Source organism: Salmonella sp. JXY0409-18, assembly GCF_020268625.1.
GTDB lineage: Bacteria > Pseudomonadota > Gammaproteobacteria > Enterobacterales > Enterobacteriaceae > Salmonella > Salmonella enterica.
The window spans coordinates 2,414,596-2,528,429 of record NZ_CP084216.1 but is presented as its reverse complement, the minus strand read 5'-3'; the positions used below and the strand labels follow the sequence as shown (position 1 = coordinate 2,528,429).

The following is a 113,834-nucleotide window of genomic DNA, read 5'->3' as shown; positions in this document are numbered from 1 at the left end:
CGACCGGTCAGTTTTTGTGACTCATCCCACACCAGCGAGGCTTTACCTGCCAACGGTTTCCAGTGGAAACGGACAAAGGTCGCTTTCCCTTGTGCATTGATCAGACGGAAGGTGTGAATGCCGAACCCTTCCATCGTCCGATAACTCCGTGGAATACCGCGATCCGACATTGCCCACATGACGTTGTGCAGCGTCTCAGGCTGTAAGGAAACATAGTCCCAGAAGGTGTCGTGCGCGCTCTGTCCTTGCGGAATAGCCCAATGTGGTTCGGGCTTAACGGCGTGCACAAAATCCGGAAACTTATGCGCATCCTGGATAAAAAAGATCGGCGTGTTATTACCGACGAGATCGAAAATTCCCTCTTCGGTATAAAATTTGGTCGCAAAACCGCGGATATCACGTACGGTATCAGCAGACCCCGCGCCGCCCTGTACTGTCGAAAAGCGAACAAAGACCGGGGTAATTTTCTGTGGATCGCACAGAAACGCGGCTTTCGTGATGTCGCTCAGGTCTTTATATGGCTGGAAATAGCCGTGCGCTGCAGATCCGCGGGCGTGAACGATCCTCTCCGGGATACGCTCATGGTCAAAGTGGGTAATTTTCTCGCGCAGGATAAAATCTTCCAACAGCGTAGGGCCACGGCTGCCGGCGCGAAGAGAATTTTGATCGTCGGCGATGCGCACGCCCTGATTGGTGGTCAGCGCATAATTTTCGCTGCCTTTACGAAAGGCGTCGAGGGCGGTGAGCTTATCATTCGCGGTCTCGGGCGCTTTTAAGCTGCCGGGGGCCGTTGGTTGCGCGCCCGGCGGCGTCGGTTCTGGCGTGGGGCGATGTGAACCGTCTGACGGTGCCAGGGAGTCCAGGCCGGGCTGTGATTCACGGGTATCATGCACGGGGGACTGATGGGGGGATTTCTCATTATGCGACATTGAACTCGTCTCCTGCTTTCATCACTGAAATGGGCGTGGTAGTAGTCAAAATCACTCTAACTATAGAACATTTCAGCAATTATGCCGGGGGAGAGCGGAACGGAAGACAGGGTATAACGGGGAAATCGCACGCGCGGAACAGGACGTCGGGGGCGAAGATCGGCTAAAATAGTGTTTTTCTGATTTTTAGCCTTAGCCTCTTTTAGTGAAGCATTAATGATGAAACCTCTTCGCCAGCAAAATCGCCAGATTATTAGCTATATTCCGCGTGTTGAACCCGCGCCGCCGGAACATGCGATAAAAATGGATACGTTTCGCGACGTCTGGATACTGCGCGGTAAATATGTTGCCTTTGTTCTGACGGGGGAGTCATTTCAACGGTCGCCCGCCTTTAGCGTGCCAGAATCGGCGCAGCGTTGGGCGAATCAGGTTCGCCAGGAAAACGAAATCGCTGACTAAGAAAAAAACAAAACGCCGGTACTGGAGACCGGCGTTTTTAGTGACAGACATTTTGAGTTGCCGATCGTCGTGTCTCAGACGATGTGAACGCCCGATAATGTATTATCGATGCGCCAGTTCAGCGTCTTCTTCGCTATCGAGAATGGTTTTATCGGTCTGCTTCAGCCACTGGCTGGTCAGCGTACCCGCGGTCATTGAGCCGCTCACGTTCAGTGCGGTACGGCCCATATCAATCAACGGTTCGACGGAGATTAACAGCGCGACCAGCGTGACCGGTAAGCCCATGGCAGGCAGCACAATCAGCGCGGCGAAGGTCGCGCCGCCGCCAACGCCGGCAACACCCGCCGAACTTACGGTAACGATACCCACCAGCGTGGCTATCCATACGGGGTCTAAGGGGTTGATGCCGACCGTCGGCGCAACCATTACCGCCAACATCGCAGGATAAAGACCGGCACAACCGTTTTGGCCGATGGTCGCGCCAAAAGAGGCAGCAAAGCTGGCGATGGACTCCGGCACGCCCAGGCGGCGGGTTTGCGCTTCGACATTGAGTGGAATGGAGGCGGCGCTGGAGCGGCTGGTAAAGGCAAATGTCAGCACCGGCCACACCTTGCGGAAATATTTCAGCGGGCTAATCCCGTTCACGCCCAATAGTATGCCGTGAACCACAAACATTATCGCCAGACCAAGATATGACGCTACCACGAAGCTTCCAAGCTTAATAATGTCCTGCAGATTGGAGCCGGCAACTACTTTCGTCATCAGCGCCAGTACGCCGTAAGGCGTAAGTTGCATCACCAGACGCACCAGCTTCATCACCCAGCTTTGCAGGGTATCGATAGCAACAAGCACACGCTCGCCTTTTGGCGCATCATCTTTCAGCAGTTTAAGCGCGGCCACGCCCAGGAAGGCGGCGAAAATCACCACGCTGATAATAGACGTAGGATTTGCACCAGTCAGATCCGCAAACGGATTTTTCGGTACAAAAGACAGCACCAGTTGCGGCACGCTGAGATCGGCCACTTTGCCGACATAGCTCGTCTCAATGGCATTCAGACGCACGGTTTCCGCGCCGCCCTGAACCAGACCTTCCGCCGTCAGTCCGAACAGATTGGTAACCAGCACGCCTACCAGCGCTGCGATAAGGGTAGTAAACAGCAGCGTGCCGATAGTCAGAAAACTGATTTTCCCCAATTGAGAGGCGTTATGCAGTCGTGCCACGGCGCTTAAAATAGAGGCGAATACCAGCGGCATCACAATCATTTGTAGCAATTGCACATAGCCGTTGCCGACAATATTGAACCACTGAATGGAGTCTTTTAACACCTGACTGTCAGCGCCATAAATGGTGTGCAGGGCCAGACCAAAGACCACGCCCATCACAAGGCCGACAAGCACTTTTTTAGCCAGACTCCACTGTTTATGACGGGCCTGCGCCAGTACAAACAGCAGAATGACGAACACCGCAATGTTCGCAATTAATGGAAAATTCATCCCCGTTCTCCTGATTTTTTTATTATGAAGCGCTGTGTTTTAGCGATTCTGTTCGCGCAAGATTAGCAGAACTGTGAGCTGGCTCTTATATTCAAATGGAATGGTTTATACCAAAAATGACTTTGGCGTTGGTTTACTAATCAATCTGGTGATTTATAAAACGATTGAACTGCATTTGCAGGATAGTGATCATCTGCGAAGACCAGCGTATGACGTTGTTTTCCGGCATGGACTGCGGCATCCACACCGCCCAGGCAAACAACGCCATACATAAAAATCGCTCCAGTTGATTGCCCTTGCGCGGCGCCAGAATAGGCAGGCGGAAACGCCAGCGGCACGGCCACAGTAAGGGAACGCCTGCGGGGGTGAGCATATCCGCGACGATATGGCTTAAATAGCCAAGTACCATGCCTTGCAGCGCATCTGCCGGGATAATCCACGTATCCGGTACCTTGAGATAAAAGGTCGCCAGTAGGGCAAAGACCGCCAGCAGACTATGGGTAAACCCCCGGTGACCGAACGCGCGGGCGATCGGTTTCGATACCCATTTCAGGCGCTGACCAAGAAAAGATTTGGGGTGGTCGATATCCGGCAGCAGACAGGTCAAAATAGCCGAAGGAATAATATGCCACCAGTCGCCGTGCGCAAGGACGGGCGTTAACTCGGCATTCTTGGCGAAAACCGCGCTGGCTATAGAAAAAAGAAGATGTCCTTCCGCCGTCATGATAAAACCCATTAAACTGTCAATTCATACAGTATAGGGTTTTTATACAGTAGGCGGAAGTGGTGACGTTGTAACTCTTTGTCTCTGTCAAAGCCGCTTGCCGTCTGGCTCAGCGGCTAATTGCCCGTTGACTTTGTTTCGGAAACATCTTAACCGAGTAGATGCGCCGCCGTCAGCTCTGTCAGTGAGTTAAGTTTGACATTCGCCAGCACAAAGCGCGGATCATGCTGGTTTTCTTCTGCTGGCACCACAATGGCGCGCATTCGCGCCGCCTTTGCCGCGATTAAACCATTCACTGAATCCTCCAGCGCCACACAGGTTAATGGATCAACGCCTAGTTTGGCCGCACAATCCAGATAGACCTGCGGATGCGGTTTGCTGTAGGGCAATTTTTCCGCAGAGGCCAGCGCGTCAAAACTGTCGCGCAGCTCAAACATGGTGAGCACTTTTTCCAGCATATGCAGCGGCGATGCCGAGGCAAGCCCCACTAATAGCCCCTGCGCTTTACACAGCGCCACGGCCTCGCGCACACCCGGTAAAAGAGGGCGCGTCTCTTCGATAAGCGTAATCGCGCGGGTAATGACACGGTTTGTCACTTCCTGGCGATCGGGGCCGCTCCACGGTTGCTGCGCAAACCAGAGATCGACAACCATATCAATGCGTAGCCCAAGCGTGTCTGGTAACTCATGGCGCCGAGTAATATCTACGCCTAAACTTGCCATCACGTCCAGTTCAGCGCGATCCCAGAGCGGTTCGGAATCGATCAGTAGTCCATCCATATCGAAAATTGCAGCAAGAATTTGACGTGGGGTTGACATCACAACCTCTCCTGTTGAGATTAAAAAATAACGAATTAAGCGTTCATTATGACCATGTTCTTAGTATATCGCCCTTAAAGATCAGGCGAAAACGGGAATCAACAGGTAGACTTAGGCCAAAACGACGCGTCTTTATCAAGGGGAACTCATGACGTATCAACAAGCTGGACGCATTGCAATCCTAAAAAGAGTTGTTGGGTGGGTTATTTTTATTCCGGCACTGCTTTCCACGCTCATCTCAGTCCTTAAATTTATGTATGCGCACAGTGAAAAGCAGGAGGGGATAAATGCGGTAATGCTGGATTTTACCCACGTAATGATAGACATGATGCGCGTGAATACGCCGTTTCTGAATGTTTTTTGGTACAACTCGCCGACGCCGAATTTTCAGGGAAGCCTGAATATCGGTTTCTGGCTCATTTTTATTCTGATTTTTGTCGGGCTGGCGATGCAGGATTCCGGCGCCAGAATGAGCCGCCAGTCACGTTTTTTGCGTGAAGGCGTGGAAGATCAGTTGATTCTGGAAAAAGCAAAAGGCGCGGAAGGGCTAACGCGTGAGCAGATAGAGTCACGTATCGTGGTGCCGCACCATACCATCTTTTTACAGTTTTTCCCGCTCTATATTTTGCCGGTCATTATTATCGTGCTCGGTTACTTTTTCTTTTCCTTGTTAGGCTTCATGTAAACTGAAAAATGCCGGATAGCCCGTATCCGGCATGGGCTGTACCTATACCGCAAGCAGCCGATCCATCGCTTTTTGCGCAGTAGCCAGGTGCTGACCGCCAAACAGCCTTGCCCGATTAAGCAGGGTGTAGAGCTGGTAAATCGGCTGCCTGTCGAGAAAATCCAGCGGTAGCGGCGAAACGGACTGATAGCCATCATAAATCTGCGGTGGCTGATCGGTATGCAGCGGTAGCATCGCCAGATCGCATTCTCTGTCGCCCCAATAGCAGGCTGGATCGAAGATATAGGGGCCGTCAGGGCCAAGCGCGCAGTTCGCCGACCATAGATCGCCATGCAAAAGAGAAGGCTGCGGTTGATGCGACGCCAGACGTTGCTGAACATGTTCAACAATGGCGTCAATATTACCAAAGGTAATGCCTTTTTCCGCGGCGAGTTCAAGTTGCCAGCCAATGCGCTGTTCGGCGAAAAAAGTCGACCAACGGCGTTGCCAGGTATTCGGCTGCGGCGTGGTAGAGAGCGCGTTGTCAAAATCGAGGCCGAATTGAGGTTGGTCGCTCCATTGGTGCAGACGCGCCAGCTGTTGCCCAAGAATAAACGCATTATGGGCATCCAGCGGGCGGGGCGAGAGGTAGTCCATGACTAAAAAGCTGTAATCCCGATCCGAACCTACCGCCCATACCTTAGGCACAACAACGGTTTTACTGCGGGAGAGCAGCTCCAGCTGATCGGCTTCAGCGGTAAAACCGCGAAGCATTTCTCGTTCATCGCACTTTACGAAAAAATCATGGCCTGCATAACGTAAATGCCATGCGGCATGAACTTCTCCGCCTGGCAGTTCATTACGCAGTTCGATTTCGCCTTCACCGACTTGCTCGCTTAAAAGACGACTGATAGCTTGCCACATAATGTCTCTCCCCACGTTGTCTGCCAGATCATAAGGTTAGCGCAAAAATGCGGTTGAAAAATACGAACTAACGCACATCGCGGACGCGCCGCGGCGGGAATGGCACTTATTGTGCGTTTTTACTCCACGCCTCCCAGGTCGTCACGGTAATGTCGACATCCTTATCTAACGCGCTTTTTGCAAGTCCGGCGACAAGCGCTTTGATTTCATCAGCGCTCTGAGCGCTAACAAAGCCAAACGTATTGGTGCCGAGCTCATGCACATTCCCTTCATCGTCCGTTAATGTCAGCAAAAAACCGCTGCGCGTCAGATGATTATTGAGTTCGTTAATCTCGGTCAGGGAATCTTCATGGAAGGTTACGGTAATAACATAACGGGTAATATCGCCACTGGCCATCGTTCACCTCGTTGGGAGCAACTGTGTTTTTAGCAGCGGCGGATGCGCCGCCCGTTAACCGATTTTCCGGTTTCCCCCTCGGCGAGGGGGAAACGATTATTGCGCGGAAAGATAGGCGTATATTTTTTGGGTATCGTCACGAGAACACAGACGCGTACCTTGATTGAGCGTAGCAGCGCTGCCTGCCGCCACACCGAAGCGCACCATCTCTTCCAGCGACGCGTCTTGCGCCAGTTTTAACGTCATCGCGCCTACCATACTGTCGCCTGCGCCAACAGTACTTTGACTTTTCACCGGGGGAGGAACAACCTGGATGCAATTCTCACTGTCTATGCCCAGTGCCCCTTGCGGCCCCAGAGAGACCACTACCCGGCGAGCCTTGCCGCTTTGCACTAATTCCTGGGCCGCTTTACGCACATCATCAGGTTGCGTCAGATCGCGATTAACCAACGCGCTCAATTCTTTCAGGTTCGGTTTCACCAGTTCGATATCGCCAAGCGCCAGCGCGGCGGTGAGCGCGTCGCCAGAGCTATCAATAATGCAGCGAATGCCTTGCTTCTGCGCGGCGGAAATCAGTTGCGTGAGTTTCTCGACCTTAACGCCGGGCGGAAGGCTGCCGCTGATAACCAGAATTGCCCCGGATTCAATTTCCAGTACCTGTTCTTCAAGCTGGCGAAATTCGTCATCGTCCAGCGTGGCGCCGGGCATAACAAAACGATACTGTTCGCCGCTGGACTCGACGTGGACGTGCAGGTTCTGACGCGTCCAGTCTTTCGCATCGACGGTAGACACGGGGACATTTTCGTCAGCCAGTAGTGCGACCAGATGTTCGCCGGTAGCGCCGCCAGCCGGGAAAATTGCGGTCGCGGCGCCGCCAAGATGCGCAATGGCGCGAGCGACATTAATACCCCCGCCGCCGGGTTCGAATACCGGCGCGGAGCACCGCAGTTTACCTTCGGGATAAATTTGCGGCGTGATTGTTGCGCTATCGAGAGAGGGCGCAAGCGTCAACGTATAGATACGTACCATCGTTACCTCCTGTTAGGCTGATTTCAGTCTGGCACTTAATCCCCGGAAAGTGAAGGAATTAACAATATGATTTTCCGGATCTTTATTTAAAGAAGTACGATGTAAAGTTATATAAATAAATGAATGCTTCGGGAGGGTTCTTATTCAAAAAATGAAATAGTAATTGATTGCTATGTTATTCGGGGCTTCTTATAATTCGCTACCTTTCCAGGGGCGTTTGTCATTGATCCCTATGAAAGTTTCCGGGACCGTCGTGGTCTCTTTTTTAGTTGTACGGACTCTATATAAATGAAGCTTTTGAAGGCAGTACCCGCTGTAGTTATGCTGGCGGGTGGCGTGTTCGCGTCTCTGTATGCCGCCGCCGATGATTCCGTTTTTACTGTCATGGATGATCCCTCCACCGCGAAAAAACCTTTTGAAGGTAATCTGAATGCGGGCTACCTTGCTCAGTCAGGCAATACTAAAAGTTCTTCCTTAACGGCTGACACGGCGATGACCTGGTATGGACAACGTACCGCCTGGTCATTATGGGGCAATGCCAGCAATACCTCCTCTAATGATGAACGCTCTTCAGAAAAATATGCGGTAGGCGCGCGTAACCGTTTTAATATGACGGATTATGATTATACCTTTGGCCAGGCCAGTTGGCTGACAGACCGTTTCAACGGTTATCGTCAGCGCGACGTACTGACCGCCGGTTACGGGCGGCAGTTCCTTAATGGTCCAGTGCACAGCTTCCGTTTTGAATTCGGTCCAGGGGTTCGCTATGACGAACATACGGACGATACCACTGAAACGCAGCCGTTGGGTTATGCTTCCGGCAGCTATGCCTGGCAGTTAACTGACAATGCTAAGTTTACACAGGGGGTGTCAGTATTTGGCGCAGAAGACACCACACTAAATTCGGAAACAGCCCTCAATGTCGCCATTAACGAACATTTTGGTCTAAAGGTGGGGTATAATTTAACGTGGAACTCGCAGCCGCCTGAATCAGCGCCGGAACATACCGATCGCCGCACTACGGTAACGCTGGGCTATAAGATGTAATATTGTACCGGGTTACATTACGTAACCCGGTTATTCCGTGGTGACGCCTCAGAAGAAGAAGGTGATGTCGCCGTTGATATAAGAATAGTCGTCTCCGGTGCGAAATTCCGACGTGACTTTGTTTAAAGAAAGAGAAAATGCGACGGGAGAATAGCCGATAGTAGCACCGACGCGATATTCATCCACGGTTTTATTAATATCCACCGTTTCCATTTTTGTTTGCAGCGTTTTCCCCTGTAACGTGTAGTTTTTATCAACTTCCCTGCGCTCAACGCCAGCAAATACCTTATAGATCAATCCCTCTTTTTGAGTGTGTATTAACCCTCGGCGGGACAGTAACCCAAACCCATTATCAGAGTTGAAGGTCTTATCATTTCCCAGCGCAACGGTTGCGCCGTACCCTAAATACTGGAAGAGATTGCCGCCGACAGCAGAGACTTCTGGATAGAAGCCCACATTGACGCCCAGAATATCAATAGCTGGCGTAAGGGACACCATTCCTTTTGCCGTATAACCATAACGATTTTCAATTTGATCCTGCCAGGCAGGGTATTTTTCTGCGCCTATTATTCGATGCGCCCGATTCTGAACCTCCTGACCGCCTGCGTCAGGACCAATAACGCCGATATCAGTACCTAAACGATAACGTAACCAATTGGTGGCTAATGAATTCCACTCCAGTCCGGTATGAAGAAAGGCGCTGAACGCGCGGTCGCCTTTGACGGCTTCAGGCTTTCTCTTATTGGCGCCTGATGGAGAATAAATATCTTGCGCGATATGAAAAGAGAGTTGACTGGCGTCAGTGAGATCGTGGCTGTAGCCTAAAAAGAGCCCGGCAGTATAATCACCCCGGTCTGCAGCCTTGTGCCCATAAAGGGCATTTAAGGATGGTTGAAATATACCTGCATCATCATTCGCCACTGAAATAGCAAGGCTACTGGCATTGGCCATTGTGGTCGTACTGAGTATGGCGGCAATCATCGTTGCGCAATAGCTGTATTTGTTCACTTTTTACCCCTGAATATGAAAGTGAATACTCTTATTTTTACAAAGTAATAAGCACAGCAGCATGATGCGCAGTGCTTATTAAACCTTTAAATATAACTAAACTCCTGCCAGCAGCGAGTCATTGAGAGGATACGTTGCCTTAATGTTGAAAAATGGTGTTGAAAAACATGCGTCAGATATTATTGAATATCCATTTTTCATTCGCTATCTGAGTGCGAGAAATTATTGGCTTCACGATTATGCATATAATACGATGTTTTTTGGTATCAACATGAATATCACGTTGTATTCTTTTGAGCTCATTTTCTATGATGACTTCGATGTTTATCTGTTATTAATTTTTACCGTGATAGTGTTGTCTTTAATGATGAGAGTATCTAACGGCTGGTAGGGTAATATAACCAAATTATTACTATCTGAATTATTAGGGCGGTTATTATTAAGGAAGCAAAAGTGAATAAGACCATTAATTTGCTAAAATTACTGCCCGTAGTATTATTAAGCGCATGTACTACATCGTATCCTCCCCAGGATACAACATCGGCACCCGAGTTACCCCATCGTAACGTACTCGTTCAGCAACCTGATAACTGTAGCGTTGGCTGTCCTCAAGGAGGAAGTCAACAAACAATCTATCGCCATGTCTATACGCTCAATAATAATAGCGCCACGAAATTTGCCAACTGGGTTGCCTATAGCGTGACAAAGACCAGCCAGGCAAGCGGTCGCCCGCGGAACTGGGCGCAGGACCCCGATTTACCGCCCTCGGATACGTTGGCCCCTTCCGCCTATAAAAATGCCCATGCGCTATTAAAAGTCGACAGGGGACACCAGGCGCCGTTGGCAGGATTGGGCGGCGTATCGGACTGGCCGTCGTTAAATTATTTATCGAATATTACGCCGCAGAAATCCGCCCTGAATCAGGGAGCATGGGCTGCACTGGAAAACCGGGTGCGCGAACTTGCCAAACAGGCTGATGTATCTGTAGTGCACGTAGTGACCGGCCCCCTTTTTGAGCGGCATATCGCCACATTGCCAGAAGATGCGACGGTAGAAATTCCCAGCGGGTACTGGAAGGTTTTATTCACCGGAACGGCGCCGTCAAAAAGTGAAGGAAATTACGCTGCGTTTATTATGGATCAGAATACGCCCCGTTCGGCGAATTTTTGCGACTATCAGGTTACCGTGGAGGCTATCGAACATAAAACGAAGCCAGTGCTGACGCTGTGGTCTGCCTTGCCTGAAGCGGTAGCCAGCGAGGTGAAAACGACAAAGGGGAGTCTGGCGCAGAAGTTAGGTTGTCGATGAGAAGCGCTATACGGCGCGTAGAAAGATAATGGAGAAACCCTGTCAAGGGTCTTGATTTGCTACAGAGTGATGCAATCTCCCTTTTTTTAGTGTTACCATCGTCATGCCGGACGAAAATAGCGATTTTCGCCTGTGTCGAAGGTTGTGCGCCAATTTAGCAATGGTTGGCTAGATGGATACACAACTCACTGTCAATAAATTCATTTTCTCTTTGTATGTGATCTTGCGTATGGGTCACCACTGCAAATAAGGATATAACATGCCTGTTATTACTCTTCCTGATGGCAGCCAACGCCATTATGACCACCCTGTAAGCCCGATGGATGTTGCTCTGGACATTGGTCCTGGCCTGGCGAAAGCCACCATTGCGGGCCGTGTGAATGGCGAGCTGGTTGATGCTTCCGATCTGATTGAAAATGATGCGACGCTTTCCATCATCACCGCAAAAGATGAAGAGGGTCTGGAGATCATTCGTCACTCTTGCGCGCATCTGTTAGGTCACGCAATCAAGCAACTTTGGCCGCACACGAAAATGGCGATCGGCCCGGTTGTCGACAACGGTTTTTACTATGACGTTGATCTTGACCGCACGCTAACTCAGGAAGATGTCGAAGCGCTCGAAAAGCGGATGCATGAGCTCGCCGAGAAAAATTACGACGTTATCAAGAAGAAAGTCAGCTGGCACGAAGCGCGTGAAACCTTCGTGAAGCGTGGTGAAAGCTACAAAGTTTCCATTCTTGATGAAAACATTGCTCATGATGACAAGCCAGGCTTGTACCATCATGAAGAATATGTCGACATGTGTCGTGGTCCGCACGTGCCGAATATGCGTTTCTGCCATCACTTTAAACTGATGAAAACTGCTGGCGCATACTGGCGCGGTGACAGCAATAATAAGATGCTGCAGCGTATTTACGGTACGGCATGGGCAGATAAAAAAGCTCTGAACGCTTATCTGCAGCGCCTGGAAGAGGCCGCAAAACGCGACCACCGTAAAATTGGTAAGCAGCTCGACCTGTATCATATGCAGGAAGAGGCGCCGGGCATGGTGTTCTGGCATAACGACGGCTGGACTATCTTCCGCGAGCTGGAGGTCTTTGTTCGTTCTAAACTCAAAGAGTACCAGTATCAAGAAGTTAAAGGCCCGTTCATGATGGACCGTGTGCTGTGGGAAAAAACCGGGCACTGGGACAACTATAAAGATGCGATGTTCACCACGTCCTCAGAAAACCGCGAATATTGCATTAAGCCAATGAACTGCCCGGGCCACGTTCAGATCTTTAACCAGGGTCTGAAATCCTATCGTGATTTGCCGCTGCGTATGGCGGAATTCGGTAGCTGCCACCGTAACGAGCCATCAGGCGCGCTGCATGGTCTGATGCGCGTACGCGGCTTTACGCAGGATGATGCGCATATCTTCTGCACAGAAGAGCAGATCCGCGATGAAGTTAACGCTTGTATTCGTATGGTCTACGATATGTACAGCACCTTTGGCTTCGAGAAGATCGTCGTCAAGCTTTCCACTCGTCCTGACAAGCGTATTGGCAGCGATGAGATGTGGGATCGTGCTGAGGCGGATCTGGCGGTTGCGCTGGAAGAAAATAATATCCCGTTTGAGTATCAACTGGGTGAAGGCGCATTCTACGGTCCGAAAATTGAATTTACCTTATATGACTGCCTCGATCGTGCATGGCAGTGCGGTACAGTACAGCTGGACTTCTCCTTACCGTCTCGTCTGAGCGCCTCCTATGTAGGCGAAGACAACGAGCGTAAGGTACCGGTAATGATTCACCGTGCGATTCTTGGGTCGATGGAACGCTTCATCGGTATCCTGACCGAAGAGTTCGCTGGTTTCTTCCCGACATGGCTTGCGCCGGTTCAGGTAGTCGTGATGAATATTACCGATTCGCAGTCTGAATACGTTAACGAATTGACGCAGAAACTACAAAATGCGGGCATTCGTGTAAAAGCAGACTTGAGAAATGAGAAGATTGGCTTTAAAATCCGCGAGCACACTTTACGTCGTGTCCCTTATATGTTGGTCTGTGGTGATAAAGAGGTGGAAGCAGGCAAAGTTGCCGTTCGTACCCGCCGCGGTAAAGACCTGGGCAGTCTGGACGTAAATGACGTGATTGAGAAGCTGCAACAAGAGATTCGCAGCCGCAGTCTTCAACAACTGGAGGAATAAAGTATTAAAGGCGGAAAACGAGTTCAAACGGCGCGTCCGAATCGTATTAATAGCGAAATTCGCGCGCAAGAAGTTCGCTTAACAGGTCTGGAAGGCGAGCAGCTTGGTATTGTGAGTCTGAGAGAAGCTCTGGAAAAAGCTGAAGAAGCCGGAGTAGACTTAGTCGAAATCAGCCCTAACGCCGAGCCGCCGGTTTGTCGTATAATGGATTACGGCAAATTCCTCTATGAAAAGAGTAAGTCTTCTAAGGAACAGAAGAAAAAGCAAAAAGTTATCCAGGTGAAGGAAATTAAATTCCGTCCTGGGACAGATGAAGGCGACTATCAGGTAAAACTCCGCAGCCTGATTCGCTTTCTCGAAGAGGGCGATAAGGCCAAAATCACGCTGCGTTTCCGCGGTCGTGAAATGGCCCACCAGCAAATCGGTATGGAAGTGCTTAATCGCGTGAAAGACGATTTGCAAGAACTGGCAGTGGTCGAATCCTTCCCAACGAAGATCGAAGGCCGTCAGATGATCATGGTGCTTGCTCCTAAGAAGAAACAGTAAGGCCTTCAAGTAACAATTCTGTGAAGCCTTCGGGCTTCACAGGTTTTGTTCGCCTATGTTTCGTTTATTAACAATGCGAAGTGGAAGTTATTAAAATGCCAAAAATTAAGACCGTACGCGGTGCTGCTAAGCGCTTCAAAAAAACCGGTAAAGGTGGTTTTAAGCACAAGCACGCTAACCTGCGTCACATTCTGACCAAAAAAGCGACTAAACGTAAACGTCACCTGCGTCCGAAAGCCATGGTTTCTAAAGGCGATCTGGGCCTGGTTATCGCGTGCCTGCCGTACGCATAAGCCGTTAACGTTTTTAACTTTTTAATTAGAATAGATACAGGAGAGCACATATGGCTCGCGTAAAACGTGGTGTAATTGCACGCGCACGTCACAAGAAAATTTTGAAACAAGCCAAAGGCTACTACGGTGCGCGTTCTCGCGTATACCGCGTTGCCTTCCAGGCAGTTATCAAAGCTGGTCAGTATGCTTACCGTGACCGTCGTCAACGTAAGCGTCAGTTCCGTCAACTGTGGATTGCGCGTATCAACGCAGCAGCACGTCAGAACGGTATTTCTTACAGCAAATTCATCAACGGCCTGAAAAAAGCCTCTGTTGAAATCGACCGTAAGATCCTGGCTGATATCGCCGTATTCGACAAAGTCGCGTTCACCGCGCTGGTTGAAAAAGCGAAAGCAGCTCTGGCATAAGCCAGTGAAAAGAGGGAGCCTGGCTCCCTCTCTTTTATTTACTGTTCAGTGAGTTGACAATTGACCTGTAACCCTTTTCAATAAAGGATATTCGGTTTTACCACATAAGGTAACGCAAGCATGAACGCTGCTATTTTCCGTTTCTTTTTTTACTTTAGCACCTGATCCCAGGAGGCTAGCGCGTGAAAAACGAAACGAAAAACAGCGCAAAAAAGCCTCCTGATGGAGGCTTTTTTTGTATCTGAAATCGAGAGATTACGTCCAATGAACCGGTGTCTTCACCGACACAATGAGGAAAACCATGTCACATCTCGCAGAGCTGGTTGCCAATGCAGCGGCCGCCATTAACCAGGCGTCAGATGTTGCCGCGTTAGACAATGTACGCGTCGAATATTTGGGCAAGAAAGGGCATTTAACCCTTCAGATGACGACCCTACGCGATCTGCCGCCGGAAGAGCGTCCGGCAGCCGGGGCAGTCATTAACGCCGCGAAAGAGCAGGTACAACAGGCTCTTAACGCGCGTAAAGCCGAGCTGGAAAGCGCAGCGCTTAACGCCCGCCTGGCCGCTGAAACCATCGATATCTCCCTGCCGGGGCGCCGTATTGAGAACGGCGGTCTGCATCCGGTCACACGTACCATTGACCGTATTGAAAGTTTCTTCGGCGAGCTTGGTTTTACCGTGGCGACTGGCCCGGAAATCGAAGATGACTACCATAACTTCGATGCGTTAAACATTCCGGGTCATCATCCGGCCCGCGCCGATCATGATACCTTCTGGTTTGACGCGACCCGTCTGCTGCGGACCCAGACGTCTGGCGTCCAGATCCGGACGATGAAAGCGCAGCAACCGCCGATCCGCATTATTGCGCCGGGCCGTGTATACCGTAATGACTACGACCAGACGCATACTCCGATGTTCCATCAGATGGAAGGTCTGATTGTTGATACCAACATCAGCTTCACCAACCTCAAAGGTACGCTGCACGACTTCCTGCGTAATTTCTTTGAGGAGGATCTGCAGATTCGCTTCCGTCCTTCTTATTTTCCGTTTACCGAACCTTCTGCGGAAGTGGATGTGATGGGTAAAAACGGCAAATGGCTGGAAGTGCTGGGCTGCGGGATGGTGCATCCGAATGTGCTGCGTAATGTCGGTATCGATCCGGAAATCTATTCTGGCTTCGCTTTTGGTATGGGGATGGAACGTCTGACCATGTTGCGTTACGGCGTCACCGACCTGCGTTCATTCTTCGAAAACGATCTGCGTTTCCTCAAACAGTTTAAATAAAGGCAGGATAAAACAATGAAATTCAGCGAACTGTGGTTACGCGAGTGGGTTAACCCGGCAATTGATAGCGATGCGTTGGCTAACCAGATTACGATGGCTGGCCTGGAAGTAGACGGCGTTGAGCCGGTCGCGGGAAGCTTCAATGGCGTTGTGGTTGGGGAAGTGGTTGAGTGCGCCCAGCATCCGAACGCTGACAAATTGCGTGTAACGAAAGTCAACGTCGGCGGAGAACGCCTGTTGGATATCGTCTGCGGCGCGCCAAACTGTCGTCAGGGGCTGAAAGTAGCGGTGGCCACCATTGGCGCCATCCTGCCGGGCGATTTCAAAATTAAAGCGGCGAAACTGCGCGGCGAACCGTCTGAAGGGATGCTGTGCTCCTTCTCCGAACTGGGGATTTCCGACGATCACAGCGGCATTATCGAACTGCCGGCGGATGCGCCGCTGGGTACCGATATCCGTGAATACCTGAAGCTCGACGACAATACCATCGAAATTAGCGTCACGCCGAACCGTGCGGATTGCTTAGGTATCATCGGCGTTGCGCGTGATGTGGCGGTACTGAACAAAGCGCCGCTCCAGGAGCCTGAAATGGCGCCGGTTACGGCAACCATCAGCGATACGCTGCCGATTACGGTAGAGGCCGCTGATGCGTGTCCACGCTATCTGGGCCGGGTGGTAAAAGGCATCAATGTTAACGCGCCGACGCCGCTGTGGATGAAAGAGAAACTGCGTCGCTGCGGTATTCGCTCCATCGATGCGGTGGTTGACGTCACCAACTATGTGTTGCTCGAACTGGGTCAGCCAATGCATGCTTTCGATAAAGATCGCATTGATGGCGGTATTGTCGTGCGGATGGCAAAAGAGGGTGAAACCGTCGTCCTGCTGGACGGTAGCGAAGCGACGTTAAATGCGGACACGCTGGTGATCGCCGATCACCATAAGGCGCTGGGGATAGCCGGTATTTTTGGCGGCGAACATTCCGGCGTGAACGGCGAAACGCAAAATGTGCTGCTGGAATGTGCGTACTTTAATCCGCTGTCTATCACCGGTCGCGCTCGCCGCCACGGTCTGCATACCGATGCGTCTCATCGCTACGAGCGCGGGGTAGACCCGGCGCTGCAATATAAAGCGATAGAGCGCGCTACTCGTCTGCTTCTTGATATCTGTGGCGGTGATGCGGGTCCGATAATTGATGTGAGCAACGAAGCAACGTTGCCGAAACGCGCCACCATTACGCTGCGTCGCAGTAAACTGGATCGCCTGATCGGGCATCATATTGCGGATGAGCAGGTCAGTGATATTCTGCGTCGTCTGGGCTGTGAAGTGACCGAAGGGCAGGACGAGTGGAAAGCCGTGGCGCCGACCTGGCGTTTCGATATGGAGATTGAAGAAGATCTGGTGGAAGAGGTGGCCCGCGTTTACGGTTATAACAATATTCCGGACGAGCCAATCCAGGCCGGTTTAATCATGGGGACGCACCGTGAAGCCGATCTGTCGTTGAAGCGGGTTAAAACCATGCTGAACGACAAAGGCTATCAGGAAGTGATTACCTATAGCTTTGTCGATCCTAAAGTACAACAGCTTATCCATCCAGGCGCAGAAGCGCTGCTGCTGCCAAACCCTATCTCCGTTGAGATGTCGGCGATGCGTCTGTCTCTGTGGAGCGGATTGCTGACGACGGTGGTCTATAACCAAAACCGCCAGCAGAATCGCGTGCGTATTTTTGAAACCGGTTTACGTTTCGTTCCGGATACACAAGCCAATCTGGGTATTCGACAGGATCTGATGCTGGCTGGCGTGATTTGCGGCAACCGCTATGATGAGCACTGGAACCTGGCAAAAGAGACCGTTGATTTCTATGATTTGAAAGGCGATCTGGAAGCAGTACTGGATTTAACCGGCAAACTGGGTGATATCCAGTTTAAGGCGGAGATGAATCCGGCTCTGCATCCGGGACAGTCTGCGGCGATTTATCTGAAAGATGAACGTATTGGTTTTATTGGGGTTGTTCACCCTGAACTGGAACGTAAACTGGATCTGAATGGTCGTACGCTGGTGTTTGAACTGGAATGGAATAAGCTCGCAGACCGTATCGTGCCGCAGGCGCGGGAGATTTCACGCTTCCCGGCCAACCGTCGCGATATTGCGGTTGTTGTTGCAGAAAACGTTCCCGCAGCGGATATTTTATCCGAATGTAAGAAAGTTGGCGTAAATCAGGTAGTTGGCGTAAACTTATTTGACGTGTACCGCGGTAAGGGTGTTGCGGAGGGTTATAAGAGCCTCGCTATCAGCCTGATCCTTCAGGATACCAACCGTACACTCGAAGAAGAGGAGATTGCCGCTACCGTCGCCAAATGTGTAGAGGCATTAAAAGAGCGATTCCAGGCATCATTGAGGGATTGAACCTATGGCGCTTACAAAAGCTGAAATGTCAGAATATCTGTTTGATAAGCTTGGGCTTAGCAAGCGGGATGCCAAAGAACTGGTTGAACTGTTTTTCGAAGAGATCCGTCGTGCTCTGGAAAACGGTGAGCAGGTGAAACTCTCTGGTTTTGGTAACTTCGATCTGCGTGATAAAAATCAACGTCCGGGGCGTAACCCGAAAACGGGTGAAGATATTCCTATTACAGCACGGCGCGTGGTGACCTTCAGACCCGGGCAGAAGTTAAAGAGCCGGGTCGAGAACGCTTCGCCCAAAGAAGAGTAATCAGATCCAGGCATAACATCCATCAGTGTGTATTGCGGCAGATACGCTGCCATCCCGAAAGTAGATCAGCGGGATGACAGCGTATCTGTTAGCCTGAAAGATGACTCGTATAACTAAAAAGGCCGCATTGCGGCCTTTTTTCTTTCAAGTAAAGGATACCCACCGTAAAATCACGCTACCTCTTTTCAGCTGAATGGATAACATGCTGACTTTTGCCCGCCAACAACAGCGACGAAACGTTCGCTGGCTTCTGAGCCTGTCACTGCTGGTGCTACTGGCTACACTTCTGAGCTTATGCGCAGGCGAACAGTGGATTGCCCCCGGTGACTGGTTAAGCGCCCGGGGGGAACTGTTTGTCTGGCAAATTCGCCTTCCCCGCACGCTTGCGGTATTGCTGGTTGGCGCTGCGCTGGCGCTATCTGGCGCCGTGATGCAGGCGCTGTTTGAAAATCCACTTGCTGAACCGGGCCTGCTCGGCGTTTCGAATGGGGCCGGTGTTGGGCTTATTGCCGCCGTCTTACTGGGGCAGGGGCAACTGCCTGGATGGGCGCTGGGACTGTGCGCTATAGCCGGCGCGCTCATTATTACGTTAATCCTGCTGCGTTTTGCGCGCCGCCATCTCTCTACCAGCCGCTTGTTGTTGGCGGGCGTCGCGCTGGGCATTATCTGTAGCGCGCTGATGACGTGGGCTATCTATTTTTCCACCTCTTTCGATCTGCGGCAATTAATGTACTGGATGATGGGAGGATTCGGCGGCGTTGACTGGCAGCAGAGCTGGCTAATGATTGCGCTCATCCCAGTACTCATCTGGATATGTTGCCAGTCGCAACCGCTGAATATGCTGGCGCTAGGGGAAACCTCGGCGCGGCAGCTTGGCCTGCCGCTGTGGTTCTGGCGCAATTTGTTGGTCGTCGCCACCGGCTGGATGGTGGGCGTCAGCGTGGCGATGGCGGGGGCGATTGGTTTTATCGGTCTGGTTATTCCGCACATCCTGCGCTTATGTGGTTTAACCGATCACCGGGTTTTACTTCCCGGCTGCGCGCTGGCCGGGGCTATCGCCCTGCTATTGGCTGATGTGGTCGCCCGACTGGCGCTGGCGTCGGCTGAACTGCCTATCGGGGTGGTCACCGCCACATTGGGGGCGCCAGTGTTTATCTGGCTGCTGCTCAAATCCGCGCGTTAGCGCATCGGTAAACAACTGCTTTCATCATTCGCAGTCTATGATTAAAGGCTAACGATGAAACCCGCTATTCTACCGACATCAGGGAGACACCATGCAAAACTCGCTTCTTAATACTCACGTTACGACGATTGATGGAGAGGTCACTACACTTGAAAAATATGCCGGAAAAGTGCTGCTCATTGTAAACGTCGCCTCCAGATGTGGCCTGACGCCGCAATATGAACAGCTGGAAAATATCCAGAAGGCGTGGGCAGATCAGGGGTTTGTCGTGTTGGGTTTTCCCTGCAACCAGTTTATGGGGCAGGAGCCAGGCAGCGAAGAAGAGATTAAAACCTATTGCGCCAGCACCTGGCACGTCACGTTCCCGATGTTCAGTAAAATTGATGTGAATGGCGACGCGCGCCATCCGCTGTATCAAAAACTGATAGCCGCTGCGCCAACGGCAGTCGCGCCGGAGAAGAGCGGCTTTTACGAACGGATGGTAAGCAAAGGGCGTACGCCACTCTATCCGGATGATATTCTGTGGAATTTTGAAAAATTTTTGGTAGGCCGGGATGGTCAGGTAGTACAGCGTTTTTCGCCGGATATGACGCCTGAAGATCCTATTGTGATGGAAAGCATAAAAATCGCGTTGGCAAAATAATGTCTCAATTGATGCAATTAAAGGATGTCGCCGAGAGCACCCGCCTGGGGCCGCTTTCCGGCGAAGTAAGCGCAGGAGAGATCCTTCATCTTGTCGGGCCGAACGGCGCCGGAAAAAGCACGCTACTGGCGCGTATGGCGGGGTTAACCTCAGGCGAGGGGAGCATCAGGTTTGGCGGAGCGCCGCTGGAGGCATGGGCGACGGCAACGCTTGCCCAACACCGCGCTTATCTTGCGCAACAGCAAAATCCGCCGTTCGCCATGCCAGTCTGGCATTACCTGACATTGCATCAACCTGATAAAACGCGAACCGGGCAGCTTAACGAGGTGGCCGATATGCTTGGATTGGGCGACAAACTGGGGCGAAGCGTGAATCAGCTTTCCGGTGGCGAGTGGCAGCGCGTTCGCCTTGCTGCCGTTGTACTACAAATTCATCCTGACGCTAATCCGGTCGGTCAATTATTGCTGCTTGATGAGCCGATGAACAGTCTCGATGTTGCGCAACAAAACGCTCTGGATCGGGTATTACATCATTTGTGTCAGGTAGGAATTGCGATTGTGATGAGTAGCCACGATCTGAACCACACGCTGCGCCATGCGCATAAAGCCTGGTTACTAAAGCGCGGTAAACTCATTGCCTGCGGCCGCCGGGAAGAGGTGCTCACCCCCTCTTATCTGGCGCAAGCCTACGGTCTGCGCTTTCGACGACTCGACGTTGAGGGGCATCCAATGCTCATTTCGGCCACTTAAGTAAAATCGTTTCTTGAAAAGCAGGTAATTTCGACGCTAAATTAATACCAAAATAAAAACAGAGGATTGTTGCGGCATGCGTTTTTGGCTTCTTGTTATCACAGCATTGTTCCTGGCAGGATGCAGTACTCATCGGGCACCGGCGCCAAACGCCAGATTATCAGACTCCATTACCGTCATTGCGGGTCTGAACGATCAGTTGCAGTCCTGGCGCGGTACGCCATACCGTTACGGCGGCATGAGTCGCAGAGGTGTGGACTGTTCCGGCTTTGTGGTAGTCACTATGCGCGACAAGTTTGATTTGCAGTTGCCTCGTGATACGCGTGAACAATCAAAAATCGGCACCAGAATCGATAAAGATGAATTGCTGCCCGGAGATTTGGTTTTCTTTAAAACCGGTTCGGGCGAAAGTGGTTTACATGTTGGTATTTACGATACAAATAATGAGTTTATTCATGCCTCTACCAGTCGTGGCGTGATGCGTTCATCGCTGGATAATGTGTACTGGCGAAAAAACTTCTGGCAGGCACGGCGAATTTAACCTCGCAGACGATATAAATTTTATAGTCTATTTTTAACATACCGTCGGTTGAACTTATGACATCTGTTGTCATCATATATAATGATATAACCGTAGCATTTACAAACGTACTTTTATTAAAAACGGGCGTGCTCACGCCCTGTTAAAAGTACAACATTGGATATTGGTTTATAATCAGAGTAAGTTAAAAAAAGGAACCGGTTTACCGGTAAACAAGAAAAATGATGACGCTTCAATTAGTATCTGAAGTTACGTCTGTTTCCGTCCGTAGTGACTGGATGGCGAATAGCGCCCTAACCATGGGACTGGCGTAATGATTGCTTCACTTGATGAGCTTTACCATTCCGAACTCTTTTTCCTTCCCGTCATGGATGAAAACGCTCGGCTTGTTGGTTTAGAGATTATTGCAACGTTTGCCGCTGAAGACGGCGCCGTGCGGATGCCGACTGAGTTGGTAGCGCCTCGCCTTTCGGTGGAGGAACAATACTGTCTGTTTGTTGAAAAACTGGCGTTGTTAGAAACCTGTCAGCACTTTTTTATTCAGCATAAACTTATTGCATGGCTTAATTTACCGCCTGCAATTAGTGACTTATTATTATTAGATAGCGAACTTTTTTCCCGGGCAGCACGCTTTCCGTTTCTTGAATTAGCTATAAATGAGAATTATCCTGGGTTAAACCAAGGCAAAAACAATGAAACGTTAGCTAATCTGGCAATGCATTTCCCATTAATGCTGGCAAATTTTGGGGCAGGCGAGGCGTCGACTAAAGCTATTTTCGATGGACTTTTCAAACGAGTCATGTTGGATAAAAACTTTATTCAGCAGCGTGCTGAAATGATCTCATTCGAACCATTCATGCACGCCATCGTTGCCCAGATCTCCTCCAGCTGCGAGTCGCTGATGATTGCCGGTATTGATACTGAGGCGATGTTTGCGCGCGCAGCGCCATTGGGGTTTAGCGCATTCCAGGGCGGACTATGGCCTCCGGTGCCGGTAAACCAGCTCATTAAACTCGTTCAGCGATAACCTTTCTGTTTGCCGGTGTTTAACCGGTGATTAACCGTCTACACTGAAGACAGGAGGCCCTATGACCCTGTCTTTTACTGCCCGTTGGCGCGATGAACTGCCAGCAACGTATACCGCGCTTTTACCCACACCGTTAAAAAATGCGCGACTGATTTGGTATAACGACGAACTGGCGCAGCAGTTAGCCATTCCCGCGTCGTTATTTGACGTTACCAATGGCGCTGGCGTTTGGGGCGGCGAAACCTTATTACCCGGTATGTCGCCTGTCGCGCAGGTATATAGCGGGCATCAGTTCGGCGTCTGGGCGGGACAACTCGGCGACGGACGCGGTATTTTGCTGGGCGAACAGCTCCTGGCGGATGGCTCGACCCTCGACTGGCATCTGAAAGGCGCCGGATTAACACCCTATTCGCGAATGGGGGATGGACGCGCCGTCCTGCGTTCAACCATACGAGAAAGTCTTGCCAGCGAAGCCATGCATTATCTGGGTATTCCCACTACGCGCGCGTTATCTATCGTAGCCAGCGATACGCCGGTTCAGCGAGAGACGCAGGAAACGGGCGCCATGTTAATGCGTCTGGCACAAAGTCATATGCGTTTTGGTCATTTCGAACATTTCTATTACCGCCGTGAGCCGGAAAAAGTTCAGCAACTGGCTGATTTCGCTATTCGTCATTACTGGCCGCAATGGCAGGATGTCCCGGAAAAATATGCTTTGTGGTTTGAAGAGGTGGCGGCGCGTACCGGAAGACTTATCGCCGAGTGGCAAACCGTCGGTTTTTCGCACGGCGTTATGAATACGGATAACATGTCGATTCTGGGGCTGACCATCGACTATGGCCCCTTTGGTTTTCTCGATGACTACGATCCCGGCTTCATTGGTAACCATTCCGATCATCAGGGACGTTACCGCTTCGATAATCAACCGTCGGTGGCGCTGTGGAATTTACAACGTCTGGCGCAGACGCTAACCCCTTTTATTGAGATCGACGCGTTAAACAGAGCGCTGGATCGTTACCAGGACGCGTTGTTAACGCACTATGGGCAGCGAATGCGCCAGAAGCTGGGCTTCTTTACCGAGCAAAAAGACGATAACGCTTTACTGAATGAATTGTTTAGTCTGATGGCGCGCGAAGGGAGTGATTATACCCGTACATTTCGGATGTTAAGCCATACGGAGCAACAGAGCGCTTCCTCGCCGTTGCGGGATACGTTTATCGATCGCACGGCGTTCGATGCCTGGTTCGAACGCTACCGGGCGCGATTGCGCACAGAGGCGGTGGATGACGCGCTGCGCCAGCAGCAGATGCAACGCGTGAATCCTGCGGTTGTGTTGCGCAACTGGCTGGCGCAACGCGCGATAGATGCGGCTGAACAAGGAGACATGGCGGAACTGCATCGGTTGCATGAAGTTTTACGTCAACCTTTTACCGATCGAGATGATGACTATGCCAGCCGACCACCGGAGTGGGGAAAGCGGCTGGAGGTCAGTTGTTCAAGTTAGCCTGATGCCAGCAGCATCGTCTGCTGGCGGGAGCGCTATTTGGTTAACAGTAGTTTACCGGCCTGAGTTTTGCGCAACAGATACTCCTGACCGTTGTGATCGATAATGACTTTGCCGTCCGGACCTAATAGCGCCTGACTGTTGACGCGCCGTTCAGCGGCAGGGAGAAGCGTTTCATTGTCCATTTCCTTAGGGTGAGGCAGCTCGGTGTTATCCATACGCGACATGTTATTTATTAATAATCAAACTCACAATGATTATTATTATCAATAATTAATGCGATAACAGCAAGAGCTAATTCTGTGGAGTGATATACGCGCGCGGAGAGAAAAGGGCGGGTAACGCATCGAAGAAACGCCCATCCCGGCAGGATGGGCGAGCTATTAAAAGCGGCTATCTACCGCCGCGGCAAGTTTTTCCAACAAAACTTCCGTATCTTCCCAGTTCAGGCAGGGATCGGTAATGGACTGACCATAGATTAATGGTTGACCGCTGATAATTTTTTGCGTGCCTTCCCGTAAAAAACTCTCGGCCATAATCCCGGCTATTGCCGTGGAGCCATTACGAATCTGCTGGCAAATATCATCACATACCTCCAACTGGCGGCGATGCTGTTTTTGACAGTTGCCGTGGCTGAAGTCGACGACCAGATGTTCCGGCAGATCAAATTCATGCAACGTGTCGCAGGCGGCGGCAATATCTTCAGCGTGGTAGTTCGGTTTTTTACCGCCGCGCATGATGATGTGCCCATACGGGTTGCCACTCGTCTGGTAGATGGTCATCTGTCCGTCTTTATCCGGCGAGAGAAACATATGGCTGGCGCGGGAGGCGCGAATAGCGTCAACGGCAATGCGAGTATTGCCATCCGTACCATTTTTAAAGCCGACCGGACAAGAGAGCGCAGAAGCCATTTCCCGATGGATTTGGCTTTCGGTGGTACGCGCGCCAATCGCTCCCCAACTGATCAGATCGGCAATAAACTGGCCGGTGACCATATCAAGAAATTCTGTGGCGGTCGGTACTCCCAGTTCGTTCACCTGCAATAGCAAGCGACGCGCCAGTTCAAGCCCATAATTGACGCGGTAACTTCCATTCAAGTCGGGATCGGAAATCAGGCCTTTCCATCCCACGACGGTGCGCGGTTTTTCAAAATAGGTGCGCATGACGATTTCCAGACGCGCCTGATGCTTTTGGCGTTGTGTCTGGAGCTGCGTCGCGTATTCCATAGCAGCATTCAGATCGTGAATCGAACAGGGGCCAATGACGACCAGTAGCCGTGGATCTTCACCATTTAAAATCTTTTCTATCCGGCGTCGGGAGTCGGTAACGTGACTGGCGACGGAGGACGATACAGGATACCGCTGCGCGAGTTCGGTCGGTGTTACCAGGCTGTCGATACGCGCAGTACGGAGTTCGTCGGTTCTGTTCATTACAAGTCTCAGAAATTTGTTGCTTCAACGGCAGGACTACCGGGAAGTGATGGGCATCACGATAAACCAATCCCTGCTGATTTCAAGTGCGAGGCGTGTCACACCTCGCAGGCAGAACAACATGATAACAAAAACCAAACCATTAAACTAGTTTGCTAGTACATTCTGCGGTTAAGCCCCATAATATCGAGAATCTTGGTGGCTATCTCTTCAACGGAATAATTGGTGCTGTTCAGGCAGGGGATCTGATTCTTACGATACAGCGCTTCAACCTCCGCCACTTCCATGCGGCACTGACGCAACGAGGCATAGCGACTGTTTTCACGGCGTTCTTCGCGAATAGCCGCCAGGCGTTCAGGGTCAATTGTCAGGCCGAACAGTTTATGTTGTAGCGGTTTTAACGATGTGGGCAGCGTCAAATTATCCATATCATCGGCGATGAAAGGGTAGTTAGCCGCACGAATGCCGAATTGCATCGCCAGATAGAGGCTGGTGGGCGTTTTTCCACAGCGCGAAACGCCAAGTAAAATGACCTGAGCCTGATCGAGGTTGCGCAATGAAATGCCATCATCATGCGCCAGGGTATAATCGATAGCGGCAATACGGGCGTCATACTTGTTCAGGTTACCCGGATTAAGCCCATGAGTACGATGAGCGATCGGCGTCGGATCCAGTTTCATCTCCTGCTGAAGCGGCGCCACCAGCGCCTGGACGATATCCTGGCAGAAACCTTCGCTCTGTAAGATGATGGCGCGAATTTCAGGTAAAACAATCGAGTAAAATACCAGCGGGCGAACGCCGGTTTGCTGATAAATGGCGTCAATTTGGTCTTTGACGGCGCGGGCGCGACTTTCGTTCTCCACGAATGGCAGCGTGATGCTGCTGATCGTCACCGGAAACTGCGACATAACCGCGTGACCCAGGACCTCGGCGGTGATGGCGGTACCATCAGAAATATAGAAAACATGGCGATCAACAACATTATCCATTCTGTTCATCCTGAAGAGTAAACATAATTATCTGAAAGCATAAATTAAAAGTAACGGGAAACGTATAACTTGTCGCTTATTTTATAAAATGACAGACACTTTTTATAATTAATGAAAAGTGTGTTTCATTTCCTGGAAACGCAGTTTATACCGGGGGTGATTAAGGGAATGCCGTGCTATGCGCGGGTTTGCGCAACTACGTAAACAATCTGAAAAAATGAAAAAATAAATTTGCTTGAACGATTCACCGTTTTTTTCGCGGGTTTAAGTATGCCAGGATAAATACGCAACTATGTGTTTCTTAAACTCGTTCATTTATCACAAAAGGATTGTTCGATGTCCAACAATGGCTCGTCACCGCTGGTGCTTTGGTATAACCAACTCGGCATGAATGATGTAGACAGAGTTGGGGGCAAAAATGCCTCCCTGGGTGAAATGATTACTAACCTTTCCGGCATGGGCGTATCCGTTCCGAATGGTTTTGCAACCACTGCCGATGCGTTTAACCAGTTTTTGGATCAAAGCGGCGTAAATCAGCGCATTTATGAGCTGCTGGATAAGACAGATATTGATGATGTCTCCCAGCTGGCGAAAGCGGGCGCGCAGATCCGCCAGTGGATTATCGACACTCCTTTCCAGCCGGAGCTGGAAAACGCCATCCGCGATGCCTATGCGCAGCTTTCGTCGGATGATGAAAATGCCTCTTTTGCCGTGCGTTCCTCCGCCACGGCGGAAGACATGCCAGATGCTTCGTTTGCGGGTCAACAGGAAACGTTTCTTAACGTTCAGGGCTTCGATGCGGTACTGGTGGCAGTGAAACACGTATTTGCTTCTCTGTTTAACGATCGCGCCATCTCTTATCGCGTTCACCAAGGATATGATCATCGCGGCGTAGCGCTTTCCGCTGGCGTGCAGCGGATGGTTCGCTCCGATCTCGCCTCGTCAGGGGTGATGTTCTCTATCGATACCGAATCCGGTTTTGACCAGGTGGTCTTTATCACCTCAGCATGGGGACTGGGCGAAATGGTGGTGCAGGGCGCGGTTAACCCGGATGAATTTTATGTCCATAAGCCAACCCTGGCGGCAGGCCGTCCGGCCATCGTACGCCGCACCATGGGGTCGAAAAAAATCCGCATGGTTTACGCCGCCACCCAGGAGCACGGCAAGCAAGTGAAGATTGAAGATGTGCCGCAGGAACAGCGCGACATTTTTTCGCTCACCAACGAAGAAGTGCAGGAACTGGCGAAACAAGCGGTGCAGATTGAGCAGCACTATGGTCGTCCGATGGATATCGAATGGGCGAAAGACGGTCATACCGGTAAGCTCTTTATTGTGCAGGCACGTCCGGAAACCGTGCGCTCCCGTGGCCAGGTGATGGAGCGTTATACGCTACATGCGCAGGGGAAAATCATTGCCGAAGGTCGCGCCATTGGGCATCGTATCGGCGCGGGTACGGTGAAAGTTATTCACGATATCGGCGAAATGAACCGTATTGAGCCTGGCGATGTGCTTGTCACCGATATGACCGACCCGGACTGGGAACCGATCATGAAAAAAGCGGCGGCGATTGTCACTAACCGTGGCGGGCGTACCTGTCATGCGGCAATTATCGCCCGCGAATTGGGTATTCCGGCGGTAGTCGGCTGCGGCGACGCCACCGAACGCATGAAAGATGGCGAAAAAGTAACCGTCTCCTGCGCAGAAGGTGATACCGGTTATGTTTATGCCGACATGCTGGATTTCAGCGTAAAAAGCTCCAGCGTAGACACCATGCCAGAGCTACCGCTGAAGGTCATGATGAATGTCGGCAACCCGGACAGGGCATTTGACTTTGCCTGCTTGCCGAATGAAGGTGTAGGTCTGGCGCGACTGGAATTCATCATTAACCGTATGATTGGCGTTCACCCGCGTGCGCTGCTGGAGTTTGACGACCAGGATGCCGCGCTGCAAAACGACATTCGTGAGATGATGAAAGGGTTTGACTCGCCGCGTGAATTTTACGTTGGTCGACTGACGGAAGGGATCGCGACGTTAGGCGCCGCCTTCTACCCGAAACGCGTTATCGTTCGTCTGTCTGACTTTAAGTCCAACGAATACGCCAACCTGGTCGGCGGCGAACGCTATGAGCCGCATGAAGAAAACCCTATGCTGGGCTTCCGCGGCGCGGGCCGTTACGTCGCAGAAAGTTTCCGCGATTGTTTTGCGCTGGAATGCGAAGCGGTGAAACGCGTGCGCAACGATATGGGCCTTACCAACGTCGAAATCATGATCCCGTTCGTGCGGACGGTCGACCAGGCGAAAGCGGTCATCGAAGAGCTGGCGCGCCAGGGGCTTAAACGCGGCGAGAACGGGCTGAAGATCATCATGATGTGCGAGATCCCGTCCAATGCCTTGCTGGCTGAACAGTTCCTCGAATATTTTGATGGCTTCTCGATTGGTTCTAACGACATGACGCAGCTGGCGCTGGGGCTGGATCGCGATTCCGGCGTGGTGTCTGAACTGTTTGACGAGCGTAACGACGCGGTGAAAGCGCTACTGTCGATGGCGATCCGCGCGGCGAAAAAACAGGGCAAATATGTTGGAATTTGCGGCCAGGGCCCGTCCGACCATGAAGACTTTGCCGCCTGGCTGATGGAAGAGGGGATCGACAGCCTGTCGCTGAACCCGGACACCGTGGTTCAGACCTGGCTGAGTCTGGCGGAACTGAAGAAGTAGTGTGATACCGGATGGCGGCGTTAACGTCGCCATCCGACAATTTACACCGCGGTGTGCTCCTGGCGCAGCCGCTCAATAATATCCTGCCGCAACAGAAACTTCTGCACTTTGCCAGAGGCGGTTCTGGGCAGTTTTTCTACGATGACGATCCGTTCCGGATATTTATACTTCGCTACCCGTTTTCGACTGAAAAAAGCGGTCACTTCTTCCAGCGCCAGCGAAAGGTGCGGCGGTTTTAAGACCACATACGCGCATGAACGTTCGCCTAAGCGTTCATCAGGCATAGCAACGACGCAAGCATCGTGTATGCGGGGGTGTTGCAATAAAATATCCTCCACCTCGCGACTGCTGATATTTTCACCTCCACGTATAATAATATCCTTTTTGCGCCCGGTAATTTTGATATAACCGTCTTCATCCATGCGGCAGAGGTCGCCGCTGTAATACCAGCCCTCATTATCCAGTGCGCGGGCGGTAAGTTCCGGCTCGTCCAGGTATCCCATAAAAACGTTCGGCCCGCGCGAGGCTTCTTCGCCTTCGTGGCCTGCTGGAAGCGTATTGCGATCTTCATCCACGATTTTAATTTCTACACCGGTGGCGGCATAACCATCGGTGTTCATCATGCGTGAAGTCGAATCACCCAGATTAACCATCGAGTGCGGAGAACTTTCTGTAGAACCGTAAATACTCAATAATTTGATACCGCGCTGCTGGCAGTCGCGGGCAACCTTTTTGGGAATAGTCGTGCCGCCGCATAAGAAGAATCGCAGTGAGGTGAGGTCGGCAGGCTGTTGCTCAACGGCACAAAGCAGATCGTAAATAAACGGCGTCGCGCCTGACATACAGGTACAGCGTTGCTGCGCTAATAAGGTAAGGCAGGCTTCTGGGGTAAAGATGTCCAGCAATACGCTACGCGCCCCGATTAAAAAGGGCGCGGTGACGCCGTGTAAAAATCCGGTGGCGTGGCCCAGTGGCGCAGGCATCAGGAACACATCTTGCCAGGTTAAATTCAACCGCGCGCAATACGCCCGTTCGCTGGCAAGAATATTATTGTGGGTCAACATTACCCCTTTCGGCATTCCTTCTGTGCCGGAGGTAAACAGCACTGCCGCCAGTTCATCACCGTGAATGTTAATGTCTGACTGCAACGGTTCGCTGCGGTCGATGATTTGACTAAGCGCAAGCGCTGTGGTGGCAGGCGCCAGTTTATCCACGCCGACAATATGCGTCAGATGGCGCAGTTGATTTTGTAGCGGAAGGATAAGATCGACCGGACGATTCTGTTTGAACACGGTGGGGGCGAAGAATATTTTAGCCTGACATTTGTTCAGCACCCAAACCAGCTCTGCTTCTCGCCAGGCGGGAAGTAGCGGGACAGATACCGCGCCCGTTTTCAGGCAGGCCAGATAAATGAGGGTAAACTCACACCAGCCCGGAAGCTGAAAGGCCACGCGATCGCCCGGTTGGATCCCCTGAGACAGTAACCAGTTTGCCAGGCGGCTTGCCGCGCAGTCGAGTGCGGCGTAGGTCCAGGACGCGCCATGATTATCGACCACGGCGATTTTATCGGGTACGGCGCGTGCGGTTTGCCGCCAGTAGTCGCCCAGTGAAGCATCGCCCCAGTAGCCGGACTCGCGATAGGTTTTCCGCCGCGCGGCGTCAAACGTTAATGTAACACTCATTGACTTGTTCTCTATTAATACAAATGACGTAATCTCCGGGGGCAAGCCGAATAAGACGCCGTAGCGTCGTTATCCGGTGTTTCAGAGCGTCAGCCGTAGCGAAACTCAACGCCGAACGTTCCCGCCGGGTATTCCCATTTTTCGAGAAGAGTATTGCCGCAGAGAACCCTGCAGGTTCCGCATTCCAGGCAGCCCGCAGAGTCAAAATGAATATTTCCCGCATCGTCCAGCTTATAGAGTCCGGCAGGGCAGGCTTTTATTAATTTAGTAAACTCCTGCATGTCAGGCGAGGATCGCAAAATGATATGTGGGTGTCCTTCATCTACGTAAAATTTATTTACGCCCAATTTGACGTCAACATTCACCTTATTGTCCGAACTCATAATGCCGTAGCCCCTTTTATGCCGTCTTTTAATAGATTCACCAGTCCAATTTTTTTCGCATGTGACAGGATAGTTTTACGCAACGGTGGGACTGGACCGCCATCAACGGTGAACAGATCGCCCACAATGTTTGCCGCCATTCGCGGGTACTCGGTAAAAAGCCGTGGGTTTTCCATTAATCCGGGGAGTTTGCGGAAATGCCGCATATCGCGTAACACGCCGTTTTTCTCCAGCGCGCGTTTGTACCCGGCAAGACTTGCGGCGGAAAAATCTTGCCGCGCTTTAGCGTCAATGGCGGTTTGAGCGGCCGCTTGCGCGGACGCGATGGCTAAATCCATGCCGCGGACGGTATAGCCGAGATTCAGACAAAGACCGGCGGCGTCGCCGACAATCATCACACCGTCATTTGCCAGCTCCGGCATCATTGCTATGCCGCCTTCGGGCACCATATGAGCGGAGTATTCAAGCAGCGTTCCCCCCTGAATCAAAGGGCGTATTGCCGGATGCTGTTTAAAATCTTCCAGCATTTGCGGTACGCTTTTGGTCGCGTGAGCAATGTCGCCCAGGCCACATACCAGCCCCAGAGAAACCGAATCGCGGTTGGTATAAAGAAACCCGCCGCCCATGAGCCCGTTGGAGGGCGCGCCAGCGAATAACCAGGCGGCGCCTTCATGGGACGCCAGATTAAAGCGCTCTTCAATAAGTGCCGGAGAGAGCCCAATCAACTCTTTTACGCCGACGGCATAGTGATGCGCAGAAGAGACAGGCACCATGTCCAGTGAACGGCCCAGCATGGAATTCACGCCGTCCGCGAGAATCACAATATTCGCATCCAGAATATCATCCCCGGCCTGAACGCCAGTGACGCGATTGCCTTCACGTACCAGAGCGTCGACCCGTACACCCGGGATAAACTGCGCGCCAGCCTGTTCCGCCTGAGCCATTAACCACGGGTCCAGTTTGTTGCGCAGTACGGTATATGACGTAAGGAGCGGAGTAGGGGGCGCGCGGTGAAAATCAAGTGTGACGGCGCTTTCTTCGGTTAAAAAGGAGATTTTTTCACGGGTAACGACGCGTTCGATGGGGGCGGACGTTGCGAATCCCGGCATAATACTTTCGATACTGTGAGCGTAGAGCCGGCCACCGGTCATATTTTTGCTGCCCGCGCTGTTTCCGCGTTCAATAACCAGTACATCCAGTCCCGCTTTTGCCATCACATACGCGGCGACCGTTCCTGCTACGCCTGCACCCACCACAATAGCGTCAAATTTATCATCCGACATGCTTTATGCTCCTTTCCCGCCGTATCGACGACGAGAGATGTGCGTTGAAAAAGGAATTAGCGGCTTAACTGGTCGATGAGGGCAGGAACAACCTTATAGATATCGCCCACCAGACCATAATCGGCATAATTGAAAATGGGCGCGTTTTTATCTTTGTTAATTGCGACAATAATTTTTGCGCCGTTTCCACCCACCATATGTTGAATTTGGCCGGAAATGCCCAGCGTCAGATAGAGATCGGATTTCAACAGAACGCCGGATACGCCAATATAACGCTCGCGTTCCATCCAGTTTTCACCTTCCGCAATGGGGCGGGAACAGCCCACTTCTGCGCCGAGGACGGTCGCCAGTTTATGCACCATATCCAGATCGCTTTGCGCCGCCAGACCTCGTCCTACGCCGATGACCCGTTTGGCTTTGCTCAAATCGACGCTGCTTAACGATTTCGCGCGCCGCTGCTGGCACAATACCTCGTGGCGTGGGGCAATATATGCCAGCGTGGTCAGCGGGCAAGTATGACTGGGGAGAGGGGCGGCGGGTTCCAGCACGCCGGGTGCCAGCGTAATAATCGCCTGCGGACTGTTTAATTTCTCTTTGCCGAAAGCAAGTCCGCCGTACATGCGATGCTCTGCGTGTAGCGTCCCGTCGAGGAGATCAATAGACGTCGCGTCGTTCACCATCACGGCGTCAAGCTGGATGCTCAGCCGGGCGCCCAGCGCTTTGCAGCGCTTGGTCGCCGCCATGAGCAGTAGCCCATTTTTGTCGCCTAATAACGAGGCCAGCGTTTCGGCATAGTTTTCCACGCGCTGCAAATCCGTATGCGATTCAAGAATGACTATCTCATCAGCGCCAAGCGCTTTCACGTAGTCGATCTCCGTGTTTCCTTGCACGATGGCGTAAACTTTTTCTCCCCACTGCCGCGCGCCGGTCATTAATTCGGCATAACGCTCTACGTTATCGCTAAATACCCATACGTTAGCTAAATGATTCATGATAATTTTTCTCCGTTGGGTTTAGTTCAGGGATTTTTTCAAATGGTCGGCCAGTGCGGTAATGGCTTCCGGCGAATCGTTATCGAGAATGATATGCTTGCGTTCTGTCTGCGGCGGTACCGAGATGGCGACCAGTTCCGCCATTGGCGTGGTTGGGGTCCAGTGGATATCGCTCGCCAGCCACGACGTAACGGCTTTTTTCCCGGCGCCGAGAATGGCTTTCATTGACGGGATGCGTGGAACGTTAATATCTGAGGTCACGCAAAGCACCGCGGGCAGCGTGAGCTCGATAATTTCAACGTCTTCTTCCAGTGTGCGTTCAACGATGATTTTGTCGCCGTCGCGTTGAATATGGCTTACTGCGTTGATGACGGGGAGTTTCAGGAGTTCGCCAGTCAGCAGGCCCACCTGTTGGGCATAAATATCGCCGGAGCCCTCCCCAAAGAGCAGCAGGTCAAAGCCGATTTTCTCCGCCGCGGATGCTAGCGCCAGCGCGGTTTCTTTGGGCAGGGCGTGCTCCAGCTGCGCATCCTGAACCATAAAAAGCGCATCCGGCCCGCGGGATAACACATCTTTGCGGACTTTTGAATTTTGTAACAGAGAGCCGCCGACGGTGAGCGCGGCGATCTCGTCGCCATCGCCAGCTAACTGCGCGGCGGCCTCAATTGCATTTAAATCAAACTGGCTGATTTTGGCCTCGGCACGATCAAAATTGAGCGAATGCTCCGGGGTCACGGTAATGTCCTGTTCTTCAGGCACCAACTTAAAGCAGGTTATTATTTTCATTGCATCTCCAGTGAGTCGCGTGCGGATAAGTAACGTAAATCTGACTGAAAATAGTCTGCGGCAGTCTGAAGAGGTTTACGATGGGTCAATCTGTTTTCCTTGCCAACAATCTTGCACGAAAAATCTGCGAACGGAGAATCGTTAGCAAACATCTGAAAAGGGCGTCATAAAAATATAAATACGGTAGTGAGAATAATAAGTGCGAAGCATATCATCATTTTTTAACATGAAACGTGCGATGTTGTTTCTGTGAGGTTAAAAGAAAACATCAAAGATATGTCGGCTATGTATTTTTGTCTGATAATACGCTATCGACAGGTAATCTGAGCTGTCTGCAAAAGAACATAATATCTTGCATTCGGAACGAATAATCTTGTTTTGCTGGTAATCTCCACGGTTGTACAACACTGACGCTCGCTTTATTTTATCCTGGTTATCTTTTTAAACCTGACAGAGGTTATTATGTATCAGCGCTGTTTTGACTCCGCCGCGGAGACGATTTTTGAACAGGACAAGACCCCTCGATTTTCACGTTTTGTCATTAGCGATGATCCAAACTGGGAGTCTGGCCATCATATGCATGATAATGAAACAGAGCTTATTTACGTCAAAAAAGGGATAGCCAGGTTAATTATTGACTCTTCACTCTACGTCGCGCATGCGGACGATATTGTCGTCGTTGAGCGGGGGCGGCTACACGCTGTAGCATCCGACAGCAATTCGCCGGCTACCACCTATACCTGTGCGCTGTATGGGTTTTGTTTTCCAGGTTGGGAAGAAAACCAACTATTGCAGAGTCATTCCTGTCCGGTGGTTTCCGTGGTTCAGGGGAAAGAGGTCATTAAAAGTATCTTTAATGAATTAAGCGTGTTACTTCCGCAGGGGAAAAATGTATTGGCTTCCTCTGTATACGATGCATTTGCTTACACTCTGACCGCACTTTACTATGAAAATTTTAAAAATGCCTATCGTTCTGAACAAGGTTACATTAAAAAAGATGTATTAATTAAGGATGTGCTTGTTTATCTCAATAATAATTATCGTGAAAAAATCACGCTTGACCAGCTATCGAAAAAATTTCGCGCCAGCGTCAGTTATATATGTCATGAATTTGCCAAAGAATATCATATATCCCCTATCAATTATGTTATTCAACGACGTATGACCGAGGCCAAGTTTGCGCTGACAAACACTGAGTCGCCACTGGCAGAAATTTCATGGCGGGTAGGATATGAAAATGTGGACCATTTTGCCAAATTGTTTATGCGGCATGTAGGATGTTCTCCCAACGATTATCGTAAGCAATTTAAAAATAGTCTGGTTGAGCAGGCGTATTTGCTGCCAAATACCTGACGGCGAAATTTATCTGATTTATCCGGCCTGATGCCGTAAAGCAGTCAGGCCGAATAAGACGTTCCGGTACGATCCTTACTTGTTCTGATAGTCTTTCAGAATCTGGCGTCCTGCCACATAGATCATAATTTCATCCGTGCCGCCACCGATACGTTCGCAGCGAACATCGCGCCAGAAGCGGGAGACACGGGCTTCGTCAGTATAACCAAGCCCACCCATAATCTGAATCGCATCGTCAATCACTTCCATCGCTGTGCGTGCGCAGTACAGCTTAGCCAGCGCGGCGCTGGTACGCAGTGACTCTTCCCGATCGGCCTGCCAGGCGACTTTCAACACCATATTGCGCATGTTTTCGATTTTGATGGCCATTAACGCCAGCTTTTCCTGGATCATCTGGTTATGGCCGATGGGTTTACCAAAGGCGATACGCTGGTTGGCGTAACGGGCGGCATCTTCAAATGCGCATTCGGCGAAACCTGTACTGCGCGCCGCATTAATCAAACGCTCCATCTCAAAATTGTACATGACATTGAGGAAACCCATGCCTTCCTCACCGACCCGGTCGCTTTCGTCAACCTCGACATTATCGAGATAAACTTCGCATGTACTCAACATGTGCCAGCCAATTTTATGCAGCGGATTAATCTTTATGCCCGGTTTATTTGAGTCCACCCACCAAAGCGTGAACGCTTTTTTAGGATCTTTTGGCTCCGTATCGCGCGCCAGAACCAGCATGTAAGGATATTCTTTTGCACCGGTGATAAACGTTTTTTGGCCGTTAAGATAAACCTTGCCGTTTTTACGCGTCCAGGTTGTTGTGGCGCTATTATTATCAGATCCCGCGCCAGGTTCTGTTAAGGCGAGCGCATATGCTGGATCGCCGGTGGCCAGAGTGCTTTCTGCTGTTTTACGCAGTTGTTCTGCGGAACCAAAACGGCGCATACTGTGAATGCATTGGCCGTTGGTAATCAAAAAGGCCGGAGCGCCGCATTTTGAGATTTCCATCAGCGCCAGCATTTGCGTTACATAGTCAGCCGGAATGCCGCCGAATTCTTCCGGGACGCCCAGCATCGAAATACCGTTTTCCGCCAGCGCCTGCATAAATTCTTTGGGATAGGTGCCCGTTTGATCGCAGGTACGGAAATACTCTTCCGGAAAATTGCTGGTGATTAACTCGCGAATACTGGCCAGTAATAGTTCTTGTTCTTCAGTTAATGAAAAATCCATATTTGTACTCCTTTTAATGTGTTGCGTCAGGAAGCGTGAATCCCATAGTGCTATCGGTAAATAATCTTGTGTCCATCAGTTTTAAATCTGGTGAGATAACCGGTGAAAAATCCATCTTGTCAAGAATATCCCGCTGCAGATCGACGCCAGGCGCAATTTCAATTAAATGCAGGCCATCTTGTTTGAGAGTGAAAACCGCACGTTCAGTGATGTAACGCACGTCTAACCCGCGCTCAAGCGCAATTTTTCCACTGAACGTAATTTCCGGCAGTTCGCTGACGAATTTTTTCACGCGACCTTCCTGGAGAATATTTAATTTGCCATCGGTAATTTCAGTTTTTAAACTTCCGGCCGTCAGAGTTCCGCAGAAGATAATTTTTTGCGACGTTGCGCTAATATCGATAAACCCGCCGGTGCCCATAATTTTTCCGTTGAATTTATGTACACCGACATTACCGTGTTGATCCACTTCGGCAAAACTTAAATAGCAGACATCGAGCCCACCGCCGTGATAAAAATCAAATTGTGAGGTCATATCGAGGATCGCGCGGGTATTGACATTGGCGCCGAAGGCCACGCCCTGAGAGGTAATACCGCCCACCGGGCCAGTTTCTACGGTCAGCACGAAGTCATCGGCGCAGCCTTCCTCGCGAGCGACCAGACCAATACCGTCGGCAATGCCTACGCCCACATTGCCTACCGCGCCTTTACGCATTTCAAACAGCGCGCGTCGGGCTACCAGCTTGCGCTGATTAAGGGGCAGGGTAAGCTGGGTACTATCATCAAGAGTGAAATCCCCGGAGATAAATCGGTTTACCGGCGCGCCGCCATAGAGTTGCGTCTGGTCGGCATCGACAACCACAATATCCACCAGATAGCCGGGAATACGCACGGATTTTGGATGCAGCGTGGCTTTTTTTACCATTTTCTGCACCTGCATCATTACAATACCGCCATTATTGTGAACGGCCTGGGCGATCACCAGCGCATCAAGATACATCACCTCATCTTCAAATGATGCATAGCCTTCGCTGTCGCAGGTGGTGGCGCGGATAAAAGCCACATTAGGCGCTATCGCTTTATAATAGAGATATTCTTTATTATCGATCTCTACCAGCTTAATGAGATCTTCTTTAGTCACGTCGTTTAATTTTCCGCCCTGTTGGCGAGGGTCGACAAAGGTACCAATACCGATATCGCTCAGAATACCCGGCTGGTGTGCGGCGCTGGCGCGCAGCGTCTGGGTTAATACGCCTTGTGGGTAGTTATAGGCGGCGATTTTATTTTGTTCAGCCAGTTCAGAAATACGGGGAGATTGCCCCCAATGTCCGCATAGCGCCCATTTTACCAATCCCTCCTGCGCCAGCGGGCTGATGCCGCGATCGGCGCGGTCACCTAATCCGGTAGGGCTAATAATAGATAAATCTCGTGGTGACTGGGTTGTTTGATATTTATCTGCCAGTGCGGTAATTAATGTTGTCGCTTCGAGAATACCGCCGCCAGCGCCCAGAATACATAAAGTGGCCTCATCTGGAATATAATTTACTGCTTCTTGTGCAGAGAGCACGGGAACGCGGCCATTAATGCGTGATGGCTTATTGATTTTCATATTTACTCCACTATTATCCCTGAAAGCAATATCGATATAACCGTGTTAAGGTAATAAAGACAGCGGCTTTCAATGAATATGTAACATATTCATATCAGATAACTATTTATTTTATTGTGGCAGAAAGAGAATATTCCGCCACACGATAAAGTATTACGCCTGGTGCAATATAGTTAATACGGTACGCAGATCGGCTACCGATATTTGTCCCGGCGCAGATGCTTTTTTCACCGCGCCAAACGTTGCTGCAGAACCGAACACTTCGCCGGCAAGACGAGATATTACCCCGGTTTTCGACATCGACATGGTAATAATCGGACGATCCGCATAGCGCTCCTGCATTTCTACAGTGGCGGTAAGTAAGGTCAGGACATCGGCTTTAGTCTGTGGCATGACGGCGATCTTCGGAATATCGGCGCCCAGTTCCTGCATTTTACGCAGACGCTGAACAATCTCTTCCGCTGCGGGCGTTTTATGAAAATCATGGTTAGACATGATCACCGCAACATTGTGTTGATGAGCATAGCCGACGGTGGCTTTCACCTCATCGTCGCCGGTAAAAAGCTCAAGATCGATCATATCGACCAGACCGCTGTCAACCGCTGCACGATTCAGAGCGATATACTGTCCGGTGGTTAGCGCCTGTTCGCCGCCTTCTTTCGCGCTGCGGAAGGTAAATAGCAAGGGTTTATCGGTAATAATCTCCCGGATGGCGCCGGCGGCCTCAAGTACGCTTTCTGCCGTCGTCACGTTGGCAAAATGGTCAACGCGCCACTCCAGAATATCGAAATCCGCTTCACGGTAGGCGAGTGCTTCCGATTTCACATCGGTAATGGTTTTTCCCATTAGCGACACAATGATCTTTGGCGCGCCTTCGCCAACCACGAGATCTCTTACAGTTACGGTTTTCATTTGGTACCCTTCATTGTCATTCGTCGCAATTATAATTTTACCGGTCAGGCTGTGAATCCCATCACCTGCTTCACATAGTCCAATGGAAATGCTTTTCCTGTCCACAGTTCAAACTGTTCGGCTCCTTGCCATAACAACATGCCGTAACCATCAATTGTTTTGCAACCAGCTTGTTGCGCCTGCTGCAATAACTTTGTCATATGCGGATTATAAACACATTCGGTGACCAGCAATTCAGGGCGGAGCAGGGAAACATCGCCGATCAGGGATTCGTTCTCCAATGGTTTCATGCCAACTTTGGTACCGTTCGTCAGAATATCTGCGCTGGCAAGCGCTTCAGTAAAAGCGTGCTGATCGGCAAGATCGGTGACGGTAACGACGCAATCGGTGTTTTCATTCACCCGCTTCGCAAAGGCAACCGCTTTTTCGAAAAAGTCATCTTTACGGTTAAACAGTTTAATTTCCTTAATGCCTTCAATGGCTGCCTGGGCGCCAATGGCGGTAGCCGCGCCTCCCGCGCCGAGCAGCACCATGGTTTTTCCCCGAATATCGAAACCGCTTTCTTTAATTGCCCGAATATGGCCCGTACCATCCGTATTGTAGCCGCGTAGATAGCCGTCATCATTAACAATGGTGTTGATAGCGCCAACCAGTTTTGCTGCTGGCGTTAATTCATCGACATACTCACACGCGAGCTGTTTGTTTGGCATGGAGACGCCCGTACCGCGCATTTTTAATGCTTTCAGTCCTTCAATGGCGCTGGCAAACGTCGTGTTATCCACTTCGAAAGCCATATAGGTATAGGGTAGCCCCGCTTTTTCTAACGCTTTGTTTTGCATTTCGGGCGATAAGCTATGACGGATAGGATACGCCATAAGACCAATTAACTCATATTTTGCGGTAACATCCATTTTATACTCCTTAATAAGTGGGCAGTGCAGAGCAGGGCGCATGCCTGTTGCGCATAGTTAACATTTTTACTGGAAATAACGCTCGCCAAATCGGACATCGTTTTGCGGGATCTTAAATACGCGATAATAGCGAATAAATACAATAATGGCGGTGATAAATGTCAGTAGTGCAAAGGCAAAATCTAACAAAATGATATATTGCAGGCCAATAGTAGAGAGATAACCGGTAATCAGTGGGATAATAAAGTTAGCAACGCCCCCCATCATCATATATATACTGGTGACTTTAGCTTTACTCTTAGGGAAAAATTCCGACATGACCGATACACCTAATTGTAAAATACCTCCAGCAGCGGAAAAACCAATCACGAAGGCGCCAGCGTTACAGATCAGTGGCGAGGGATACAGGTAAATTGCCGCAGCGGTGAGTGTCGCCAGCCCGGCATTGAAAACATTGGCCCAGATGGGGCGAACCATTTTTTTCAGCAATGCGGCAAAAATAAACACGCAGACCAACGATCCCATACTGTAATAAGAGATGGTTTTCAGCGCGTCGGATTCCGCCATTCCGGCGAAGGCCATCGCATATTTAGGCATCCAGACCACAATCACATAGAAGGTTGAGAACGCGGCGACGCCAAATAAAACGGAAGCTACGCCTTCCAGCCAGACGAGGGGAGTACTGTTCATCTGGGGTAATTCTTTCGCAATACTGGCATCGACAAGTTGGCTGGGAAAGCGGCTTTTCAACAGCATCAACGTGATGAGGACGAAAAGGATACCGGGGATTACCACCGCGTAGCCGTACCAGATATGGTTGACTAACAAGGCGCTGACAATAAGGGGATAAATCATTTGCCCAAAAGAGACCATCGCTTTAACCAGAATAACTGCCGAGCCCGATGCTTTGGGAAAACACTCCATTAATGCAGGGTATCCGCCGGTATCCAGCGCGGAGTTCGCCACGCCGACACACACCGCTAATATGAAAGCGATCATCAGGTTAGGACTGGCGGGAATACCGAAGAAAAACAGCATATATAGTACGGCGCCAAGCAGTATTATTGCCCGACGGCCAAATTTATCGGACAGTACGCCAAAGAATAAAATACTGACCAGACGGCCAAGACCAATGCCAGAGATTAAATAGGCGATACCGGCACTATCCGTGGAGAATTTCTGTGCAAGGGAAGTCATGTTCTGGGCTAGTGTAATAACACTCATGCCGTGGAGAAAGTAACTAAAATAAATGCAGATAACAGCCAGCAAATATGGCATGTTGCGAGCCTTGTTCTGAGACATTTGTTCACAGCTCCTTGCTGATGGTTTGATTCAATGTCCTGTTTATTACTGCTTTACTACATGCAGCGATTGTTCAGTAACACTATAAGTCGGTACTATCGTTATATGTACATAACATGGCGTTTAAAATGCCAGGTTTATTGCATTGATAGCATTTCATTTGTTAGCCATGAAATATAAAAATTGCTGCGAATTTGTTGTTTAACACATATAACTCGTGATGCTCATCGCAATTTTTCTGATAAGTGTGAAGATAATGAATAATAATTAACACGAAAATTACATTTTTTGTTTCCCGGTGATAATAGCTAACGTTTTATTTTGCATAGCAAGGCAATAATATTGCAGCTGGCACGCTAACTTTTATTGCGCAGTCGACGCTGCTTCAGCGTGGTGTTGTGATTCAGCCCGACTTCGGTAACCGATGAATAGCGCGAGGAGAAATCCCGCTGCGGCGATACCGGTATCAAACCACATAATATGTGCAATGCTCATTTCTGAAATCCGCGCCGTGATCAACGGAATAGTGAACGTCGCGATACTGCCGGCGCTGTAATAGATGCCGGTCGCTTTACCTTTCTCCCGTGGAAAACGGGCCGCCATCAGCGTCAGGCCGATTTGTACTACGCCACCGGCGGAAGAGAATCCAATGACGAATGCGAAGATCATAACAACATAGACCTGAGGATGCAGGCAGACCGTCAGAAGCGCAATAAAAGAGATAAAGGTATAAAACATCAATAATGTGGTAGAACGAATTGTTTTTCTGACCAACGGAGCGGTAATAAAAACGCACAGTAGCGATCCGCAGGTATAAATACTTAACAGTTTGATGGATTGGGTATACGACATGCCTGCGACGAACTGTCCATACTGCGCCAGCCACTGGCTGATAAGATAAAAGGTTGCCATCGAGATATAGCCATAAAGGGTGTAGCTGATAAGATCGATGAGGGAGCAATGATGTGCGCCTGCGACAGGCGCTTGCGAGATTTTAGGCTTCAATATCCGACCAGGATAGGGTGGAAAAGGGCAGCGTAATAAAAACAGAGCATTAATAAGCATGATCGCCCCGGCAAGCAGGAAGGACCAGCCAAACCACATATTAGCCCAGACTAATAAACTAATAATAATGGGCAACAAGAATTGTCCGCCAGAGACAAATGCTTTGATCAGGATATTTGCCGTACTGGGGGAGCGAGGGAAGGCTTCCATCAAACTGGGATAGGTACCTGCATCCAAAAAACTGTTGGCCATACCTGCTAAAAAGCCACAGGCATAAGCGACACAAATCGTCTGAGCATAGAGAATGCCAATGAAAAAAATCAGGTAACAGGCGATCCCCAGAATGATAAAAGGACGGCGACCAAAGCGATCGGAAAGCATACCGGCGATTAACAAAACGCTTAACCGGCCAATACCAAGCGAAGAGATCACAATAGATACGCCAGCGGCACTGGTATGCCATTGCTGTTCAAGCGATGACATGTTCAGGCTCATCAGGATAACCCCCATGCCATGTACAAAGTAATTAAAATATAACCCTACAGCGGTAGGGAAATAACGATTTTTCATATTATCTGACTCAGAGATGCCGCCTGACATTACAGTGGTATACACAGGCAGGAAGCATATTGGATAGGGTGACAAGTCAATGTCGTGATTGTGTGGTTTTCTATCCGGTATCAATACGATGCGGCGATAAAGTTTACGTCTAACACAGCCGCTCCAGATCATGTGCGAAAAGTTCGGCAGCAACAGATTGATAAATTTTCCACTCGATAAAATCACCCTCTGTATAAATGGACTGAAAAGAAGATAAATCAGGGAAGTAACGCATTGTATTATTGCCGATCCGGTTATTGATTTTGTCCACAATGGCGTTAATTCGTCGCTGTCTCTTGGCTTTCATTTCCTTTAGCCTGGCAATGATTTCTGGAGAGATGGGAGTGTCGCCAGCTTCCCATCGTTGCCAGGTTGTCGAATTATTATCCTGGGTGATATAGATTGTGCATTCTTCAATCGTCATATCAAAAATACGCCGTAGTGCTTGTAGTTCTAACGCGTTCATCATTTTTTAGGCTTTTATATGAAAAAAGTGATGCTATAAATAGCACCACCGACACCGTTTCGACTTGAACAGAATCACACTATTTTGTGCAATATTATTTATTCGTTGCAGATATCGCGGTGTTGAAGGAAAACGGGAGCTGGCTTATGTAACAATGCGGCGAAAAAAGTTAAAAAAAAAGCCCATCGTAGGAGACGGGCAAAGACTACACACAGCAATTCGTTGTTTCACTCAGGGGATTTCCATGCTTATAAATCAATGTGTTGATTTATAACCGTGTGCTAATAGTAGGCATGAGCACTTTTTGCGTCGATCAGATTCGTCTCAATAGTTTAAAAACTGTAACGGATTTGCGACAGAAATGAGATGCGGCGGGGAACAGACGGGCGAATCAAAATGGGGTGTGCGTTGAATTGATAAACGTCGCTAAAGCATCGGGCGGCGATGCCGCCCGACGGGATTATGACTGCTTGTTGGCTTCCTCGATGTCATCCAGCTCTTCAAGGATCTCCTCTGGTTCATTCGTCGGCGCCGGAACTTCATGTACCCATGCGGAGAACAAACGCCAGGTCACGGCCAGAAGCACCGGTCCAATAAACAGACCAATCATACCGAATGCAATCAGTCCGCCGATTACCCCGGAAAGGATCAGAAGCAGCGGTAAATCGGCACCCATGCGGATGAGTACCGGGCGAATCACGTTATCCAGCGTGCCGACGACGGCGCTCCAAACCAGCAGCACGGTGCCCCAGGTGGTGTCGCCTGTCCAGTAAAGCCAGATAATGGCTGGAATCAATACTGGCAACGGCCCCAACTGAACCAGACACGAAAGGATCATCACTACCGTCAACAGGGTAGCGTAAGGCACGCCGGAAATCGCCAGCCCGACGCCGCCAAGTACCGCCTGTACCAGCGCGGTGACCACCACGCCAAGCGCCACGGCGCGGATCGCCTGGGCAGCCAGCAGAACCGCCGCATCGCCGCGTTTAGCCGCGAGACGACAGGCAAAATGGCGTATTCCCATCGCCACTTGTTCGCCGCGCCAGTAAAGCAGGGCGCTAAACAACAGCATCAGGGCGCAGTGCATCATAAAGCGTCCGATATGCGCCGCCTGACCGACAAACCAGGTCGTGGTTGTGCCGATATAAGGCCGCACTTTCGCCATAATAGCGCTACCGCCCATATCCAGCAGGCTATGCCATCCGGCATACAGTTTGGCGCCAACTAACGGAATATTATTTAACCATGCCAGATCGGGTAGCGTCATATCGCCGCCGGTCACTGCATGGATGAGCGGGCCGCTACCGTCGACAATGCTGTTCACCAGCAAGGCGACGGGAATAACGAAGAGCAGCACTAACAGCAGCGTCATGACCAGTACGGCAAGCGAGCGGCGGCCCCACAATATTTTTTGTAATTTCAGCAAAACGGGCCAGGTCGCGATAACAATCGTACCTGCCCATGCAAACCCCAAAATAAAAGGCTGTACTATCCACAAACAGGCCACAATCATGATGGCTAAAAACAGCACCGATAGCAGCACTTGCGCAATATCCCTGGGCTGACGAACATTTACCATAAATACTTTTCACCTTTGTCTTTGCGCCAGAACGTTGGCGCGACGTGAACATGCAAACCACACCCTATAATGATGAGCAATTTCAGCGGTTTTTAACAGGCCGATTCTGCATGTAATTCTGTTGGGCGCACAGGAAAAAAATGTGATACAACAAATAACGCAACACGCAAACGATTAAGCATCCCTTCCTGTGCGTAGACCGCTCGCGCTCGCCGGGTTGGGCGCCACCGTTCACAACATAGACCGCAGGAAAAGGTCAATATAATGATTCCACAAATTTCTCAGGCACCCGGCGTCGTTCAGCTGGTGCTCAATTTTTTGCAGGCGCTGGAGCAGCAAGGGTTTACGGGCGATACGGCAACCAGCTATGCCGACCGTCTGACAATGTCGACCGATAACAGTATCTACCAGCTTCTTCCCGATGCTGTTGTGTTTCCCCGTTCTACGGCGGATGTCGCGCTTCTTGCCCGTCTGGCGGCGGAGCCGCGCTTTACGTCGCTGATATTTACCCCTCGAGGCGGCGGTACTGGCACGAATGGCCAGGCGCTAAACCAGGGCATTATTGTTGATATGTCCCGCTATATGAACCGCATTATTGAAATTAATCCTGAAGAGGGATGGGTGCGGGTAGAGGCGGGGGTGATAAAAGATCAGCTTAATCAGGCGTTAAAGCCGTATGGCTATTTTTTTGCGCCGGAACTTTCCACCAGTAATCGCGCCACGCTTGGCGGTATGATTAATACCGATGCCTCTGGTCAGGGTTCGCTGGTCTATGGAAAAACGTCAGATCACGTCTTAGGCATACGGGCCGTATTGTTGGGGGGCGATATCCTTGACACGCAATCGATGCCCGTAGAGCTTGCCCGGACGCTGGGTGAAAACACGACGATGCCAGGCCGCATCTATCAGACCGTCTATCAGTCCTGCCTGGAAAACCGTCAACTTATCCTCGATAGCTTTCCAAAGCTCAATCGCTTCCTGACAGGCTACGATTTACGCCACGTCTTTAACGATGACATGACCCGCTTCGATCTTACCCGCATCTTAACGGGGTCGGAAGGGACGCTGGCGTTTATTACTGAAGCCCGGCTGGATATTACCCCGATACCCAAAGTCCGCCGTCTGGTGAATGTAAAATACGACTCCTTTGATTCCGCGCTGCGTAACGCCCCTTTTATGGTTGACGCGCGCGCCTTATCCGTCGAGACGGTCGATTCCAAAGTCCTTAACCTCGCGCGGGAAGATATTGTCTGGCACTCCGTTAGCGAATTGATTACCGATGTGCCGGATAAAGAGATGCTTGGCCTGAATATCGTGGAATTCGCGGGTGACGATGAAGCGCTTATTGACGGACAGGTCGAGGCGCTGTGCCACCGGCTGGATGGTCTGATGGCGCGAGCGGAAGCGGGCGTGATCGGCTGGCAACTTTGTACCGATTTGACGGGTATTGAGCGTATTTACGCGATGCGTAAAAAAGCGGTAGGGCTGCTGGGTAATGCGAAAGGTGCTGCCAAACCGATTCCTTTTGCGGAAGATACCTGCGTGCCGCCTGAACATCTGGCCGATTACATCGCCGAATTTCGCGCCCTGCTGGATGGTCATGGCTTAAGTTACGGCATGTTCGGCCACGTGGATGCCGGGGTGCTGCATGTGCGTCCGGCGCTGGATATGTGCGATCCGCAGCAGGAACTGTTGATGAAACAGATCTCCGATGAGGTCGTCGCGCTGACCGCCAGATACGGCGGGCTGTTGTGGGGCGAGCATGGAAAAGGTTTTCGTGCGGAATACAGCCCGGCCTTTTTCGGCGAAGTCCTGTATGGCGAGCTGCGCAAAATAAAAGCGGCTTTTGATCCGCATAATCGACTTAACCCGGGTAAAATCTGTCCACCGCAGGGGATAGAGGCGCCGATGATGAAGGTGGATGCGGTAAAACGCGGCACATGGGATCGGCAAATCCCGCTGGCGGTACGGCAGACCTGGCGCGGCGCTATGGAGTGTAATGGTAACGGCCTGTGCTTTAATTTCGATGCGAAAAGCCCGATGTGCCCGTCGATGAAAATTAGCCTTAACCGGATCCACTCGCCGAAAGGGCGGGCGACGCTGGTGCGGGAATGGCTCCGTCTATTGGCCGATCGCGGCGTCGATCCGTTGAAGCTGGAAAAGGAGCTGCCGGAAAAACGCGCCAGCTTGCGCACGCTGATTGCTCGCACCCGGAATAGTTGGCACAAACGCAAAGGCGAGTATGACTTTTCCCATGAAGTTAAAGAGGCCATGTCCGGCTGTCTGGCATGTAAAGCCTGTACGACCCAGTGTCCGATTAAAATCGATGTTCCGGAGTTTCGTTCACGTTTCTTACAGCTTTACCATACGCGTTATCTGCGTCCGGTACGCGATCATCTGGTGGCGACGGTCGAGACCTACGCGCCGCTGATGGCGCGTGCGCCAAAGACCTTTAACTTTTTTATTAACCAACCGGTGGTTCGTAATCTGGCGAAAAAACATATCGGTATGGTGGACTTACCTCTGCTTTCCGCCCCCTCGTTGCAACAGCAACTGGTGGGCCATCCGTCCGCCAATATGACGCTTGAACAACTGGAGCGCATGAGCGCTGAGCAAAAAGCGAAAACGGTACTGGTGGTTCAGGACCCGTTTACCAGCTACTACGATGCTCGGGTCGTGGCGGATTTTATCCGCCTGGCGGAAAAACTGGGCAGGAGACCGGTATTGTTGCCGTTCTCACCGAATGGTAAGGCGCAGCATATTAAAGGTTTTCTTAATCGCTTTGCGAAAACGGCGAAAAAAACCTCTGAGTTCCTTAATCGGATCGCCGCGTTGGGGATGCCAATGGTGGGCGTCGATCCGGCGCTGGTACTGTGTTATCGCGACGAATACAAACTGGCGCTGAGCGAACAGCGCGGCGATTTTCATGTGTTGCTGGTGAATGAATGGCTGGCGCAGGAAATAAATGCAAGACTGTCCGTCGAGGTGAGCGGCGAACCGTGGTACTTTTTTGGTCATTGTACGGAAGTCACGGCGTTACCCGGCGCGCCTACGCAGTGGGCCGCCATCTTTGCCCATTTTGGCGCGAAGCTGGAAAATGTCAGCGTAGGCTGCTGCGGTATGGCGGGCACTTATGGACATGAACTCACCAATCATAAAAATTCGCTGGGAATTTATGAGCTATCCTGGCATCAGGCGATGCAACGTCTACCGCGAAATCGCTGCCTGGCAACCGGCTATTCCTGTCGAAGCCAGGTTAAACGCATTGAAGGTACGGGCGTGCGTCACCCGTTGCAGGCATTACTGGAGATTATAGGTTGATCTGGAAACGTGAAGTGACCCTCGATGCGCTTAATGCGATGGGGGAAGGGAATATGGTTGGCCTGCTTGATATCCGCTTTGAGCATATTGGGGACGATACGCTGGAAGCGACAATGCCCGTCGATCATCGCACCAAACAGCCGTTCGGCTTGCTGCATGGCGGAGCGTCTGTGGTGCTGGCGGAAAGTATCGGCTCGGTCGCAGGCTATCTGTGTACGCAGGGGGAGCAAAAGGTGGTGGGGCTGGAGGTGAATGCCAACCATGTACGGTCGGCGCGTCAGGGGCGCGTACGAGGCGTCTGTAAAGCGTTGCATACCGGGGCTCGCCATCAGGTCTGGCAGATAGAGATCTTTGATGAACAGGGACGTCTGTGCTGTTCTTCGCGTCTTACTACGGCGATTGTGTGACGTTGTCACCATAAAAGTGTGATGCATATTGCTTTTGGTCAAAATGTGCGCAGAAAAAGGTGATATACTGTGCACGTTTACACATAAGCGAGGATGATATGTCTACTGATTTAGACCCAACCCAACTGGCGATTGAATTTTTACGCCGTGATAAAACCGAACTTTCTCCCGCGCAGTATTTGAAGCGTTTAAAACAGCTGGAGTTAGAGTTTGCCGATCTCCTCACCCTCTCTGCAACCGAACTGAAAGAAGAGATCTATTTCGCCTGGCGGTTGGGCGTGCATTAATAAAGTCTGTGTAGGCCGGATAAGGCGTTAGCCGCCATCCGGCTATGTTACCAGGCAATCTCACCAGACCCTGTCCTCAGGTAATAGATAATCCTCTTGATTTTGTTTAAAAAAAATACAGATCGCCATTTGTGCTAAAAAGGCGCGCTCTCTTTATGAGATTATTCTTATGCCCCTTCAAGAGCTAAGCCATTAAGAGTGCCGGAGATAAGCGCCGGATGGGGCCGGAACCCTTAAGCCTGTATTGAACAGACTTAAGGGTTTTTCTTTTCCTAGCGCGTAAAAAACTAAGGTCTGTCAATAACCGCTGGCATGTCGTCAGCCGTATGATTATTCAAAATACGGTTAGCCAGCACACCTGACATCATCGATCCGTTAACGTTCAGTGCCGTGCGGGCCATATCAACGATAGGTTCGATGGCAATAAAAATACCGACCAGCGCAACGGGAAAATTCAACGTCGACAGGACAATCAGCGCCGCGAACGTACCACCGCCGCCGACGCCGGCTACGCCAATAGACCCTAGCGCAATGGCAGGTAACATCGCGGCCAGAAAATGCAGCGAGAGCGGATCAATGCCGATGGTGGGCGCAATCATCGCTACCATAATAGCCGGATAAATCCCGGCGCAGCCATTTTGCCCCATACTGGAGCCAAACGAGGCGGAAATATTGGCAATGGTGCTTTGTACGCCAAATTTTTCCTGGGCGGAAATGGCCAGCGGGATAGAGGCTGCGCTGCTGCGGGAAACAAACGCAAAGGTTAAGACGGGCCACACCATTCTGAAATAACGCGCTGGATTATTACCGCTGAGGATCAGCAAGATGGCGTGCACGATAAACATCATGAAAATCGCGATGTAACAGGCGCCGATAAAACCAAGTAAGCTGGCGAATTGTTCAAGGCGGTATGATGAAAATACGGTGGTCATTAATGCCATGACGCCATAGGGCGTTAATGCAATAACGATACGTACCATCTTCATGACCCAGATCTGAATAGCGTTAATGCCTGCGCTTAATTTCTGACCTTCTTCCGGCGCCTCTTTTTTGACCTTTAACAGAGCGATCCCCGCTATTAGCGTGAAGATAACGATGCCGATAACGGAAACACTTCTGGCCCCCGTAAGATCAAGAAAAATATTAGTCGGAATCAGCGATGTCACTAACTGGGGAATCGACACCGCGGCAGTCTTATTGACTTCTTCTGTAGTTAACATTGACGGCATGTGCACAAAAGCGCTGGCGTCAAGCCCCAGCACATGAGCGGTCAGTAATCCGATAAAACCGGCAATCATCACCAGGCATAACATGCATCCGACGATCGTCAGCGACATTTTTCCGATGCCAGCGCTATTTTCCAGTTTATTGATGGCGGAAAGAATAGAAATAAAAATTAGCGGTATAGCGACCAGTTTTAACAGGTGGACGTAACCATTGCCGACGATGCTGTACCATTCGATAATAGTTTTAGTGTGATTTGCTGAAATAAAATGCAGGGATAAACCAATAACAGCCCCTAAAAAGATAGCGATAAAAACGCTTTTCGACAGGGAATCGCTTTTTTGATTAATTCTTAAGATGACCCACGAGAAAACCAAAAAAAGTGCGATATACGCGAGCGTAACAACCATATTTTAAGCCTCTTGCCTCATTCAGCACCTGAAATGCCGGAAAGAGTTTACATAAACCTATAGCTCAAACTGAGTTATAGAACCGCAGCGGATTATAAAGAGCGCAACGCCAGGTATCCATACAAAAAATGGGGTTCTGACCTCGCCACCCAGCAATGTCGACAGCCTATTAATTAAATAGTCATTTTCTATACATCTTTTCGTTTTTGACCTGTCAGAAAGGTTAACATCTTATAAATCGTTAATTATCAAAATGTTAAGTGATTTTTTGTCTATCGTATGACCTGGCGGACAGGGTCTATGCTTAATAAAAGGCGCTCAATATGACCATTTGTTGGAAAGCCCCTGCGGTTAAGGGGTTGAAGTGATAATCATTATCACTAACATGCTGTTATATCCTGGTGATTTAGAACGCGAGGTAACTCTATGGAATTGCATTCAGACACGTTTAACCCGGAGGACTTCCCCTGGCAAGGGCTGACGCTAACGCCAGCGGCGGCAGCGCACATACGTGAACTGGCAGCAAAGCAGCCGGGCATGTTGGGCGTGCGGTTAAGCGTAAAACAGACGGGATGTGCCGGATTCGGCTATGTTCTGGATACCGTTCGGGAGCCGGATAAAGACGATCTGGTTTTTGAAGCCGAAGGCGCAAAGCTTTTCGCACCGTTACAGGCGATGCCTTTTATTGACGGAACAGAAGTGGATTACGTACAGGAAGGGCTGAACCAGTTATTTAAATTTCATAACCCCAAAGCCCAGAATGAATGCGGCTGCGGCGAAAGTTTTGGGGTATAGGCGGTACTATGTCTCGTAATACTGAAGCAACGGAAGAGGTCGGCATCTGGACAGGCGGACGCCTTAATTACAAAGAAGGATTTTTCACGCAACTACCCACTGATGAACTGGCAAAAGGCATCAGCGAAGAGGTGGTGCGCGCGATTTCCGCAAAGCGTAACGAACCTGAGTGGATGCTGGAATTTCGTCTCAATGCCTATAGAGCCTGGCTGGACATGGATGAACCGCACTGGCTGAAGGCGCACTACGATAAACTGAACTATCAGGACTACAGTTATTACTCTGCGCCATCATGCGGAAACTGCGACGATAGCTGCGTTTCCCAGCCGGGAGCCGTACAGCAAACGGGCGCGAATACCTTTTTGAGTAAAGAGGTTGAAGACGCCTTCGAGCAACTTGGCGTTCCGGTTCGCGAAGGGAAAGAGGTCGCCGTCGATGCGATTTTTGACTCGGTCTCCGTAGCGACCACATACCGTGAAAAACTGGCGGAACAGGGCATTATTTTCTGTTCTTTTGGCGAAGCGATACACGATCACCCTGACCTGGTCAGGAAATATCTTGGCACCGTCGTGCCGGGGAACGATAACTTTTTTGCCGCGCTGAATGCGGCAGTCGCTTCCGATGGGACATTTATCTATGTTCCCAAAGGCGTGCGTTGCCCGATGGAGTTATCCACCTATTTTCGCATTAACGCCGAGAAAACCGGTCAGTTTGAGCGCACGATTCTGGTGGCGGATGAAGGCAGCTATGTGAGTTATATCGAAGGCTGCTCCGCGCCCGTACGCGACAGTTATCAGCTCCACGCCGCAGTAGTGGAAGTCATCATCCATAAAGATGCTGAAGTAAAATATTCCACCGTACAAAACTGGTTCCCGGGCGACAACAACACGGGCGGCATTTTGAACTTTGTGACCAAGCGGGCGTTGTGCGAAGGGGAAAACAGCAAGATGTCGTGGACCCAGTCGGAAACCGGTTCGGCGATTACCTGGAAATACCCGAGCTGTATTCTGCGTGGTGATAATTCTATCGGCGAGTTCTATTCCGTTGCGCTGACCAGTGGACATCAGCAGGCTGACACCGGTACCAAAATGATCCATATCGGTAAAAACACGCGCTCAACCATTATCTCAAAAGGCATTTCCGCCGGCCACAGCCAGAACAGCTACCGTGGGTTGGTAAAAATTATGCCGACGGCGACCAACGCCCGAAATTTCACCCAATGCGACTCCATGTTGATTGGCGCGGACTGCGGCGCGCATACGTTCCCGTATGTTGAATGCCGCAATAACAGCGCGCAGCTGGAGCACGAAGCGACAACATCACGCATCGGTGAAGATCAGCTTTTCTATTGTCTGCAACGCGGTATCAGCGAAGAAGACGCTATTTCGATGATCGTCAACGGTTTCTGTAAAGACGTTTTCTCGGAACTGCCGCTGGAGTTTGCCGTTGAAGCGCAAAAACTGCTGGCGATTAGCCTTGAGCACAGCGTCGGTTAATGATGAAGGAAAACCCATGTTAAGCATTAAAGATTTACAGGTCAGTGTGGAAGAAAAAGCGATTTTGCGTGGCCTGAATCTGGAGATTCGCCCCGGCGAAGTTCACGCCATTATGGGGCCGAACGGTTCCGGGAAAAGCACGCTCTCCGCCACCCTGGCGGGACGTGAAGATTACGAGGTCACCGGCGGCTCGGTTACGTTCAAAGGTAAAGATCTGCTTGAACTGTCGCCGGAGGAACGGGCGGGCGAAGGGATTTTTATGGCCTTCCAGTACCCGGTAGAAATCCCCGGCGTCAGTAACCAGTTTTTCCTGCAAACCGCGCTGAATGCCGTGCGCGCCTACCGCGGGCAGACGTCGTTGGATCGCTTTGATTTTCAGGATCTGATGGAAGAAAAGATCGCATTGCTGAAAATGCCGGAAGATTTGCTGACCCGTTCGGTAAACGTCGGTTTTTCCGGCGGGGAGAAAAAGCGCAATGATATTTTGCAAATGGCGGTGCTGGAGCCGGAACTGTGCATCCTTGATGAGTCGGACTCCGGACTGGATATCGATGCGTTGAAAATTGTGGCGGAAGGCGTCAACGCGTTACGCGACGATAAACGCGCTTTTATTATCGTGACCCACTATCAGCGCATACTGGACTACATCAAGCCTGATTACGTCCATGTCCTCTACCAGGGGCGAATTGTCCGATCCGGCGATTTTACTCTGGTCAAACAACTGGAGGAGCAGGGTTATGGCTGGCTTACCGAACAGCAGTAAAGCGCTACAGCAATGGCAGCATCTCTTTGAAGAAAAAGGAGTAAGTCGAACTGAGCAGGCAAGACAACATTTACAACAGATGTTACGTCTGGGATTGCCGACGCGTAAACATGAAGACTGGAAATACACGCCGCTGGAGGGCTTAACCCATAGCCAGTTTATCCAGCAGTGTGCGACTATCAGCGCCGCACAGCGTGATGCGCTGGCGCTGCAAATCGATGCCGTGCGGCTGGTGTTTGTCGATGGTCGGTTTATGCCAGAGCTCAGTGATAGCACGCAAAACAGCGGATTTGACGTTAGCGTCAGGGATGAGCGCCAGACGCTTGCCGCGCCGGTACATCCCGAGGTTTTTCTGCATCTGACGGAAAGCCTGGCGCAATGTGTCACGTATATACAGGTACGGCGAAATCAGCGTCCGACCAGGCCGCTACTGTTAATGCATATCACGCAGGGCGTGGATAGCGACGAGCTGAATACCGCGCATTATCGCCACCATCTGGCGCTGGCGGAAGGCGCGGAAGCGACGGTTATTGAGCATTATGTCAGCCTTACAGCGGCAAAACATTTTACCGGCGCGCGTCTGACGATGAACGTTGCAGACAATGCGCAACTGCGTCATATCAAACTGGCGTTTGAAAATGCGTCCAGTTATCACTTTGCGCATAACGATCTTCTGCTGGCGACAGACGCCTCGGCGTTTAGCCACAGTTTTCTGCTGGGCGCCGCAGTACTACGTCACCACAGCAGCTCACAACTGAATGGCGAAAACGCGACGCTTCGACTGAATAGTCTGGCGATGCCGGTGAAAAATGAAGTCTGCGATACGCGGACATGGCTGGAACATAACAAAGGTTACTGTAACAGCCGCCAGTTGCACAAGACCATCGTCAGCGACAAAGGACGCGCGGTCTTTAATGGCCTGATTAACGTGGCGCAACACGCCATTAAAACCGACGGCCAGATGACCAATAATAACCTGTTGTTGGGGAAACTGGCTGAAGTCGATACCAAACCGCAATTAGAGATCTATGCCGATGACGTGAAGTGCAGCCACGGCGCGACGATCGGGCGTATTGACGATGAGCAGATGTTTTATCTGCAATCACGCGGCATCAGGCAGCAGGAGGCGCGGCACATGATTCTTTACGCGTTTGCCGCAGAGTTAACGGAAGCTATCCATGATAGCGCCCTTAAACAGCAGGTGCTGGCGCGAATCGGCCAGCGACTGCCCGGAGGCCTGGTATGACATTTCCTGTAGAAAAAGTACGGGCGGATTTTCCCATACTGCAGCGTGAAGTTAACGGCCTGCCGCTGGCTTACCTGGACAGCGCAGCCAGCGCTCAAAAACCCAATCAGGTGATTGACGCTGAATCTGCCTTCTACCGTCACGGCTATGCTGCGGTACATCGAGGTATCCATACGTTAAGCGCACAGGCGACCGAAAGCATGGAGAATGTGCGTAAGCAAGCGTCGCGGTTTATTAACGCCCGCTCCGCAGAAGAACTGGTGTTCGTCCGCGGTACGACGGAGGGCATTAACCTTGTCGCCAACAGTTGGGGAACGGAAAATATTCGCGCCGGGGATAACATTATCATCAGCGAGATGGAGCATCATGCCAATATCGTTCCCTGGCAGATGCTGTGTGAGCGCAAAGGCGCTGAACTGCGCGTGATCCCGTTGCATCCTGACGGTACGCTGCGGCTGGAGACCTTAGCTGCGCTGTTCGATGACCGGACTCGACTGCTGGCCATTACCCATGTTTCCAATGTGCTGGGGACGGAAAACCCGCTGCCGGACATGATTGCGCTGGCGCGCCAGCATGGGGCGAAAGTGCTGGTGGATGGCGCCCAGGCCGTGATGCATCATGCTGTTGACGTCCAGGCGCTGGACTGCGATTTTTACGTTTTCTCCGGCCATAAACTTTACGGGCCGACCGGCATCGGCATTCTGTATGTTAAAGAGGTGTTGCTGCAAGAAATGCCGCCGTGGGAAGGGGGCGGGTCGATGATTTCGACCGTCAGCCTGACGCAGGGAACGACATGGGCGAAAGCGCCCTGGCGTTTTGAGGCGGGAACGCCGAATACTGGCGGCATCATCGGTTTGGGCGCGGCAATTGACTATGTGACGTCGCTGGGACTGGATAAGATTGGCGATTATGAGCAGATGCTGATGCGCTATGCGCTGGAGCAACTGGCGCAGGTGCCTGATATCACGCTGTATGGTCCGGCGCAGCGGTTGGGCGTCATCGCGTTTAATCTGGGTAAACACCATGCTTATGACGTCGGCAGCTTTCTTGATAATTACGGCATCGCGGTACGAACGGGGCATCACTGCGCGATGCCGCTCATGGCCTGGTATGGCGTGCCGGCAATGTGCCGGGCTTCGCTGGCGATGTATAACACCCATGAAGAAGTGGACCGACTGGTGGTAGGATTAACGCGTATCCACCGCTTATTGGGATAACAGTGAGGTTTTATGGCTGCGCTACCGGATAAAGAAAAATTGCTGCGTAACTTTACGCGTTGCGCTAATTGGGAAGAGAAATATTTATATATTATTGAGTTGGGGCAGCGCCTGGCGGAGTTAAATCCGCAGGATCGCAATCCGCAAAATACGATTCATGGCTGTCAGAGCCAGGTGTGGATAGTGATGCGGCGAAACGCCAACGGCATTATCGAATTGCAGGGCGACAGCGACGCGGCGATCGTTAAAGGCCTTATGGCGGTGGTATTTATTTTGTACCACCAAATGACGGCGCAGGATATTGTGCATTTTGATGTCCGGCCATGGTTCGAAAAAATGGCGCTTACACAGCACCTCACGCCTTCTCGTTCTCAGGGGCTGGAAGCAATGATTCGCGCAATTCGCGCTAAGGCCGCCACTCTTAGCTAAACTGTACAGACAGCGTTCTACCTGATGTCAAATCCTTTGTCGGACGGCGGCGTCGCTTTATCCAGATGGGACAGAGCGTGTATTTTGTTGTTCTGATAAGCGAAGCGCTATCAGCCGTCGCAGAGGACATCACCAGGAATACAGGAGGTTTGGTATGAAACGTGCGTCTTTCATTACTCTAGCTATTATCGGCGCGTATAGCGCGTTACAGGCAGCCTGGGCGGTTGATTATCCATTACCGCCCGAAGGCAGCCGTCTTATTGGTCAGAATCAAACCTATACCGTACAGGAAGGTGATAAAAACCTGCAGGCTATCGCCCGGCGTTTTGATACGGCGGCGATGCTCATTCTTGAAGCGAACAATACGATTGCGCCGGTGCCTAAGCCCGGTACGCTAATTACCATTCCCTCGCAGATGCTATTGCCGGATGCGCCCAGGGAAGGCGTTATCGTCAACCTCGCGGAGCTACGGCTGTATTATTACCCGCCGGGAGAAAACCGCGTTCAGGTGTATCCCATCGGCATCGGTTTGCAGGGACTGGAAACTCCCGTCATGGACACCCGGATAGGGCAAAAGATCCCCAACCCGACGTGGACGCCGACGGCGGGCATACGCCAACGTTCGCTTGAGCGGGGGATCACGCTGCCGCCGGTGATCCCTGCCGGGCCAAATAACCCGCTGGGACGCTATGCGCTGCGTCTGGCGCACGGTAATGGGGAATATCTCATTCATGGTACCAGCGCGCCGGATAGCGTGGGTCTGCGCGTGAGTTCCGGTTGCATTCGCATGAACGCGCCGGACATCAAAGCGTTATTTGCGCAGGTCAGAACGGGGACGCCGGTAAAAGTGATTAACCAGCCGGTGAAATTCTCTGTCGAGCCGAATGGCATTCGTTATGTAGAGGTACACAGGCCGCTATCGCCGGAAGAAGAGCAAAACGTGCAGACGATGCCCTACGTGTTGCCTGCGGAATTTACCGCGTTCAGAAACGCGCAAGGGGTGGATAGTCGCCTGGTCGATAAGGCGCTATACCGGCGAGCCGGGTATCCTGTCAGTGTGAGCGCCGGGCAGACGCCAGCGGTAAATACGACCGCAGTCGAATCCGCTCAGAACGGTTTTGTCGGGGAAGAGGGGCAAACGCGCGCGACGCAGTAGCCTTCGCAGCAAACGACGGACAAAAAATGGCGCACGATGTGCGCCATTTTATATTGTGCGTCAAATTATTTACAGATGTGGGATACTTTGTTGTCCAGACGCTGGTTCGCGCGAGCAGCATCGTCTTTAGCAGCCTGAACGTCGGAACGCATTGCATTTACGTCATTACTCAGTTGCTCAACTTTAGCGCTCAGCGTCTGTACATCGGAAGACAACTGATCGATTTTAGCGTTGCTTGAACAACCTGCCAGTAACGTGGAACCCAGAACTACTGCACCTAAGATCAGCCTGTTAGTACGGTTCATAATAATAACATTATATTTTGTGTGGTTATATATGTAAAAAAAATGGCGCACATCGTGCGCCATTTTTATTACGCAGGTACTATTACTTACGGTATTTAGTAGCCTGGTTGTCCAGACGCTGGTTAGCGCGAGCTGCGTCGTCTTTAGCAGCCTGAACGTCGGAACGCATTGCGTTCACGTCGTTGCTCAGCTGGTCAACTTTAGCGTTCAGAGTCTGAACGTCAGAAGACAGCTGATCGATTTTAGCGTTGCTGGAGCAACCAGCCAGCAGAGTAGAACCCAGGATTACCGCGCCCAGTACCAGTTTAGTACGATTCATTATTAATACCCTCTAGATTGAGTTAATCTCCATGTAGCGTTACAAGTATTACACAAACTTTTTTATGTTGAGAATATTTTTTTGATGGGAATGCACTTATTTTTGATCGTTCGCTCAAAGAAGCATCGAAATGCATGAAAGTCCCTAAAAAACCGAAAGAAAACAGGGGGCTTCCATCGGATTCTTCTTAGATAATCCGCAATTAGATAGTAAAATCCGATTTGATTTTTTTATTAATAGTGGCTATCGATTAAATAAAAAAAGCGCCGGAAGGGCGCTTTTTTAAACAAATTAATTCACACAACAATTATTACAGTACGTGAACAGAGGCGGTGTTAGTGGTGCCGCTTGGAACCAGCGCGCCGGAGACCATCACTACGACGTCGCCTTTCTGGGCGAGGCCGCTTTGCAGGGCGACATCTTTGCCCAGACGGTAGAAATCATCAGTAGAATTGATTTCTTTCACCAGCTGCGATACCACGCCTTTGCTCAGTACTAACTGACGGGCGGTCACTTCATTGGTGGTCAATGCCAGGATGGTGGCGTCCGGGAAGTATTTACGCACGGCGCGAGCGGATTTACCGCCCTGGGTCGCTACCACGATCAGCGGCGCTTCCAGTTTTTCGGCGGTTTCTACCGCACCGCGGCATACCGCTTCCGTAATGCGCAGTTTACGGCTGTCGTTGTTGTAGTCCAGACGGCTGTTCATGACACGGTCGGTACGTTCGCAGATGGTCGCCATGATAGAAACGGCTTCCAGCGGGTATTTCCCTTTTGCGGATTCGCCGGACAGCATAACCGCATCCGTACCGTCGAGGATGGCGTTCGCAACGTCGCCTGCTTCTGCACGGGTCGGACGCGGGTTTTTGATCATAGAATCCAGCATCTGAGTCGCGGTGATCACGACTTTACGTGCGCGGATACATTTTTCGATCATCATTTTCTGCGCAAAAATCACTTCTTCAACCGGGATTTCTACGCCCAGGTCGCCACGCGCAACCATGATGCCGTCGGAAGCTTCGAGAATTTCATCGAAGTTGTTCAGGCCTTCCTGGTTTTCGATCTTAGAGATAATCTGGATGTTTTCGCCGCCGTGGGCTTTCAGATGCTCGCGAATTTCGACAACGTCAGAACGTTTACGGATAAAGGACGCTGCAACAAAGTCAACGCCCTGTTCGCAACCGAAGATCAGGTCCTGTTTGTCTTTTTCAGCCAGCGCCGGCAGAGCAATAGAAACGCCCGGCAGGTTAACGCCTTTGTTCTCGCCCAGATCGCCGTTGTTCAGCACCTTACAAATTACTTTATTGCCTTCGATGGCGGTCACTTCCATACCGATCAGACCATCGTCAACCAGGACGGTGTTGCCAACGCTCAGGTCGCTGGTGAAGCCTTCATAGGTGACGGCAACGATTTCATTATTACCGACCACGGATTTGTCGGTGGTAAAAGTGAAGGTTTGACCCGCTTTCAGCGAAACGTCGTTACCGCCTTCCAGTTTAATGGTGCGGATTTCTGGTCCTTTAGTATCAAGCAGAATAGCGGCTTTTTTACCAGTTTTGCTCATCACGTTGCGCAAGTTCTGGATACGCTGACCGTGTTCTGCATAATCGCCATGAGAGAAGTTCAGACGCATCACGTTCATGCCCGCGTCCAGCATTTTGCTTAACATCTCTTCGGATTCGGTTTTCGGACCGATAGTACAAACAATTTTCGTCTTTTTCATGACAGTCTTAGTCTTTAAGTTGAGGAGGATATGGAAATCTGGCTTCGGGCGCGCACGGCCCGGAAGCTAAGCCTGTGTTGCTAAAGTGATGATGCCTCGCTCTAAGGATAGGTGACATCGAAAGAGCGTGCAGAGGAATGTGTGCTCGCGTTTCAGCCCAACGGGAAGGGGATAATTTTAGTCGTTGAGTTTTACAGTCCAATGCGCTGAAACCATTCAAGAGACAATTGGCGCGCATTATACGCTGAAATTTACAAAAAAGGAAAATGAAAACCCTGTTTCAAAAGACATCTGTGCAGATCCACAACGGTTTGTTATTACGCTGTTTACGATGTCGCTGGCGATGACGCCGCCCGAACAGGGGCGGCGTTGCGCAACAGCGGGTGTTGTTGCGCATAATGTCAATCGAGCAACTTTTTGCCTTCCAGGTCGATGGCGATGTTTTGGTTGTGTGCTTTTCGGTAGCACAGTATCGCTATCCCGATCGCCGCCCAGCTAATTCCGAGTATCAGAGCGTGAATGTTCATGTTTAAACAGACGTAGCCGATGACGATCATCCCCATGATCGGCGAAATGACATGGGCGAAAATGCGCCGCTGGGCTTTCATCCGGAAATTGAACAGGATAAACACACATAGGTTCACGACAAAAAAAGCGAAAAGCGCGCCAAAGTTCACCAGCGTGGAGATAGATTCAATCTTGCCGGAAAACAGGTAGCTGAGCAGCAGGGTGACGCCGCCGGTAAACAGAATGGCATAATCCGGCGTTTTACGCGTGGTATGGACGTGAGCGAGGAAGGCGGGCAACATTCGGTCGCGCCCCATTGAAAATAGCACTCTGGACACCGCCGTTTGCGCGGTAATAATGTTGCCGACGGCGCACACAAACGCCACAATGATGGAAAACGCCACTTTGAGCCAGATACCGCCAACGTTGCCGGCAATGGTGAAAAATGCTTCATTCGTCGCATTACCTTCCGCGAAGCGGTCGACATTACCGGTGGCGAACGCCGCAAACGCCACAACGATAATAAACAGTACCGTCGCCAAAACTAACGCCAACAGCGTTGCTTTACTGACGGCGCGTCCCCCGCCTTCGCTTTCTTCACTTAATGTACTGATAGCGTCAAAGCCGAGAAAGTTCAGCGCCGCCACCGAAATCGCCGTCGCGATGAGCCCAGGAGTGAACCACTGTGAATTGAAAAAAGGCCGGAAGGAAAGCGTTATCTGACTACTGTCCAGCATCATCAGACGGACAATGAGTAGCACGAAAATCGCCAGAATACCGAGTTGAATAAAGACCAGTAACTTATCGAATTTCGCCGTTTGCTGTATCCCGAGATAGTTGACTCCGGTGCCAATAGCCACATAAATCAACGGCCAGACCCAGACAGGGATTTGCGGTAAAATAGCGTGGACCGCGACACCGCCCAGCACAGCTACGAGCGTAGGGAACAAAAGATAATCCAGCAGTAATATCCATCCGGTCAGAAACCCTACGGCGGGATTAATGCATACGCCAGCATACGCATAGGCCGAACCCGACGAGGAGATATGCTGCGATAAGGTAGAGTAGCTGTACGCGGTAAAAAACATCGCGATCGCGCCAATAATATAAACCAGCGCAACCATACCGTGCGAAAGATTATAAACGACGCCATAAAGAGAGACTGGCGCGATAGGCACCATAAACACCAGACCATAAAGCACTAAATCGGTAAGAGACAATTTTTTGACTTTTTTCATGATAAATACCTTAATGGCTTTTTATGCCAGATCGCGTAAAAACGCGCTTACCGCTGCGAGGCAGGGCGCGATATTTTCTTCATGCGGGTTATGGCTGCTGCCGGGAATAGTGACCGCGCGGCAGTCTGAAATGTGAGAGAGCAGCGGAGAGACGACGCGCTCGGTTGCCTGATCGTTTTCGCCGCGCAGTACCAGAACAGGACAGCGTATCTGGCACAAATGGGGCGTAATATTCCAGTCGGCAAGTTTGCCATTTGCCGCCAGTTCATTGGTTCCCCATAAAATGTGATAACCCGTAGGGTCGGCGGCGAACTGCGCATTAGATCGCTGAACATGAACGGCTTCTTCCGCGAGGGTATAAACGTGTCTGGCATAATAAGCGACCAGCTGTTCCGGTGGGTTTTGATAAATGACGGCGGGCATAATGACGTTTTTGATATCGTCATCGGACATTGGCGTCAGAGCGTTAAAGAGCCGTATGGCTTCCTGTTGCCACAGGGCGATACTGGCCGGCGAACTGGCCAGTATCGTCCCGCGAAGCCCGGCAGGCTGTAAGCAGGCGTGCTCTGCGGCAAGCATTCCGCCCCAGGAATGTCCCAGTATCGAATACCCGTGCCCAATACCCAGGTGATGAATTAATTGGGTTAATTGACGGAGATAACGCGCAATAGTCCAGAAAGACGCGTCGGCATGAGGAAAATGCGTTGAACGACCGCAGCCATATTGATCGTAAAATATTACCATGCGCCCGTCATCAGCCAGATGGCGATAATTTAATAAATAATCAAAGCCGCCAGAAGGGCCGCCGTGAAGGATAATGAGCGGCGTGAGTAATGATTTTCTGTCTCCATAAATCCGATAGCTTGTCAATATGTTTTCAGAAAACATTTCGCCATAGAGATAAGTATCATTCATATTCTTAATGACTCAGTGTGTGGCAGGGCAGGCGAAATTTATATTCGCCTGGGTAATATTATTTTTTTATTGTGTGTAAAAGATTACACCAGAAGGTGGCGTAATGTTCCCATTGCAGAAACTGCGGGCTTCCCCAGTGCGGCGAACAATCACTGGCAAAGCAACATACTTTCCCTTTATGGTAAGTACCCATAACTAACAGTGGATCGCCATTAATTTCAGCAAGGACCTGACTATTTTCTTTGGCGATAAGCTTGTTATAGCCCAATAGCGGCGGCCATTCGCTAAATGGCTGGGTAATAACATGTTCTACCGCAGTATTTACTGCTTTACATCCTTGCGGTAGTTCTACGCGGTCATCTACATCCAGCATATCAACCGGCAATACCTCCGCCAGAACCGTATTTTTATAATTGGCTTTTGCTTCTATTCCCGTAAAGGATAAATACCCGCCGATCATCAACAGACCGCCGCCCTCAGCAACATAATCGGCGATAAGTTGTAATGCATCAGGAATAATGTCCATATTATAAAACGTTCTGTTTTGTAGCAGGAACGTATTGCTACCGATATCACTGATGACGATCGCATCATAGCAGGCTAATGCTTCGGCGGTTTGTGGAAAACGAGTTTGCACAATATGGGCAGGCATGTAGTCCACATCGATATTACTCTGGCGTAAGCAGGATAATAAATAGTCTGCGCCTTCTTCATATTTGCTCGATGTAAAGCTATCAAAACCTTTAGAGTGAATCATATGAATGTGCCAGGATTCGCCAATAAATAAAATTTTCATTATGTCACCTGTTAATTAATGTGAATGACTTTATTAGATTGGGTACGCATTCGATGTAAAACCTGCAAGTGCTGAGGCATACTCGACGCACCGACTTGTTCCACCGCCAGAGAAGCGAAAGCGGAGGCATATTGAATGGCTGCGACCATGTCTGCTTGTCGCGCCAGCGCGGCGGCTAAGGCGCCATTAAAAGCGTCACCGGCCCCGGCGGCATCTTTTACCACGGCGCTCCACGCAGGAATATACAATGTGCGGGCGTGCTCACAGAGCAGAGAACCACGGGCGCCAAGGGTAATGATGACTTTTTTCACCCCGGATTGCAGAATAATATTTCCGGCTTTTTTCGCATCATTAATATCAGTAATGGTTACGCCGGATAAAAAAGAGGCTTCAGTTTCATTCGGCGTGATGATGTCAATATCAGATAATAAATGCGTCACCTGTTTCGTATAGGGGGCAGGATTCAGCATGATCATTTTATTTCCTTGTTTTCCCAGGCGAATAAATTCAGTCAACGCTTCAATGTTCGTTTCGAGCTGCATTAACATAACGTCAGACTCGGCGATATAACGGTGTTGCTCGTTAATCTCTTGCGTGGTGAGCATCATATTGGCGCCAGGGTAGATGGCGATAATATTATCGCCATCCACGGCGGAGACATAGATCAATGCGCTACCGGTGGGCGCTTTATCTGTTCGATACGCGCTGTATGAGGTGATGCCTGATTGAATAATATGATTCATAGCAAATGCGCTGAACTGATCTTTGCCCACTTTAAAAATAAAATGTGCCGCAGCGCCGGCATTATTTGCCGCTAAAGCCTGGTTGGCTCCTTTACCGCCAGGATAGAATCCAAATTGACTGGCCAGAATGGATTCTCCGCTTTGTGGAAACCACGGCACGGTTGCTGAAACATCAATATTGAATGAGCCTAAAACACACACCTTGCCTGTTTTTTTTGTGTTTTCCCGGCGCAGTTTTGCATCCTGATGGATTGGCGTGGCGATAGTGCTGGAGATATCAATCTTATTTTCAGTGATAAGCTTACTCAGCGCGTCACGGTTTAAAATCCCTCCGCCATAGCAACGCTGAAGCATACCTGATTTCTGGAAATAGCGTAGATCGGAACGAATAGTCTCCTGGCTAACCTTATAAAGGTCTGAAAGTTTACTGACGCTAACACTATTATCCTTTATCAGTAAATTAATGATGGCATGACGTCTTTCTTCTTTAAACATATTGCCTCCGGGTAGTGAGTTGAATTGTATTTATGGCAATGTTGTCATGCGGTGAATTCAATCACAGATTATGCGGTCAACCGGAAGTAACCCCAAATGAATGTCAATAATCAGAAGCGCAGCCAATGTGTTAAATATTAATTGCTTACAGAAGGGGAAAATAGTTTTGTGAGTGTTGTCATATATTTTCTATGTAATATGACGGGGTGAACGTAAAATAGTTGGGCTTGCACGATTCAGTGAGTATATGCAGCCGGACAGCGTTCGCTTATCAGTCGCTACCCTCGACGAAATAAGACGATATCGCTCTCCGGCCCTGGGGTTATATACGCTCGATTTTTGCCGGCAGCCCCTGACGTACCGCCGCGCCAGAAACCCAGTCGAGCCAGGTATTGGTAATGGTTCTTGTCGGATCGGCAAAGCCCAGATCGTTAAGATTTATGCCTGCCCTGATTTGTGGATCATACGGCATAGGCACGCCATCCAGGGAGTGCTGCGTTGCGCCCATCTCGCGGTGGCCATATCCGTGTTCGATGGCGATGACGCCTGGCATCACGCCATTTAACAAACTGATTTGCGCCACGACCTGACCGCCCGGCGTAATGATCCGTACCCGATCGCCATGTTGCAGTCCATAACGCTCGCCGTCTTGCGGATTCAGCGCCACCAGGTTTGCTGGCTTCACATGGTGTAAGCGCGGGATGACGGCTGTTGAGCTGGACATGGTATTTGATTTAAATGAAATCAGTTTCAGCGGCCATTGCCCAATGGGAAACTGGTCGTCAATCGCACGACCATCTGACAAACGCGCCGGATACCAGACCGGGCAACCGCTGAAGCGCTCCCCGGTGATGGCGTGACGGTGGGCGGCGACATCTGCATTCCAGATCTGTAAGGGTTTTTTCCACGCGTTACCTAACCGTTGCTCCGTATAGCCGCTATCCTCGGGCGCAAACCGGCCGCCACGCGAGTAGATAAACGCCACGCGACCGACCTCATCAGCTTTAAGCGTGTGCTGAATTGCTGGCAGAATGCGGCTGACGCCGGTAAGTGTAATATCTTCCTGATTTGCCGGCGCGACCGGCGTCTTGCCCATAAAGGCGATATTAGCGGCTACGCGCAGATAGAAGTCTTCCGCCCGGTTCAGTGGAAAAGCATTGCCCTGCGGATCGGTTATCGCCCGGTCGCCGAAGCCGGGCAGATGGAGCCGTTTTGCTACCGCAATACAAAAGGCTTCCATTGAGACAGGTTGCCCGTCCGCCGTTCGGTGAGTGGCGGGGGCGACAACCGGCCAGCGGGCGGTAGTGGCTTTACTGGCTACGCCGCCCCAGGGCGCCGTAAAGCCCCAGCTCTCAAAATTGTGCGTATCCGGCACAATGTAATCCGCCAGCGCCGTCGTTTCATTCATAAAGGCGTCAATCGCGATAAAGAGCGGCAGTCGGCGAGGGTCTTTTAGCTTTTCTTCCGCCACGGCGCGTAGACCGGGAATACCGTAAAACGGGTTGCTCATATTGGAAATCCAGGCTTTAAGCGGATAAGGATAGCCTTCGAGCGCGGAGGTCAACAGTTCGGTAAGCTGGCCTGCCACAAAGGGATACCACGGCGCTTTGGCTGGATAAGGGGATTGCCCGCCGGCAATTTTGTCGCGGTATTCTTCCGATGCTTCATAAGCGGTTTTGCTACGGGCAATACTTAATCCGGACGGTTTCACTTTTCCGGCAAAACTGTTCATGTTGTAGCGGGGGCCGTCGCTAACGCCGTTGAATTTGCCGCCGCCGACAAAGACGCCGCCGGACAAGCTGAGGTTGCCGATCAGCGCGTTAAGCATCATGACCGACCAGGCGTTATAAAACCCATTGCCGGCCATCATGCCGCCGTGACTGATGACCGCGGCTTTACGTCCGTGACCGGTAAAGGTTTCCGCCAGCGCGATAATTTGCGCTTCCGGCACGCCGCACTGTTCGCTGTATTGCGCCAACGAGAGCTTTTCTGCCGCCTCTTTCAGGCGTTGCAACCCGCTCTTCACCGTGACCCGTTGGCCGTCGGCGAGCGTAACGTACTGCGTCACGAAAAGCCGTGCCTGTCGGCAAGTGGAGGCATCGACCAACTCGCCGTCGGTATTAAGTACGACGGGGGTCTCTTCGCCATCGGGCGTAAGATGGCGTAGCGTCAGGTGTTGTCCGGCAAGCGTCGGCAGTTCATCCGCAATGACCAGGTGCGTGGCGTTGGTCCAACTTTGCTCGCCGGCCTGCTGCATCGCCTGTACGCCGGGAATCGCCAGATAATCAGCATTATAACGTTGATTATCCATGATCCAGCGGATCATCCCCATTGCCAGCGCCGAATCGCTGCCGGGCATGACCGGTTGCCAGCGACCGCGAGGATCGGCGAGCACCGTTGATAAGGGCAGGGCGGGGGCGACCACGACGTATTGAAAATTCTCACGCAGCCGGGCGCTCGCTAACTGACGCGCCTGGCGTTTAAACGGATTACCGGACTGTGCCGGGGAGGTGCCCATAAAGAGCGCAAACTCCACGTTTTCCCAGTCGGGTTTGACATGCGGGTTTTTATCCAGATCGCCCATCAGCGCCCCGGAGCCGGCCCGGTAAGCCAGTCCACAGTAGGCGCCATGCGCGCCGAAATTTTTGCTGCCGAAGCTATTTAGCGCAAAACGACGCAGAAACGCATCGCGGCCTTCGTCGCTGGTATTCGTGACCAGTAACTGATTGGTTTTGGGCCCGAAACTGGGGTGCTTTGCGTCAATTGGCGTATCCGGCGCATGAATCGCGCGCAGTCCGTCCACATGACCCTCGCCAAACAGATCGCCGCCTTCCACGACTTCTTCAATAAGCTGCTCAAAGCTGATGCGCTGCCATTTCCCTTCGCCGCGTTTACCCACGCGTTTCATCGGTTCAAGCAGTCGTAGCGGACTGTACAGGCTTTCCAGCAGCGTGGCGCCGCGCGCGCAGGCGGTTGAGCGGGCGTCAAGACCGCTTTCTCCCGCCAGTTGCTCCATGGCTTCGCTAAAAGGGACGGACGAGTCAATCGGGTGTTCCTGCGACAAGGGGTGATAGGGATTGCCGGCGATGCGTATCACTTTGCCATCGGCATTAACCCGGGCGCGGATACCGCACTGTGTCCAACAGCCGAAGCATTGCGTCATGGCGATGGTTTGTTGTGGATTTTGCTGCCAGTGCGTTTGCGCCTGCGCCTCCGGAATTAACGCATTGCCAAAGATGCGGTCGCGCGTTACCTTGCCGGATGTCCCGTTTAACAGGCCATCAATTGCGCGTTTCGCCACATCACGGTAGCTCAGACCAAAAGTGACCATCCCACCGACGGCGAGACCGACTTTTAGCCACTGACGACGGGTTAAATTAGCCATGTTGTAATCTCCTGGTGAGTCCGTTCAGCGTTTCACGAATAATAATCAGTAGCGCTATCCACAGGCCGAAGGTGCCGAGAATAGCCAGCCAGCCATCCGTTCCGCCTGGTAACGAGTAAGGGTTAAATTGCGCGTTGAACTTGGGGACGGTTTGTACCTGAATCAACAATGTCCAGCGCATCAGCCAACATAGCGCCAGCGCGCTCAGAGCCAGCAGAACGCGTCTTAGCTGCGATAACGGATGACGTAGCGCCAGGCTACAGAACAGCAGCGTGAATACCCACAGCGCTAGCCAGCCGACAGCGTAATATTTGGCTGACAGGGCGACGGAAATCCACTGACGGATTGCCGTGCCGGAAAGCGTATCGCCGCTGACCCACATGGCCACCACCAGTCCCAGCGCCGCCAGCGTCCAGATTTGTCCCCACAATATTTTTGGCAGCCTTACCGAGTCGCGTCGGGCGGCGACAATCATCAGCGCGAAGAACGCCTGTAAGGCGCTAAGAAACATCGCCACGGGGAAGGCATAGCTAAACCAGATTGGGCGCGCCAGCACAACGGAGACTTCGCGGCCGGTATAAACCAACAGGCCCACCGCGCAAAGCGCGCTGGCTAACGCCAACCATTTGGTGACGTTGTAACTTTTATTGAATAATCGTTTTATTTGCTGCGCCAGGAACCACAGAGCGAGAAATCCGGTAAACAGCGGCAGGAATAACGCTCCCCAGGGCATCCACGACCAGGGCGTCGGCCAGGCATAGAAATGCCAGACGCGGGCGGTCTGGTGCAGATCCGCCGTCAGCGCCAGCGGTGCGGTAATCGCACAGGTAATGGCAATCAGTAATGCCCGATTTTCTTCTGTTGCGGCGTCTTTTTTCCGCCAGTGAAGATAACAGGCAAACAGTGCGGCGCAGGCGGCAATGCCAATAAAAAAGAAATATTGTACCGCCCACGGCAGCCAGCTAATGTCCTGCGGGTGAGCCAGCACTTCTTCAATGATGAGTGAATGCGTCATTCAGACCTCCTGCCAAAGCGCGGGCTGCGCACGGCCCAGTAATGGGGTGACAAAGGCGTCGTCCAGACCCAGGTAGAAAACATGGGGCGAGGTGCCGTTTTCCGGCTTTAATACCTTGATAGCGTCGCGATGTTGATGAAGCATGGTGGCGATGCGGCTATGGGGATCTTTGATATCGCCAATAATACGCGCGCCGCCGACGCAGGACTCTACGCAAGCGGGTAACAGTCCGGCTTCCAGACGATGGACGCAAAACGTGCATTTATCGGCAGTTTGCGTTTCATGATTGATAAATCGGGCGTCGTAAGGACACGCCTGGACACAATAGGCGCAGCCGACGCAGCGTTTGTTATCCACCACCACAATGCCGTCTTCCCGCTGAAAGGTGGCTTGTACCGGGCAGACCGGCACACAGGGGGGGTTATCGCAATGGTTGCACAGACGCGGCAATAGCACATTCGTGACTTCCTGACTACCTTCACGCTGAACCTGGTATTGGTTCACCGTCGTACGAAATGCGCCCTGCGGCGTTTGGTTTTCAATAGTGCAACTTACGGTACAGGACTGACAGCCGATACAACGCCGCAGGTCGATAAGCATAGCGTAGCGGTGTCGGGGAGAGCCTTCATGCCGCTCCGGCGAAAAAGGAAATTTCGCTTCAGCCAGCGGAACCAGCGAGGCGCCAGCGGTCAGGACGCCGAGCTGCTGGAGAAATTGCCGTTTACTGCTGTCCATATTGACTCCCGTCCACATTGCCAACAATGAAACATTTGTCACGATGTTGGTTCATGTGTAATGAATAAAAAATGTTGATGATTTACAGTGTAAAAATCGAGACGGGGTGCACTCTATTGTGGTTAACCACATACCCGGCTTGTTGTTGATCTAAAACAACATAATTGACAGGGATATTGGGGTGAGAGGTAAAACCGTAAGGCGCCTGGCGGTGTTGGCGGCAGTAGGGCTACTTTGTCATCGCGCGTGGGCAGGGACGTGGAATATCGGTATTTTGGCCATGCGCGGTGAGGCGTCTACGCGTAGCCACTGGCAACCGTTGGCAAAGACACTAAGCCAACAGCTTCCAGGCGAAACCTTTCACATCCAGCCGCTGGATCTGCATCAAATGCAGGAGGCCGTTAACCAGGGAACCGTGCAGTTTGTGATAACCAACCCGGCACAATTTGTCCAACTGAACAGCCATGCGCCGCTGCGCTGGTTAGCTTCCCTGCGTTCCACGCGCGATGGGAAAGCGGTGAGTAATGTTATTGGCAGCGTGATTTTGACCCGGCGCGATAGCGGCATCACCACGGCGCATGATCTCATCGGTAAGACAGTCGGCGCGATTGATGCTCAGGCGTTTGGCGGCTATTTATTAGGCTATAAAGCGCTCAGCGACGCGGGCTTACGCCCGGAGCGCGATTTTCATCTTCGTTTTACCGGATTTCCTGGCGATGCCTTAGTCTATATGCTGCGCGAAAAAGCGGTGCAGGCGGCAATTGTGCCAGTGTGTCTGTTAGAAAATATGGATCAGGAAGGATTGATTAATAAAAAGGACTTTATCGCGCTGCTTTCCCGACCGACGCCCCTGCCTTGCTTAACCAGTACGCCGTTATATCCTGACTGGTCGTTCGCGGCGCTACCTGCGGTAAGCGATGCGCTGGCGGATCGCGTAACGCGAGCGCTATTCAACGCGCCCGCCGCCGCGTCATTTCACTGGGGCGCGCCTGCGTCCACCAGTCAGGTGGAAGCGTTGCTGCGTGATGTTCGTCAGCACCCTCAGCAGCGTCGACTGTGGCTGGATGTCAAAAGTTGGTTAATCCAGCACCAGCTAATAGTCGGCGGCGTGATTCTGGCGTTCCTGTTGCTCACGCTCAATTATATTTGGGTCATGCTGCTGGTGCGTCGACGCGGAAAGCAACTGGAACGTAATAGCGTAGTTCTTCATCAGCATGAGCGGGCGCTGGAAACCGCCCGGCAAATGAGCGTGTTGGGTGAAATGACCTCCGGGTTTGCCCATGAGCTTAATCAGCCGCTTTCCGCGATTCGACATTATGCCCAGGGGTGCCTGATTCGACTGCGCGCTGCAGATGAACAGCATCCCTTGCTGCCGGCGCTGGAGCAGATTGACCAGCAGGCGCAACGCGGTGCGGATACTTTGCGTAACCTGCGTCACTGGGTTAGCCAGGCGCAGGGCAACCCGGTGCTAACCGAAGCGTGGAAGGCTATAGCCATTCGCGAGGCGATTGATCATGTCTGGCAATTGTTGCGTATGGCGCAACAGTTTCCGACAGTGAGTCTGCATACCGAGGTTAGCGCTGCGCTGCGCGTAACGCTGCCGTCAATGCTGCTGGAACAGGTGCTGGCGAATATCATTCTTAATGCGGCTCAGGCGGGCGCCACCCATTTATGGGTCATTGCTGAACGCACTGAAAACGGCATCAGTATCGTTTTACAGGATAACGCCGGGGGAATCGACGAGGCGCTATTACGTCAGGCGTTTCAGCCGTTTATGACCACCCGCAAAGAGGGGATGGGCTTAGGGCTGGCGATTTGCCAGCGGCTGGTGCGGTATGGGCGGGGCGATATCAGCATCAGGAACCAGACCGCGCCGGACGGTCTGTCGGGAACGGTGGTCACGATACATTTCTTACATGAACATGGGGGCAGGGATGGCGACAATTCATCTACTGGATGATGATACGGCGGTCACTAACGCGTGCGCGTTTTTACTGGAAAGTCTGGGATATGACGTAAAATGCTGGACGCAGGGGGCGGATTTTTTGGCGCAGGCCAGTCTGTATCAGGCCGGAGTCGTATTACTGGATATGCGAATGCCGGTACTGGATGGGCAGGGCGTTCATGATGCGTTGCGCCAGTGCGGAAGTACTCTGGCGGTTGTTTTTCTTACCGGGCATGGCGATGTGCCGATGGCCGTGGAGCAGATGAAACGCGGCGCCGTCGATTTTCTGCAAAAACCGGTATCGGTAAAACCGCTACAGGCGGCGCTGGAGCGTGCGCTGACGGTTTCATCGGCAGCGGTGGCGCGCCGTGAGATTATACTGTGTTACCAGCAGTTGACGCCGAAAGAGCGTGAGCTGGCCAGCCTGGTGGTAAAAGGATTTATGAACCGTGAAATTGCGGAAGCGATGAATATCGCGGTGCGCACCGTAGAGGTGCACCGCGCCAGAGTCATGGAAAAAATGCAGGCCGGTAGCCTGGCGGAACTGATTAGGCGTTTCGAAAAAATGGCCTCGCCAGAGACCAGAATACGAACAACGTATGAGCCATGAATAATAAACTGCGTTATTTCTTTGATTTGCATCAAATTTTGTTTAATTGAGAAGACTGTTATATTCTGTTGGTTTGAGCTGGCAACGAGTAAAACGTATGACAAAACCGACAAAAGATGACGAACTGTACCGCGAGATGTGCCGGGTGGTGGGCAAGGTCGTGCTGGAAATGCGCGATTTGGGGCAGGAGCCTAAATATATTGTTATTGCGGGCGTGTTAAGAACCGCGCTGGCGAATCAACGCATCCAACGTAGCGCGTTAGAAAAACAGGCTATGGAAACCGTGATTAACGCTCTGGCGCGGTCATAGCCGCTATCAGGGTGGCAATAACGAAATCGCCTTTGAATTGTCGCGATTGTCACCATGGCGGGCGGGTTGCCCGCCATTAGCGATGCGTAGGGTTATCAGTTGATGGCTAAGCGCAGCCCTAATGTATCAGGGTACGGCTCAAAATAATTCTGGCTGCGTAGATAGTCATCCGGATGTTCCGCCAGATAGTGCTTCAGCAGCGTTAACGGTGCCAGGATAGGTAGTCGGCCCGCCCGGTAGCCGAGAATCACCTCGCGTAATTCCGCGCGTTGCCTGCTGTTCAACGCGCGGTGAAAATAGCCCTGGATATGCATCAGCACATTGGTGTGATTTTTACGTGAAGCGGGATGGCGCAGGATAGCCATCAGTTTTTCTCTGTATCGGACAAAGAAGGCATCCAGATCGTCCCACTCATGCAGACGCGCGACGAAAGGGCCAATTTCGCGGTAGCCGGCCTGGTGGTGGGCGAGAAGCTGAAGTTTGTATCGGCTATGAAACGCGAGCAAACTGTGACGACTCAAGCCCTGCGCGCGTAGCGCATTTAATTCATGTAGCGCGAAGATACGTGCGATGAAATTCTCGCGTAGTACCGGATCGTGCAGGCGACCATCTTCCTCTATCGGCAGCCAGGGATATTTGTCCATCATCGCGGCGGTAAACAGCCCCGTGCCAGCTTTGCGGCCCCTGTTACCCTTTTCATCATACAGGCGAACGCGCTCCATTCCGCAACTGGGCGATTTTGCACACACAATAAACCCCGCCAGTTCGCCTATTGTTGGCAGAAACCGATCGGTAAAGGCATTCATTCGCTCGGTAACGTCATCGTGCGGGGCATGGCTATAGCGCATCCGAATGTCGCCACAGGTCGTCTGGATAAGACGCAGCGCAGGGCGGGGCACGGGCAGGCCGATCGCCACCTCCGGGCAGATCGGTTTGTAGGCCACCCACGGTGCCAGAGAGTTCATGACGAAATCCATACGCTTATGTCCGCCATCAAAGCGTACCGCGGCGCCAGTCAGACATCCGCTAATGCCGACTACGGGTTTGTTATTCATGATTCCCCCTTATTGAAAGTACGACGACTGACGCCAATGGCGCAAAATGTTATCTCACGCTGATTTAAAACTTACACAACTTTGTTTTTTTGTCTAAGTTTTCGCGGGAATTTTTTTGACGTAGTTAAATATCAATAAGATAGAATGAGGGGAAGAAATCTATTTCAGCGCTTATAGTGTGATAACCTCCAGCGAAGCGACCACGTTGCGCCACTGGGCAAGCTGTTTTTTCTGCCCGGTAGTGAGCTTTCCGGTGGTCACCAGGAACCATTTTCTCTGGGCGAACAGCTCGGGCGCCAGTATGGCTGGTGGAGAGGGAAGCACATTGAGCCGCAGCTCTTGTCCGGTACGAGTCAACGCTTCCAGCCAGATTTCACAGTGATCCGAGAGATGCCATCCGCTAATAAAGGCATTGTTGCCAGGCGCTTTTCTGTCGCCTTCAAGGCAAAAAGAGGTGTAGGCAATAATGATGCCATCCAGTATTTCGCGCAGCGTCATCACGGCGGGAAGATGCGCGGACACTTTGCTGCGCAACGGACGCAATAAATGGGTCACCAGTTCTGCGCGAGGATATTCCCGGCCACAGTCATAAATCAACTGCCGCAGCGCGTCAATTCGCCCTTCGTGGAGATGTTGAAGCATCGTCTCCTGAATCGTTATCCAGTTATCGCCCAGGCGAATGACCGGACGCGATAGTAAGGGTTTGACCTGGCTTATCGGTACGCCTTTTCTCACCCAGTCGAGGATGCTAAGCGCTTGTCGAATATCGTCATCGCTGTATAAGCGATGCCCGCCATCAGTACGCTGCGGTTTCAATAAACCATAGCGTCGCTGCCATGCCCTTAGCGTGGCGGCATTGATACCGCATAGTCTGGCAAATTCGCCGATAGAATACGACATGGTAAAGCCCGTTAAATAAGGGGATTCTACTATATCATGATTAAATGAAGACTAAGGTAGTGATAAATGGTGCGGCATACCAGGGCATCCGTATGGATTTTGTCGATGATGAGCAATACTGCGTGGCGTAAGGCTCATCAAAATATGACCAATGCTTAATACCATCGGATGCCCCTGGTTAATACTCTATTAACCTCATTCTTCGGGCGCAGTTAAGTAACTCTGTCACTTTATGAACCTGTAGCTTTCTCATCATATTCATCCGATGTGTTTCGACGGTTTTTATACTGATATGTAGCTTTTCGCTGATCCCATGATTGGTATACCCCTCGTCAATAAGTTTAAGAACCTGACGTTCGCGCAAAGTAAGCAGTTGATGATTGGTCGTGTCAGCGTTTAATTCAGCCAGGATAGCTTCCCGATTCAACGTCGGGTCAATGTAACGCTTGTTTACTGCGACTGTTTGCAATGCCGCTAACAGAACTTGCTGACTACTGCTTTTTAAAACATAGCCATTAGCACCTGCGGCTAAAGTTTTAATGGTCATATACTCTTGTTGGTATGCTGTGTAAACCAGAATATTCATTGCTGGCCAACGCTGATGTAATTGGGGAATGATATCCAGGCCATTGATGCCAGGTAAGCTAAGATCAAGGATAAGTATGTCAGGCTCGTATGCGCAACAGGCATTATAAACCTCAAGACCATTTTTAACATGTTCTACAATTTTAAAATGAGGCCAGGGTAGTAAGGCATTCATAATGCCGTTAATGATGATTTCATGATCGTCTACTAATAAGATCTTATATTCTTTCATTTTGCTGCCCTCGCGAAAATTAAGATAATATTAAGTAATGGTGTAGTTTTTGAAGATTATACGTATTTTCTGGCGTAAGTCGGTTAGTTCCTCCAGCGCGATGATTTTCCCCATTTTTACGCGATTCTCAATGTCTATGACATAGCATACCAATTCAGTCTGCCCTATTTGACCTAAACAGCCTTTTAATGTGTGAATTAACTGATCGATTTTTTTTCCAGCCGATACGGCATTTTCAATATCAGCCAGCAAGAGGTCCAGTGATTGGAAAATCTTGCTATTAATGACCATATCATCTGTCGCCAGTAGCGCTGAGCAGCGACTCGGATCCTGCTCCTGTAGCTCTATATTTCGCAAAAGTTGATATTCTGCGGCAATACTGATATAGCGAGCTAAGGTAGCCAACGTCACTGGTTTGGTAATGTAATGATGAATCCCATTTTTTTTACAACGATGAATATCTTCTGTCGCTACGCTAGCGGATAGCGCCACAAACATGCAGTCAGGATCTAAATTATTCGGCTCATCGTGCCATAATTGTACACATTCAATACCATCTATTTCTGGCATTCTAATGTCAATCAGTACTAAATCGAATCGCTGCTGTTGTGATAAAGTCAGAGCCTCGTTACTACTGGCGGCAATAGTGACGTGTTGGCCCAGGCTGACAAGCATTTTGCCGATGATATCCCGATTAATATCGGCATCATCAACCAAAAGAATCTGCAACTGCCAGGGTGGTAACAAATTATTTATTACTGGTATATTTGGTGTACACAATATTAACTGTTGCGCCAGGTCGTAAAGTTTTCCGGGGAAATACAAAAGCTCTGCGTTGAGAAGCGCATTTTGCTGGTGGGGTGGCTCGCCGCGTATTCCCCAGCAAGCCAGTTGGCGATGCAGGCAGAACGGCGCTGACAGTGTCCCTTTAATTGGTTGAGGCGGCTGGTATTCTTGTAAGGGTAATACTAACGAGACACAGGTTCCAACCCCGGGGACACTTTTTAGTGTCAGATTACCGCCCATCATTTTAGCCAGGCTTGACGCAATAGTCAGTCCAATTCCTGTACCTTGCGAATTTGTGTCTGCTTGATAAAAAGCAGTAAAGATTTGAGACTGCTGCTGTATTTCAATCCCTTTACCGCTATCGCTAACCAGAAATATTAATTGTTCCTCATGACGCTTGACCGTCAGACGTATCCCTCCGGTTTCGGTAAATTTTACCGCGTTCCCGAGTAAATTAACCAAAATTTGCCGTAAACGGATACTGTCGGTATGAAAATAGAGAGGGACATGTTGACCGACAAAAGTACGTAATGACAGTTTTTTGCTTTGCGCCGGCCCCTGGATGGTTTGCATTGCCTGGTCCAGTAACGGCAGTAACGCTGTTTCTTCCATATGTAATGTGAAATGACCAGACTCGATGCGTGAAAAATCCAGCAGATTATTAATAATAGCTAACAAAGACAGTGTACAATTCCTGGCGGTATCAGCTAATCCTTGCTGCTCTATGTTTAAAGGGGTGGTTTGTAATAATTCAATCGCACCGAGTACGCCATTCATCGGAGTACGTAACTCATGACTTATTACCGTAAGATGAATGCTTTTACGTTTGTTAGCTTGCTCAGCGCGTTTTTTTGCTTCATTTAGCGCCTGGGTGCGCTCTGCGACTTTGTTTTCCAGATTGTCGTATTGGACTTGTAGAGTATCAAGCAGTTGGTTAAAAGCACCGGCAATACTATCTAATTCATCCAGTCGTTGTGCTGGTAAACGTGTGCTCAGCGGTGCAGTTGCGGTTTTATTAATGACATCGACAAAACGCCATAACGGTTTGGCCAGTGAGCGATGTAGTAACCAACAAAAAGCCGACGTCATCAACACCAATGCTGTTAATGTAAAGGGGATTTGTTGAAGGATAATTTTTAAGATGCGATTATGTAGATTACCGTATGGGTACAGCGTAACCAGACTCCATCCGGGGCCATGCAAGGTTGTGCGTAATATCAGAAATCCGGGAATTTGCTGCCATCCATCATGCAGCGTTACATTTTCTAACTGTGTACGTATTTTTTGCGGGATGTATGAAAACGGCAATAAGTGGTTGTTTTGATCCAGCCATACTCGAATACTATCATCTAATGGCAGGTGGCTCTTAGTAATGAGATCAGGAAGTTTAACCGTCACCCCAAAAAATACGCCTTGCTGATCGGCAACCGCAACGGAAGCGTGCCATCCTTTGCCGTTTATGTATTCTGGTTCACTCCAGTAAAACCCGGCATGGGTTGGGTATAAAGGAAAGCTTTTTCGCGTTAAAGGCTGTAGAGTTGAATAATCTGAAGGGTTATCAGTAGATAATAACGAAATCTCATTTTTATGGTTAAGAATAAAACTATCGCGACGAAAGCTTTTTTCATCGATATCAGAGGACTGCAGAAAGATACGGTGCTTCTCTCCGTTTAGCGTCGGCGTGCAATTTGAAGGACCGACAGAAAGATGCCGGCTCACCTCAGGGAAAATATCGTTATGATGAATCTCAGTCGCTAATGAGCATTGATACATTAAGTTTTTAGCGTCACGCTCAGCCTCTTCAAATCGTTGATTGCTTAGTACAATATTCATCTCGGATAGAACAGATAAGTCCTCTATTATATGCTGCCGTTTCTGAACCATTGATATATAAGCTGCAATAAGCACAGATAGCAGCCAAATAATTATTGTTGTTAATAAAAATAAAAAAGTTAGCCTGATTACTAAAGATGTTTGCAGCGTATTCTTGAGATTGAGCAAATTCATAATGCTTTCCTTCAGTTGCCTGTTGCAAAATCTTTGGCACTTGATCACTATCGCAGTACATATAGTTTCATCAGAAGATTAATCGATGGTGTTATCATTAGGAAGGTAAATTTCTTCATATATAACCCAGTCGATGACTACAATTACTTTTTAATAAAGCGGCGATGTAAAAACATCGTAACAGTTTATTTAATAAATAATTTTTCAAATTGTAATTTTTTATGTCAATACTGAAAGTGTAATTGTGAATTTATCGGAAAATCCGAATGATAGAATCGCCTGTCACAAGGTGTATGTAGACAGCATCTTGATATTGTACAAGAAGAGTATAGTCGAAATAAATGTGAATCAGGCTTTTTACGGATGTGGTTGTGAGCGAATTTGATAGAAACTCTCATTTATGTCTGAGGAGGGATTCATGCTGGCAGTTTTAAAAGGCATTCCATTAATTCAGGATATCAAGGCCGAAGGTAATAGCCGATCCTGGATAATGACTATTGATGGGCATCCTGCCAGAGGAGAAATTTTCTCAGAAGCATTTTCTATTTCTTTGTTCTTAAATGACCTGGAAAGCTTACCTAAGCCTTGTCTTGCCTATGTGACACTACTGCTTGCAGCACACCCGGATGTCCATGATTATGCTATACAGCTCACAGCGGATGGGGGATGGTTAAACGGTTATTATACCACAAGTAGTAGCTCTGAGCTTATTGCTATTGAGATAGAAAAACACCTGGCTTTAACTTGCATTTTAAAAAATGTAATACGCAATCACCATAAACTTTATTCGGGTGGGGTATAAAATGGTAGTAAATAAACGTTTAATTTTAATTTTACTATTTATACTCAATACGGCAAAGAGTGATGAGTTATCATGGAAAGGTAATGACTTCACCCTTTATGCCAGACAAATGCCATTAGCAGAGGTTTTACATCTGCTCTCAGAGAACTATGATACGGCTATTACTATTAGCCCGTTGATAACAGCTACATTTAGTGGAAAAATTCCGCCTGGACCACCGGTCGATATTTTGAATAACCTGGCAGCACAATATGATTTGCTTACCTGGTTTGATGGTAGCATGTTATATGTATATCCTGCATCGTTATTAAAACATCAGGTTATCACTTTCAATATTTTATCTACTGGGCGGTTCATTCATTACTTACGCAGCCAGAATATCCTTTCATCACCGGGATGCGAGGTTAAAGAAATTACCGGTACCAGAGCTGTGGAGGTGAGCGGTGTTCCCAGTTGCCTGACCCGTATTAGTCAATTTGCTTCAGTGCTGGATAATGCGTTAATCAAACGAAAAGACAGTGCGGTGAGTGTAAGTATATATACGCTTAAGTATGCCACTGCGATGGATACCCAATACCAATATCGCGATCAGTCCGTCGTGGTTCCTGGGGTCGTGAGTGTATTGCGTGAGATGAGTAAAACCAGCGTCCCGGCGTCATCGACGAACAATGGTTCACCCGCTACACAGGCATTGCCCATGTTTGCTGCCGACCCACGCCAGAATGCAGTGATCGTTCGTGATTATGCGGCCAATATGGCCGGGTATCGGAAACTCATCACAGAATTAGATCAACGCCAGCAGATGATAGAGATTTCGGTGAAAATTATCGATGTTAATGCTGGCGATATTAACCAGTTAGGCATCGACTGGGGAACGGCAGTGTCGCTGGGTGGCAAGAAAATTGCGTTCAATACAGGTTTGAATGACGGTGGAGCTAGCGGTTTTTCAACGGTAATCAGCGATACCTCAAACTTTATGGTGCGTTTGAATGCCCTGGAAAAAAGCTCTCAGGCTTATGTACTTTCCCAGCCATCTGTGGTGACTTTAAATAATATCCAGGCTGTGCTGGATAAGAATATTACTTTCTATACCAAACTGCAGGGAGAAAAAGTGGCTAAACTTGAATCCATCACTACGGGTTCTTTGTTGCGCGTTACACCTCGCTTGTTAAATGACAATGGCACGCAAAAAATAATGCTTAATCTTAATATTCAGGATGGACAACAAAGTGATACGCAAAGCGAAACAGACCCGCTGCCCGAAGTGCAAAATTCTGAAATTGCTTCGCAGGCCACATTATTGGCCGGACAAAGTCTATTGCTGGGAGGATTTAAACAAGGTAAACAAATCCACTCGCAAAACAAAATTCCTTTATTGGGCGATATTCCTGTCGTAGGTCATTTGTTTCGCAATGATACGACTCAAGTACATAGTGTAATCAGGCTTTTTTTGATTAAAGCCTCAGTAGTAAATAATGGCATATCTCATGGTTAATCCAAAGAGCTCATGGAAAATACGTTTTTTAGGTCACGTTTTACAAGGCCGGGAAGTATGGCTGAATGAAGGTAACCTGTCACTGGGGGAGAAAGGATGCGATATTTGTATTCCGCTTACTATAAATGAAAAAATTATTCTGAGAGAACAGGCAGATAGTTTATTTGTTGATGCCGGGAAAGCCAGAGTTAAAGTTAACGGCCGCAGATTTAATCCAAATAAGCCGCTACCATCCAGTGGGGTTTTGCAGGTTGCGGGAGTGGCTATCGCGTTTGGTAAACAGGATTGTGAACTTGCTGATTATCAAATACCCGTTTCCAGATCAGGGTACTGGTGGTTGGCTGGCGTATTCTTGATTTTCATCGGTGGAATGGGGGTCCTGTTAAGTATTGGCGGTCAGCCTGAAACGGTAAATGACTTACCTTTGCGGGTTAAGTTTTTATTAGACAAAAGCAATATTCATTATGTGCGGGCGCAATGGAAAGAAGATGGCAGCCTGCAGTTGTCCGGTTATTGCTCGTCAAGCGAACAGATGCAAAAGGTGAGAGCGACTCTCGAATCATGGGGGGTCATGTATCGGGATGGTGTAATCTGTGATGACTTATTGGTACGAGAAGTGCAGGATGTTTTGATAAAAATGGGTTACCCGCATGCTGAAGTATCCAGCGAAGGGCCGGGAAGCGTGTTAATTCATGATGATATACAAATGGATCAGCAATGGCGTAAGGTTCAACCATTACTTGCAGATATTCCCGGGTTATTGCACTGGCAGATTAGTCATTCTCATCAGTCTCAGGGGGATGATATTATTTCTGCGATAATAGAGAACGGTTTAGTGGGGCTTGTCAATGTTACGCCAATGCGGCGCTCTTTTGTTATCAGTGGTGTACTGGATGAATCTCATCAACGCATTTTGCAAGAAACGTTAGCAGCATTAAAGAAAAAGGACCCCGCTCTTTCTTTAATTTATCAGGATATTGCGCCTTCTCATGATGAAAGCAAGTATCTGCCTGCGCCAGTGGCTGGCTTTGTACAGAGTCGCCATGGTAATTACTTATTACTGACGAATAAAGAGCGTTTACGTGTAGGGGCATTATTACCCAATGGGGGAGAAATTGTCCATCTGAGTGCCGATGTGGTAACGATTAAACATTATGATACTTTGATTAACTATCCATTAGATTTTAAGTGAGTGGAAAATGACAACTCTGACCCGGTTAGAAGATTTGCTGCTTCATTCGCGTGAAGAGGCCAAAGGCATAATTTTACAATTAAGGGCTGCCCGGAAACAGTTAGAAGAGAACAACGGTAGGTTACAGGATCCGCAGCAATATCAGCAAAACACCTTATTGCTTGAAGCGATCGAGCAGGCCGAAAATATCATCAACATTATTTATTATCGTTACCATAACAGCGCACTTGTAGTGAGTGAGCAAGAGTAAAGTAAAAATATCTTAGAGCCTATCCCACCAGGCGTTATTGGCGCAGCCAGCCTGGACACGGACAGCGCGCAAAAACCGCAGCGTACACGTAGTACGTGAGGATTTTGAGCACTGCCCAGGACCAAAATGGCAAGTAAAATAGCCCTAATGGGATAGGCTCTTAGTTAGCACGTTAATTATCTATCGTGTATATGGAGGGGAATGATGATAAAGAAAAAGGCTGCGTTTAGTGAATATCGTGATTTAGAGCAAAGTTACATGCAGCTAAATCACTGTCTTAAAAAATTTCACCAAATCCGGGCTAAGGTGAGTCAACAGCTTGCTGAAAGGGCAGAGAGCCCCAAAAAAAGCAGAGAGACAGAGAGTATTCTTCATAACCTATTTCCACAAGGCGTTGCCGGGGTTAACCAGGAGGCCGAGAAGGATTTAAAGAAAATAGTAAGTTTGTTTAAACAACTTGAAGTACGACTGAAACAACTTAATGCTCAAGCCCCGGTGGAGATACCGTCAGGAAAAACAAAAAGGTAAAGCATAATGTCTTCAGGAAACATCTTATGGGGAAGTCAAAGCCCTATTGTGTTTAAAAATAGTTTCGGCGTTAGCAACACTGATACCGGGGGGCAGGATGACTTATCCCAGCAAAATCCGTTTGCCGAAGGGTATGGTGTTTTGCTTATTCTCCTTATGGTTATTCAGGCTATTGCAAACGATAAATTTATTGAAGTCCAGAAGAACGCTGAACGTGCCAGAAATACCCAGGAAAAGTCAAATGAGATGGATGAGGTGATTGCTAAAGCAGCCAAAGGGGATGCTAAAACCAAAGAGGAGGTACCTGAGGATGTAATTAAATACATGCGTGATAATGGTATTCTCATCGATGGTCTGACCATTGATGAATATATGGCTAAATATGGCGATCATGGGAAGCTGGATAAAGGTGGTCTACAGGCGGTCAAAGCGGCTTTGGATAACGATGCCAACCGGAATACCGATCTTATGAGTCAGGGGCAGATAATAATTCAAAAAATGTCTCAGGAGCTTAACGCTGTCCTTACCCAACTGACAGGGCTTATCAGTAAGTGGGGGGAAATTTCCAGTATGATAGCGCAGAAAACGTACTCATGAAAAAAGACCCGACCCTACAACAGGCACATGACACGATGCGGTTTTTCCGGCGTGGCGGCTCGCTGCGTATGTTGTTGGATGACGATGTTACACAGCCGCTTAATACTCTGTATCGCTATGCCATGCAGCTTATGGAGGTAAAAGAGTTCGCCGGCGCAGCGCGACTTTTTCAATTGTTGACGATATATGATGCCTGGTCATTTGACTACTGGTTTCGGTTAGGGGAATGCTGCCAGGCTCAAAAACATTGGGGGGAAGCGATATACGCCTATGGACGCGCGGCACAAATTAAGATTGATGCGCCGCAGGCGCCATGGGCCGCAGCGGAATGCTATCTCGCGTGTGATAACGTCTGTTATGCAATCAAAGCGTTAAAGGCCGTGGTGCGTATTTGCGGCGAGGTCAGTGAACATCAAATTCTCCGACAGCGTGCAGAAAAGATGTTACAGCAACTTTCTGACAGGAGCTAAAAATGAATCGAATTCACAGTAATAGCGACAGCGCCGCAGGAGTAACCGCCTTAACACATCATCACTTAAGCAATGTCAGTTGCGTTTCCTCGGGTTCGCTGGGAAAGCGCCAGCATCGTGTGAATTCTACTTTTGGCGATGGCAACGCCGCGTGCCTGTTATCAGGGAAAATTAGTCTTCAGGAGGCAAGCAATGCGTTGAAGCAACTGCTTGATGCCGTACCCGGAAATCATAAGCGTCCATCATTGCCTGACTTTTTGCAGACCAATCCCGCGGTTTTATCAATGTTGATGACGACATTAATACTCAGCGTTTTTGGTAATAACGCTCAATCGTTATGCCAACAGCTTGAGCGGGCAACTGAGGTGCAAAATGCATTACGTGATAAGCAGGTAAAGGAGTATCAGGAGCAGATCCAGAAAGCGATAGAGCAGGAGGATAAAGCGCGTAAAGCGGGCATTTTTGGCGCTATTTTTGACTGGATTACCGGCATATTTGAAACTGTGATTGGCGCCTTAAAAGTTGTGGAGGGTTTTCTGTCCGGTAATCCCGCAGAAATGGCTAGCGGCGTAGCTTATATAGCCGCAGGTTGTGCAGGAATGGTTAAAGCCGGAGCCGAAACGGCAATGATGTGCGGTGCTGACCACGATACCTGTCAGGCAATTATTGACGTGACAAGTAAGATTCAATTTGGTTGTGAAGCCGTCGCGCTGGCACTGGATGTTTTCCAGATTGGCCGTGCTTTTATGGCGACGAGAGGTTTATCTGGCGCAGCTGCAAAAGTGCTTGACTCCGGTTTTGGCGAGGAAGTGGTTGAGCGTATGGTAGGTGCAGGGGAAGCAGAAATAGAGGAGTTGGCTGAAAAGTTTGGCGAAGAAGTGAGCGAAAGTTTTTCCAAACAATTTGAGCCGCTTGAACGTGAAATGGCTATGGCGAATGAGATGGCAGAGGAGGCTGCCGAGTTTTCTCGTAACGTAGAAAATAATATGACGCGAAGCGCGGGAAAAAGCTTTACGAAAGAGGGGGTGAAAGCCATGGCAAAAGAAGCGGCAAAAGAAGCCCTGGAAAAATGTGTGCAAGAAGGTGGAAAGTTCCTGTTAAAAAAATTCCGTAATAAAGTTCTCTTCAATATGTTCAAAAAAATCCTGTATGCCTTACTGAGGGATTGTTCATTTAAAGGCTTACAGGCTATCAGATGTGCAACCGAGGGCGCCAGTCAGATGAATACTGGCATGGTTAACACAGAAAAAGCGAAGATCGAAAAGAAAATAGAGCAATTAATAACTCAGCAACGGTTTCTGGATTTCATAATGCAACAAACGGAAAACCAGAAAAAGATAGAACAAAAACGCTTAGAGGAGCTTTATAAGGGGAGCGGTGCCGCGCTTAGAGATGTATTAGATACCATTGATCACTATAGTAGCGTTCAGGCGAGAATAGCTGGCTATCGCGCTTAATCTGAGGATAAAAATATGGAAGCGAGTAACGTAGCACTGGTATTACCAGCGCCTTCCTTGTTAACACCTTCTTCCACTCCATCTCCCTCCGGGGAGGGAATGGGTACTGAATCAATGCTTCTGTTATTTGATGATATCTGGATGAAGCTAATGGAGCTTGCCAAAAAGCTGCGCGATATCATGCGCAGCTATAACGTAGAAAAACAACGGCTGGCCTGGGAACTGCAAGTCAATGTTTTACAGACGCAAATGAAAACAATTGATGAAGCGTTTAGAGCATCAATGATTACTGCGGGTGGCGCAATGTTGTCGGGTGTACTGACGATAGGATTAGGGGCCGTAGGCGGGGAAACCGGTCTTATAGCGGGTCAAGCCGTAGGCCACACAGCTGGGGGCGTCATGGGCCTGGGGGCTGGTGTAGCGCAACGTCAAAGTGATCAAGATAAAGCGATTGCCGACCTGCAACAAAATGGGGCCCAATCTTATAATAAATCCCTGACGGAAATTATGGAGAAAGCAACTGAAATTATGCAGCAAATCATCGGCGTGGGGTCGTCACTGGTCACGGTTCTTGCTGAAATACTCCGGGCATTAACGAGGTAAACATGGTGCAAGAAATAGAGCAATGGTTGCGTCGGCATCAGGTGTTTACTGAGCCTGCATATTTAGGGGAGACCGCCATATTACTTGGGCAGCAGTTTATATTATCGCCTTACCTGGTGATCTATCGTATTGAGGCAAAAGAAATGATTATTTGTGAGTTCAGGCGCCTGACGCCCGGGCAACCTCGACCACAGCAATTGTTTCACTTACTGGGACTTTTACGCGGGATATTTGTGCATCACCCGCAGTTAACATGTTTAAAGATGTTGATAATCACCGACGTTCTGGATGAAAAAAAAGCCATGCTACGCAGGAAATTATTGCGCATCCTGACAGTAATGGGAGCGACCTTTACACAGCTTGATGGCGATAACTGGACAGTTTTATCCGCCGAGCATCTTATCCAGCGACGTTTTTAAATGACCTTCCTGACGTAAATCATTATCACGTGAAAATAACAATCAATAGGTATGATGATGAAAGAAGATCAGAAAAATAAAATACCCGAAGACATTCTGAAACAGCTATTATCCGTTGATCCGGAAACCGTTTATGCCAGTGGTTACGCCTCATGGCAGGAGGGGGATTATTCGCGCGCCGTAATCGATTTTAGTTGGCTGGTGATGGCCCAGCCATGGAGTTGGCGTGCCCATATTGCATTGGCTGGCACCTGGATGATGCTTAAAGAATACACGACGGCCATTAATTTCTATGGACATGCCTTGATGCTGGATGCCAGCCATCCAGAACCGGTTTACCAAACGGGCGTCTGTCTCAAAATGATGGGGGAACCCGGGTTGGCGAGAGAGGCTTTTCAAACCGCAATCAAGATGAGTTATGCGGATGCCTCATGGAGTGAGATTCGCCAGAATGCGCAAATAATGGTTGATACTCTTATTGCTTAAATAACAGAACGAAATATGAAAATTCATATTCCGTCAGCGGCAAGTAATATAGTCGATGGTAATAGTCCTCCTTCCGATATACAAGCGAAGGAGGCATCGTTTCCTCCCCCTGAAATTCCAGCCCCTGGCACCCCCGCAGCCCCAGTGCTGCTTACGCCTGAACAAATAAGGCAGCAGAAGGATTATGCGATACATTTTATGCAATACACTATTCGTGCGCTGGGTGCGACAGTCGTGTTTGGATTATCGGTTGCTGCAGCGGTAATTTCTGGCGGGGCAGGATTACCCATTGCTATTCTTGCGGGGGCGGCGCTCGTGATTGCTATTGGGGATGCTTGCTGTGCGTATCATAATTATCAATTGATATGTCAGCAAAAGGAGCCGTTACAAACCGCCAGTGATAGCGTTGCTCTTGTGGTCAGTGCGCTGGCTTTAAAATGTGGGGCAAGTCTTAACTGCGCTAACACCCTTGCTAATTGTCTTTCTTTATTAATACGTTCAGGAATCGCTATTTCTTCGTTGGTTATACAACTACAGTTTCCACTGCCCGCCGCTGAAAATATAGCGGCCTCTTTGGACATGGGGAGTGTAATTACCTCCGTTAGCCTGACGGCGATAGGTGCGGTACTGGATTATTGCCTTGCCCGTCCCTCTGGCGACGATCAGGAAAATTCTGTTGATGAACTTTATGCCGATCCCAGTGCGTTATTGGCGGAACAAATGGCATCGCTCTGCCAATCTGCTACTACACCTGCATTAATGGACAGTTCTGGTCATACATCTCGGGGAGAACCATGAAACCTGTTAGCCCAAATGCTCAGGTAGCAGGGCAACGTCCTGTTAACGCGCCTGAGGAATCACCTCCATGTCCCTCATTGCCACATCCGGAAACCAATATGGAGAGTGGTAGAGTAGGTCCTCAACAAGGAAATGAGCGGTTATTGGCCGGACTTGCGAAACGAGTGATAGAGTGTTTTCCAAAAGAAATTTTTAGTTGGCAAACGGTCATTTTGGGCGGACAGATTTTATGCTGTTCCGCTGGAATAGCATTAACAGTGCTAAGTGGTGGAGGCGCACCGCTCTTAGCCCTGGCGGGAATTGGCCTTGCTATTGCCATTGCGGATGTCGCCTGTCTTATCTACCATCATAAACATCATTTGCCTATGGCTCACGACAGTATAGGCAATGCCGTTTTTTGTATTGCTAATTGTTTTGTCAATCAACGCAAAAGTATGGCGATTGCTAAAGCTGTCTCCCTGGGAGGTAGATTAGCCTTAACCGCGACGGTAATGACGCATTCATACTGGAGTGGTAGTTTGGGACTACAGCCTCATTTATTAGAGCGTCTTAATGATATTACCTATGGACTAATGAGTTTTACTCGCTTCGGTATGGATGGGATGGCAATGACCGGTATGCAGGTCAGCAGCCCATTATATCGTTTGCTGGCTCAGGTGACGCCAGAACAACGTGCGCCGGAGTAATCGTTTCAGGTATATACCGGATGTTCATTGCTTTCTAAATTTTGCTATGTTGCCAGTATCCTTACGATGTATTTATTTTAAGGAAAAGCATTATGGATATTGCACAATTAGTGGATATGCTCTCCCACATGGCGCACCAGGCAGGGCAGGCTATTAATGACAAAATGAATGGTAATGATTTGCTCAACCCAGAATCGATGATTAAAGCGCAATTTGCCTTACAGCAGTATTCTACATTTATTAATTACGAAAGTTCACTGATCAAAATGATCAAGGATATGCTTAGTGGAATCATTGCTAAAATCTGAAGTTATTAGCGACGATGTTCGACGGTTGTTGCTGGAAATCATGTTTGCGGGCGTTAACCATAGCCTGATTTCCCAGGTACATGCGATGTTACCAGCGCTAACGGTTATTGTTCCGGATAAAAAATTACAGTTGGTATGTCTGGCATTATTGTTGGCGGGTTTAAATGAGCCGCTAAAAGCCGCAAAAATTTTATCGGATATTGATTTGCCAGAGGCTATGGCGCTGCGCCTGTTATTTCCTGCACCAAATGAGGGATTTGAAAATTGAATATTTCTGATATGAGCGTAGTGCCTGTAAGCACTCAATCTTATGTAAAGTCCTCTGCAGAACCGAGCCAGGAGCAAATTAATTTTTTTGAACAATTGCTGAAAGATGATGCATCCACCAGTAACGCCAGTGCTTTATTACCGCAGGTTATGTTGACCAGTCAAATGGATTATATGCAGTTAACGGTAGGCGTCGATTATCTTGCCAGAATATCAGGCGCAGCATCGCAAGCGCTTAATAAGCTGGATAGCATGACATGAAGGTTCAGCGTATAGTATTTCTTACTGTCCTTACGTTCTTTCTTACGGCATGTGATGTGGATCTTTATCGCTCATTGCCAGAAGATGAGGCGAATCAAATGCTGGCATTACTTATGCAGCATCATATTGATGCGGAAAAAAAACAGGAAGAGGATGGTGTAACCTTACGTGTCGAGCAGTCGCAGTTTATTAATGCGGTTGAGCTACTTAGACTTAACGGTTATCCGCATCGGCAGTTTACAACGGCGGATAAGATGTTTCCGGCTAATCAGTTAGTGGTATCACCCCAGGAAGAACAGCAGAAGATTAATTTTTTAAAAGAACAAAGAATTGAAGGAATGCTGAGTCAGATGGAGGGCGTAATTAATGCAAAAGTGACCATTGCGCTACCGACTTATGATGAGGGAAGTAACGCTTCTCCGAGCTCAGTTGCCGTATTTATAAAATATTCACCTCAGGTCAATATGGAGGCCTTTCGGGTAAAAATTAAAGATTTAATAGAAATGTCAATTCCTGGGTTGCAATACAGTAAGATTAGTATCTTGATGCAGCCTGCTGAATTCAGAATGGTACCTGATGTACCCGTGAAACAAACATTCTGGATTATGGACGTGATCAACGCCAATAAAGGGAAGGTGGAGAAGTGGTTGATGAAATACCCTTATCAGTTGATGTTATCGTTGACAGGACTGTTAATAGGAGTGGGCATCCTGATCGGCTATTTTTGCCTGAGACGCCGTTTTTGAGCCGACCTGATCCCGAGGTGTTGCAACTTTATCGTTATTTCTGGCAACCTGCTCGTTACGCTGTACCGGAATGGCTTGATAAGCTGGGTTTTCATCCTTCAAACTGCTGGCGTTATGGCGATCGGCCCGAGTTGGATCGTCTTCTTGACAGAGCGTTAAATAGACTAAGGGGAAGCTCTGTTATTCCAGCCTGTTTAAATGACAGGCAAAAACGGCAGGTTCGTCTTGCGCCGCGTATATCGGCATTTGCCTTTGGGCTGGGATTATTCAAACTCAGGTGCAGTGACTATTTTATGCTACCAGAGTATCGGCAATTGCTTCTACAGTGGTTTTGCGAGGATGAGATCTGGCAGCTATATGGTTGGTTGGGGCAAAGAGATGGCAAATTACTTCCTCCGCAAGTGATGCAACAAACTGCATTGCAGATCGGTACCGCCATTCTTAATCGGGAAGCGCATGACGATGCGGTTTTACATGCGCTATTAGTATTATTACCCCCTCCGCAGCGTATACTTTGGCCGAAGACTTCTCTTACCGAGATTATCTTCATGGAGCATTTGCTATGAGTTTCACTTCACTTCCACTGACGGAAATTAACCATAAGCTACCCGCTCGAAATATTATTGAGTCACAGTGGATAACATTACAATTAACTTTATTTGCACAAGAGCAACAAGCTAAGAGAGTTTCACATGCTATTGTGAGCTCCGCTTACCGTAAGGCTGAAAAAATCATCCGAGACGCCTATCGTTATCAGCGTGAACAGAAAGTTGAGCAGCAACAAGAACTAGCGTGGTTGCGTAAAAATACGCTGGAAAAAATGGAAGTGGAATGGCTGGAACAGCATGTAAAACATTTACAAGACGATGAAAATCAATTTCGTTCATTGGTCGATCAAGCAGAGCATCATATTAAAAATAGTATAGAACAGGTTCTGTTGGCCTGGTTCGACCAACAGTCGGTAGACAGTGTTATGTGCCATCGTCTGGCACGCCAGGCTACGGCTATGGCGGAAGAGGGAGCGCTTTATTTGCGTATTCATCCTGAAAAAGAGGCATTGATGCGTGAAACTTTTGGCAAGCGGTTTACGTTGATTATCGAGTCTGGTTTCTCTCCCGATCAGGCTGAACTTTCCTCAACACGATATGCCGTTGAATTTTCACTTTCTCGTCATTTCAACGCGTTACTGAAATGGTTACGTAATGGTGAAGATAAAGGAGGTAGCGATGAATATTAAAATTAATGAGATAAAAATGACGCCCCCTACAGCATTTACCCCTGGCCAGGTTATAGAGGAACAAGAGGTTATTTCGCCTTCAATGTTAGCTCTCCAGGAGTTACAGGAAACGACGGGGGCAGCGCTCTATGAGACGATGGAAGAAATAGGAATGGCGCTGAGTGGTAAACTGCGCGAAAGTTATAAATTCACTGATGCTGAGAAACTGGAGCGCAGACAACAGGCTTTGCTGCGTTTGATAAAACAAATACAGGAGGATAATGGGGCAACGTTGCGTCCGCTTACCGAAGAGAATAGTGATCCTGATTTACAGAATGCGTATCAAATTATCGCTCTTGCAATGGCGCTTACTGCCGGCGGGTTGTCAAAAAAGAAAAAACGCGATTTGCAATCGCAACTGGATACGCTTACAGCGGAGGAGGGATGGGAACTTGCCGTTTTTAGTTTACTGGAACTTGGCGAAGTGGATACCGCTACGCTGTCCTCGCTGAAGCGTTTTATGCAACAGGCGATAGACAACGATGAAATGCTCTTATCGCAGTGGTTCAGACGCGTGGCAGACTGGCCGGATCGCTGTGAACGGGTCCGTATTTTGCTAAGAGCGATAGCCTTTGAACTTAGCATATGCATCGAACCCTCGGAGCAAAGTCGTTTGGCCGCAGCATTAGTACGTTTGCGTCGTTTGTTGTTATTCCTTGGCCTTGAAAAAGAGTGCCAGCGTGAGGAGTGGATTTGCCAGTTGCCGCCTAATACATTACTGCCGCTACTACTCGATATTATTTGTGAGCGCTGGCTTTTCAGTGATTGGTTGCTTGATAGACTTACCGCTATAGTTTCTTCATCGAAGATGTTCAATCGGCTACTCCAACAACTTGATGCGCAGTTTATGCTGATACCCGATAACTGTTTTAACGACGAAGATCAACGTGAACAAATTCTCGAAACGCTTCGTGAAGTAAAGGTAAATCAGGTTTTATTCTGATACCTGGCTTTCAATATTTAGGTAAATTGGCGTTCTGGCTCATCATGAGGCGGCAGGATGGATTGGGATCTCATTACTGAACGTAATATTCAGCTTTTTATTCAATTAGCAGGATTGGCTGAACGGCCTTTAGCAACCAATATGTTCTGGCGGCAAGGACAATATGAAACCTATCTAAACTATCATAACGGTCGTATTCACTTATGTCAGATACTCAAGCAAACCTTCTTAGACGAAGATCTGCTTTTTAAAGCCTTAACTCACTGGAAACCTGCAGCGTTCCAGGGTATTCCTCAGCGATTATTTTTGTTGCGCGACGGGCTTGCAATGAGTTGTTCTCCTCCTCTTTCCAGCTCCGCCGAGCTCTGGTTACGATTACATCATCGACAAATAAAATTTCTGGAGTCGCAATGCGTTCATGGTTAGGTGAGGGAATCAGGGCGCAACAGTGGCTCAGTGTATGCGCGGGTCGGCAGGATATGGTTCTGGCGACGGTGTTATTAATCGCTATTGTGATGATGCTGTTACCTTTACCGACCTGGATGGTTGATATCCTGATTACTATCAACCTTATGTTTTCAGTGATCCTGCTCTTAATTGCTATTTATCTTAGTGACCCTCTCGATTTATCGGTATTTCCGTCTTTATTACTTATTACTACATTATATCGTTTGTCACTCACAATCAGCACATCACGGCTGGTACTGTTACAACATAATGCCGGTAATATTGTGGATGCTTTCGGTAAGTTTGTCGTAGGAGGAAATCTCACCGTTGGGTTGGTCGTATTTACCATCATTACTATCGTGCAGTTTATTGTCATTACAAAAGGTATCGAGAGGGTGGCGGAAGTTAGCGCACGTTTCTCGCTTGATGGGATGCCAGGCAAACAAATGAGTATCGATGGCGATTTGCGTGCCGGAGTTATCGATGCAGACCATGCCCGTACATTAAGACAGCACGTCCAGCAGGAAAGCCGCTTTCTCGGTGCGATGGACGGTGCGATGAAATTTGTTAAAGGCGATACGATTGCCGGTATTATTGTTGTTCTGGTGAACATTATCGGCGGTATTATTATCGCTATCGTACAATATGATATGTCGATGAGTGAGGCTGTTCACACTTATAGCGTACTGTCAATCGGAGATGGTTTATGTGGGCAAATTCCATCGCTGCTGATTTCCCTTAGCGCGGGAATTATTGTCACCCGTGTTCCGGGTGAGAAACGCCAGAACCTGGCGACAGAGTTGAGTTCTCAAATTGCCAGACAACCTCAGTCGCTAATATTAACCGCTGTGGTTTTAATGCTCCTCGCCTTAATTCCCGGCTTTCCTTTTATCACTCTCGCTTTCTTTTCAGCGTTGTTAGCATTGCCAATTATCCTCATTCGTCGCAAAAAGTCTGTGGTTTCCGCAAATGGCGTCGAAGCGCCGGAAAAAGATAGTATGGTTCCCGGCGCATGTCCCCTAATCTTACGTCTTACCCCGACGTTACATTCTGCCGACCTGATTCGTGATATTGACGCCATGAGATGGTTTTTATTTGAGGATACCGGCGTTCCTCTCCCTGAGGTGAATATTGAGGTTTTGCCTGAACCCACCGAAAAATTGACGGTACTGCTATATCAGGAACCCGTATTTAGTTTATCTATTCCCGCCCAGGCGGATTATTTATTGATAGGCGCGGACGCCAGTGTGGTGGGTGATAGCCAGACGTTACCGAACGGGATGGGGCAGATCTGTTGGCTTACAAAAGACATGGCCCATAAGGCGCAAGGTTTTGGACTGGACGTTTTCGCGGGCAGCCAACGTATCTCTGCCTTATTAAAATGTGTCCTGCTTCGGCATATGGGAGAGTTTATTGGTGTTCAGGAAACGCGTTATCTAATGAATGCGATGGAAAAAAACTACTCTGAGCTGGTGAAAGAACTTCAGCGCCAGTTACCCATTAATAAAATCGCTGAAACTTTGCAGCGGCTTGTATCAGAGCGGGTTTCTATTAGAGATTTACGTCTTATTTTCGGCACCTTAATTGACTGGGCACCACGTGAAAAAGATGTCCTGATGTTGACAGAATATGTCCGTATCGCGCTTCGCCGTCATATTCTGCGTCGTCTTAATCCGGAAGGAAAACCGCTGCCGATTTTGCGGATCGGCGAAGGTATTGAGAACCTCGTGCGTGAATCCATTCGCCAGACGGCAATGGGGACCTATACTGCGCTGTCGTCTCGTCATAAGACGCAGATCCTGCAACTTATCGAGCAGGCGCTGAAGCAGTCAGCCAAATTATTCATTGTCACTTCTGTCGACACCCGACGTTTCTTGCGAAAAATTACAGAAGCCACCTTGTTCGACGTACCGATTTTGTCATGGCAGGAATTAGGAGAGGAGAGCCTTATACAAGTGGTAGAAAGTATTGACCTTAGCGAAGAGGAGTTGGCGGACAATGAAGAATGAATTGATGCAACGTCTGAGGCTGAAATATCCGCCCCCTGATGGTTATTGTCGATGGGGCCGAATTCAGGATGTCAGCGCAACGTTGTTAAATGCGTGGTTGCCTGGGGTATTTATGGGCGAGTTGTGCTGTATAAAGCCAGGAGAAGAACTTGCTGAAGTCGTGGGGATTAATGGCAGCAAAGCTTTGCTATCTCCTTTTACGAGTACTATCGGACTTCACTGCGGGCAGCAAGTGACGGCCTTAAGGCGACGCCATCAGGTTCCCGTGGGCGAAGCGTTATTAGGGCGAGTCATTGATGGCTTTGGTCGTCCCCTTGATGGCCGCGAACTGCCCGACGTCTGCTGGAAAGACTATGATGCAATGCCTCCTCCCGCAATGGTTCGACAGCCTATCACTCAACCATTAATGACGGGGATTCGCGCTATTGATAGCGTTGCGACCTGTGGCGAAGGGCAACGAGTGGGTATTTTTTCTGCTCCTGGCGTGGGGAAAAGCACGCTTCTGGCGATGCTGTGTAATGCTCCAGACGCAGACAGTAATGTTCTGGTGTTAATTGGTGAGCGTGGACGAGAAGTCCGCGAATTCATCGATTTTACACTGTCTGAAGAGACCCGAAAACGTTGTGTCATTGTTGTCGCAACTTCTGACAGACCCGCCTTAGAGCGCGTGAGGGCGCTGTTTGTGGCCACCACGATAGCAGAATTTTTTCGCGATAATGGAAAGCGAGTCGTCTTGCTTGCCGACTCACTGACGCGTTATGCCAGGGCCGCGCGGGAAATCGCTCTGGCCGCCGGAGAGACCGCAGTTTCTGGAGAATATCCGCCAGGCGTATTTAGTGCATTGCCACGACTTTTAGAACGTACAGGAATGGGAGAAAAAGGCAGTATTACCGCATTTTATACGGTACTGGTGGAAGGCGATGATATGAATGAGCCGTTGGCGGATGAAGTCCGTTCACTGCTTGACGGACATATTGTGCTATCCCGACGGCTTGCAGAGAGGGGGCATTATCCTGCCATTGACGTGTTGGCAACGCTCAGCCGCGTTTTTCCAGTCGTTACCAGCCATGAGCATCGTCAACTGGCGGCGATATTGCGACGGTGCCTGGCGCTTTACCAGGAGGTTGAACTGTTAATACGCATTGGGGAATACCAGCGAGGAGTTGATACAGATACTGACAAAGCCATTGATACCTATCCGGATATTTGCACATTTTTGCGACAAAGTAAGGATGAAGTATGCGGACCCGAGCTACTCATAGAAAAATTACACCAAATACTCACCGAGTGATCATGGAAACTTTGCTGGAGATAATCGCGCGGCGTGAAAAGCAATTACGCGGCAAACTTACCGTACTTGATCAGCAGCAACAGGCGATTATTACGGAACAGCAGATTTGCCAGACGCGCGCTTTAGCAGTGACTACCAGACTGAAAGAATTAATGGGCTGGCAAGGTACGTTATCTTGTCATTTATTGTTGGATAAGAAACAACAAATGGCCGGGCTATTCACTCAGGCGCAGAGCTTTTTGACGCAACGGCAGCAGTTAGAAAATCAGTATCAGCAGCTTGTCTCCCGGCGAAGCGAATTACAGAAGAATTTTAATGCGCTTATGAAAAAGAAAGAAAAAATTACTATGGTATTAAGCGATGCGTATTACCAAAGTTGAAGGAAGTCTAGGGTTGCCATGCCAGTCTTATCAGGATGATAACGAGGCGGAGGCGGAACGTATGGACTTTGAACAACTCATGCACCAGGCATTACCCATTGGTGAGAATAATCCTCCTGTAGCATTGAACAAGAACGTGGTTTTCACGCAACGTTATCGTGTTAGTGGTGGTTATCTTGACGGTGTAGAGTGTGAAGTATGTGAATCAGGGGGGCTAATCCAGTTAAGAGTCAATGTCCCTCATCATGAAATTTACCGTTCGATGAAAGCGCTAAAGCAGTGGCTGGAGTCTCAGTTGTTGCATATGGGGTATATAATTTCCCTGGAGATATTCTATGTTAAGAATAGTGAATGAAGAGCGTCCGTGGATGGAGATGCTTCCAACGCAAGGCGCTACCATTGGTGAGCTGACATTGAGTATGCAACAATATCCAGTACAGCAAGGGACATTATTTACCATACATTATCATAATGAGCAGGGTAGGGTGTGGATTGCAGAACAATGCTGGCAGCGCTGGTGTGAAGGGTTAATTGGCACCGCTAATCGATCGGTTATCGATCCTGAATTGCTATACGGAATAGCTGAATGGGGGCTGGCGCCGTTATTGCAAGCCAGTAATGCCACCCTTTGTCAGAACGAACCGCCAACATCCTGCAGTAATCTACCACATCAGCTAGCGTTGCATATTAAATGGATAGTTGAAGAACATGAGTTCCATAGCATTATTTTTACATGGCCAACGGGTTTTTTGCGCAATATAGTCGGAGAGCTTTCTGCTGAGCGTCAACAGATTTATCCTGCTCCTCCTATTGTAGTCCCTGTATATTCAGGCTGGTGCCAGCTTACATTAATTGAACTTGAGTCTATCGAAATCGGCATGGGCGTTCGGATTCATTGCTTTGGCGACATCAGACTCGGTTTTTTTGCTATTCAACTACCAGGGGGAATCTACGCAAGGGTATTGCTGACAGAGGATAACACGATGAAATTTGACGAATTAGTCCAGGATATCGAAACGCTACTTGCGTCAGGGAGCCCAATGTCAAAGAGTGACGGAACGTCTTCAGTCGAACTTGAGCAGATACCACAACAGGTGCTCTTTGAGATCGGACGTGCGAGTCTGGAAATTGGACAATTACGGCAACTTAAAACGGGGGACGTTTTGCCTGTAGGTGGATGTTTTGCGCCAGAGGTGACGATAAGAGTAAATGACCGTATTATTGGGCAAGGTGAGTTGATTGCCTGTGGCAATGAATTTATGGTGCGTATTACACGTTGGTATCTTTGCAAAAATACAGCGTAAACCTGATAAGAAAAATAATATGCGAACAATATAATAGCGTTCCAGGTCGTGTCATGAGAGATACAGTATGTCTTTACCCGATTCGCCTTTGCAACTGATTGGTATATTGTTTCTGCTTTCAATACTGCCTCTCATTATCGTCATGGGAACCTCTTTCCTTAAACTGGCGGTGGTATTTTCGATTTTACGAAATGCTCTGGGTATTCAACAAGTTCCCCCAAATATCGCACTGTATGGCCTCGCGCTTGTACTTTCCTTATTCATTATGGGGCCGACGCTATTAGCTGTAAAAGAGCGCTGGCATCCGGTTCAGGTCGCTGGCGCTCCTTTCTGGACGTCGGAGTGGGACAGTAAAGCATTAGCGCCTTATCGACAGTTTTTGCAAAAAAACTCTGAAGAAAAGGAAGCCAATTATTTTCGGAATTTGATAAAACGAACCTGGCCTGAAGACATAAAAAGAAAGATAAAACCTGATTCTTTGCTCATATTAATTCCGGCATTTACGGTGAGTCAGTTAACGCAGGCGTTTCGGATTGGATTACTTATTTATCTTCCCTTTCTGGCTATTGACCTGCTTATTTCAAATATACTGCTGGCTATGGGGATGATGATGGTGTCGCCGATGACCATTTCATTGCCGTTTAAGCTGCTAATATTTTTACTGGCAGGCGGTTGGGATCTGACACTGGCGCAATTGGTACAGAGCTTTTCATGAATGATTCTGAATTGACGCAATTTGTAACGCAACTTTTATGGATCGTCCTTTTTACGTCTATGCCGGTGGTGTTGGTGGCATCGGTAGTTGGTGTCATCGTAAGCCTTGTTCAGGCCTTGACTCAAATACAGGACCAAACGCTACAGTTCATGATTAAATTATTGGCAATTGCAATAACCTTAATGGTCAGCTACCCATGGCTTAGCGGTATCCTGTTGAATTATACCCGGCAGATAATGTTACGAATTGGAGAGCATGGTTGAATGGCACAACAGGTAAATGAGTGGCTTATTGCATTGGCTGTGGCTTTTATTCGACCATTGAGCCTCTCTTTATTACTTCCCCTATTAAAAAGTGGCAGTTTAGGGTCCGCGCTTTTACGTAATGGCGTGCTTATGTCACTTACCTTTCCCATATTACCAATCATTTACCAGCAGAAGATTATGATGCATATTGGTAAAGATTACAGTTGGTTAGGGTTAGTCACCGGAGAGGTGATTATTGGTTTTTTAATTGGGTTTTGTGCGGCGGTTCCCTTTTGGGCCGTTGATATGGCGGGGTTTCTGCTTGATACTTTACGTGGCGCGACAATGGGTACGATATTCAATTCTACAATGGAAGCTGAAACCTCACTTTTTGGCTTGCTTTTCAGCCAGTTTTTGTGTGTTATTTTCTTTATAAGCGGCGGCATGGAGTTTATATTAAACATTCTGTATGAGTCATACCAATATTTACCACCGGGGCGTACTTTATTATTTGATCGGCAATTTTTAAAATATATCCAGGCAGAGTGGAGAACACTTTATCAATTATGCATCAGTTTTTCTGTTCCTGCCATAATATGTATGGTATTAGCCGATCTGGCTTTAGGTCTTTTAAATCGGTCGGCACAACAATTGAATGTATTTTTCTTCTCAATGCCGCTCAAAAGTATATTAGTTTTACTAACGCTCCTGATCTCATTCCCTTATGCTCTTCATCACTATTTGGTTGAAAGCGATAAATTTTATATTTATCTGAAAGACTGGTTCCCATCTGTATGAGCGAGAAAACAGAACAGCCTACAGAAAAGAAATTACGTGATGGCCGTAAGGAAGGGCAGGTCGTCAAAAGTATTGAAATAACATCATTATTTCAGCTGATTGCGCTTTATTTGTATTTTCATTTCTTTACTGAAAAGATGATTTTGATACTGATTGCGTCAATAACTTTCACATTACAATTAGTAAATAAGCCATTTTCTTATGCATTAACGCAATTGACTCATGCTTTGATAGAGTCATTGACTTCTGCACTGCTGTTTCTGGGCGCAGGGGTAATAGTTGCTACTGTGGGTAGCGTGTTTCTTCAGGTGGGGGTGGTTATTGCCAGCAAGGCCATTGGTTTTAAAAGCGAGCATATAAATCCGGTAAGTAATTTTAAGCAGATATTCTCTTTACATAGCGTAGTGGAATTATGTAAATCCAGCCTAAAAGTTATCATGCTATCTCTTATCTTTGCCTTTTTCTTTTATTATTATGCCAGTACTTTTCGGGCACTACCGTACTGTGGGTTAGCCTGTGGCCTGCTTGTAGTTTCTTCTTTAATAAAATGGTTATGGGTAGGGGTGATGGCTTTTTATATCGTCGTTGGCATACTGGACTATTCTTTTCAATATTATAAGATTAGAAAAGATCTAAAAATGAGTAAAGATGACGTAAAACAGGAGCATAAAGATCTGGAGGGAGACCCTCAAATGAAGACACGGCGTCGGGAAATGCAGAGTGAAATACAAAGTGGGAGTTTAGCTCAATCTGTTAAACAATCTGTTGCGGTAGTGCGTAATCCAACGCATATTGCGGTTTGTCTTGGCTATCATCCCACCGATATGCCAATACCACGCGTTCTGGAAAAAGGTAGTGATGCTCAAGCTAACTATATTGTTAACATCGCTGAACGCAACTGCATCCCCGTTGTTGAAAATGTTGAGCTGGCCCGCTCATTATTTTTTGAAGTGGAACGTGGAGATAAAATTCCTGAAACGTTATTTGAACCCGTTGCAGCCTTGTTACGTATGGTGATGAAGATAGATTATGCGCATTCTACCGAAACACCATAAATGCCTTTGGTATGCTTCTTCAGGCCACTGCGAAGGTTAAGAGGGTAATAGCGTATAGAGCAGCGCGTTGATTTGTTTGACGATAAAGATGAGAGACTGAAAATAATCGCTTTTAGCCTGACACAAGCACCAGATAGCGTATTATAAAATTAAACAAGATAATGGATTGGTGCGTCTGAATGGACTCGAACCATCGACCCCCACCATGTCAAGGTGGTGCTCTAACCAACTGAGCTACAGACGCATTAAAATGATGGTGCGTTCAATTGGACTCGAACCAACGACCCCCACCATGTCAAGGTGGTGCTCTAACCAACTGAGCTATGAACGCAACGTTGTAGGTGACAACGGGGACGAATATTAGCGTCACAACTGCAATGAGGCAAGAGGGAAATCGCAATTTTCTTCCTGAAATCACCTGATTGCGGTGGAAATATGCAACATGTCGAGAAAATAGCCGCCATGCGACGGCTATCGTCGTATTATCGCGCAGCGCGCTGCAAAATGATGGCGGACGGCTGACGTTGTAGATAGCGCATCCGTAGCATCATTAACACCGCCGCCGAGGTCAGGCCGATGATGAACCCCATCCAGAAGCCTGCCGGTCCCATACGATCCACCACCAGATCCGTTAACGCCAGGATATAACCGCTGGGTAAACCTAACACCCAGTAGGCGGTAAAGGTGATAAAAAAGATGGAACGCGTATCTTTATAACCGCGCAGAATACCGCTGCCGATAACCTGTATAGAGTCGGAAATCTGATAAACCGCGGCGAGCAGCATTAATTGCGCGGCAAGCGCCACGACCTCGGGGTTGTCATTGTAGAGCAAAGCAATATGCTTACGCAGAGTAACGGTAAAGATCGCGGTAACCACAGCCATACAAATGCCGACGCCTAAACCGGTACGCGCTGCGGTTTGCGCATCCAGCGTTGAGCCCTGGCCCAGACGATAACCCACTCGAATCGTTACCGCCGCAGCCAGCGACATCGGCAGTACGAACATCAGCGAGCTAAAGTTAAGCGCAATCTGATGACCCGCGACATCCACAATACCTAATGGCGAAACCAGCAGCGCAACGACCGCAAACAACGTCACTTCAAAGAACAGCGCCAGCGCAATCGGTAACCCTAGTTGAATCAGGCGCTTCATGACGACGCTATCGGGTTTGCCAAAGCCTGTTTCATTACGAATATCACGCATTGAACGCGCGTGTTTAATGTAAGAAAGCATGGCGATAAACATCACCCAATAGACCGCCGCGGTCGCAACGCCGCAGCCGATACCGCCGAGTTCAGGCATACCAAAATGGCCATAGATAAAAATATAGTTCACCGGAATATTCACCAGCAGGCCCAAAAATCCCATCACCATACCCGGTTTGGTTTTGGCAAGACCTTCGCACTGGTTTCGCGCTACCTGAAAGAAAAGGTATCCTGGCGCGCCCCACAGTAGCGCGCGAAGATAACCCACGGCTTTATCGGCCAGCGCCGGATCAATATTATGCATAGAGCGGATAATGTATCCGGCATTCCACAGGACGATCATCACCAGCACGGAGACAAAGCCCGCCAGCCAGAACCCTTGTCGAACCTGATGCGCGATACGCTCACGACGGCCGGAGCCATTGAGTTGCGCAATCACAGGCGTCAAGGCCAGCAGTAAGCCGTGACCAAACAAAATGGCGGGAAGCCAGATAGAGGTGCCGATAGCGACGGCAGCCATGTCCGTAGCGCTATAGCCTCCTGCCATGACGGTATCGACGAATCCCATTGCGGTCTGTGCCACTTGCGCAAGGATCACCGGTATCGCTAACGCTAATAGCTGACGCGCTTCACTGGTATACTTCTGCACGTATTCACCTTTTATTTTGTTGTTATATGAAAGACTAAAAAGCCGCCGTAGTGGCAGCCAAAAGAAATAGCAGGGGAAATTTCAGTCTATTGTAGCGGGGTATTACTATTTCTCCAGCGAAAAAACAGTTGTTAACGGCGCATTGCTGGCAAGCTGTTTTTCCACCTGCTATTGTGCTGAACAGTTCTGCTTTTATTTATTTCAGGAGTTGAAGATATGTTTACGGGGATCGTACAGGGTACCGCGAAACTGGTATCGATTGATGAAAAACCCAACTTTCGCACCCATGTGGTGACGTTACCGGACTACATGCTGGAGGGGCTGGAGACGGGGGCGTCGGTAGCGCATAACGGATGCTGTTTGACGGTGACTGAAATAAACGGCAACCAGATAAGCTTTGATCTGATGAAAGAAACGTTGCGCATCACCAATCTGGGCGCGTTGAGGGTAGGTGATGAGGTCAACGTAGAGCGCGCCGCCAAATTCAGCGATGAAATCGGTGGTCATCTGATGTCGGGGCATATTATTACGACGGCGGAGATCGCGAAAATCCTGACCTCCGAAAATAACCATCAGGTGTGGTTTAAAGTGCAGGATGCGTCCCTGATGAAGTATATCCTGTATAAAGGCTTTATCGGCGTCGACGGCATCAGTTTGACCGTCGGCGAGGTAACGCCAACGCGCTTCTGCGTGCATCTCATTCCGGAAACGCTGGAACGTACTACGCTTGGCAGAAAAAAACTGGGTGAGCGTGTGAATATCGAGATCGATCCGCAAACGCAGGCGGTTGTTGATACCGTAGAACGCGTACTGGCTGCACGAGAAAATGCGGTCAGAAATCAGGCCGACATTGGCTAACGGAAAATAAGATTCCCCCGCATGAAATGCGGGGGAGATGATTAGCGAGGAACGCGCAGACCGTTTTCAACGCCGCGCGTAAATACCACCTGCCAAAGCTGGATATCACGCGCGCGAAACGCACCCGCGCAGGCGTTGAGATAATAGCTGAACATACGTTTAAAGCGCTCGTTATAATTGCCCGCAATCTCTGGCCAGGCATTGATAAAGCGCTCATGCCACGCCATCAGAGTCGTGTCATAGTCGGCGCCAAAGTTATGCCAGTCTTCCATTACAAAGTGTGATTCGCTGGCCTCGGCGATTTGACGAACAGACGGCAAACAACCGTTGGGGAAAATATACTTATTGATCCACGGATCGACATTATGATCGGTTTTTTTAGAACCAATAGTATGGAGCAGGAAAAGACCATCCGGTTTTAAATTCCTGTCAACAACCTCAAAATAGGTGTTGTAGTTTTTTGGCCCGACATGTTCGAACATACCGACGGAGACGATTCGGTCAAACTGATCGTTAAGGTCGCGATAATCTTCCAGGAGAATGGAGACATCCAGACCTTCGCAACGCGTCTGCGCCATTTTTTGTTGTTCAGCGGAGATCGTTACGCCCACCACGCTAACGCCATAATGGGTCGCCATATATTGCGACAGGCCGCCCCAGCCGCAGCCGATATCCAGCACACGCATCCCCGGTTGTAGCTGTAGCTTTTCGCAAATTAATTTCAGCTTGGCTTGCTGTGCCGCTTCCAGCGTATCGGCATCTTTCCAGTAGGCGCAAGAATATTGCATATAGGGATCGAGCATACGGGAAAAAAGGTCATTACCAAGATCGTAATGTTCCTTGCCGACAATCCAGGCGCGTTTTTTACTTTGTAGATTAATCAGACGCGCGCCGAGGATACGGAGCGTATCTTTAACATGGTGGGGGAGTTGATTTTCAAGACCGGCACGTAAGACTTTGCTGAAGAAAATATCCAGACGCTCGCATTCCCACCAGCCATCCATGTAACTCTCACCTAACCCCAACGATCCTTCCTGAAGGACGCGTTTAAAAAAATCGGGATTCTTAACACGAATGTCAGACGGGGCGGAACCATTAATTGTAATATCCGCGCGACTTAACAATTCGTTGGCGATTCGGTACCAGTTATCATCCGGTACGCTGACTTCTTCTATACACGATGAACTCATAGTTTCTCCATCACTGGACGGTGATCAGAACCTTAAAACAGCGTAGACGCTTTTTTGGCTTTGTGAGAAATCCCACGGGCAATTCCGTGAGCCAGTTATCCGACGTAGAACAGAGGAAGGGAGGAACCCTTGCCGAAAAGGCCATCCATGGTGAATCGGGAACGCTCCGGTTCCCGTTAATGCCTAATAATTATCGTAATATAAACAACCGTGAATCAGTATAGGCCGCAATTTTTGATGATTCAACCGAAAATTGTTAGCGTGCTAATTACCAGCGGTTAACAAGCTTTTAGTGAGACTTGTCGTGGGCGACATTGGCATGGTGAAATTCGGCCTCAGCGCACTCTGCATGAGACTGCATTTTGTAACCTAACGCCGCCAGAACAACGGTAGAGAGCATTACGCTGGTGGTAGTCAGTAGCGGCGTGCTGATGAGCCATGAAACCACCAGGCTTGCCAGGAAACATAACCCCAGCTGCAGCGTATTTTGTAGCGCCGCAGCGCGCCCAGTGGCTTGAGGGAAAGGGCGTAACGCTTGCGCGACGACGATAGGGTAGATGGCGCCATTAGCAATCGCCATTACGCAGAAAGGAATCAGGATCTCCACCAGTGAGGCATTATTCAGAAGGCCCGCTCCCCAGGTGGCGATAACGCTCAGCGCGTACAGCCCTAACAGCCACGGAAGCAATTGGTAGCCCTGCCATTTTTGTAGCGCCGCGCGGCAACCATATCCGCCAATCAGAAAAGCGATGGTTTGCGGAACATAGCTCAGGCCAATCACTGCCGGGCTGTAACCCATCGCGCTGAGAATAAACGGCGACCCTGTTAGCCACGCAAAAAAGCTGGCGGAACAGGCGGCATAAATCAGCACATTACCGCGATAGGTTTTAGAGCGTAACAACGTCGCGAAAGTGAGTTTATCCTGTCCCTCGGTACGCGCTTTTACCGATGGTTTTAAGCGCAGCGCCGGCAACATCAGCAACAACGTAATCACGAACAGGGTGGCGAAAATCGCCTGCCATGAGAAATGCGTCAGTATCCAGCTTCCCAGTAAGGGCGCAAGCGCCGGGGATAATCCCACCAGTGGCATGATCGTGGCGAAGATACGGTTAATTTTTTGCGAAGGATAATAATCGGTCACCAGCGCTTGCCAGATTACCGTTGCCGCGCAAACGCCGACGGCCTGCACAAAGCGCAGCGTCAGCAGTGCTGCCGCGCTTTCTACCCACAGCATCCCCAGACTTCCGAGTGCAAAGATAGATAACCCCAGCAGTAAAATCGGTTTACGGCCATAACGATCCGATAGCGGTCCCCAGAGGAGTTGCGCGACGGCAAAGCCAGCTAAAAACAGGCTGAGGCTGGCGCTGACCGCGGCGGCAGGCGTTTGTAAATCCGCCTGTATGGCGGCAAACGCGGGCAGGTACATGTCCGTAGCCAGAAACCCCAGCACGCTAAGGCCGGCTAACCAGACTAAAAAACCTTTTCCAGGTTGCATATTTGTTTCTCTTTCTTATCAGACAGACATTGTCGCAGAGTGTAGGGAGTGAAATTACGGTTGTGAAACGTTAATATTTGTCCAGTGAATTCAAAATTTTTGTAGGCAAATTATGTGGTCGGAATACTCGCTTGAAGTGGTTGACGCCGTGGCGCGCAATGGCAGTTTTAGCGCGGCGGCGCAGGAACTGCACCGTGTGCCTTCAGCAGTCAGTTACACCGTTCGTCAGCTAGAGGAGTGGCTGGCCGTACCGCTTTTTGTACGACGTCACCGTGATGTTGAACTGACGCCTGCTGGCATCTGGTTTTTAAAAGAAGGGCGTTCTGTTATCAAAAAAATGCAGATCACTCGCCAGCAGTGTCAGCAAATTGCTAATGGCTGGCGCGGGCAGTTAGCTATTGCGGTGGACAATATCGTCAGACCAGAACGTACCCGGCAGATGATCGTCGATTTCTATCGCCATTTTGACGATGTGGAACTGCTGGTTTTTCAGGAGGTGTTTAACGGCGTCTGGGACGCGCTCTCCGACGGGCGTGTCGAACTGGCGATTGGGGCGACGCAGGCGATTCCGGTAGGGGGGCGTTACGCTTTTCGGGATATGGGGACCCTGAGCTGGAGCTGCGTAGTGGCAAGCGATCATCCGCTGGCGTCAATGCCTGGGCCGTTAAGCGACGATACCCTGCGCAACTGGCCGTCGCTGGTCAGGGAAGACACTTCGCGAACCTTACCGAAACGGATTACCTGGTTGCTGGATAACCAAAAAAGGGTCGTCGTACCGGACTGGGAGTCATCGGCAACCTGCCTGTCGGCAGGACTATGCGTGGGAATGGTGCCGACGCATTTTGCCCGACAGTGGATAGACAGCGGAAAATGGGTGGCGCTGACGTTAGAGAATCCGTTTCCCGATGCGGCCTGTTGCGTGACGTGGCAGCAAAACGAGGCCTCGCCCGCGCTGGCATGGCTGCTGGACTATTTGGGCGATAGCGAAACGTTGAATCGGGAGTGGCTTCGGGAGCCAGAAGAGGCTCCCGACTGCGGGGATTAACGCCGATAGTCGCGGAACGGGCCGTCAGCGACCGAGCGACGCTCAACCAGGCGTGGATGAACTTCAATAGACTGTGACTCTTCACGCTTATTGACGATGCGATCCAGTAGCATATTAAATGCGGTTTCGCCTAAAGAGTCTTTGGGCTGGTGAATCGTCGTCAGCGCCGGGGTAAAGTAACGGGCGTTACGCACATTGTCATAACCGATCACCGAAACATCCTGCGGTACGCGAAGCCCCATTTCGTCAGCCGCGCAAAGCGCGCCCATCGCCATAATATCGCCGCCGCAGAAAACGGCGGTAGGGCGATGTGACTGCGATAAAATTTGCTGCATCGCGTGGTAACCGGATTCCGGCTCGAAGTCGCCCTGAACAATCCAGTTGTCCGGCACGTTGATCAGCGCCTCCTCCATGGCTTTCATGAAGCCTGCCAGCCGGCCCGCGCCGGTGTTGCGCTCCAGCGGGCCGGGAATAACGCCAATATCCCGGTGGCCGCGCTCAACCAGATAACGACCCGCCATATAGCCGCCTGCAAAGGCGTTATCAATCACCGTGTCGGTAAAATCGGCCTTCGCCTCACCCCAGTCCATCACCACCATCGGAATATGGCGATACTCTTCCAGCATGGAAAGCAGAGGTTCTGGATACTCAGAACACATCACCAGCAGGCCATCCACGCGCTTTTGCGCCATCATGGACAGGTAGGCGCGCTGTTTTTCCAGGTTATTCCAGGCGTTGCCTAAAATCAGCGTATAGCCTTTCTGGAAACAGTTTTTTTCAACCGCCTCGATAATTTCGGCAAAATAGGCCGCTTCGCTGCTGGTCGCCAGTAAGCCTATCGACTTGGTATGGTTAACCTTCAGGCTACGCGCGACGGCGCTGGGAGAGTAGTGTAGCTCTTTAATTGCCGCCCAGACCGCGTTACGCGTTTCTTCAGCGACAAAACGCGTTTTGTTGATTACGTGTGATACAGTTGTAGTGGAAACGTTTGCTCGTTTCGCTACATCTTTAATTGTTGCCATTACATTTCACTCCAGACCCTCGCTAAGCTCCTGAGAAACGCCAGGTAAACGTTTGCCTACACACACCCTAATCGCAACATCAGGGTTGCGGCACGCCGGAAAAACGACACGGAACGTCAGGAAGGGGTCAATGGCCGTTACGCTAATTCAGTAAGCCTGGAATTTTGTCTGATCTTGAGGAAAAGGGGAAGCGTTAAAAACAGTTATCAATATAAAACATGAGAGATTTTTGTGCGGGAATGTGCAAAAATGCGCTATATCACTTTTTGTGTGGGAATAAAAAGGAGAAAACTTGATGAGTACCGACCTGAAATTTTCGTTGATTACTACGCTGATTGTTCTGGGCGTGATTGTCGCAGGTGGATTAACGGCCGCTCTGCACTGATTTCCTCTCTTCTGAGGGTGGGCGTCTCCTCTATTCTATCCCTCTCTAAAACGCAGAAGGCGTACCTTCTGCGTACTCAGACTTATGCGGCGAGATTTTTCGCAACAAATTCCCAGTTAACCAGCGCCCAGAAATGCTCCAGATAGTTTGGACGGGCGTTGCGGTAGTCGATGTAATACGCGTGTTCCCACACATCAACCGTCAGCAACGGCGTTGCATCCGTAGTCAGCGGCGTACCGGCATTTGAGGTAGAAACGATAGCCAGTTTGCCATCAGCGCTTTTTACCAGCCATGTCCATCCGGAACCAAAGTTTTTGATAGCGGCATCGGTGAACTGCGCTTTAAATTCTGCGAAGCTGCCAAAAGATGCCGCGATAGCATCAGCCAGTTTCCCGGTCGGTTCGCCGCCAGCGTTTGGCGCCAGGCAGTTCCAGTAGAAGGTGTGGTTCCATACCTGAGCGGCGTTATTAAAGATACCGCCTTCGGAGGCTCGCACGATCTCTTCCAGCGATTTGCCTTCAAACGCCGTGCCTTTGATCAAATTGTTAAGATTGGTCACGTAAGTCTGATGATGTTTGCCATAGTGATATTCCAGCGTCTCAGCAGAAATATGCGGTGCCAGAGCATCTTTGGCATACGGTAATGCAGGTAATTCGAACGACATTGCTTCTCTCCTTATTATTAATATTGCGCACGCACAATAACCCTGGTGCGCGTAAGGATAGGGTAGCAAATTGAGAGGTGGCGCAAAAGAAGAAGTTATCCTGTCGTTAAACGACAGGATAAAATATTAGCGAATTGTTTTAGGCGTCATCACCCGACGGGCGCCGACATAATGACGCTGCCAGTACTCTTCGTTCAGTGAGGTGATCTTAATTTCCTGACCGCTGCGCGGAGACTGGATAAACTTACCGTTGCCGACATAGACGCCAACGTGATCGGCGGTGCCGCGCCCCTGCGTACGAAAGAACACCAGATCGCCGTTTTTCAACTCGCTACGCTCAATGGGCGCCGCGTCACGCAGGTGATACATCTCATTCGCCGTTCGGGGGATACGGATCTTCACTAAATCTTTATAGGCATAATAAACCAGACCGCTGCAATCAAAACCGGTGCGCGGCGACGCGCCTCCCCAGTGATACGGTTTACCAATCTGATTCATGAGTTTGGACATCGCGGTTTTCGTCGCTTTTTGTACTTTTGCACGATGCGCATCGGCAATAGAGACCGGCAATGTTCCTTTCCCCTTCACGCAGTGCGGCTTACGGCCTTTACGCGTCGTGCATTTTTCCGTTACGTCGAGGGCGGCGATTGACGTGGGCGCGGTTCTGTTACGACGATGCGTCGTATGACGAGATTTCGTGGAGGCGGTGGTACGTTTTGGCGTAGAAGCGGAAGAAGAACGGCTGGTTTTTGAGGTTTTTTTTACGTTTTTTTTGCTGGTCTTACTGATCTTTTTCGTTGTGCTTTTCTTTTTATCTGCCGTTTTCGTGACATGAGAAACAGCAGGCGTCGCTTTGGCTTGCCTGGAAGCATGGGCCATTGGCGTAAAAGGGAGAGTAGTAAAAAGTAAAGCACAGAGCGTGATCGAGATTTTGTTTATCCGCGCCACTGAGCAATCCTCTGTTAAAGGCAGGCGATTCATGCCTGCGTATGATTTACAAAACCTGATAATTCTAATCTACAAAAGCACAGATTGGTAATTGCTTTTGGTTTCTGAAGCTGTGTTTCGTTAACAGATGTAAAAAAAATAGCAATTAATGCTAAACACGAACGCGTTATCTACAAATCACTGCGTGGCAACCCGCTTAAAAGATATTTTGTATACAACTTATTCCCGCAGACGGTAAAATAATAAGGCATGATGAAAATGTTATTTTCCGTTGCCAGCCTGACCCGTTACAATGACAGGCTTCAGTCGTAAAAGTAGTTTAAGGAAGCGAGACAATGAGCACCACTATCGAAAAAATTCAGCGCCAGATCGCTGAAAACCCGATTCTCCTGTATATGAAAGGTTCACCGAAACTGCCAAGCTGTGGTTTCTCTGCGCAGGCCGTTCAGGCGCTTTCAGCCTGCGGGGAACGTTTTGCCTATGTTGATATCCTGCAAAACCCGGATATTCGCGCTGAATTACCGAAATACGCCAACTGGCCGACATTCCCACAACTGTGGGTGGACGGCGAGCTGGTCGGCGGGTGTGATATTGTGATTGAAATGTATCAGCGTGGTGAGTTGCAGCAGCTTATTAAAGAAACTGCGGCAAAATATAAAACTCAGGAGCCGGACGCAGAGTAATCTGTGAAAGGAGAAAGCGACCTGTAAAGGTCGCTTTTTTACTGCCATCGTGAGCAAAAGCGGCGTCGTTAGCCACGTTATTTGTCCGTCGGCAAAGGTAACGGCCAGCCGCCCAGGCGCTTCCAGCGATTGACGATTTCACAAAACAGTACCGCTGTCCGCTCGGTATCATACAAAGCGGAATGGGCCTTTTCGCCGTCAAACTCCATACCTGCCGCCAGGCACGCTTTTGATAACACCGTTTGTCCCAGCGCCAGTCCGCTCAATGCCGCGGTATCAAAGGTGACGAACGGATGAAACGGGTTACGTTTCAGCGAGGCGCGCTCTGCGGCGGCCATCATAAAACTGTGATCAAAAGTGGCGTTATGCGCGACCATAATGGCGCGGCTACAACCGCTGTCTTTGATACCTTTACGCACCATTTTGAAAATAGCGTGTAGCGCCTCATATTCACTCACCGCGCCGCGTAGCGGGTTAGAGGGATCGATACCGTTAAACGCGAGCGCTTCCGGCTGTAAGTTGGCTCCAGCGAATGGCTCCACATGGAAATGCAGCGTCATGTCCGGCATCAGCCAGCCTTGTTCATCCATTTTCAGCGTGATGGCGGCGATTTCGAGCAGCGCATCGGTTTTAGCGTTAAATCCTGCAGTTTCAACGTCGATGACGACAGGATAAAAACCACGAAAACGGTCGCACAGACCGGAAAGTTGAGCGTTATCGGACATCTGAGTCTCTTAATACGAAAAAATGCAGCGCGTATTATGGCAAATTTTACGCCGGGATGCAGTAAAACAACGGGCGCAGTGACCTGCGCCCGGCGGGGGATCAGTTACCCAGACCGCGGCCTGCGTCTTTAGCTTCAATCAATTCGATTTTATAGCCATCCGGATCTTCAACGAAGGCGATGACGGTCGAACCGCCTTTTACCGGCCCCGCTTCACGGGTCACGTTGCCGCCGTTTTGACGAATGCGTTCACAGGCTTCAGCAGCATTGTCAACGCTCAGCGCGATATGCCCGTACGCATTACCCATGTCGTAGCTCTCAACGCCCCAGTTATAGGTTAGTTCGATGACCGCTTCTTCCGTTTCCGGACCATATCCCACAAAGGCCAGCGAGTATTTGTATTCCGGATTCTCACTGGTACGCAGCAATTTCATGCCCAGAACGTTAGTGTAAAAAGCGATGGAACGCTGCAAATCGCCGACGCGCAGCATAGTATGCAATAAACGCATTTTCGTTGTCCTTAAAATAGTCAAGATATTCAAAGTATAGCGGCGATGTGAGGCCGCTATCAATGAAATTACAGAGTAGGGTAGTCAGTGTAGCCTTCCGCGCCGCCGCCATAAAAACTTTCGGGACGCTGTGGATTGAGTTTCGCTTTACATTGCAGACGCGCTACCAGATCCGGGTTAGCGATGTAATCGCGACCAAACGCCACGGCGTCAATCAGCCCTTTTTCGATCAGATCTTCCGCTTTTTCTGGCGTATAGGCGCCAGCGCCGATGATGGGACCGTGGAAACGTGCGCGCACTTTTTCACGGAACGCGTCGCTGTACGGTTCGCCGCCCGCCCAGTCTGGTTCAGACATATGCAGATAAGCAATGCCGCGTTTGCCTAACGCTTCAATCAGATAAAGGGCGTCAGCCTCTTCATTCGGGCCGTTATCGACATTCTGGAAAGTGCCGACAGGAGAAAGGCGGATGCCGATACGGTCCGCGCCCCATTCCTTAATGCCGGCATCAACCACTTCCAGCACCAGACGGGCGCGATTCTCTACGCTGCCGCCGTACTGATCGGTACGGTGATTAGAAGACGGTGAGAGGAACTGGTGCAGCAGATAACCGTGCGCGGAGTGCAGCTCCACCAGTTCGAAGCCTGCCTCTCGGGCATTGGCGATAGCCTGGCGGAAATCGTTGACGATCCCGGGGATCTCGTGAGTATCCAGCGCGCGCGGCGTGGAAGTCTCTACGCGGATGGCCTGGCCGTTTTCGTCACGCAAAGAGGTGCGGGTTCCCGCATTGATAGCGGATGGCGCGACGGGCGCTTGTCCGCCTGGTTGCAGGCTGGCGTGTGAAATACGGCCCGTATGCCACAGTTGCACCGCCATATGGCCGCCCTGAGCATGAACTCCCTGAGTGATTTTTTTCCAGGCGGCGATCTGCTCATCGCTGTGTAATCCCGGTGCGCCGGCATAGCCTTTCGCCTGTGCGGAGATTTGTGTGGCTTCGCTGATGATCAATCCGGCGCTGGCGCGTTGACGGTAATATTCCGCCATTAACGGCGTAGGAATGTCGCCCGGTTCAATACTCCGCAAACGCGTCAAAGGCGCCATAAATACGCGATTTGTCGCCGTGATGGCACCCACCTTGAGGGGGGTAAACAGTTTTGCTGATGACATAGTGGCTCCTGATATAAGTAGACCGGTCGTCTTGTAATAAAGGAAATAAAAACGCCTGTTACAGCTCAGGCGTTGCAATGATGGTCTTAACATGCGCCAACGCATTTTCCAGTGGCGCGGCGCTACGGGATATTTTGGCCTGCAAATTGGCGCCCAGCCACAGGGCATAAAGTACCTGCGCCTGCGGCAACGGCTGGCCGGTGAAATGTAAACAGTGGCTATTACGGCCATCTTCCAGCGCGCGTGCAAGCAGTGCCATGATCTCCTGCGCCCCTTTATCCATCGTAGAGCGCATATCCTCCGACAGATCGCAGACTTCCGCTGACAGTTTCACCGTCAGGCAACCGCTGATGGTGCCTTGCTGGCAAAACTGCTTTAACGTTTCCTGATACCAGGCGAGAAGACGATCGCGATGATTACCGGGACCGGAGGTGAAGTGCGCCGTAAGACGCTGATGATAGCAGGCGTAATGTCGTTCAAGCATGGCGACGCCGAAGGCTTCTTTCGAGCGAAAGTAGTGATAAAACGACCCTTTAGGCACCTGGGCGGTTTTGAGCAACTCGCTAAGCCCCATGCCGGTAAAACCCCGTTGCATACAAAGCTGCTCGCCGGTGGCCAGCAGATGTTCGCGGGTATCGTGTTCGGTTTGCTTATTCATGACAGGCAGTATAGTAGACCAGTCGGTCTACTGCAAGCAGAGTTGCCATAATGTCAGTTAGCGTCTTCAATAGTCATAAGCGCCAAACGTTGAGGAGGGGATGTGGCCGAGCAGTTGGAGTTTTTTCCCGTAGCAAGCCCATGTCGCGGTATCTGCCAGTCTGATGAGCGTGGCTTTTGTCGGGGCTGTATGCGCAGCCGCGACGAACGGTTTAACTGGCAAAAAATGAGCGATGCCGAGAAACAAAATGTACTGCGGCTTTGTCGCCAGCGTTTCTTGCGTAAAATACGCGCAAATAAGCCTCTCCCATCGGAAGATCCTCAACAACCTTCACTCTTTTAAACGCGG

Annotated in this window: 117 protein-coding genes, 2 tRNA genes, 1 other RNA gene, 1 pseudogene and 1 other annotated feature (1 of these 122 running past the window's edge); of the genes and pseudogenes, 69 read left to right on the top strand and 52 right to left on the bottom strand. The window is 49.7% G+C overall.

The annotated features are described in order from the left end of the window. Positions 1–929: the start of a catalase HPII gene (katE, locus tag LDB27_RS12220; RefSeq protein ID WP_000019101.1), read on the bottom strand. The gene continues 1,324 nt to the left of window position 1, outside the view; only the first 929 of its 2,253 coding nucleotides appear in the window; its start codon is at positions 927–929; the stop codon falls past the left edge of the window. 216 nt (positions 930–1,145) lie between these two features. On the opposite strand from katE, the gene cedA reads away from it, so the two are divergent. After that, on the top strand, positions 1,146–1,388 hold the full coding sequence (gene cedA / locus LDB27_RS12215) for a cell division activator CedA (RefSeq protein ID WP_000977510.1): 243 nt from the start codon (positions 1,146–1,148) through the stop codon (positions 1,386–1,388). A 102-nt stretch (positions 1,389–1,490) separates the two neighbouring features. Here the strand turns inward: cedA and tcyP are convergent, their stop codons facing one another. From tcyP to hxpB, 3 genes are all read right to left on the bottom strand, one after another. Beyond that, on the bottom strand, positions 1,491–2,882 hold the full coding sequence (gene tcyP / locus LDB27_RS12210) for a cystine/sulfocysteine:cation symporter (protein ID WP_001010668.1): 1,392 nt from the start codon (positions 2,880–2,882) through the stop codon (positions 1,491–1,493). A 136-nt stretch (positions 2,883–3,018) separates the two neighbouring features. Further along, a complete protein-coding gene (locus tag LDB27_RS12205) occupies positions 3,019–3,618 on the bottom strand; it encodes a metal-dependent hydrolase (RefSeq protein WP_000505804.1) in 600 nt (199 codons plus the stop codon). A 137-nt stretch (positions 3,619–3,755) separates the two neighbouring features. Continuing rightward, on the bottom strand, positions 3,756–4,424 hold the full coding sequence (gene hxpB, locus LDB27_RS12200; RefSeq protein WP_000106858.1) for a hexitol phosphatase HxpB: 669 nt from the start codon (positions 4,422–4,424) through the stop codon (positions 3,756–3,758). Between the two features lie 148 nt (positions 4,425–4,572). Here hxpB and LDB27_RS12195 point away from each other — a divergent pair, with 148 nt between their 5' ends. Next, a complete protein-coding gene (locus LDB27_RS12195; protein WP_000222158.1) occupies positions 4,573–5,109 on the top strand; it encodes a YniB family protein in 537 nt (178 codons plus the stop codon). Between the two features lie 42 nt (positions 5,110–5,151). Here the strand turns inward: LDB27_RS12195 and LDB27_RS12190 are convergent, their stop codons facing one another. From LDB27_RS12190 to pfkB, 3 genes are all read right to left on the bottom strand, one after another. After that, complete coding sequence (locus LDB27_RS12190; protein ID WP_000267686.1) at positions 5,152–6,012, bottom strand: fructosamine kinase family protein; 861 nt, start codon at positions 6,010–6,012, stop codon at positions 5,152–5,154. Positions 6,013–6,118: 106 nt separating this feature from the next. Continuing rightward, positions 6,119–6,409, bottom strand: a complete 291-nt coding sequence (ghoS, locus tag LDB27_RS12185; protein WP_000146136.1) for a type V toxin-antitoxin system endoribonuclease antitoxin GhoS — start codon at positions 6,407–6,409, stop codon at positions 6,119–6,121. A gap of 96 nt (positions 6,410–6,505) precedes the next feature. Continuing rightward, entirely contained in the window at positions 6,506–7,438 is a 933-nt protein-coding gene (pfkB, locus tag LDB27_RS12180; RefSeq protein ID WP_000251697.1) for a 6-phosphofructokinase II, read from the bottom strand. 288 nt (positions 7,439–7,726) lie between these two features. Between pfkB and LDB27_RS12175 the strand changes: the two genes are divergently transcribed. Beyond that, positions 7,727–8,485: a YdiY family protein gene (locus LDB27_RS12175; RefSeq protein ID WP_000770981.1), complete on the top strand. Its 759-nt coding sequence runs from the start codon at positions 7,727–7,729 to the stop codon at positions 8,483–8,485. A gap of 48 nt (positions 8,486–8,533) precedes the next feature. On the opposite strand, the gene LDB27_RS12170 is transcribed toward LDB27_RS12175, so the two are convergent. Next, a complete protein-coding gene (locus tag LDB27_RS12170) occupies positions 8,534–9,493 on the bottom strand; it encodes a lipid A deacylase LpxR family protein (RefSeq protein ID WP_001046434.1) in 960 nt (319 codons plus the stop codon). Positions 9,494–9,635: 142 nt separating this feature from the next. On the opposite strand from LDB27_RS12170, the pseudogene LDB27_RS12165 reads away from it, so the two are divergent. From LDB27_RS12165 to selO, 16 genes and pseudogenes are all read left to right on the top strand, one after another. Further along, a pseudogene (locus LDB27_RS12165) lies at positions 9,636–9,950 on the top strand (hypothetical protein). Continuing rightward, entirely contained in the window at positions 9,947–10,801 is an 855-nt protein-coding gene (locus LDB27_RS12160) for a DNA/RNA non-specific endonuclease (RefSeq protein ID WP_001044089.1), read from the top strand. The pseudogene LDB27_RS12165 and the gene LDB27_RS12160 overlap by 4 nt, the downstream one beginning before the upstream one ends. A 259-nt stretch (positions 10,802–11,060) precedes the next feature. After that, a complete protein-coding gene (thrS, locus tag LDB27_RS12155; RefSeq protein WP_001144226.1) occupies positions 11,061–12,989 on the top strand; it encodes a threonine--tRNA ligase in 1,929 nt (642 codons plus the stop codon). 3 nt (positions 12,990–12,992) lie between these two features. After that, positions 12,993–13,535: a translation initiation factor IF-3 gene (gene infC / locus LDB27_RS12150; RefSeq protein ID WP_001574431.1), complete on the top strand. Its 543-nt coding sequence runs from the start codon at positions 12,993–12,995 to the stop codon at positions 13,533–13,535. Positions 13,536–13,630: 95 nt separating this feature from the next. Then, the gene (rpmI, locus tag LDB27_RS12145; RefSeq protein ID WP_001124225.1) at positions 13,631–13,828 is read left to right on the top strand and encodes a 50S ribosomal protein L35; all 198 of its coding nucleotides are present in this window, start codon (positions 13,631–13,633) and stop codon (positions 13,826–13,828) included. Between the two features lie 50 nt (positions 13,829–13,878). After that, the gene (rplT, locus tag LDB27_RS12140) at positions 13,879–14,235 is read left to right on the top strand and encodes a 50S ribosomal protein L20 (protein ID WP_000124850.1); all 357 of its coding nucleotides are present in this window, start codon (positions 13,879–13,881) and stop codon (positions 14,233–14,235) included. 115 nt (positions 14,236–14,350) lie between these two features. Then, positions 14,351–14,474: a sequence feature (Phe leader region), on the top strand. Beyond that, positions 14,356–14,400 (top strand): pheST operon leader peptide PheM, encoded by a 45-nt coding sequence (pheM, locus tag LDB27_RS12135; RefSeq protein ID WP_001386830.1) that lies wholly within the window; start codon positions 14,356–14,358, stop codon positions 14,398–14,400. (Overlaps the previous feature by 45 nt.) 62 nt (positions 14,475–14,536) lie before the next feature. After that, a complete protein-coding gene (gene pheS, locus LDB27_RS12130; RefSeq protein WP_000018570.1) occupies positions 14,537–15,520 on the top strand; it encodes a phenylalanine--tRNA ligase subunit alpha in 984 nt (327 codons plus the stop codon). Between the two features lie 15 nt (positions 15,521–15,535). Next, complete coding sequence (gene pheT, locus LDB27_RS12125) at positions 15,536–17,923, top strand: phenylalanine--tRNA ligase subunit beta (RefSeq protein ID WP_000672403.1); 2,388 nt, start codon at positions 15,536–15,538, stop codon at positions 17,921–17,923. A 4-nt stretch (positions 17,924–17,927) separates the two neighbouring features. Continuing rightward, positions 17,928–18,227, top strand: coding sequence for an integration host factor subunit alpha (gene ihfA, locus LDB27_RS12120; protein WP_001229266.1), 300 nt, complete (start codon positions 17,928–17,930; stop codon positions 18,225–18,227). Between the two features lie 202 nt (positions 18,228–18,429). Continuing rightward, a complete protein-coding gene (btuC, locus tag LDB27_RS12115) occupies positions 18,430–19,410 on the top strand; it encodes a vitamin B12 ABC transporter permease BtuC (RefSeq protein WP_000954984.1) in 981 nt (326 codons plus the stop codon). 91 nt (positions 19,411–19,501) lie between these two features. After that, positions 19,502–20,053 (top strand): glutathione peroxidase, encoded by a 552-nt coding sequence (locus LDB27_RS12110; RefSeq protein WP_001181568.1) that lies wholly within the window; start codon positions 19,502–19,504, stop codon positions 20,051–20,053. Beyond that, on the top strand, positions 20,053–20,802 hold the full coding sequence (gene btuD / locus LDB27_RS12105) for a vitamin B12 ABC transporter ATP-binding protein BtuD (protein ID WP_000080609.1): 750 nt from the start codon (positions 20,053–20,055) through the stop codon (positions 20,800–20,802). The genes LDB27_RS12110 and btuD overlap by 1 nt, the downstream gene beginning before the upstream one ends. A 76-nt stretch (positions 20,803–20,878) precedes the next feature. Continuing rightward, entirely contained in the window at positions 20,879–21,343 is a 465-nt protein-coding gene (locus tag LDB27_RS12100; protein WP_001213256.1) for a C40 family peptidase, read from the top strand. Between the two features lie 313 nt (positions 21,344–21,656). Further along, positions 21,657–22,370, top strand: coding sequence for an anti-FlhDC factor YdiV (gene ydiV / locus LDB27_RS12095; RefSeq protein WP_000562004.1), 714 nt, complete (start codon positions 21,657–21,659; stop codon positions 22,368–22,370). Positions 22,371–22,431: 61 nt separating this feature from the next. Next, positions 22,432–23,874: a protein adenylyltransferase SelO gene (selO, locus tag LDB27_RS12090; RefSeq protein ID WP_000175671.1), complete on the top strand. Its 1,443-nt coding sequence runs from the start codon at positions 22,432–22,434 to the stop codon at positions 23,872–23,874. A gap of 35 nt (positions 23,875–23,909) precedes the next feature. On the opposite strand, the gene hemP is transcribed toward selO, so the two are convergent. The 3 genes from hemP to ppsR form a co-directional block, all read right to left on the bottom strand. Further along, complete coding sequence (gene hemP, locus LDB27_RS12085; RefSeq protein WP_000089118.1) at positions 23,910–24,101, bottom strand: hemin uptake protein HemP; 192 nt, start codon at positions 24,099–24,101, stop codon at positions 23,910–23,912. Positions 24,102–24,257: 156 nt separating this feature from the next. After that, complete coding sequence (aroH, locus tag LDB27_RS12080) at positions 24,258–25,304, bottom strand: 3-deoxy-7-phosphoheptulonate synthase AroH (protein ID WP_001082198.1); 1,047 nt, start codon at positions 25,302–25,304, stop codon at positions 24,258–24,260. A gap of 155 nt (positions 25,305–25,459) precedes the next feature. Next, positions 25,460–26,293: a posphoenolpyruvate synthetase regulatory kinase/phosphorylase PpsR gene (gene ppsR / locus LDB27_RS12075; protein WP_000370992.1), complete on the bottom strand. Its 834-nt coding sequence runs from the start codon at positions 26,291–26,293 to the stop codon at positions 25,460–25,462. A gap of 336 nt (positions 26,294–26,629) precedes the next feature. Here ppsR and ppsA point away from each other — a divergent pair, with 336 nt between their 5' ends. Continuing rightward, positions 26,630–29,008 carry a phosphoenolpyruvate synthase gene (gene ppsA / locus LDB27_RS12070; protein WP_000069340.1) on the top strand — a complete coding sequence of 793 codons (2,379 nt, stop codon included), beginning with the start codon at positions 26,630–26,632 and terminating at the stop codon, positions 29,006–29,008. Positions 29,009–29,049: 41 nt separating this feature from the next. Here ppsA and fadK read toward each other — a convergent pair whose 3' ends face one another. The 5 genes from fadK to LDB27_RS12045 form a co-directional block, all read right to left on the bottom strand. After that, entirely contained in the window at positions 29,050–30,690 is a 1,641-nt protein-coding gene (gene fadK / locus LDB27_RS12065) for a medium-chain fatty-acid--CoA ligase (RefSeq protein WP_000117493.1), read from the bottom strand. An 89-nt stretch (positions 30,691–30,779) separates the two neighbouring features. After that, positions 30,780–31,073, bottom strand: coding sequence for a ferredoxin family protein (locus LDB27_RS12060; protein ID WP_000093364.1), 294 nt, complete (start codon positions 31,071–31,073; stop codon positions 30,780–30,782). Further along, entirely contained in the window at positions 31,070–32,356 is a 1,287-nt protein-coding gene (locus LDB27_RS12055; RefSeq protein ID WP_001278549.1) for an FAD-dependent oxidoreductase, read from the bottom strand. The genes LDB27_RS12060 and LDB27_RS12055 overlap by 4 nt, the downstream gene beginning before the upstream one ends. A gap of 56 nt (positions 32,357–32,412) precedes the next feature. Beyond that, positions 32,413–33,348, bottom strand: a complete 936-nt coding sequence (locus tag LDB27_RS12050) for an electron transfer flavoprotein subunit alpha (RefSeq protein ID WP_001015878.1) — start codon at positions 33,346–33,348, stop codon at positions 32,413–32,415. Positions 33,349–33,369: 21 nt separating this feature from the next. Further along, positions 33,370–34,134, bottom strand: a complete 765-nt coding sequence (locus LDB27_RS12045) for an electron transfer flavoprotein (RefSeq protein ID WP_000692096.1) — start codon at positions 34,132–34,134, stop codon at positions 33,370–33,372. Between the two features lie 462 nt (positions 34,135–34,596). Between LDB27_RS12045 and LDB27_RS12040 the strand changes: the two genes are divergently transcribed. Then, a complete protein-coding gene (locus LDB27_RS12040) occupies positions 34,597–35,487 on the top strand; it encodes an AraC family transcriptional regulator (RefSeq protein WP_000284832.1) in 891 nt (296 codons plus the stop codon). A 75-nt stretch (positions 35,488–35,562) separates the two neighbouring features. On the opposite strand, the gene LDB27_RS12035 is transcribed toward LDB27_RS12040, so the two are convergent. The 9 genes from LDB27_RS12035 to ydiK form a co-directional block, all read right to left on the bottom strand. Beyond that, a complete protein-coding gene (locus tag LDB27_RS12035; RefSeq protein WP_000347819.1) occupies positions 35,563–36,714 on the bottom strand; it encodes an acyl-CoA dehydrogenase in 1,152 nt (383 codons plus the stop codon). A 13-nt stretch (positions 36,715–36,727) separates the two neighbouring features. After that, positions 36,728–38,323 (bottom strand): acyl CoA:acetate/3-ketoacid CoA transferase, encoded by a 1,596-nt coding sequence (locus tag LDB27_RS12030; RefSeq protein WP_000700599.1) that lies wholly within the window; start codon positions 38,321–38,323, stop codon positions 36,728–36,730. Between the two features lie 153 nt (positions 38,324–38,476). Further along, entirely contained in the window at positions 38,477–39,235 is a 759-nt protein-coding gene (gene aroD / locus LDB27_RS12025) for a type I 3-dehydroquinate dehydratase (RefSeq protein WP_000860224.1), read from the bottom strand. A gap of 44 nt (positions 39,236–39,279) precedes the next feature. Further along, positions 39,280–40,146 carry a quinate/shikimate dehydrogenase gene (gene ydiB, locus LDB27_RS12020; RefSeq protein ID WP_000383488.1) on the bottom strand — a complete coding sequence of 289 codons (867 nt, stop codon included), beginning with the start codon at positions 40,144–40,146 and terminating at the stop codon, positions 39,280–39,282. Positions 40,147–40,212: 66 nt separating this feature from the next. Then, on the bottom strand, positions 40,213–41,448 hold the full coding sequence (locus LDB27_RS12015; protein ID WP_000081209.1) for an MFS transporter: 1,236 nt from the start codon (positions 41,446–41,448) through the stop codon (positions 40,213–40,215). Between the two features lie 363 nt (positions 41,449–41,811). Continuing rightward, entirely contained in the window at positions 41,812–43,023 is a 1,212-nt protein-coding gene (locus LDB27_RS12010; RefSeq protein WP_000797662.1) for an MFS transporter, read from the bottom strand. A 139-nt stretch (positions 43,024–43,162) separates the two neighbouring features. Further along, positions 43,163–43,522 carry a YdiL family protein gene (locus LDB27_RS12005; RefSeq protein ID WP_000980457.1) on the bottom strand — a complete coding sequence of 120 codons (360 nt, stop codon included), beginning with the start codon at positions 43,520–43,522 and terminating at the stop codon, positions 43,163–43,165. A 167-nt stretch (positions 43,523–43,689) separates the two neighbouring features. After that, an RNA gene (rprA, locus tag LDB27_RS12000) (antisense sRNA RprA) lies at positions 43,690–43,797 on the bottom strand. A gap of 182 nt (positions 43,798–43,979) precedes the next feature. Further along, positions 43,980–45,098, bottom strand: a complete 1,119-nt coding sequence (ydiK, locus tag LDB27_RS11995) for an AI-2E family transporter YdiK (RefSeq protein ID WP_000248615.1) — start codon at positions 45,096–45,098, stop codon at positions 43,980–43,982. A 264-nt stretch (positions 45,099–45,362) separates the two neighbouring features. Here ydiK and LDB27_RS11990 point away from each other — a divergent pair, with 264 nt between their 5' ends. From LDB27_RS11990 to LDB27_RS11980, 3 genes are all read left to right on the top strand, one after another. Next, positions 45,363–48,419: an FAD-binding and (Fe-S)-binding domain-containing protein gene (locus LDB27_RS11990; protein ID WP_225519849.1), complete on the top strand. Its 3,057-nt coding sequence runs from the start codon at positions 45,363–45,365 to the stop codon at positions 48,417–48,419. After that, on the top strand, positions 48,416–48,826 hold the full coding sequence (gene menI / locus LDB27_RS11985; protein WP_000637926.1) for a 1,4-dihydroxy-2-naphthoyl-CoA hydrolase: 411 nt from the start codon (positions 48,416–48,418) through the stop codon (positions 48,824–48,826). Before LDB27_RS11990 ends, menI begins: the two co-directional genes overlap by 4 nt. Before the next feature lie 98 nt (positions 48,827–48,924). Next, positions 48,925–49,113, top strand: coding sequence for a YdiH family protein (locus LDB27_RS11980; protein ID WP_001537749.1), 189 nt, complete (start codon positions 48,925–48,927; stop codon positions 49,111–49,113). Between the two features lie 287 nt (positions 49,114–49,400). Here the strand turns inward: LDB27_RS11980 and LDB27_RS11975 are convergent, their stop codons facing one another. Beyond that, positions 49,401–50,747, bottom strand: a complete 1,347-nt coding sequence (locus LDB27_RS11975) for an L-cystine transporter (RefSeq protein ID WP_000261858.1) — start codon at positions 50,745–50,747, stop codon at positions 49,401–49,403. 426 nt (positions 50,748–51,173) lie between these two features. On the opposite strand from LDB27_RS11975, the gene sufA reads away from it, so the two are divergent. The 7 genes from sufA (at position 51,174) to ldtE (ending at position 57,849) form a co-directional block, all read left to right on the top strand. Next, a complete protein-coding gene (gene sufA, locus LDB27_RS11970; RefSeq protein WP_000418969.1) occupies positions 51,174–51,542 on the top strand; it encodes a Fe-S cluster assembly scaffold SufA in 369 nt (122 codons plus the stop codon). A gap of 8 nt (positions 51,543–51,550) precedes the next feature. Next, positions 51,551–53,038 (top strand): Fe-S cluster assembly protein SufB, encoded by a 1,488-nt coding sequence (gene sufB, locus LDB27_RS11965; protein WP_000089383.1) that lies wholly within the window; start codon positions 51,551–51,553, stop codon positions 53,036–53,038. A 16-nt stretch (positions 53,039–53,054) separates the two neighbouring features. Continuing rightward, a complete protein-coding gene (sufC, locus tag LDB27_RS11960; RefSeq protein WP_000948904.1) occupies positions 53,055–53,801 on the top strand; it encodes a Fe-S cluster assembly ATPase SufC in 747 nt (248 codons plus the stop codon). Further along, complete coding sequence (gene sufD / locus LDB27_RS11955) at positions 53,776–55,047, top strand: Fe-S cluster assembly protein SufD (protein ID WP_001527739.1); 1,272 nt, start codon at positions 53,776–53,778, stop codon at positions 55,045–55,047. Before sufC ends, sufD begins: the two co-directional genes overlap by 26 nt. Further along, entirely contained in the window at positions 55,044–56,264 is a 1,221-nt protein-coding gene (gene sufS / locus LDB27_RS11950; protein ID WP_000143864.1) for a cysteine desulfurase SufS, read from the top strand. Before sufD ends, sufS begins: the two co-directional genes overlap by 4 nt. A 12-nt stretch (positions 56,265–56,276) precedes the next feature. Then, complete coding sequence (gene sufE / locus LDB27_RS11945) at positions 56,277–56,693, top strand: cysteine desulfuration protein SufE (protein ID WP_000729470.1); 417 nt, start codon at positions 56,277–56,279, stop codon at positions 56,691–56,693. Between the two features lie 154 nt (positions 56,694–56,847). Next, positions 56,848–57,849: a L,D-transpeptidase LdtE gene (gene ldtE / locus LDB27_RS11940; protein ID WP_000817051.1), complete on the top strand. Its 1,002-nt coding sequence runs from the start codon at positions 56,848–56,850 to the stop codon at positions 57,847–57,849. A 65-nt stretch (positions 57,850–57,914) separates the two neighbouring features. Here ldtE and LDB27_RS11935 read toward each other — a convergent pair whose 3' ends face one another. The 10 genes from LDB27_RS11935 to ttrB form a co-directional block, all read right to left on the bottom strand. Further along, a complete protein-coding gene (locus LDB27_RS11935) occupies positions 57,915–58,154 on the bottom strand; it encodes a major outer membrane lipoprotein (protein WP_001531125.1) in 240 nt (79 codons plus the stop codon). Positions 58,155–58,236: 82 nt separating this feature from the next. Continuing rightward, a complete protein-coding gene (gene lpp, locus LDB27_RS11930; protein WP_001082307.1) occupies positions 58,237–58,473 on the bottom strand; it encodes a murein lipoprotein Lpp in 237 nt (78 codons plus the stop codon). Between the two features lie 310 nt (positions 58,474–58,783). Next, positions 58,784–60,196 carry a pyruvate kinase PykF gene (gene pykF / locus LDB27_RS11925; RefSeq protein ID WP_000751447.1) on the bottom strand — a complete coding sequence of 471 codons (1,413 nt, stop codon included), beginning with the start codon at positions 60,194–60,196 and terminating at the stop codon, positions 58,784–58,786. A 401-nt stretch (positions 60,197–60,597) separates the two neighbouring features. Next, positions 60,598–61,941 (bottom strand): APC family permease, encoded by a 1,344-nt coding sequence (locus tag LDB27_RS11920; protein WP_000756094.1) that lies wholly within the window; start codon positions 61,939–61,941, stop codon positions 60,598–60,600. Between the two features lie 21 nt (positions 61,942–61,962). Continuing rightward, entirely contained in the window at positions 61,963–62,856 is an 894-nt protein-coding gene (locus LDB27_RS11915) for a proline iminopeptidase-family hydrolase (protein WP_001000500.1), read from the bottom strand. Positions 62,857–62,914: 58 nt separating this feature from the next. Beyond that, the gene (locus LDB27_RS11910; RefSeq protein ID WP_000697194.1) at positions 62,915–63,652 is read right to left on the bottom strand and encodes a glutamine amidotransferase; all 738 of its coding nucleotides are present in this window, start codon (positions 63,650–63,652) and stop codon (positions 62,915–62,917) included. Between the two features lie 11 nt (positions 63,653–63,663). Next, entirely contained in the window at positions 63,664–64,890 is a 1,227-nt protein-coding gene (locus LDB27_RS11905; RefSeq protein WP_000471824.1) for a PfkB family carbohydrate kinase, read from the bottom strand. A gap of 322 nt (positions 64,891–65,212) precedes the next feature. Continuing rightward, complete coding sequence (ttrA, locus tag LDB27_RS11900; protein WP_000002368.1) at positions 65,213–68,275, bottom strand: tetrathionate reductase subunit TtrA; 3,063 nt, start codon at positions 68,273–68,275, stop codon at positions 65,213–65,215. Next, on the bottom strand, positions 68,268–69,290 hold the full coding sequence (gene ttrC, locus LDB27_RS11895) for a tetrathionate reductase subunit TtrC (RefSeq protein ID WP_000149771.1): 1,023 nt from the start codon (positions 69,288–69,290) through the stop codon (positions 68,268–68,270). The genes ttrA and ttrC overlap by 8 nt, the downstream gene beginning before the upstream one ends. Next, positions 69,291–70,025: a tetrathionate reductase subunit TtrB gene (ttrB, locus tag LDB27_RS11890; RefSeq protein WP_001531132.1), complete on the bottom strand. Its 735-nt coding sequence runs from the start codon at positions 70,023–70,025 to the stop codon at positions 69,291–69,293. A 181-nt stretch (positions 70,026–70,206) separates the two neighbouring features. Between ttrB and ttrS the strand changes: the two genes are divergently transcribed. The 3 genes from ttrS (at position 70,207) to fumD (ending at position 72,890) form a co-directional block, all read left to right on the top strand. Further along, positions 70,207–71,985, top strand: a complete 1,779-nt coding sequence (gene ttrS / locus LDB27_RS11885; protein ID WP_001214426.1) for a tetrathionate respiration histidine kinase TtrS — start codon at positions 70,207–70,209, stop codon at positions 71,983–71,985. Beyond that, the gene (gene ttrR, locus LDB27_RS11880) at positions 71,960–72,580 is read left to right on the top strand and encodes a tetrathionate respiration response regulator TtrR (RefSeq protein ID WP_000190929.1); all 621 of its coding nucleotides are present in this window, start codon (positions 71,960–71,962) and stop codon (positions 72,578–72,580) included. The genes ttrS and ttrR overlap by 26 nt, the downstream gene beginning before the upstream one ends. Positions 72,581–72,677: 97 nt before the next feature. Next, on the top strand, positions 72,678–72,890 hold the full coding sequence (fumD, locus tag LDB27_RS11875; protein ID WP_000165779.1) for a fumarate hydratase FumD: 213 nt from the start codon (positions 72,678–72,680) through the stop codon (positions 72,888–72,890). 95 nt (positions 72,891–72,985) lie between these two features. Here fumD and mlrB read toward each other — a convergent pair whose 3' ends face one another. The 4 genes from mlrB to LDB27_RS11855 form a co-directional block, all read right to left on the bottom strand. Further along, positions 72,986–73,945 carry a transcriptional regulator MlrB gene (gene mlrB / locus LDB27_RS11870; RefSeq protein ID WP_001060718.1) on the bottom strand — a complete coding sequence of 320 codons (960 nt, stop codon included), beginning with the start codon at positions 73,943–73,945 and terminating at the stop codon, positions 72,986–72,988. 171 nt (positions 73,946–74,116) lie between these two features. Then, entirely contained in the window at positions 74,117–74,845 is a 729-nt protein-coding gene (locus tag LDB27_RS11865; protein WP_000122316.1) for a MerR family transcriptional regulator, read from the bottom strand. Positions 74,846–75,023: 178 nt separating this feature from the next. Beyond that, entirely contained in the window at positions 75,024–75,662 is a 639-nt protein-coding gene (locus tag LDB27_RS11860) for a two component system response regulator (RefSeq protein WP_000666335.1), read from the bottom strand. A gap of 30 nt (positions 75,663–75,692) precedes the next feature. Continuing rightward, positions 75,693–78,455 (bottom strand): two component system sensor kinase, encoded by a 2,763-nt coding sequence (locus LDB27_RS11855; protein ID WP_001050758.1) that lies wholly within the window; start codon positions 78,453–78,455, stop codon positions 75,693–75,695. A gap of 400 nt (positions 78,456–78,855) precedes the next feature. On the opposite strand from LDB27_RS11855, the gene spiC reads away from it, so the two are divergent. The 30 genes from spiC to ssaU all read left to right on the top strand — a co-directional run bounded on the left by spiC (position 78,856) and on the right by ssaU (position 100,283). Beyond that, positions 78,856–79,257 (top strand): SPI-2 type III secretion system protein SpiC, encoded by a 402-nt coding sequence (gene spiC, locus LDB27_RS11850; protein WP_001562740.1) that lies wholly within the window; start codon positions 78,856–78,858, stop codon positions 79,255–79,257. Position 79,258: 1 nt separating this feature from the next. Further along, positions 79,259–80,752 carry an SPI-2 type III secretion system protein SpiA gene (gene spiA / locus LDB27_RS11845; RefSeq protein ID WP_225519848.1) on the top strand — a complete coding sequence of 498 codons (1,494 nt, stop codon included), beginning with the start codon at positions 79,259–79,261 and terminating at the stop codon, positions 80,750–80,752. Further along, positions 80,733–81,944, top strand: a complete 1,212-nt coding sequence (gene ssaD / locus LDB27_RS11840) for a SctD family type III secretion system inner membrane ring subunit SsaD (RefSeq protein ID WP_000323796.1) — start codon at positions 80,733–80,735, stop codon at positions 81,942–81,944. The genes spiA and ssaD overlap by 20 nt, the downstream gene beginning before the upstream one ends. 7 nt (positions 81,945–81,951) lie before the next feature. Further along, positions 81,952–82,194: a YscE family type III secretion system co-chaperone SsaE gene (gene ssaE, locus LDB27_RS11835; protein ID WP_000210204.1), complete on the top strand. Its 243-nt coding sequence runs from the start codon at positions 81,952–81,954 to the stop codon at positions 82,192–82,194. A gap of 201 nt (positions 82,195–82,395) precedes the next feature. Then, complete coding sequence (gene sseA, locus LDB27_RS11830; protein ID WP_000972855.1) at positions 82,396–82,722, top strand: SPI-2 type III secretion system chaperone SseA; 327 nt, start codon at positions 82,396–82,398, stop codon at positions 82,720–82,722. A gap of 6 nt (positions 82,723–82,728) precedes the next feature. Further along, on the top strand, positions 82,729–83,319 hold the full coding sequence (gene sseB / locus LDB27_RS11825) for an SPI-2 type III secretion system translocon protein SseB (RefSeq protein ID WP_000094436.1): 591 nt from the start codon (positions 82,729–82,731) through the stop codon (positions 83,317–83,319). Further along, positions 83,316–83,789: a SycD/LcrH family type III secretion system chaperone SscA gene (gene sscA / locus LDB27_RS11820; protein ID WP_000711025.1), complete on the top strand. Its 474-nt coding sequence runs from the start codon at positions 83,316–83,318 to the stop codon at positions 83,787–83,789. The genes sseB and sscA overlap by 4 nt, the downstream gene beginning before the upstream one ends. Before the next feature lie 2 nt (positions 83,790–83,791). Next, positions 83,792–85,246, top strand: coding sequence for an SPI-2 type III secretion system translocon protein SseC (gene sseC / locus LDB27_RS11815; RefSeq protein WP_001079746.1), 1,455 nt, complete (start codon positions 83,792–83,794; stop codon positions 85,244–85,246). A 15-nt stretch (positions 85,247–85,261) separates the two neighbouring features. Beyond that, positions 85,262–85,849, top strand: a complete 588-nt coding sequence (sseD, locus tag LDB27_RS11810; RefSeq protein WP_000388323.1) for an SPI-2 type III secretion system translocon protein SseD — start codon at positions 85,262–85,264, stop codon at positions 85,847–85,849. Positions 85,850–85,851: 2 nt separating this feature from the next. Then, positions 85,852–86,268, top strand: coding sequence for an LcrR family type III secretion system chaperone SseE (gene sseE, locus LDB27_RS11805; RefSeq protein ID WP_000249606.1), 417 nt, complete (start codon positions 85,852–85,854; stop codon positions 86,266–86,268). Positions 86,269–86,319: 51 nt separating this feature from the next. Further along, positions 86,320–86,754, top strand: a complete 435-nt coding sequence (sscB, locus tag LDB27_RS11800; RefSeq protein WP_000979963.1) for a SycD/LcrH family type III secretion system chaperone SscB — start codon at positions 86,320–86,322, stop codon at positions 86,752–86,754. Positions 86,755–86,769: 15 nt separating this feature from the next. Then, entirely contained in the window at positions 86,770–87,552 is a 783-nt protein-coding gene (gene sseF / locus LDB27_RS11795) for a type III secretion systems effector SseF (RefSeq protein WP_000690706.1), read from the top strand. Further along, positions 87,549–88,238: a pathogenicity island 2 effector protein SseG gene (gene sseG, locus LDB27_RS11790; protein WP_000805839.1), complete on the top strand. Its 690-nt coding sequence runs from the start codon at positions 87,549–87,551 to the stop codon at positions 88,236–88,238. Before sseF ends, sseG begins: the two co-directional genes overlap by 4 nt. A 92-nt stretch (positions 88,239–88,330) precedes the next feature. Then, positions 88,331–88,546, top strand: a complete 216-nt coding sequence (ssaG, locus tag LDB27_RS11785; protein WP_000350226.1) for a type III secretion system needle filament protein SsaG — start codon at positions 88,331–88,333, stop codon at positions 88,544–88,546. Further along, positions 88,524–88,814 (top strand): EscG/YscG/SsaH family type III secretion system needle protein co-chaperone, encoded by a 291-nt coding sequence (locus tag LDB27_RS11780; protein ID WP_000444713.1) that lies wholly within the window; start codon positions 88,524–88,526, stop codon positions 88,812–88,814. Before ssaG ends, LDB27_RS11780 begins: the two co-directional genes overlap by 23 nt. 11 nt (positions 88,815–88,825) lie before the next feature. Continuing rightward, entirely contained in the window at positions 88,826–89,074 is a 249-nt protein-coding gene (gene ssaI, locus LDB27_RS11775) for a SctI family type III secretion system inner rod subunit SsaI (protein ID WP_023194623.1), read from the top strand. Continuing rightward, positions 89,071–89,820, top strand: a complete 750-nt coding sequence (ssaJ, locus tag LDB27_RS11770; RefSeq protein ID WP_000868146.1) for an SPI-2 type III secretion system apparatus lipoprotein SsaJ — start codon at positions 89,071–89,073, stop codon at positions 89,818–89,820. Before ssaI ends, ssaJ begins: the two co-directional genes overlap by 4 nt. Before the next feature lie 17 nt (positions 89,821–89,837). Continuing rightward, positions 89,838–90,386, top strand: coding sequence for a type III secretion system domain-containing protein (locus tag LDB27_RS11765; RefSeq protein ID WP_023230763.1), 549 nt, complete (start codon positions 89,838–89,840; stop codon positions 90,384–90,386). After that, positions 90,383–91,057, top strand: a complete 675-nt coding sequence (gene ssaK / locus LDB27_RS11760; RefSeq protein WP_000011206.1) for an SPI-2 type III secretion system apparatus protein SsaK — start codon at positions 90,383–90,385, stop codon at positions 91,055–91,057. Before LDB27_RS11765 ends, ssaK begins: the two co-directional genes overlap by 4 nt. Further along, positions 91,023–92,039 (top strand): SPI-2 type III secretion system apparatus protein SsaL, encoded by a 1,017-nt coding sequence (ssaL, locus tag LDB27_RS11755; RefSeq protein ID WP_000238884.1) that lies wholly within the window; start codon positions 91,023–91,025, stop codon positions 92,037–92,039. Before ssaK ends, ssaL begins: the two co-directional genes overlap by 35 nt. Positions 92,040–92,096: 57 nt before the next feature. Then, on the top strand, positions 92,097–92,465 hold the full coding sequence (gene ssaM, locus LDB27_RS11750; RefSeq protein ID WP_000383700.1) for an SPI-2 type III secretion system apparatus protein SsaM: 369 nt from the start codon (positions 92,097–92,099) through the stop codon (positions 92,463–92,465). Further along, positions 92,450–94,495 carry an SPI-2 type III secretion system apparatus protein SsaV gene (gene ssaV, locus LDB27_RS11745; protein WP_001258221.1) on the top strand — a complete coding sequence of 682 codons (2,046 nt, stop codon included), beginning with the start codon at positions 92,450–92,452 and terminating at the stop codon, positions 94,493–94,495. Before ssaM ends, ssaV begins: the two co-directional genes overlap by 16 nt. Further along, positions 94,485–95,786, top strand: a complete 1,302-nt coding sequence (gene ssaN, locus LDB27_RS11740; RefSeq protein ID WP_000787223.1) for a SctN family type III secretion system ATPase SsaN — start codon at positions 94,485–94,487, stop codon at positions 95,784–95,786. The genes ssaV and ssaN overlap by 11 nt, the downstream gene beginning before the upstream one ends. A gap of 2 nt (positions 95,787–95,788) precedes the next feature. Beyond that, positions 95,789–96,166, top strand: a complete 378-nt coding sequence (gene ssaO / locus LDB27_RS11735) for an SPI-2 type III secretion system apparatus protein SsaO (protein WP_000449092.1) — start codon at positions 95,789–95,791, stop codon at positions 96,164–96,166. Then, positions 96,147–96,521 carry an SPI-2 type III secretion system apparatus protein SsaP gene (gene ssaP, locus LDB27_RS11730; protein WP_001223306.1) on the top strand — a complete coding sequence of 125 codons (375 nt, stop codon included), beginning with the start codon at positions 96,147–96,149 and terminating at the stop codon, positions 96,519–96,521. Before ssaO ends, ssaP begins: the two co-directional genes overlap by 20 nt. Further along, positions 96,502–97,470 carry an SPI-2 type III secretion system cytoplasmic ring protein SsaQ gene (ssaQ, locus tag LDB27_RS11725; RefSeq protein ID WP_000944525.1) on the top strand — a complete coding sequence of 323 codons (969 nt, stop codon included), beginning with the start codon at positions 96,502–96,504 and terminating at the stop codon, positions 97,468–97,470. The genes ssaP and ssaQ overlap by 20 nt, the downstream gene beginning before the upstream one ends. Positions 97,471–97,537: 67 nt before the next feature. Further along, a complete protein-coding gene (gene ssaR, locus LDB27_RS11720; RefSeq protein ID WP_000056367.1) occupies positions 97,538–98,185 on the top strand; it encodes an SPI-2 type III secretion system export apparatus protein SsaR in 648 nt (215 codons plus the stop codon). Further along, positions 98,182–98,448 carry an SPI-2 type III secretion system apparatus protein SsaS gene (gene ssas, locus LDB27_RS11715; protein ID WP_000999982.1) on the top strand — a complete coding sequence of 89 codons (267 nt, stop codon included), beginning with the start codon at positions 98,182–98,184 and terminating at the stop codon, positions 98,446–98,448. Before ssaR ends, ssas begins: the two co-directional genes overlap by 4 nt. Continuing rightward, the gene (gene ssaT, locus LDB27_RS11710) at positions 98,449–99,228 is read left to right on the top strand and encodes an SPI-2 type III secretion system apparatus protein SsaT (RefSeq protein ID WP_000068770.1); all 780 of its coding nucleotides are present in this window, start codon (positions 98,449–98,451) and stop codon (positions 99,226–99,228) included. After that, entirely contained in the window at positions 99,225–100,283 is a 1,059-nt protein-coding gene (ssaU, locus tag LDB27_RS11705; RefSeq protein WP_001291707.1) for an SPI-2 type III secretion system apparatus protein SsaU, read from the top strand. The genes ssaT and ssaU overlap by 4 nt, the downstream gene beginning before the upstream one ends. 167 nt (positions 100,284–100,450) lie before the next feature. Here the strand turns inward: ssaU and LDB27_RS11700 are convergent. The 3 genes from LDB27_RS11700 to mdtK form a co-directional block, all read right to left on the bottom strand. Next, positions 100,451–100,527 (bottom strand) — tRNA-Val (locus LDB27_RS11700). Positions 100,528–100,537: 10 nt separating this feature from the next. Beyond that, positions 100,538–100,614, bottom strand: a tRNA-Val gene (locus tag LDB27_RS11695). A gap of 151 nt (positions 100,615–100,765) precedes the next feature. After that, a complete protein-coding gene (gene mdtK / locus LDB27_RS11690; RefSeq protein WP_001175081.1) occupies positions 100,766–102,139 on the bottom strand; it encodes a multidrug efflux MATE transporter MdtK in 1,374 nt (457 codons plus the stop codon). A 216-nt stretch (positions 102,140–102,355) separates the two neighbouring features. On the opposite strand from mdtK, the gene LDB27_RS11685 reads away from it, so the two are divergent. Further along, positions 102,356–102,997 (top strand): riboflavin synthase, encoded by a 642-nt coding sequence (locus LDB27_RS11685; protein ID WP_000493971.1) that lies wholly within the window; start codon positions 102,356–102,358, stop codon positions 102,995–102,997. Between the two features lie 41 nt (positions 102,998–103,038). Here the strand turns inward: LDB27_RS11685 and cfa are convergent, their stop codons facing one another. Beyond that, the gene (gene cfa / locus LDB27_RS11680) at positions 103,039–104,187 is read right to left on the bottom strand and encodes a cyclopropane fatty acyl phospholipid synthase (RefSeq protein WP_000098879.1); all 1,149 of its coding nucleotides are present in this window, start codon (positions 104,185–104,187) and stop codon (positions 103,039–103,041) included. A gap of 289 nt (positions 104,188–104,476) precedes the next feature. After that, positions 104,477–105,682: a purine nucleoside transporter PunC gene (gene punC, locus LDB27_RS11675; protein WP_001182317.1), complete on the bottom strand. Its 1,206-nt coding sequence runs from the start codon at positions 105,680–105,682 to the stop codon at positions 104,477–104,479. A gap of 112 nt (positions 105,683–105,794) precedes the next feature. Between punC and punR the strand changes: the two genes are divergently transcribed. Then, complete coding sequence (gene punR / locus LDB27_RS11670) at positions 105,795–106,727, top strand: DNA-binding transcriptional activator PunR (RefSeq protein WP_000269512.1); 933 nt, start codon at positions 105,795–105,797, stop codon at positions 106,725–106,727. Here punR and purR read toward each other — a convergent pair. Next, entirely contained in the window at positions 106,724–107,749 is a 1,026-nt protein-coding gene (gene purR, locus LDB27_RS11665; protein WP_000190993.1) for an HTH-type transcriptional repressor PurR, read from the bottom strand. The two genes, punR and purR, sit on opposite strands and share 4 nt — an antisense overlap. Before the next feature lie 295 nt (positions 107,750–108,044). On the opposite strand from purR, the gene LDB27_RS11660 reads away from it, so the two are divergent. Then, positions 108,045–108,134 carry a YnhF family membrane protein gene (locus LDB27_RS11660; RefSeq protein WP_000102277.1) on the top strand — a complete coding sequence of 30 codons (90 nt, stop codon included), beginning with the start codon at positions 108,045–108,047 and terminating at the stop codon, positions 108,132–108,134. Between the two features lie 82 nt (positions 108,135–108,216). On the opposite strand, the gene sodB is transcribed toward LDB27_RS11660, so the two are convergent. Both sodB and LDB27_RS11650 read right to left on the bottom strand, forming a co-directional pair. Continuing rightward, a complete protein-coding gene (sodB, locus tag LDB27_RS11655; protein WP_000007294.1) occupies positions 108,217–108,798 on the bottom strand; it encodes a superoxide dismutase [Fe] in 582 nt (193 codons plus the stop codon). Between the two features lie 126 nt (positions 108,799–108,924). Then, positions 108,925–109,746 (bottom strand): C40 family peptidase, encoded by an 822-nt coding sequence (locus LDB27_RS11650; RefSeq protein ID WP_001520344.1) that lies wholly within the window; start codon positions 109,744–109,746, stop codon positions 108,925–108,927. 335 nt (positions 109,747–110,081) lie between these two features. Here LDB27_RS11650 and grxD point away from each other — a divergent pair, with 335 nt between their 5' ends. Then, positions 110,082–110,429, top strand: coding sequence for a monothiol glutaredoxin 4 (gene grxD, locus LDB27_RS11645; protein ID WP_000108176.1), 348 nt, complete (start codon positions 110,082–110,084; stop codon positions 110,427–110,429). A gap of 77 nt (positions 110,430–110,506) precedes the next feature. On the opposite strand, the gene rnt is transcribed toward grxD, so the two are convergent. From rnt to LDB27_RS11625, 4 genes are all read right to left on the bottom strand, one after another. Beyond that, complete coding sequence (gene rnt / locus LDB27_RS11640; protein WP_001282267.1) at positions 110,507–111,154, bottom strand: ribonuclease T; 648 nt, start codon at positions 111,152–111,154, stop codon at positions 110,507–110,509. 100 nt (positions 111,155–111,254) lie between these two features. Then, on the bottom strand, positions 111,255–111,662 hold the full coding sequence (gene gloA / locus LDB27_RS11635; protein WP_001237789.1) for a lactoylglutathione lyase: 408 nt from the start codon (positions 111,660–111,662) through the stop codon (positions 111,255–111,257). A gap of 68 nt (positions 111,663–111,730) precedes the next feature. Beyond that, positions 111,731–112,828, bottom strand: coding sequence for an alkene reductase (locus tag LDB27_RS11630; protein ID WP_000092938.1), 1,098 nt, complete (start codon positions 112,826–112,828; stop codon positions 111,731–111,733). A 58-nt stretch (positions 112,829–112,886) separates the two neighbouring features. Continuing rightward, on the bottom strand, positions 112,887–113,486 hold the full coding sequence (locus tag LDB27_RS11625) for a TetR/AcrR family transcriptional regulator (protein WP_001041826.1): 600 nt from the start codon (positions 113,484–113,486) through the stop codon (positions 112,887–112,889). A 102-nt stretch (positions 113,487–113,588) separates the two neighbouring features. Here LDB27_RS11625 and LDB27_RS11620 point away from each other — a divergent pair, with 102 nt between their 5' ends. Beyond that, positions 113,589–113,828 carry a DUF1289 domain-containing protein gene (locus tag LDB27_RS11620; protein ID WP_001538148.1) on the top strand — a complete coding sequence of 80 codons (240 nt, stop codon included), beginning with the start codon at positions 113,589–113,591 and terminating at the stop codon, positions 113,826–113,828. The last annotated feature ends 6 nt before the right edge of the window (positions 113,829–113,834 follow it).

What these genes read in the sequence shown, in the direction of transcription:
- cedA (WP_000977510.1), top strand. Translation starts at nt 1,146, where the DNA reads ATGATGAAACCTCTTCGCCAGCAAAATCGCCAGATTATTAGCTATATT.
- tcyP (WP_001010668.1), bottom strand. Translation starts at nt 2,882, where the DNA reads ATGAATTTTCCATTAATTGCGAACATTGCGGTGTTCGTCATTCTGCTG.
- LDB27_RS12205 (WP_000505804.1), bottom strand. Translation starts at nt 3,618, where the DNA reads ATGGGTTTTATCATGACGGCGGAAGGACATCTTCTTTTTTCTATAGCC.
- hxpB (WP_000106858.1), bottom strand. Translation starts at nt 4,424, where the DNA reads ATGTCAACCCCACGTCAAATTCTTGCTGCAATTTTCGATATGGATGGA.
- LDB27_RS12195 (WP_000222158.1), top strand. Translation starts at nt 4,573, where the DNA reads ATGACGTATCAACAAGCTGGACGCATTGCAATCCTAAAAAGAGTTGTT.
- LDB27_RS12190 (WP_000267686.1), bottom strand. Translation starts at nt 6,012, where the DNA reads ATGTGGCAAGCTATCAGTCGTCTTTTAAGCGAGCAAGTCGGTGAAGGC.
- ghoS (WP_000146136.1), bottom strand. Translation starts at nt 6,409, where the DNA reads ATGGCCAGTGGCGATATTACCCGTTATGTTATTACCGTAACCTTCCAT.
- pfkB (WP_000251697.1), bottom strand. Translation starts at nt 7,438, where the DNA reads ATGGTACGTATCTATACGTTGACGCTTGCGCCCTCTCTCGATAGCGCA.
- LDB27_RS12175 (WP_000770981.1), top strand. Translation starts at nt 7,727, where the DNA reads ATGAAGCTTTTGAAGGCAGTACCCGCTGTAGTTATGCTGGCGGGTGGC.
- thrS (WP_001144226.1), top strand. Translation starts at nt 11,061, where the DNA reads ATGCCTGTTATTACTCTTCCTGATGGCAGCCAACGCCATTATGACCAC.
- rpmI (WP_001124225.1), top strand. Translation starts at nt 13,631, where the DNA reads ATGCCAAAAATTAAGACCGTACGCGGTGCTGCTAAGCGCTTCAAAAAA.
- rplT (WP_000124850.1), top strand. Translation starts at nt 13,879, where the DNA reads ATGGCTCGCGTAAAACGTGGTGTAATTGCACGCGCACGTCACAAGAAA.
- pheS (WP_000018570.1), top strand. Translation starts at nt 14,537, where the DNA reads ATGTCACATCTCGCAGAGCTGGTTGCCAATGCAGCGGCCGCCATTAAC.
- pheT (WP_000672403.1), top strand. Translation starts at nt 15,536, where the DNA reads ATGAAATTCAGCGAACTGTGGTTACGCGAGTGGGTTAACCCGGCAATT.
- ihfA (WP_001229266.1), top strand. Translation starts at nt 17,928, where the DNA reads ATGGCGCTTACAAAAGCTGAAATGTCAGAATATCTGTTTGATAAGCTT.
- btuC (WP_000954984.1), top strand. Translation starts at nt 18,430, where the DNA reads ATGCTGACTTTTGCCCGCCAACAACAGCGACGAAACGTTCGCTGGCTT.
- LDB27_RS12110 (WP_001181568.1), top strand. Translation starts at nt 19,502, where the DNA reads ATGCAAAACTCGCTTCTTAATACTCACGTTACGACGATTGATGGAGAG.
- btuD (WP_000080609.1), top strand. Translation starts at nt 20,053, where the DNA reads ATGTCTCAATTGATGCAATTAAAGGATGTCGCCGAGAGCACCCGCCTG.
- LDB27_RS12100 (WP_001213256.1), top strand. Translation starts at nt 20,879, where the DNA reads ATGCGTTTTTGGCTTCTTGTTATCACAGCATTGTTCCTGGCAGGATGC.
- ydiV (WP_000562004.1), top strand. Translation starts at nt 21,657, where the DNA reads ATGATTGCTTCACTTGATGAGCTTTACCATTCCGAACTCTTTTTCCTT.
- selO (WP_000175671.1), top strand. Translation starts at nt 22,432, where the DNA reads ATGACCCTGTCTTTTACTGCCCGTTGGCGCGATGAACTGCCAGCAACG.
- hemP (WP_000089118.1), bottom strand. Translation starts at nt 24,101, where the DNA reads ATGTCGCGTATGGATAACACCGAGCTGCCTCACCCTAAGGAAATGGAC.
- aroH (WP_001082198.1), bottom strand. Translation starts at nt 25,304, where the DNA reads ATGAACAGAACCGACGAACTCCGTACTGCGCGTATCGACAGCCTGGTA.
- ppsR (WP_000370992.1), bottom strand. Translation starts at nt 26,293, where the DNA reads ATGGATAATGTTGTTGATCGCCATGTTTTCTATATTTCTGATGGTACC.
- ppsA (WP_000069340.1), top strand. Translation starts at nt 26,630, where the DNA reads ATGTCCAACAATGGCTCGTCACCGCTGGTGCTTTGGTATAACCAACTC.
- fadK (WP_000117493.1), bottom strand. Translation starts at nt 30,690, where the DNA reads ATGAGTGTTACATTAACGTTTGACGCCGCGCGGCGGAAAACCTATCGC.
- LDB27_RS12060 (WP_000093364.1), bottom strand. Translation starts at nt 31,073, where the DNA reads ATGAGTTCGGACAATAAGGTGAATGTTGACGTCAAATTGGGCGTAAAT.
- LDB27_RS12055 (WP_001278549.1), bottom strand. Translation starts at nt 32,356, where the DNA reads ATGTCGGATGATAAATTTGACGCTATTGTGGTGGGTGCAGGCGTAGCA.
- LDB27_RS12050 (WP_001015878.1), bottom strand. Translation starts at nt 33,348, where the DNA reads ATGAATCATTTAGCTAACGTATGGGTATTTAGCGATAACGTAGAGCGT.
- LDB27_RS12045 (WP_000692096.1), bottom strand. Translation starts at nt 34,134, where the DNA reads ATGAAAATAATAACCTGCTTTAAGTTGGTGCCTGAAGAACAGGACATT.
- LDB27_RS12040 (WP_000284832.1), top strand. Translation starts at nt 34,597, where the DNA reads ATGTATCAGCGCTGTTTTGACTCCGCCGCGGAGACGATTTTTGAACAG.
- LDB27_RS12035 (WP_000347819.1), bottom strand. Translation starts at nt 36,714, where the DNA reads ATGGATTTTTCATTAACTGAAGAACAAGAACTATTACTGGCCAGTATT.
- LDB27_RS12030 (WP_000700599.1), bottom strand. Translation starts at nt 38,323, where the DNA reads ATGAAAATCAATAAGCCATCACGCATTAATGGCCGCGTTCCCGTGCTC.
- aroD (WP_000860224.1), bottom strand. Translation starts at nt 39,235, where the DNA reads ATGAAAACCGTAACTGTAAGAGATCTCGTGGTTGGCGAAGGCGCGCCA.
- ydiB (WP_000383488.1), bottom strand. Translation starts at nt 40,146, where the DNA reads ATGGATGTTACCGCAAAATATGAGTTAATTGGTCTTATGGCGTATCCT.
- LDB27_RS12015 (WP_000081209.1), bottom strand. Translation starts at nt 41,448, where the DNA reads ATGTCTCAGAACAAGGCTCGCAACATGCCATATTTGCTGGCTGTTATC.
- LDB27_RS12010 (WP_000797662.1), bottom strand. Translation starts at nt 43,023, where the DNA reads ATGAAAAATCGTTATTTCCCTACCGCTGTAGGGTTATATTTTAATTAC.
- LDB27_RS12005 (WP_000980457.1), bottom strand. Translation starts at nt 43,522, where the DNA reads ATGATGAACGCGTTAGAACTACAAGCACTACGGCGTATTTTTGATATG.
- ydiK (WP_000248615.1), bottom strand. Translation starts at nt 45,098, where the DNA reads ATGGTAAATGTTCGTCAGCCCAGGGATATTGCGCAAGTGCTGCTATCG.
- LDB27_RS11990 (WP_225519849.1), top strand. Translation starts at nt 45,363, where the DNA reads ATGATTCCACAAATTTCTCAGGCACCCGGCGTCGTTCAGCTGGTGCTC.
- LDB27_RS11980 (WP_001537749.1), top strand. Translation starts at nt 48,925, where the DNA reads ATGTCTACTGATTTAGACCCAACCCAACTGGCGATTGAATTTTTACGC.
- LDB27_RS11975 (WP_000261858.1), bottom strand. Translation starts at nt 50,747, where the DNA reads ATGGTTGTTACGCTCGCGTATATCGCACTTTTTTTGGTTTTCTCGTGG.
- sufA (WP_000418969.1), top strand. Translation starts at nt 51,174, where the DNA reads ATGGAATTGCATTCAGACACGTTTAACCCGGAGGACTTCCCCTGGCAA.
- sufB (WP_000089383.1), top strand. Translation starts at nt 51,551, where the DNA reads ATGTCTCGTAATACTGAAGCAACGGAAGAGGTCGGCATCTGGACAGGC.
- sufC (WP_000948904.1), top strand. Translation starts at nt 53,055, where the DNA reads ATGTTAAGCATTAAAGATTTACAGGTCAGTGTGGAAGAAAAAGCGATT.
- sufD (WP_001527739.1), top strand. Translation starts at nt 53,776, where the DNA reads ATGGCTGGCTTACCGAACAGCAGTAAAGCGCTACAGCAATGGCAGCAT.
- sufS (WP_000143864.1), top strand. Translation starts at nt 55,044, where the DNA reads ATGACATTTCCTGTAGAAAAAGTACGGGCGGATTTTCCCATACTGCAG.
- sufE (WP_000729470.1), top strand. Translation starts at nt 56,277, where the DNA reads ATGGCTGCGCTACCGGATAAAGAAAAATTGCTGCGTAACTTTACGCGT.
- ldtE (WP_000817051.1), top strand. Translation starts at nt 56,848, where the DNA reads ATGAAACGTGCGTCTTTCATTACTCTAGCTATTATCGGCGCGTATAGC.
- LDB27_RS11935 (WP_001531125.1), bottom strand. Translation starts at nt 58,154, where the DNA reads ATGAACCGTACTAACAGGCTGATCTTAGGTGCAGTAGTTCTGGGTTCC.
- lpp (WP_001082307.1), bottom strand. Translation starts at nt 58,473, where the DNA reads ATGAATCGTACTAAACTGGTACTGGGCGCGGTAATCCTGGGTTCTACT.
- pykF (WP_000751447.1), bottom strand. Translation starts at nt 60,196, where the DNA reads ATGAAAAAGACGAAAATTGTTTGTACTATCGGTCCGAAAACCGAATCC.
- LDB27_RS11920 (WP_000756094.1), bottom strand. Translation starts at nt 61,941, where the DNA reads ATGAAAAAAGTCAAAAAATTGTCTCTTACCGATTTAGTGCTTTATGGT.
- LDB27_RS11915 (WP_001000500.1), bottom strand. Translation starts at nt 62,856, where the DNA reads ATGAATGATACTTATCTCTATGGCGAAATGTTTTCTGAAAACATATTG.
- LDB27_RS11910 (WP_000697194.1), bottom strand. Translation starts at nt 63,652, where the DNA reads ATGAAAATTTTATTTATTGGCGAATCCTGGCACATTCATATGATTCAC.
- LDB27_RS11905 (WP_000471824.1), bottom strand. Translation starts at nt 64,890, where the DNA reads ATGTTTAAAGAAGAAAGACGTCATGCCATCATTAATTTACTGATAAAG.
- ttrA (WP_000002368.1), bottom strand. Translation starts at nt 68,275, where the DNA reads ATGGCTAATTTAACCCGTCGTCAGTGGCTAAAAGTCGGTCTCGCCGTC.
- ttrC (WP_000149771.1), bottom strand. Translation starts at nt 69,290, where the DNA reads ATGACGCATTCACTCATCATTGAAGAAGTGCTGGCTCACCCGCAGGAC.
- ttrB (WP_001531132.1), bottom strand. Translation starts at nt 70,025, where the DNA reads ATGGACAGCAGTAAACGGCAATTTCTCCAGCAGCTCGGCGTCCTGACC.
- ttrR (WP_000190929.1), top strand. Translation starts at nt 71,960, where the DNA reads ATGGCGACAATTCATCTACTGGATGATGATACGGCGGTCACTAACGCG.
- fumD (WP_000165779.1), top strand. Translation starts at nt 72,678, where the DNA reads ATGACAAAACCGACAAAAGATGACGAACTGTACCGCGAGATGTGCCGG.
- mlrB (WP_001060718.1), bottom strand. Translation starts at nt 73,945, where the DNA reads ATGAATAACAAACCCGTAGTCGGCATTAGCGGATGTCTGACTGGCGCC.
- LDB27_RS11865 (WP_000122316.1), bottom strand. Translation starts at nt 74,845, where the DNA reads ATGTCGTATTCTATCGGCGAATTTGCCAGACTATGCGGTATCAATGCC.
- LDB27_RS11860 (WP_000666335.1), bottom strand. Translation starts at nt 75,662, where the DNA reads ATGAAAGAATATAAGATCTTATTAGTAGACGATCATGAAATCATCATT.
- LDB27_RS11855 (WP_001050758.1), bottom strand. Translation starts at nt 78,455, where the DNA reads ATGAATTTGCTCAATCTCAAGAATACGCTGCAAACATCTTTAGTAATC.
- spiC (WP_001562740.1), top strand. Translation starts at nt 78,856, where the DNA reads ATGTCTGAGGAGGGATTCATGCTGGCAGTTTTAAAAGGCATTCCATTA.
- spiA (WP_225519848.1), top strand. Translation starts at nt 79,259, where the DNA reads ATGGTAGTAAATAAACGTTTAATTTTAATTTTACTATTTATACTCAAT.
- ssaD (WP_000323796.1), top strand. Translation starts at nt 80,733, where the DNA reads ATGGCATATCTCATGGTTAATCCAAAGAGCTCATGGAAAATACGTTTT.
- ssaE (WP_000210204.1), top strand. Translation starts at nt 81,952, where the DNA reads ATGACAACTCTGACCCGGTTAGAAGATTTGCTGCTTCATTCGCGTGAA.
- sseA (WP_000972855.1), top strand. Translation starts at nt 82,396, where the DNA reads ATGATGATAAAGAAAAAGGCTGCGTTTAGTGAATATCGTGATTTAGAG.
- sseB (WP_000094436.1), top strand. Translation starts at nt 82,729, where the DNA reads ATGTCTTCAGGAAACATCTTATGGGGAAGTCAAAGCCCTATTGTGTTT.
- sscA (WP_000711025.1), top strand. Translation starts at nt 83,316, where the DNA reads ATGAAAAAAGACCCGACCCTACAACAGGCACATGACACGATGCGGTTT.
- sseC (WP_001079746.1), top strand. Translation starts at nt 83,792, where the DNA reads ATGAATCGAATTCACAGTAATAGCGACAGCGCCGCAGGAGTAACCGCC.
- sseD (WP_000388323.1), top strand. Translation starts at nt 85,262, where the DNA reads ATGGAAGCGAGTAACGTAGCACTGGTATTACCAGCGCCTTCCTTGTTA.
- sseE (WP_000249606.1), top strand. Translation starts at nt 85,852, where the DNA reads ATGGTGCAAGAAATAGAGCAATGGTTGCGTCGGCATCAGGTGTTTACT.
- sscB (WP_000979963.1), top strand. Translation starts at nt 86,320, where the DNA reads ATGATGATGAAAGAAGATCAGAAAAATAAAATACCCGAAGACATTCTG.
- sseF (WP_000690706.1), top strand. Translation starts at nt 86,770, where the DNA reads ATGAAAATTCATATTCCGTCAGCGGCAAGTAATATAGTCGATGGTAAT.
- sseG (WP_000805839.1), top strand. Translation starts at nt 87,549, where the DNA reads ATGAAACCTGTTAGCCCAAATGCTCAGGTAGCAGGGCAACGTCCTGTT.
- ssaG (WP_000350226.1), top strand. Translation starts at nt 88,331, where the DNA reads ATGGATATTGCACAATTAGTGGATATGCTCTCCCACATGGCGCACCAG.
- ssaI (WP_023194623.1), top strand. Translation starts at nt 88,826, where the DNA reads ATGAGCGTAGTGCCTGTAAGCACTCAATCTTATGTAAAGTCCTCTGCA.
- ssaJ (WP_000868146.1), top strand. Translation starts at nt 89,071, where the DNA reads ATGAAGGTTCAGCGTATAGTATTTCTTACTGTCCTTACGTTCTTTCTT.
- ssaK (WP_000011206.1), top strand. Translation starts at nt 90,383, where the DNA reads ATGAGTTTCACTTCACTTCCACTGACGGAAATTAACCATAAGCTACCC.
- ssaL (WP_000238884.1), top strand. Translation starts at nt 91,023, where the DNA reads ATGGTGAAGATAAAGGAGGTAGCGATGAATATTAAAATTAATGAGATA.
- ssaM (WP_000383700.1), top strand. Translation starts at nt 92,097, where the DNA reads ATGGATTGGGATCTCATTACTGAACGTAATATTCAGCTTTTTATTCAA.
- ssaV (WP_001258221.1), top strand. Translation starts at nt 92,450, where the DNA reads ATGCGTTCATGGTTAGGTGAGGGAATCAGGGCGCAACAGTGGCTCAGT.
- ssaN (WP_000787223.1), top strand. Translation starts at nt 94,485, where the DNA reads ATGAAGAATGAATTGATGCAACGTCTGAGGCTGAAATATCCGCCCCCT.
- ssaO (WP_000449092.1), top strand. Translation starts at nt 95,789, where the DNA reads ATGGAAACTTTGCTGGAGATAATCGCGCGGCGTGAAAAGCAATTACGC.
- ssaP (WP_001223306.1), top strand. Translation starts at nt 96,147, where the DNA reads ATGCGTATTACCAAAGTTGAAGGAAGTCTAGGGTTGCCATGCCAGTCT.
- ssaQ (WP_000944525.1), top strand. Translation starts at nt 96,502, where the DNA reads ATGTTAAGAATAGTGAATGAAGAGCGTCCGTGGATGGAGATGCTTCCA.
- ssaR (WP_000056367.1), top strand. Translation starts at nt 97,538, where the DNA reads ATGTCTTTACCCGATTCGCCTTTGCAACTGATTGGTATATTGTTTCTG.
- ssas (WP_000999982.1), top strand. Translation starts at nt 98,182, where the DNA reads ATGAATGATTCTGAATTGACGCAATTTGTAACGCAACTTTTATGGATC.
- ssaT (WP_000068770.1), top strand. Translation starts at nt 98,449, where the DNA reads ATGGCACAACAGGTAAATGAGTGGCTTATTGCATTGGCTGTGGCTTTT.
- ssaU (WP_001291707.1), top strand. Translation starts at nt 99,225, where the DNA reads ATGAGCGAGAAAACAGAACAGCCTACAGAAAAGAAATTACGTGATGGC.
- LDB27_RS11685 (WP_000493971.1), top strand. Translation starts at nt 102,356, where the DNA reads ATGTTTACGGGGATCGTACAGGGTACCGCGAAACTGGTATCGATTGAT.
- cfa (WP_000098879.1), bottom strand. Translation starts at nt 104,187, where the DNA reads ATGAGTTCATCGTGTATAGAAGAAGTCAGCGTACCGGATGATAACTGG.
- punC (WP_001182317.1), bottom strand. Translation starts at nt 105,682, where the DNA reads ATGCAACCTGGAAAAGGTTTTTTAGTCTGGTTAGCCGGCCTTAGCGTG.
- punR (WP_000269512.1), top strand. Translation starts at nt 105,795, where the DNA reads ATGTGGTCGGAATACTCGCTTGAAGTGGTTGACGCCGTGGCGCGCAAT.
- purR (WP_000190993.1), bottom strand. Translation starts at nt 107,749, where the DNA reads ATGGCAACAATTAAAGATGTAGCGAAACGAGCAAACGTTTCCACTACA.
- LDB27_RS11660 (WP_000102277.1), top strand. Translation starts at nt 108,045, where the DNA reads ATGAGTACCGACCTGAAATTTTCGTTGATTACTACGCTGATTGTTCTG.
- sodB (WP_000007294.1), bottom strand. Translation starts at nt 108,798, where the DNA reads ATGTCGTTCGAATTACCTGCATTACCGTATGCCAAAGATGCTCTGGCA.
- grxD (WP_000108176.1), top strand. Translation starts at nt 110,082, where the DNA reads ATGAGCACCACTATCGAAAAAATTCAGCGCCAGATCGCTGAAAACCCG.
- rnt (WP_001282267.1), bottom strand. Translation starts at nt 111,154, where the DNA reads ATGTCCGATAACGCTCAACTTTCCGGTCTGTGCGACCGTTTTCGTGGT.
- gloA (WP_001237789.1), bottom strand. Translation starts at nt 111,662, where the DNA reads ATGCGTTTATTGCATACTATGCTGCGCGTCGGCGATTTGCAGCGTTCC.
- LDB27_RS11630 (WP_000092938.1), bottom strand. Translation starts at nt 112,828, where the DNA reads ATGTCATCAGCAAAACTGTTTACCCCCCTCAAGGTGGGTGCCATCACG.
- LDB27_RS11625 (WP_001041826.1), bottom strand. Translation starts at nt 113,486, where the DNA reads ATGAATAAGCAAACCGAACACGATACCCGCGAACATCTGCTGGCCACC.